This is a genomic window from Halogranum gelatinilyticum (assembly GCF_900103715.1).
In the GTDB taxonomy this organism is placed as follows: Archaea; Halobacteriota; Halobacteria; order Halobacteriales; family Haloferacaceae; genus Halogranum; species Halogranum gelatinilyticum.
Genome location: NZ_FNHL01000001.1, coordinates 989,696 through 1,099,925, shown reverse-complemented (window position 1 = coordinate 1,099,925; position 110,230 = coordinate 989,696). Strand labels below are relative to the sequence as shown.

At 65.6% G+C, this 110,230-nt stretch carries 114 protein-coding genes, 2 tRNA genes and 1 pseudogene (2 of these 117 cut by a window edge); 66 read left to right on the top strand and 51 right to left on the bottom strand.

The features are described from left to right. A protein-coding gene (locus BLR57_RS05660; RefSeq protein WP_089694986.1) for a DUF7289 family protein crosses the window boundary here: on the top strand, positions 1 to 669 show its final stretch. It extends 1,062 nt beyond the left edge of the window; 669 of the gene's 1,731 nt are visible here — the last part of the coding sequence; the start codon falls outside the window, past its left edge; it ends in the stop codon at positions 667 to 669. Between the two features lie 43 nt (positions 670 to 712). Here BLR57_RS05660 and BLR57_RS05655 read toward each other — a convergent pair whose 3' ends face one another. From BLR57_RS05655 to BLR57_RS19280, 8 genes are all read right to left on the bottom strand, one after another. After that, positions 713 to 1,462 (bottom strand): DUF7289 family protein, encoded by a 750-nt coding sequence (locus BLR57_RS05655; RefSeq protein ID WP_089694984.1) that lies wholly within the window; start codon positions 1,460 to 1,462, stop codon positions 713 to 715. Continuing rightward, the gene (locus BLR57_RS05650) at positions 1,459 to 1,896 is read right to left on the bottom strand and encodes a DUF7266 family protein (protein WP_089694982.1); all 438 of its coding nucleotides are present in this window, start codon (positions 1,894 to 1,896) and stop codon (positions 1,459 to 1,461) included. The genes BLR57_RS05655 and BLR57_RS05650 overlap by 4 nt, the downstream gene beginning before the upstream one ends. After that, positions 1,889 to 2,866, bottom strand: a complete 978-nt coding sequence (locus BLR57_RS05645) for a DUF7261 family protein (protein ID WP_139173281.1) — start codon at positions 2,864 to 2,866, stop codon at positions 1,889 to 1,891. Before BLR57_RS05645 ends, BLR57_RS05650 begins: the two co-directional genes overlap by 8 nt. Then, positions 2,854 to 3,435, bottom strand: coding sequence for a DUF7288 family protein (locus BLR57_RS05640; RefSeq protein ID WP_089694978.1), 582 nt, complete (start codon positions 3,433 to 3,435; stop codon positions 2,854 to 2,856). The genes BLR57_RS05645 and BLR57_RS05640 overlap by 13 nt, the downstream gene beginning before the upstream one ends. 5 nt (positions 3,436 to 3,440) lie before the next feature. Then, positions 3,441 to 3,929 carry a DUF7287 family protein gene (locus tag BLR57_RS05635; protein WP_089694976.1) on the bottom strand — a complete coding sequence of 163 codons (489 nt, stop codon included), beginning with the start codon at positions 3,927 to 3,929 and terminating at the stop codon, positions 3,441 to 3,443. Continuing rightward, positions 3,926 to 5,968 carry a type II secretion system F family protein gene (locus BLR57_RS05630; protein WP_089694974.1) on the bottom strand — a complete coding sequence of 681 codons (2,043 nt, stop codon included), beginning with the start codon at positions 5,966 to 5,968 and terminating at the stop codon, positions 3,926 to 3,928. The genes BLR57_RS05635 and BLR57_RS05630 overlap by 4 nt, the downstream gene beginning before the upstream one ends. Further along, complete coding sequence (locus BLR57_RS05625) at positions 5,965 to 9,048, bottom strand: type II/IV secretion system ATPase subunit (RefSeq protein ID WP_089694972.1); 3,084 nt, start codon at positions 9,046 to 9,048, stop codon at positions 5,965 to 5,967. Before BLR57_RS05625 ends, BLR57_RS05630 begins: the two co-directional genes overlap by 4 nt. A gap of 94 nt (positions 9,049 to 9,142) precedes the next feature. After that, complete coding sequence (locus BLR57_RS19280) at positions 9,143 to 9,562, bottom strand: CAP domain-containing protein (protein WP_280140442.1); 420 nt, start codon at positions 9,560 to 9,562, stop codon at positions 9,143 to 9,145. Between BLR57_RS19280 and BLR57_RS19275 the strand changes: the two genes are divergently transcribed. Beyond that, complete coding sequence (locus BLR57_RS19275; RefSeq protein ID WP_170830565.1) at positions 9,561 to 10,172, top strand: hypothetical protein; 612 nt, start codon at positions 9,561 to 9,563, stop codon at positions 10,170 to 10,172. The two genes, BLR57_RS19280 and BLR57_RS19275, sit on opposite strands and share 2 nt — an antisense overlap. 167 nt (positions 10,173 to 10,339) lie before the next feature. On the opposite strand, the gene BLR57_RS05615 is transcribed toward BLR57_RS19275, so the two are convergent. From BLR57_RS05615 to BLR57_RS05605, 3 genes are all read right to left on the bottom strand, one after another. Continuing rightward, positions 10,340 to 11,068, bottom strand: a complete 729-nt coding sequence (locus tag BLR57_RS05615; RefSeq protein ID WP_089694968.1) for an HNH endonuclease — start codon at positions 11,066 to 11,068, stop codon at positions 10,340 to 10,342. 156 nt (positions 11,069 to 11,224) lie between these two features. After that, positions 11,225 to 11,297: transfer RNA gene (locus tag BLR57_RS05610), tRNA-Arg, on the bottom strand. A gap of 76 nt (positions 11,298 to 11,373) precedes the next feature. Then, entirely contained in the window at positions 11,374 to 11,664 is a 291-nt protein-coding gene (locus BLR57_RS05605) for a twin-arginine translocase TatA/TatE family subunit (protein WP_089695551.1), read from the bottom strand. 177 nt (positions 11,665 to 11,841) lie between these two features. Here BLR57_RS05605 and BLR57_RS05600 point away from each other — a divergent pair, with 177 nt between their 5' ends. Continuing rightward, on the top strand, positions 11,842 to 12,342 hold the full coding sequence (locus tag BLR57_RS05600; protein ID WP_089694965.1) for a redoxin domain-containing protein: 501 nt from the start codon (positions 11,842 to 11,844) through the stop codon (positions 12,340 to 12,342). Between the two features lie 45 nt (positions 12,343 to 12,387). Continuing rightward, on the top strand, positions 12,388 to 13,209 hold the full coding sequence (locus tag BLR57_RS05595) for an HD domain-containing protein (RefSeq protein WP_089694962.1): 822 nt from the start codon (positions 12,388 to 12,390) through the stop codon (positions 13,207 to 13,209). 18 nt (positions 13,210 to 13,227) lie between these two features. Here the strand turns inward: BLR57_RS05595 and BLR57_RS05590 are convergent, their stop codons facing one another. The 6 genes from BLR57_RS05590 to BLR57_RS05565 all read right to left on the bottom strand — a co-directional run bounded on the left by BLR57_RS05590 (position 13,228) and on the right by BLR57_RS05565 (position 18,271). Then, the gene (locus tag BLR57_RS05590; protein WP_089694960.1) at positions 13,228 to 13,500 is read right to left on the bottom strand and encodes a Sec-independent protein translocase subunit TatA/TatB; all 273 of its coding nucleotides are present in this window, start codon (positions 13,498 to 13,500) and stop codon (positions 13,228 to 13,230) included. 75 nt (positions 13,501 to 13,575) lie between these two features. Further along, entirely contained in the window at positions 13,576 to 15,681 is a 2,106-nt protein-coding gene (locus BLR57_RS05585; protein WP_089694959.1) for a hypothetical protein, read from the bottom strand. Then, positions 15,678 to 16,157 (bottom strand): hypothetical protein, encoded by a 480-nt coding sequence (locus BLR57_RS05580; RefSeq protein WP_089694957.1) that lies wholly within the window; start codon positions 16,155 to 16,157, stop codon positions 15,678 to 15,680. Before BLR57_RS05580 ends, BLR57_RS05585 begins: the two co-directional genes overlap by 4 nt. A gap of 275 nt (positions 16,158 to 16,432) precedes the next feature. After that, positions 16,433 to 16,503, bottom strand: a tRNA-Gly gene (locus BLR57_RS05575). A gap of 43 nt (positions 16,504 to 16,546) precedes the next feature. Next, positions 16,547 to 17,575 carry an NAD(P)/FAD-dependent oxidoreductase gene (locus tag BLR57_RS05570; RefSeq protein WP_089694955.1) on the bottom strand — a complete coding sequence of 343 codons (1,029 nt, stop codon included), beginning with the start codon at positions 17,573 to 17,575 and terminating at the stop codon, positions 16,547 to 16,549. 126 nt (positions 17,576 to 17,701) lie between these two features. Continuing rightward, positions 17,702 to 18,271 (bottom strand): HalX domain-containing protein, encoded by a 570-nt coding sequence (locus BLR57_RS05565; RefSeq protein WP_089694953.1) that lies wholly within the window; start codon positions 18,269 to 18,271, stop codon positions 17,702 to 17,704. 266 nt (positions 18,272 to 18,537) lie between these two features. Here BLR57_RS05565 and BLR57_RS05560 point away from each other — a divergent pair, with 266 nt between their 5' ends. Next, a complete protein-coding gene (locus tag BLR57_RS05560) occupies positions 18,538 to 20,118 on the top strand; it encodes a methyl-accepting chemotaxis protein (protein ID WP_089694950.1) in 1,581 nt (526 codons plus the stop codon). A gap of 149 nt (positions 20,119 to 20,267) precedes the next feature. Next, the gene (locus BLR57_RS05555) at positions 20,268 to 20,993 is read left to right on the top strand and encodes an RAD55 family ATPase (protein ID WP_089694948.1); all 726 of its coding nucleotides are present in this window, start codon (positions 20,268 to 20,270) and stop codon (positions 20,991 to 20,993) included. On the opposite strand, the gene BLR57_RS05550 is transcribed toward BLR57_RS05555, so the two are convergent. After that, entirely contained in the window at positions 20,990 to 21,325 is a 336-nt protein-coding gene (locus tag BLR57_RS05550; protein WP_089694947.1) for a winged helix-turn-helix domain-containing protein, read from the bottom strand. The two genes, BLR57_RS05555 and BLR57_RS05550, sit on opposite strands and share 4 nt — an antisense overlap. 179 nt (positions 21,326 to 21,504) lie before the next feature. Between BLR57_RS05550 and BLR57_RS05545 the strand changes: the two genes are divergently transcribed. The 13 genes from BLR57_RS05545 to BLR57_RS05485 all read left to right on the top strand — a co-directional run bounded on the left by BLR57_RS05545 (position 21,505) and on the right by BLR57_RS05485 (position 33,379). Beyond that, on the top strand, positions 21,505 to 21,780 hold the full coding sequence (locus tag BLR57_RS05545) for a DUF7521 family protein (protein WP_089695548.1): 276 nt from the start codon (positions 21,505 to 21,507) through the stop codon (positions 21,778 to 21,780). A 419-nt stretch (positions 21,781 to 22,199) separates the two neighbouring features. Then, entirely contained in the window at positions 22,200 to 22,805 is a 606-nt protein-coding gene (locus BLR57_RS05540; RefSeq protein WP_089694946.1) for an archaellin/type IV pilin N-terminal domain-containing protein, read from the top strand. Between the two features lie 88 nt (positions 22,806 to 22,893). Beyond that, a complete protein-coding gene (locus BLR57_RS05535; RefSeq protein ID WP_089694943.1) occupies positions 22,894 to 23,478 on the top strand; it encodes a DUF7500 family protein in 585 nt (194 codons plus the stop codon). Positions 23,479 to 23,574: 96 nt separating this feature from the next. Beyond that, complete coding sequence (gene cheY / locus BLR57_RS05530) at positions 23,575 to 23,940, top strand: chemotaxis protein CheY (protein WP_089694941.1); 366 nt, start codon at positions 23,575 to 23,577, stop codon at positions 23,938 to 23,940. A 1-nt stretch (position 23,941) separates the two neighbouring features. Then, positions 23,942 to 25,162 carry a chemotaxis protein CheC gene (locus tag BLR57_RS05525; protein WP_089694939.1) on the top strand — a complete coding sequence of 407 codons (1,221 nt, stop codon included), beginning with the start codon at positions 23,942 to 23,944 and terminating at the stop codon, positions 25,160 to 25,162. Between the two features lie 28 nt (positions 25,163 to 25,190). Then, the gene (locus BLR57_RS05520; protein ID WP_244509902.1) at positions 25,191 to 25,685 is read left to right on the top strand and encodes a chemotaxis protein CheD; all 495 of its coding nucleotides are present in this window, start codon (positions 25,191 to 25,193) and stop codon (positions 25,683 to 25,685) included. 116 nt (positions 25,686 to 25,801) lie between these two features. Beyond that, positions 25,802 to 27,385 carry a FlaD/FlaE family flagellar protein gene (locus tag BLR57_RS05515; protein ID WP_089694935.1) on the top strand — a complete coding sequence of 528 codons (1,584 nt, stop codon included), beginning with the start codon at positions 25,802 to 25,804 and terminating at the stop codon, positions 27,383 to 27,385. After that, the gene (locus tag BLR57_RS05510) at positions 27,375 to 27,812 is read left to right on the top strand and encodes an archaellum stator protein ArlF (protein ID WP_089694933.1); all 438 of its coding nucleotides are present in this window, start codon (positions 27,375 to 27,377) and stop codon (positions 27,810 to 27,812) included. Before BLR57_RS05515 ends, BLR57_RS05510 begins: the two co-directional genes overlap by 11 nt. 1 nt (position 27,813) lies before the next feature. Continuing rightward, positions 27,814 to 28,266 (top strand): archaellum stator protein ArlG, encoded by a 453-nt coding sequence (locus BLR57_RS05505; protein ID WP_089694931.1) that lies wholly within the window; start codon positions 27,814 to 27,816, stop codon positions 28,264 to 28,266. Continuing rightward, entirely contained in the window at positions 28,263 to 29,015 is a 753-nt protein-coding gene (locus BLR57_RS05500) for an archaellum protein ArlH (RefSeq protein WP_089694929.1), read from the top strand. Before BLR57_RS05505 ends, BLR57_RS05500 begins: the two co-directional genes overlap by 4 nt. Position 29,016: 1 nt before the next feature. Further along, on the top strand, positions 29,017 to 30,681 hold the full coding sequence (locus BLR57_RS05495; protein WP_089694927.1) for a type II/IV secretion system ATPase subunit: 1,665 nt from the start codon (positions 29,017 to 29,019) through the stop codon (positions 30,679 to 30,681). Between the two features lies 1 nt (position 30,682). After that, a complete protein-coding gene (gene flaJ / locus BLR57_RS05490) occupies positions 30,683 to 32,431 on the top strand; it encodes an archaellar assembly protein FlaJ (RefSeq protein WP_089694925.1) in 1,749 nt (582 codons plus the stop codon). A 78-nt stretch (positions 32,432 to 32,509) separates the two neighbouring features. After that, positions 32,510 to 33,379, top strand: coding sequence for a CheF family chemotaxis protein (locus BLR57_RS05485; RefSeq protein ID WP_089694923.1), 870 nt, complete (start codon positions 32,510 to 32,512; stop codon positions 33,377 to 33,379). 16 nt (positions 33,380 to 33,395) lie between these two features. Here BLR57_RS05485 and BLR57_RS05480 read toward each other — a convergent pair whose 3' ends face one another. From BLR57_RS05480 to cheB, 5 genes are all read right to left on the bottom strand, one after another. Continuing rightward, a complete protein-coding gene (locus BLR57_RS05480) occupies positions 33,396 to 34,259 on the bottom strand; it encodes a CheF family chemotaxis protein (RefSeq protein WP_089694921.1) in 864 nt (287 codons plus the stop codon). A gap of 61 nt (positions 34,260 to 34,320) precedes the next feature. Continuing rightward, positions 34,321 to 35,544, bottom strand: coding sequence for a HEAT repeat domain-containing protein (locus BLR57_RS05475; protein WP_089694919.1), 1,224 nt, complete (start codon positions 35,542 to 35,544; stop codon positions 34,321 to 34,323). Positions 35,545 to 35,552: 8 nt separating this feature from the next. After that, on the bottom strand, positions 35,553 to 36,368 hold the full coding sequence (locus BLR57_RS05470) for a CheR family methyltransferase (RefSeq protein WP_089694917.1): 816 nt from the start codon (positions 36,366 to 36,368) through the stop codon (positions 35,553 to 35,555). Further along, complete coding sequence (locus BLR57_RS05465; protein WP_089694915.1) at positions 36,365 to 38,452, bottom strand: chemotaxis protein CheA; 2,088 nt, start codon at positions 38,450 to 38,452, stop codon at positions 36,365 to 36,367. Before BLR57_RS05465 ends, BLR57_RS05470 begins: the two co-directional genes overlap by 4 nt. Before the next feature lies 1 nt (position 38,453). After that, positions 38,454 to 39,533: a chemotaxis-specific protein-glutamate methyltransferase CheB gene (gene cheB / locus BLR57_RS05460; RefSeq protein WP_089694914.1), complete on the bottom strand. Its 1,080-nt coding sequence runs from the start codon at positions 39,531 to 39,533 to the stop codon at positions 38,454 to 38,456. A gap of 190 nt (positions 39,534 to 39,723) precedes the next feature. Between cheB and BLR57_RS05455 the strand changes: the two genes are divergently transcribed. The 4 genes from BLR57_RS05455 (at position 39,724) to BLR57_RS05440 (ending at position 42,058) form a co-directional block, all read left to right on the top strand. Next, positions 39,724 to 40,164, top strand: a complete 441-nt coding sequence (locus BLR57_RS05455; protein WP_089694912.1) for a chemotaxis protein CheW — start codon at positions 39,724 to 39,726, stop codon at positions 40,162 to 40,164. A gap of 107 nt (positions 40,165 to 40,271) precedes the next feature. Continuing rightward, the gene (locus BLR57_RS05450; protein WP_089694910.1) at positions 40,272 to 40,967 is read left to right on the top strand and encodes an RAD55 family ATPase; all 696 of its coding nucleotides are present in this window, start codon (positions 40,272 to 40,274) and stop codon (positions 40,965 to 40,967) included. Between the two features lie 2 nt (positions 40,968 to 40,969). Beyond that, positions 40,970 to 41,386: a DUF8057 family protein gene (locus tag BLR57_RS05445; protein WP_089694907.1), complete on the top strand. Its 417-nt coding sequence runs from the start codon at positions 40,970 to 40,972 to the stop codon at positions 41,384 to 41,386. Between the two features lie 48 nt (positions 41,387 to 41,434). Beyond that, a complete protein-coding gene (locus BLR57_RS05440) occupies positions 41,435 to 42,058 on the top strand; it encodes a DUF7504 family protein (RefSeq protein WP_089694905.1) in 624 nt (207 codons plus the stop codon). A gap of 90 nt (positions 42,059 to 42,148) precedes the next feature. On the opposite strand, the gene BLR57_RS05435 is transcribed toward BLR57_RS05440, so the two are convergent. Genes BLR57_RS05435 through BLR57_RS05425 form a run of 3 tightly spaced genes read right to left on the bottom strand, consistent with a single transcriptional unit; the run spans position 42,149 to position 46,550 of the window. Further along, positions 42,149 to 42,781 (bottom strand): class I SAM-dependent methyltransferase, encoded by a 633-nt coding sequence (locus BLR57_RS05435; protein WP_089694903.1) that lies wholly within the window; start codon positions 42,779 to 42,781, stop codon positions 42,149 to 42,151. A gap of 47 nt (positions 42,782 to 42,828) precedes the next feature. Beyond that, a complete protein-coding gene (locus BLR57_RS05430; protein WP_089694901.1) occupies positions 42,829 to 44,919 on the bottom strand; it encodes a type II secretion system F family protein in 2,091 nt (696 codons plus the stop codon). Continuing rightward, positions 44,919 to 46,550, bottom strand: coding sequence for a type II/IV secretion system ATPase subunit (locus BLR57_RS05425; RefSeq protein WP_089694899.1), 1,632 nt, complete (start codon positions 46,548 to 46,550; stop codon positions 44,919 to 44,921). Before BLR57_RS05425 ends, BLR57_RS05430 begins: the two co-directional genes overlap by 1 nt. Before the next feature lie 235 nt (positions 46,551 to 46,785). Here BLR57_RS05425 and BLR57_RS05420 point away from each other — a divergent pair, with 235 nt between their 5' ends. Together BLR57_RS05420 and BLR57_RS05415 are read left to right on the top strand one after the other, a co-directional pair. Beyond that, entirely contained in the window at positions 46,786 to 47,259 is a 474-nt protein-coding gene (locus BLR57_RS05420) for a DUF5793 family protein (protein ID WP_089694898.1), read from the top strand. A gap of 55 nt (positions 47,260 to 47,314) precedes the next feature. After that, positions 47,315 to 47,944, top strand: coding sequence for a uracil-DNA glycosylase family protein (locus BLR57_RS05415; RefSeq protein WP_170830564.1), 630 nt, complete (start codon positions 47,315 to 47,317; stop codon positions 47,942 to 47,944). 364 nt (positions 47,945 to 48,308) lie between these two features. On the opposite strand, the gene BLR57_RS05410 is transcribed toward BLR57_RS05415, so the two are convergent. The 4 genes from BLR57_RS05410 to BLR57_RS05395 all read right to left on the bottom strand — a co-directional run bounded on the left by BLR57_RS05410 (position 48,309) and on the right by BLR57_RS05395 (position 51,520). Then, positions 48,309 to 49,127, bottom strand: a complete 819-nt coding sequence (locus BLR57_RS05410; protein WP_089694896.1) for a DUF4097 family beta strand repeat-containing protein — start codon at positions 49,125 to 49,127, stop codon at positions 48,309 to 48,311. 57 nt (positions 49,128 to 49,184) lie between these two features. After that, positions 49,185 to 49,856: an MBL fold metallo-hydrolase gene (locus tag BLR57_RS05405; protein WP_089694895.1), complete on the bottom strand. Its 672-nt coding sequence runs from the start codon at positions 49,854 to 49,856 to the stop codon at positions 49,185 to 49,187. A gap of 33 nt (positions 49,857 to 49,889) precedes the next feature. Next, positions 49,890 to 51,050: a DnaJ domain-containing protein gene (locus tag BLR57_RS05400; RefSeq protein ID WP_089694894.1), complete on the bottom strand. Its 1,161-nt coding sequence runs from the start codon at positions 51,048 to 51,050 to the stop codon at positions 49,890 to 49,892. An 80-nt stretch (positions 51,051 to 51,130) separates the two neighbouring features. Then, the gene (locus BLR57_RS05395) at positions 51,131 to 51,520 is read right to left on the bottom strand and encodes a hypothetical protein (protein ID WP_089694893.1); all 390 of its coding nucleotides are present in this window, start codon (positions 51,518 to 51,520) and stop codon (positions 51,131 to 51,133) included. A gap of 129 nt (positions 51,521 to 51,649) precedes the next feature. Here BLR57_RS05395 and BLR57_RS05390 point away from each other — a divergent pair, with 129 nt between their 5' ends. The 4 genes from BLR57_RS05390 to BLR57_RS05375 all read left to right on the top strand — a co-directional run bounded on the left by BLR57_RS05390 (position 51,650) and on the right by BLR57_RS05375 (position 54,141). Further along, positions 51,650 to 52,627, top strand: a complete 978-nt coding sequence (locus tag BLR57_RS05390) for an MBL fold metallo-hydrolase (RefSeq protein ID WP_089694891.1) — start codon at positions 51,650 to 51,652, stop codon at positions 52,625 to 52,627. 57 nt (positions 52,628 to 52,684) lie between these two features. After that, positions 52,685 to 52,903: a hypothetical protein gene (locus tag BLR57_RS05385; protein ID WP_089694889.1), complete on the top strand. Its 219-nt coding sequence runs from the start codon at positions 52,685 to 52,687 to the stop codon at positions 52,901 to 52,903. Positions 52,904 to 52,976: 73 nt separating this feature from the next. Further along, complete coding sequence (locus BLR57_RS05380) at positions 52,977 to 53,729, top strand: NRDE family protein (RefSeq protein ID WP_089694887.1); 753 nt, start codon at positions 52,977 to 52,979, stop codon at positions 53,727 to 53,729. A gap of 58 nt (positions 53,730 to 53,787) precedes the next feature. Next, positions 53,788 to 54,141 (top strand): helix-turn-helix transcriptional regulator, encoded by a 354-nt coding sequence (locus BLR57_RS05375; RefSeq protein ID WP_089695545.1) that lies wholly within the window; start codon positions 53,788 to 53,790, stop codon positions 54,139 to 54,141. A gap of 134 nt (positions 54,142 to 54,275) precedes the next feature. On the opposite strand, the gene psmA is transcribed toward BLR57_RS05375, so the two are convergent. From psmA to BLR57_RS05355, 4 genes are read right to left on the bottom strand one after another with little or no spacing between them, the layout of a single operon-like run. Continuing rightward, positions 54,276 to 55,031 (bottom strand): archaeal proteasome endopeptidase complex subunit alpha, encoded by a 756-nt coding sequence (gene psmA, locus BLR57_RS05370; RefSeq protein ID WP_089694885.1) that lies wholly within the window; start codon positions 55,029 to 55,031, stop codon positions 54,276 to 54,278. A gap of 4 nt (positions 55,032 to 55,035) precedes the next feature. Continuing rightward, on the bottom strand, positions 55,036 to 55,515 hold the full coding sequence (locus BLR57_RS05365) for an Rpp14/Pop5 family protein (RefSeq protein WP_089694883.1): 480 nt from the start codon (positions 55,513 to 55,515) through the stop codon (positions 55,036 to 55,038). Further along, complete coding sequence (locus BLR57_RS05360; RefSeq protein WP_089694881.1) at positions 55,512 to 56,147, bottom strand: class I SAM-dependent methyltransferase; 636 nt, start codon at positions 56,145 to 56,147, stop codon at positions 55,512 to 55,514. Before BLR57_RS05360 ends, BLR57_RS05365 begins: the two co-directional genes overlap by 4 nt. Further along, positions 56,131 to 56,823: an RNase P subunit p30 family protein gene (locus BLR57_RS05355; protein WP_089694879.1), complete on the bottom strand. Its 693-nt coding sequence runs from the start codon at positions 56,821 to 56,823 to the stop codon at positions 56,131 to 56,133. The genes BLR57_RS05360 and BLR57_RS05355 overlap by 17 nt, the downstream gene beginning before the upstream one ends. A gap of 246 nt (positions 56,824 to 57,069) precedes the next feature. On the opposite strand from BLR57_RS05355, the gene BLR57_RS05350 reads away from it, so the two are divergent. The 7 genes from BLR57_RS05350 to BLR57_RS05320 all read left to right on the top strand — a co-directional run bounded on the left by BLR57_RS05350 (position 57,070) and on the right by BLR57_RS05320 (position 63,164). Next, entirely contained in the window at positions 57,070 to 58,146 is a 1,077-nt protein-coding gene (locus BLR57_RS05350; protein ID WP_089694877.1) for a glucose 1-dehydrogenase, read from the top strand. Further along, positions 58,133 to 58,780: a transcriptional regulator GfcR gene (gfcR, locus tag BLR57_RS05345; protein WP_089694875.1), complete on the top strand. Its 648-nt coding sequence runs from the start codon at positions 58,133 to 58,135 to the stop codon at positions 58,778 to 58,780. The genes BLR57_RS05350 and gfcR overlap by 14 nt, the downstream gene beginning before the upstream one ends. A 156-nt stretch (positions 58,781 to 58,936) precedes the next feature. After that, positions 58,937 to 59,281: a glutaredoxin family protein gene (locus BLR57_RS05340; protein ID WP_089694873.1), complete on the top strand. Its 345-nt coding sequence runs from the start codon at positions 58,937 to 58,939 to the stop codon at positions 59,279 to 59,281. Positions 59,282 to 59,405: 124 nt separating this feature from the next. After that, the gene (locus BLR57_RS05335; protein ID WP_089694871.1) at positions 59,406 to 59,972 is read left to right on the top strand and encodes a DUF7110 family protein; all 567 of its coding nucleotides are present in this window, start codon (positions 59,406 to 59,408) and stop codon (positions 59,970 to 59,972) included. A gap of 163 nt (positions 59,973 to 60,135) precedes the next feature. Continuing rightward, positions 60,136 to 61,107, top strand: coding sequence for a phosphoadenosine phosphosulfate reductase family protein (locus tag BLR57_RS05330; RefSeq protein ID WP_089694869.1), 972 nt, complete (start codon positions 60,136 to 60,138; stop codon positions 61,105 to 61,107). Between the two features lie 113 nt (positions 61,108 to 61,220). Then, entirely contained in the window at positions 61,221 to 62,171 is a 951-nt protein-coding gene (locus BLR57_RS05325) for a phosphoadenosine phosphosulfate reductase family protein (protein ID WP_089694868.1), read from the top strand. A 282-nt stretch (positions 62,172 to 62,453) separates the two neighbouring features. After that, complete coding sequence (locus BLR57_RS05320) at positions 62,454 to 63,164, top strand: diphthine--ammonia ligase (RefSeq protein ID WP_089694866.1); 711 nt, start codon at positions 62,454 to 62,456, stop codon at positions 63,162 to 63,164. Between the two features lie 68 nt (positions 63,165 to 63,232). On the opposite strand, the gene BLR57_RS05315 is transcribed toward BLR57_RS05320, so the two are convergent. Beyond that, complete coding sequence (locus BLR57_RS05315; RefSeq protein WP_089694864.1) at positions 63,233 to 64,210, bottom strand: nucleotidyltransferase family protein; 978 nt, start codon at positions 64,208 to 64,210, stop codon at positions 63,233 to 63,235. 110 nt (positions 64,211 to 64,320) lie between these two features. On the opposite strand from BLR57_RS05315, the gene BLR57_RS05310 reads away from it, so the two are divergent. After that, the gene (locus tag BLR57_RS05310; protein ID WP_089694863.1) at positions 64,321 to 64,605 is read left to right on the top strand and encodes a transcriptional regulator; all 285 of its coding nucleotides are present in this window, start codon (positions 64,321 to 64,323) and stop codon (positions 64,603 to 64,605) included. Positions 64,606 to 64,672: 67 nt separating this feature from the next. Continuing rightward, positions 64,673 to 64,954, top strand: a complete 282-nt coding sequence (locus BLR57_RS05305) for a DNA-directed RNA polymerase subunit L (protein WP_089694861.1) — start codon at positions 64,673 to 64,675, stop codon at positions 64,952 to 64,954. 94 nt (positions 64,955 to 65,048) lie between these two features. Here the strand turns inward: BLR57_RS05305 and BLR57_RS05300 are convergent, their stop codons facing one another. Together BLR57_RS05300 and hisF are read right to left on the bottom strand one after the other, a co-directional pair. Next, on the bottom strand, positions 65,049 to 65,612 hold the full coding sequence (locus BLR57_RS05300) for a DUF1684 domain-containing protein (protein WP_089694859.1): 564 nt from the start codon (positions 65,610 to 65,612) through the stop codon (positions 65,049 to 65,051). Between the two features lie 132 nt (positions 65,613 to 65,744). Continuing rightward, positions 65,745 to 66,557 carry an imidazole glycerol phosphate synthase subunit HisF gene (gene hisF / locus BLR57_RS05295; RefSeq protein WP_089694857.1) on the bottom strand — a complete coding sequence of 271 codons (813 nt, stop codon included), beginning with the start codon at positions 66,555 to 66,557 and terminating at the stop codon, positions 65,745 to 65,747. Between the two features lie 102 nt (positions 66,558 to 66,659). Between hisF and BLR57_RS05290 the strand changes: the two genes are divergently transcribed. After that, positions 66,660 to 67,178 (top strand): GNAT family N-acetyltransferase, encoded by a 519-nt coding sequence (locus BLR57_RS05290; RefSeq protein ID WP_089694856.1) that lies wholly within the window; start codon positions 66,660 to 66,662, stop codon positions 67,176 to 67,178. Positions 67,179 to 67,385: 207 nt separating this feature from the next. Here BLR57_RS05290 and BLR57_RS05285 read toward each other — a convergent pair whose 3' ends face one another. Together BLR57_RS05285 and BLR57_RS05280 are read right to left on the bottom strand one after the other, a co-directional pair. Beyond that, on the bottom strand, positions 67,386 to 69,119 hold the full coding sequence (locus BLR57_RS05285; protein ID WP_089694854.1) for a glycoside hydrolase family 13 protein: 1,734 nt from the start codon (positions 69,117 to 69,119) through the stop codon (positions 67,386 to 67,388). A gap of 136 nt (positions 69,120 to 69,255) precedes the next feature. After that, positions 69,256 to 71,049: a glycoside hydrolase family 13 protein gene (locus BLR57_RS05280; protein WP_089694851.1), complete on the bottom strand. Its 1,794-nt coding sequence runs from the start codon at positions 71,047 to 71,049 to the stop codon at positions 69,256 to 69,258. A gap of 63 nt (positions 71,050 to 71,112) precedes the next feature. Between BLR57_RS05280 and BLR57_RS19270 the strand changes: the two genes are divergently transcribed. After that, on the top strand, positions 71,113 to 71,265 hold the full coding sequence (locus BLR57_RS19270; RefSeq protein WP_170830563.1) for a DUF7550 family protein: 153 nt from the start codon (positions 71,113 to 71,115) through the stop codon (positions 71,263 to 71,265). Between the two features lie 97 nt (positions 71,266 to 71,362). On the opposite strand, the gene purL is transcribed toward BLR57_RS19270, so the two are convergent. After that, positions 71,363 to 73,486, bottom strand: coding sequence for a phosphoribosylformylglycinamidine synthase subunit PurL (purL, locus tag BLR57_RS05275; protein ID WP_089694849.1), 2,124 nt, complete (start codon positions 73,484 to 73,486; stop codon positions 71,363 to 71,365). Positions 73,487 to 73,645: 159 nt separating this feature from the next. Between purL and BLR57_RS05270 the strand changes: the two genes are divergently transcribed. The 3 genes from BLR57_RS05270 (at position 73,646) to BLR57_RS05260 (ending at position 75,705) form a co-directional block, all read left to right on the top strand. Then, the gene (locus BLR57_RS05270) at positions 73,646 to 73,843 is read left to right on the top strand and encodes a hypothetical protein (RefSeq protein ID WP_089694847.1); all 198 of its coding nucleotides are present in this window, start codon (positions 73,646 to 73,648) and stop codon (positions 73,841 to 73,843) included. Positions 73,844 to 73,945: 102 nt separating this feature from the next. Next, the gene (locus BLR57_RS05265; protein WP_089694845.1) at positions 73,946 to 74,629 is read left to right on the top strand and encodes a PHP domain-containing protein; all 684 of its coding nucleotides are present in this window, start codon (positions 73,946 to 73,948) and stop codon (positions 74,627 to 74,629) included. Beyond that, complete coding sequence (locus BLR57_RS05260; RefSeq protein ID WP_089694843.1) at positions 74,629 to 75,705, top strand: asparagine synthase C-terminal domain-containing protein; 1,077 nt, start codon at positions 74,629 to 74,631, stop codon at positions 75,703 to 75,705. Before BLR57_RS05265 ends, BLR57_RS05260 begins: the two co-directional genes overlap by 1 nt. 118 nt (positions 75,706 to 75,823) lie before the next feature. Here BLR57_RS05260 and BLR57_RS05255 read toward each other — a convergent pair whose 3' ends face one another. Further along, on the bottom strand, positions 75,824 to 76,303 hold the full coding sequence (locus tag BLR57_RS05255; protein ID WP_089694841.1) for an NUDIX hydrolase: 480 nt from the start codon (positions 76,301 to 76,303) through the stop codon (positions 75,824 to 75,826). A gap of 120 nt (positions 76,304 to 76,423) precedes the next feature. Here BLR57_RS05255 and BLR57_RS19265 point away from each other — a divergent pair, with 120 nt between their 5' ends. After that, entirely contained in the window at positions 76,424 to 76,567 is a 144-nt protein-coding gene (locus tag BLR57_RS19265; RefSeq protein ID WP_170830562.1) for a hypothetical protein, read from the top strand. A gap of 33 nt (positions 76,568 to 76,600) precedes the next feature. On the opposite strand, the gene BLR57_RS05250 is transcribed toward BLR57_RS19265, so the two are convergent. Then, entirely contained in the window at positions 76,601 to 77,587 is a 987-nt protein-coding gene (locus tag BLR57_RS05250) for a transcription initiation factor IIB (protein ID WP_089694839.1), read from the bottom strand. Between the two features lie 240 nt (positions 77,588 to 77,827). On the opposite strand from BLR57_RS05250, the gene gatC reads away from it, so the two are divergent. Both gatC and gatA read left to right on the top strand, forming a co-directional pair. Further along, a complete protein-coding gene (gene gatC, locus BLR57_RS05245) occupies positions 77,828 to 78,106 on the top strand; it encodes an Asp-tRNA(Asn)/Glu-tRNA(Gln) amidotransferase subunit GatC (RefSeq protein WP_089694837.1) in 279 nt (92 codons plus the stop codon). Next, entirely contained in the window at positions 78,103 to 79,377 is a 1,275-nt protein-coding gene (gene gatA, locus BLR57_RS05240) for an Asp-tRNA(Asn)/Glu-tRNA(Gln) amidotransferase subunit GatA (RefSeq protein ID WP_089694835.1), read from the top strand. The genes gatC and gatA overlap by 4 nt, the downstream gene beginning before the upstream one ends. Positions 79,378 to 79,796: 419 nt before the next feature. Here gatA and BLR57_RS05235 read toward each other — a convergent pair whose 3' ends face one another. Beyond that, positions 79,797 to 80,135, bottom strand: coding sequence for a hypothetical protein (locus BLR57_RS05235; RefSeq protein WP_089694833.1), 339 nt, complete (start codon positions 80,133 to 80,135; stop codon positions 79,797 to 79,799). Between the two features lie 149 nt (positions 80,136 to 80,284). Between BLR57_RS05235 and BLR57_RS05230 the strand changes: the two genes are divergently transcribed. Both BLR57_RS05230 and BLR57_RS05225 read left to right on the top strand, forming a co-directional pair. Continuing rightward, entirely contained in the window at positions 80,285 to 80,968 is a 684-nt protein-coding gene (locus BLR57_RS05230) for a potassium channel family protein (RefSeq protein ID WP_089694831.1), read from the top strand. Further along, positions 80,968 to 82,614, top strand: a complete 1,647-nt coding sequence (locus tag BLR57_RS05225) for a TrkH family potassium uptake protein (protein ID WP_089694829.1) — start codon at positions 80,968 to 80,970, stop codon at positions 82,612 to 82,614. Before BLR57_RS05230 ends, BLR57_RS05225 begins: the two co-directional genes overlap by 1 nt. Positions 82,615 to 83,013: 399 nt before the next feature. On the opposite strand, the gene BLR57_RS19845 is transcribed toward BLR57_RS05225, so the two are convergent. Beyond that, a complete protein-coding gene (locus tag BLR57_RS19845) occupies positions 83,014 to 83,139 on the bottom strand; it encodes a hypothetical protein (RefSeq protein ID WP_280140441.1) in 126 nt (41 codons plus the stop codon). Between the two features lie 172 nt (positions 83,140 to 83,311). Between BLR57_RS19845 and BLR57_RS05220 the strand changes: the two genes are divergently transcribed. Beyond that, positions 83,312 to 83,827, top strand: a complete 516-nt coding sequence (locus BLR57_RS05220) for an Rrf2 family transcriptional regulator (RefSeq protein ID WP_170830561.1) — start codon at positions 83,312 to 83,314, stop codon at positions 83,825 to 83,827. A 9-nt stretch (positions 83,828 to 83,836) separates the two neighbouring features. On the opposite strand, the gene BLR57_RS05215 is transcribed toward BLR57_RS05220, so the two are convergent. From BLR57_RS05215 to BLR57_RS05205, 3 genes are all read right to left on the bottom strand, one after another. Continuing rightward, entirely contained in the window at positions 83,837 to 85,441 is a 1,605-nt protein-coding gene (locus tag BLR57_RS05215) for a TrkH family potassium uptake protein (protein ID WP_089694825.1), read from the bottom strand. Between the two features lie 99 nt (positions 85,442 to 85,540). Continuing rightward, positions 85,541 to 86,878, bottom strand: coding sequence for a Trk system potassium transporter TrkA (gene trkA, locus BLR57_RS05210; RefSeq protein ID WP_089694823.1), 1,338 nt, complete (start codon positions 86,876 to 86,878; stop codon positions 85,541 to 85,543). A gap of 81 nt (positions 86,879 to 86,959) precedes the next feature. After that, complete coding sequence (locus BLR57_RS05205) at positions 86,960 to 87,499, bottom strand: SRPBCC family protein (RefSeq protein WP_089694821.1); 540 nt, start codon at positions 87,497 to 87,499, stop codon at positions 86,960 to 86,962. A gap of 227 nt (positions 87,500 to 87,726) precedes the next feature. On the opposite strand from BLR57_RS05205, the gene BLR57_RS05200 reads away from it, so the two are divergent. The 17 genes and pseudogenes from BLR57_RS05200 to BLR57_RS05120 all read left to right on the top strand — a co-directional run bounded on the left by BLR57_RS05200 (position 87,727) and on the right by BLR57_RS05120 (position 104,968). Further along, positions 87,727 to 88,884, top strand: coding sequence for a FecCD family ABC transporter permease (locus BLR57_RS05200; protein ID WP_089694819.1), 1,158 nt, complete (start codon positions 87,727 to 87,729; stop codon positions 88,882 to 88,884). Then, positions 88,884 to 89,810, top strand: a complete 927-nt coding sequence (locus tag BLR57_RS05195) for an ABC transporter ATP-binding protein (protein ID WP_089694816.1) — start codon at positions 88,884 to 88,886, stop codon at positions 89,808 to 89,810. The genes BLR57_RS05200 and BLR57_RS05195 overlap by 1 nt, the downstream gene beginning before the upstream one ends. A gap of 99 nt (positions 89,811 to 89,909) precedes the next feature. Beyond that, positions 89,910 to 90,800 carry an FAD-binding protein gene (locus tag BLR57_RS05190; RefSeq protein WP_139173280.1) on the top strand — a complete coding sequence of 297 codons (891 nt, stop codon included), beginning with the start codon at positions 89,910 to 89,912 and terminating at the stop codon, positions 90,798 to 90,800. A gap of 564 nt (positions 90,801 to 91,364) precedes the next feature. Beyond that, positions 91,365 to 92,624, top strand: a complete 1,260-nt coding sequence (locus BLR57_RS05185) for a Cdc6/Cdc18 family protein (RefSeq protein WP_089694814.1) — start codon at positions 91,365 to 91,367, stop codon at positions 92,622 to 92,624. A 181-nt stretch (positions 92,625 to 92,805) separates the two neighbouring features. Next, on the top strand, positions 92,806 to 93,981 hold the full coding sequence (coaBC, locus tag BLR57_RS05180; protein ID WP_089694812.1) for a bifunctional phosphopantothenoylcysteine decarboxylase/phosphopantothenate--cysteine ligase CoaBC: 1,176 nt from the start codon (positions 92,806 to 92,808) through the stop codon (positions 93,979 to 93,981). 339 nt (positions 93,982 to 94,320) lie between these two features. Further along, the gene (locus BLR57_RS05175) at positions 94,321 to 95,451 is read left to right on the top strand and encodes a monovalent cation/H+ antiporter subunit E (RefSeq protein WP_089694810.1); all 1,131 of its coding nucleotides are present in this window, start codon (positions 94,321 to 94,323) and stop codon (positions 95,449 to 95,451) included. Continuing rightward, a complete protein-coding gene (locus BLR57_RS05170; RefSeq protein ID WP_089694808.1) occupies positions 95,448 to 95,735 on the top strand; it encodes a cation:proton antiporter in 288 nt (95 codons plus the stop codon). Before BLR57_RS05175 ends, BLR57_RS05170 begins: the two co-directional genes overlap by 4 nt. Beyond that, positions 95,732 to 96,043: pseudogene (gene mnhG / locus BLR57_RS05165) on the top strand (monovalent cation/H(+) antiporter subunit G); the annotation flags it as partial. The gene BLR57_RS05170 and the pseudogene mnhG, both read left to right, overlap by 4 nt. A gap of 83 nt (positions 96,044 to 96,126) precedes the next feature. Next, complete coding sequence (locus tag BLR57_RS05160; protein WP_089694804.1) at positions 96,127 to 96,660, top strand: DUF4040 domain-containing protein; 534 nt, start codon at positions 96,127 to 96,129, stop codon at positions 96,658 to 96,660. After that, on the top strand, positions 96,657 to 97,181 hold the full coding sequence (locus BLR57_RS05155) for an MnhB domain-containing protein (RefSeq protein WP_089694802.1): 525 nt from the start codon (positions 96,657 to 96,659) through the stop codon (positions 97,179 to 97,181). The genes BLR57_RS05160 and BLR57_RS05155 overlap by 4 nt, the downstream gene beginning before the upstream one ends. After that, positions 97,178 to 97,546 carry a cation:proton antiporter subunit C gene (locus BLR57_RS05150; RefSeq protein ID WP_089694800.1) on the top strand — a complete coding sequence of 123 codons (369 nt, stop codon included), beginning with the start codon at positions 97,178 to 97,180 and terminating at the stop codon, positions 97,544 to 97,546. The genes BLR57_RS05155 and BLR57_RS05150 overlap by 4 nt, the downstream gene beginning before the upstream one ends. Beyond that, the gene (locus BLR57_RS05145; RefSeq protein WP_170830560.1) at positions 97,539 to 99,050 is read left to right on the top strand and encodes a proton-conducting transporter transmembrane domain-containing protein; all 1,512 of its coding nucleotides are present in this window, start codon (positions 97,539 to 97,541) and stop codon (positions 99,048 to 99,050) included. The genes BLR57_RS05150 and BLR57_RS05145 overlap by 8 nt, the downstream gene beginning before the upstream one ends. Continuing rightward, positions 99,047 to 100,876 carry a proton-conducting transporter transmembrane domain-containing protein gene (locus tag BLR57_RS05140; RefSeq protein ID WP_089694798.1) on the top strand — a complete coding sequence of 610 codons (1,830 nt, stop codon included), beginning with the start codon at positions 99,047 to 99,049 and terminating at the stop codon, positions 100,874 to 100,876. The genes BLR57_RS05145 and BLR57_RS05140 overlap by 4 nt, the downstream gene beginning before the upstream one ends. Then, positions 100,876 to 102,663, top strand: a complete 1,788-nt coding sequence (locus BLR57_RS05135) for a Na(+)/H(+) antiporter subunit D (protein ID WP_089694796.1) — start codon at positions 100,876 to 100,878, stop codon at positions 102,661 to 102,663. Before BLR57_RS05140 ends, BLR57_RS05135 begins: the two co-directional genes overlap by 1 nt. Positions 102,664 to 102,981: 318 nt before the next feature. Further along, entirely contained in the window at positions 102,982 to 103,485 is a 504-nt protein-coding gene (locus BLR57_RS19685; RefSeq protein ID WP_089694794.1) for a type IV pilin domain-containing protein, read from the top strand. A 106-nt stretch (positions 103,486 to 103,591) separates the two neighbouring features. After that, positions 103,592 to 104,161, top strand: a complete 570-nt coding sequence (hpt, locus tag BLR57_RS05125; protein WP_089694791.1) for a hypoxanthine/guanine phosphoribosyltransferase — start codon at positions 103,592 to 103,594, stop codon at positions 104,159 to 104,161. Positions 104,162 to 104,290: 129 nt separating this feature from the next. After that, a complete protein-coding gene (locus tag BLR57_RS05120) occupies positions 104,291 to 104,968 on the top strand; it encodes a type 1 glutamine amidotransferase domain-containing protein (protein WP_089694790.1) in 678 nt (225 codons plus the stop codon). 32 nt (positions 104,969 to 105,000) lie between these two features. On the opposite strand, the gene folP is transcribed toward BLR57_RS05120, so the two are convergent. The 4 genes from folP to BLR57_RS05100 all read right to left on the bottom strand — a co-directional run. After that, entirely contained in the window at positions 105,001 to 107,505 is a 2,505-nt protein-coding gene (gene folP, locus BLR57_RS05115) for a dihydropteroate synthase (RefSeq protein ID WP_089694788.1), read from the bottom strand. Between the two features lie 98 nt (positions 107,506 to 107,603). Further along, complete coding sequence (locus BLR57_RS05110) at positions 107,604 to 108,023, bottom strand: VOC family protein (protein WP_089694785.1); 420 nt, start codon at positions 108,021 to 108,023, stop codon at positions 107,604 to 107,606. 309 nt (positions 108,024 to 108,332) lie between these two features. Next, positions 108,333 to 109,919 (bottom strand): bifunctional phosphoribosylaminoimidazolecarboxamide formyltransferase/IMP cyclohydrolase, encoded by a 1,587-nt coding sequence (gene purH / locus BLR57_RS05105; RefSeq protein WP_089694783.1) that lies wholly within the window; start codon positions 109,917 to 109,919, stop codon positions 108,333 to 108,335. 122 nt (positions 109,920 to 110,041) lie between these two features. Further along, positions 110,042 to 110,230 carry the 3' end of a DUF7344 domain-containing protein gene (locus BLR57_RS05100; RefSeq protein WP_089694781.1) on the bottom strand. The gene runs 357 nt beyond the window's last position, so the window shows 189 of its 546 coding nt (coding positions 358-546); its start codon lies beyond the right edge, outside the window; its stop codon occupies positions 110,042 to 110,044.

Sequence of the window (110,230 nt, the reverse complement as noted above, 5' to 3'; positions counted from 1 at the left end):
GAGCGGCAGAACGCCGACATCCCCGAGTTAGAGAGCGTCGAGTGGGTCATCGACGAGCGTCGTGCGGCGGCCAAGAACACGACCACGACGGACGACGACTACGACGCCGCAAACGACCAACTCGTCTGCGACAGCGACTGTACTCTCGAATCGGGGCTCTACTACTTCGACGACCTCCATCTCTGGAACGAGGAGGTCGTCCTGGATACGACCAACGGCGACATCGAGATAGTCGTCGACGGAAGCGTGGGACTCTCGGGGGACACCTCGATAACGGTCAAGGGAGACGGCGTCGCTCGGCTCTACGTCGAGAACTCCTACCACCAGAGCAACCAGGGTACGGTCGACGTTCCGGCGCAGCGTTCGCCGCAGTTTTGGGTGTATCTGAACCCGAACGGGCAAGCGGGACTGGCGAACCAGGCACGGTTCGAAGGCGTCATCTACGGGCCAGGCACCGGTGACGAGTCGGGCGCGCAGATCTCCGTCTCGAACCAGGCGCAGGTCTACGGGGGACTGGTCGGACAGGTGCCGAACGTTCCGAACGGCGTCGGCATCCATTTCGACGAAGCCCTGAAGCGTGAGAACCCGTTGGAAGGATACGGGTCGAACGCACCGAAGCTCACGTATCTCCACGTCTCGGTCTCGGAAGTCAACGTCACCGCGACCTGACCCCTGAGCTCGCCCCTGGCCGTTGGCGAGAGCCGACGGCCGTCTACTGCTGGAAGGAGAGTTCGATCGTCTGATACGAGGTGTACACTGCGTTCGTCGTCCGGGTACAGGTGACGCTTCCGGCGGACGGCGTACAGCCCGTGAACCCCTTCGATTCGAGATACCGTTGCCACGCTCCCGCACGCGGTGAATCGACGGTGACCCGCACGTCAAGTTCCTCGGACGCTCCCGACTCGAACCGGCCCTGAACCGCCGGTTCGCCGCCCTGGGCGACCACGAGTACCGTCGACGAGCCACCGAGACCCGACCGGCCGCTCCCGGCGTAGGTGACGACGTACGGGACGACCATCCGGTCGTCGTCGACCAGCCAGGCGGGGTCGGAGTACATGAACGCGCCGTCCCTGTTGGAGCGGAACAGGGCACCGCTCTCGTAGACGATCGCCGAATCGCCCTCGCGGTACACGAGTGGCTGTGTCGAGATGGCATACTCGTCAGTTCGGCTGGGGTCCACGGAGCTGGTGACGTTGACCGTTATCCGTACTTCTTGGCCGACGCCGAGGTTACCGCCGGTGAGTTTGAGTTCCGTCGCCCGACTGGGGACGTTTTCCTGTCGGAGGTCCTCGACGTTGTTGTCGAGCACGTCGAATGCCCGCACCATGTTCTCTTCGCGGGCCGCGTCCTGGGCGTCGTTCAGTCCCGGCATCCCGACGACGTAGACGGTCCCGATACACATCGTGATGATCGCGAAGACGAAGACGAAGCCGAGCGTCTCGGACTGGGCACGGTCAATCACGCCGGACGCACCTCCAACGTACTCCCGTCGTCACTGAGTTCGACGACCATCTCTCCGGCGACGGGACCGTCGATAACGACGTCCAGCGACGTGACGTACCGGACCCGGACTGTGACGCCTGCGTCGGACCTGAGGACGAGCTCCGAGGCGGAGCTGTCCACCTCGACGAAGTACTGCGAGCCGACGACGCTGTCGAAGAGTTGGATCTGAACGCGGACGTCTTCGCCGCCGCTCGCGGCGAGTCGGTCGGCGGACATGAGCGTCGCTGCGAGGCGTTGCCCGGCGACGTCGAGTTCGTCCCGTGCGACCGAGTCGCGCTGGTCCTCGACGACACCGCCCGTGCTGATGAGCAGCCCGGAGATGAGCACCGCGGTGATGCTGAGCGTCATGACGTAGCCGAGTGCTGTCGAACTCCCACGGATTCGGCTACGCATCGCTCTCACCCGGAACCGCGCTGACGTGCGCGTGGTATCGGACTGACGATGTCTCGTAGACGATGTTGACCTCCACGCCGTAGACCCCTTCGAGGGAGTACGGGGAACCACTGGCGGCATCCGCGTTGACGTCGCCTGTCGTCGTCGTGTTGGCGATGAACTCGTACGTTCCGGTCGCGCGTGCCGGATACTCGTAGTGGAGTTCGTAGGGTTGATCGACGCCGTTGGCGAAGTCGAGGGCCGCACAGTTGGTCCCGTCGACGGTGCCGTTGGTGAGGTCGATAGTGGGATCCGTCGACGGCGAACAGACGTCGAGCGTCGGCGACGGGTCGGAGGCGTTCTGGACGGCCAGCTTCGTCGTCCCCGCCTCCTGGTAGGCGAAGAGCTTCCACTGGCTGGTGCCGCCATCGTCGACGACGACGCGGAACGCGTCGGCTCCGGGAGTCGTCGTCGACGCGAGACTGCCACCGTTCAACTGCATCCGGTAGGACCGAATCCCCTCGGCACCGCTGACCGGCGTCCAGTTACCGGGTCCGGTCGCACCGGTGAATTCCCGGCTGTCGTTGTCGTGGACGATCCACCGCCCCTCCGAGACGTTCGACGTGTAGTCGGGAGAGTCGCGTTCGATGTCGACGTGGGCACCGGTTCTGAGATAGTTCTCGGCGAACATTCGGTCTAATTCCTTCATGGCGACGCTCATGTTGTCCACCGGCGTCGCGGACGGACGCTCGCGGTCGTTGTTCTCCGAGACGACGAGGTGCGTCACGGCCGAGTCGACGGTGTTCCGGTATTCGATCGCCTCGTCGCCACCGACGTCGGTCCCGCGCGTTGCGACGTTCTGCGTGTAGATAGCGGAGTTCACCAGTAGTGCGAGGACGACGATCGCGACGGCGATGGTGAGTCCGCCGATGAGGATCATCTGCCCGCGGTCGGCGGCGGCCACGTCGCGGGGGATGCTCACATCCGCCATACGACGATGTGCACCTCCAAGACGTTGAACAGCTTCGAGTCCGGGGAGACGTCGGCGGCGTAGAACGACCCCTCGTCCGCCGCCTCCGAGACAGTCGTCGGGCGAGACGACAGCGGCGTGTCGTCGTAGAGCGAGATCGTCTTCGTCGCCCCCGCCGCGTTGTCACTCGGTTTCCCCATGTAGACCATCCTGACCTCGCCGACCGGGCCGGTGGTGTTGACGAGATGGTACCGGACGGCCACGTTGAACGCGACGCGCTCATCGCCGAACGTCTCGTTGAGCGCGCGACCGAACGCGTTCGGCGGTCCCCCGTTCGCGTAGAACCCCTGGTCGGTCGCCCCCTCGAACCGGCTCTCGTCGTAGTAGGTGACCGCACGACGGAGCGTGCCGTCCGCGGCCGACACGGTCAGCAGGTTGTTGGCGACCGTCCCCTGCTGGTTCTCGATGTGCTGGTTCGAGGTACTCGCGGAGAGCGGCGTCACCGCCGTCGACTGCACCGCAAAGAGGACGACGCTGACGACGAGCAGTGCAGCGACGAAACTTTCGAGTGTATGGGCTTGTGCACGCATCTGTCTCACCATACCGAGACGTAGAGCTGGTTCTTCTCACCGGCGAGCGAGACGAAGCGACGGGAGGTGACGACACTCCCCGTCGTCGGCGTGCGTGGACCGGCCGCGAGTCTGACGTTCGTGCCACCGCTCGACAGCGTTCGGATCCCGTTCGGGTTCTCGATTGTGACGTTGACGTTCGTGAACGGTCCAGCCCCTAATGCGTCCCGAAGGTTATCACCCGCTTCGTCGAACCGACACGCGGCCGGGGTGTTGCCGTCGAAGAAGGCGGCCGTACACCGCTCGTCGAGTACCGACGGTCGCGACACCGACTCGACGAGGAGCCGTTCGCTCAACTGGTCGGCACTGCGGTCGGCGACGATGGCGTGCGTGCCCGGCCCGTCGGAGAGCGGCGTAAATATCGACGGGAGGAACGCGAAGACGCCGACGATGGCGACCAGGAAGATTCCCATCCCCATCGCGTAGTCGAGCGTCGTCTGGCCTCTGTCGTTCATCCGACCACCATCCAGACGAGCAGCGCGATTGTCTGCAGGACGACGACGAACTTGACGCCCGAGACGATGTCGGCGTCCGTGAGATACCCCGAGATGAACCCGGAGAGGATGGCCTGCAGGGTGACGGCGTGGAAGAACAACACCGAGAGCAGGTTCGGGTCGACGCCGCCACCGAAGCTGACGCCGCCGCCGGCTGCACCGCCGCCACCGCCACTACCGGCCTGGTCGGTCAGGCCGGCCATCACGTCGAGGAACTGCGTCTTCAGGATGGCCATGACGGCCAGGAGCGTGAGATAGGTCATGATGATGATGACCACCTGCATCCGCGTGCGGGACTTCCGCTCGCGGTCGATGTCGTCTTGGTTCTCACTGGCCTGCGCTGCGGTCGAGAGGACCTCCGTAATCTGGCTGGAGGCCTCCTGTGCTTTCGTGATGAGCTTGACCGTCCGGGCCAGTCGCGGGATGTGGTACTTGTTGTTGAACTCGACGAGCGCCTCCTTGAGACTCATCCCGTACCGCACTTTCCCGTGCATGATGGCGAACTCGTCGGCGAGTTTGCCCGAGGAGGTCTCCGAGGTGGACTTGATGGATTCAAGCAACGTCTGACCGGTGTCGTTCGCACTCGCCAGCTTCCGGAGGTTGTCCGAGAGCTTGCCGATGATGGCGGCCCGCGAGCGGACGTTCCAAGTGTGGAAGACCGCGAGCGGGATGGCGACGATGTAGACCGGGACGTAGACCCAGAGGAAGGTCCCCCAGACCGGCGCGCCGACCATCCCCTCCCACGTCGTCGGCGCGGCCCCCGTGAGGAGGGCGGCACCGAGGACGGCCACTGTCGCCGGGACCGTCAACACGAGGGTGAACACTGGGTTGTCGCGGAAGAAGAGATGTGGCTTCCGGAGCAACTCTTTCGTCTTGTACGTCCCTTCGCGGGACTTGATGCGGTCGAAGACGCGGTACTCGCCGACGAAGCTCTCGACGAAGCCGAGGTGAATCAGTCCCTCCTTGCGGGTGTCGTCGAGGCGGGCACTGGAGTCGGCGGGGCTGAGATAGCCGTCGCCCGTCTCGTCCTGTTTCACCGTCGAGACGAGGACGAGAAAGCCGACGCCGGTGATGGGGATGAGACCGTAGACCGTCCCGTAGAGCATGATGTCGTCGGCGTTGCCGAGCATACTCATGATGACGAGGATGATGATGAGAAGCAGGGGGAACAACGAGAGCGTCATATACATCTCGCCGAAGAGTTCGAGCGTCTCCAGGGTCAGCTCCTGTTGCTGCTTGCCCGTCCGCATGTACTTGTCCTTCTTGTCGTCGAGGAACCGTTGCATATCGCCGCCGGAGTTGATGATCGAAAGCATATCGACGAGGAACTGACTCAGCTCGTCGCTCGGGGTCTCCATCGCCTGATTCCGGATGGCGGTCCGGTAGTCGGTACCGAAATACTCCGTCTCGTTGATGATGTTCTGGAACTCGAGAGCCACCTCGCCGTAGGTGTCTTCGGCCTTCGCCATCGCCTCCAACACTTCGAGTTGGTTCAGTCCTCCGACGGAGAGGGCGTACATGAACGAGACGGAGTCCGAGAGCAGCATATTGATCTCGCGTTTCCGCGCCGACGCCCGCGAGTAGGGGATGGTGACGAGCGTCCCGAAGCCGATTGCGAAGCCGAGCGACCCGAATAACAGCCCCGTCAAGCCGATGGTCGCAGGTACCTTGACGGCGATGATAAACTCGACGAGTGCCTCGTTCGGGATGCGCGCACCCAACGACAGCGACTCGGCGGTGAGCAGGCCGACCGCGAAGACGACGTAGGCCAGAAGCGTCCCCACGAGCCACAGCGCGAGCCCGCTCAGCGTCCCGACTGCCAGTGCTCGCGAGAGATAGAGTTCGACCGTATCGGACATCCGCGCCTCCGCGAGCTTCTCCTCGACGTCGCCGACGAACTCGCCGTCCGTGTCGAACAGGCGGCGAAACAGCGGGTAGAAGGCGTCGCTCAGGGCGTCGGTGCCACGGCCGAGTCCGCCCGCCTCGGAGTCGAGGCTCATCCGTCCTCCCCGTTGTCGACACCGAACGTCCAACCGTCGTCTACGGACTCGTCGTCGTCCGAGTCGTCCGAATCGTCCGAGTCGTCGTCTGCGCTATCGACGTCGAACCCGTCGACACCGTCGAGTAGGTCTTCGTCCTCGGTCTCGTCGAGGTCGTCGACGCTGTCGGCATCGACGTCGTCGAAGTCCGCGAACCCGTCGTCCTCGCTCGGCGTGCCGTTTCCGTCCGCGCTGGCGTGCTCACCCGACCCGTTGGCGGCGACGGTGTCGTCGGCCGACTGCTCGCCACCGCCGTTCAGTCCGGGCGGTCCGTCGCCCGCATCGAGTGCCCGTGGGCCGTCAGCGTCGTCCAGTGCAGGCGTCTCGTCGCCCGCGTCGAGCGTCGGGGTGTCGTCGGACGCACCGAGTGCCGGTCCGGCGGGTTCGCTGGAATCCGTGGAGTCCGTTGAATCGCGGGGTTCGGCGGCGACGTCGGCGGCGGGCTGGACGTCGCCGAGCGCGTCGGCCAGGTTCGTCGCGTCGACGTCGGCGTCGCGGTACTCGGCGAACAGTTCGTCCTCTGCGCGTGCGAGGAGGTCCTTCGCTTCCGCGAGGATCTCGTCGGTGGGGTCCGGCCGCGGGACCATCTCCTCCTTATCGGGGTCGATGTCGATGAGGACCGACTCCATCTCCCGGAGGTCTTCGAGGCTGCGTTCGAGCTTGTCGGTCGCCATCAGCCCGAGGATGGTGTCGGGGTCGTTGATGAACGCCTGGAAGGTCGCGGCGACCTGCGTGTAGGTGTTCAGCCCCTCGACGATGAGGTAGGCGAGGACGACCTGCCGCTGGAAGATCTCGCTCTGGAGCGTCTCCCGGTTCCAGCCGCGGTCGAACATGATCTCGTCCAGCGTGTTCGACTCGCCCATCTTCAGGAACTCGTCGGTCTCGGCCTGCCACTGATAGACGTCCTGGACGTTGATCTCGTCGTTCTCGGCGTCGTAGTGGTTGATCTCGGTGAGAGACTTGTTCCGGCGGACCTTCCGACCCTGCACCCGCGTCGAGGTCTGGATGGAGACGAGGTCCAGCGCGGTGAACATCGTCTTCGAGACGTTGATGGGGTCGGTCGTGAACCGCTTGAGGACCTCGCCGACCGAGTCGGCGTGGAAGGTCGTGTACGTGGTGTGACCCGTCGACATGACCTGGAAGAGCGTCCGTCCCTCCTCGCCACGGATCTCACCCATGACGATGTAGTCGGGCCGCTGGCGGAGCGCGGCCTCCAGCAGGTCGAACTCGTCGACGTCGCCCTTGTCGTCGTCCGAGAACGACGGCCGGGTGACAGAGGCGATCCAGTTGCGCTGGGGGAGCTCGACCTCGCGGGTGTCCTCGATGGAGACGATCTTCGTGTTCGAAGGGATGAACAGCGAGACCGCGTTCAGCGAGGTCGTCTTCCCCGAAGCGGTACCGCCAGCGAAGATGAGCGACTTGTTGTTCTCGATACAGAGCCAGAGGAAGGCCATCTCGTCGAGCGAGAAGGTCTTCCAGTTGATGAGGTCCAGCGGCGTGAACGGGACGTCCTTGAACTGCCGGATGGTGTAGTTCGTCCCGTGGTCCGAGACCTCTCGGCCCAGCGTGAGCTGGGCACGGGAGCCGTCCGGGAGGGTGGCGTCGACCTGGGGCCGTCGCTTCGAGATGCCTTTCCCGGACCGCTGGGCGAGTTTGACGACGAACTCGTCGAGTTCCTGCTCGCCGTGGAAGACGTTCGAGATGATCTGTTCGTACTCGCCGTGGTAGACGAAAACAGGAGAATTGTAGCCGTCACAGGAGATGTCCTCCACGTTGATGTCCTGTTTGATGGCGTCGATGCGCTCGTAGCCGATGAAGTCCCGCGTCAGGAAGTAGAGCAGCTTGTCGACCTGGTACTCCGAGAGCGTGTCGGCGTTCTCCTCGAGCAAGACGGGTTCGGGCCGGACCGAGATGCCCTCGAGGTTCCCCGCCTCGGCCTCCGGGTCCTGGTAGCCGAGCATCCGGAAGAACTTGCTCACGGTGCCGTCTGTCCCGACCTCGATGTCGAGTTGGTCGGCGAGCTCGTTCGCGAAGCCGCTGTCGCGCGTCCGAGTGTAGAGGTCGTAGCGGTCGAGCAGGCGGTGCGTCTCGCGTTGGATGACGGTCCGCCGAGAGTCCTCGCCACCGTCGGACAGGTCCTCGTCGGCGTACTTGATGGCGGTCCTGAGCTTCCCGGTCAGGAACTCCTCGAGGTCCGACTCGATTCTGTTGAGGTAGGGTTCGACGACGTAGTACTTCTTCTCGTTCTCCTTCGTCGACTGGAAGACGACGACGAACGCGTAGGGTTCGTTGACCCAGTACCGTTCGATCTCACGGAAATGTGTCTTCTTCTCCATCGGCACCGCCTTCTCGAGGTCGTAGCGGTTCGCGACGGTCGTCACGCCGTCGCCGGACGAGAAGAAGGCGTCCTCGTCGATGTCGTCTTGGATGTCGACGGTCCGCTCGTCGACGACCTCGCTCAACTCCTCGGCGCGGTCGTTCGCCCGCGCGAGGGCGTTGTCGAGGACGCTCGGGTCGAAGCCGAGTGCGTCGGCCGCGTCGAACTCGACCTTCTCTCCTTCGGCGTCGGTCGGTGCCGAGCCGTCGTCCTCGTAGTAGTATTCGCGTTTGTAGTGCTCCCACAGCCACACGTCCTTGACGACGGGCGTGGTCGCGGGGTCGCAGAACTCCTCGAAGGACTCGTGGAGCGTGCGTGCGTTGCGCTGTCCGAGTCCGAGTCGGACGGGTAGGTCGTCGGGATGAAAGCCCAAGTGGGCCGTGGGGTCGACGGCTGTCCGCTCCCAGTCCGCGGCGGTGGGGGTCTGCGGCCCGTCTTCGGCGTCCCAGCGGTCGCTTCCGGGGACGGGACCGAGATCAGCGTAGAGTGTCTCTGCGGCACCCTCGGGACCGTACTCCTCCAGATAGTCGCGCCACGTATATTCGCCGACTGCGGCGGCCGTGGCCGTCGCTTCCGGCGCTCCGGTCGTCCCCGACGACTGCCCTGTGTCGGCGGTCCCCTCGTCGTGCCCGGTGTCGGGACCACCGGCGTCGTCAGTAGCCATTGGGAACCACTGGCCCGCATCAGTAAAAAAGTCTTCTCCCGCAGAGAGTCGGAAAATCAGTCCTGTCGGACGGGCGAGAACAGGAAAATCGGGGTCAGCCGCAGAAGTTCTGCGTCACGTAAACCTTCCCCTCGGCCGTGATGTAGACGCCGAGACCCTCGGTCTCGTAGCTCGTCGAGAGGATGTTCGCACGGTGGCCGTCGGAGTTCATCCACTGTTCGACGATGGCCGCCGCGATCTCCTCGCTCGTCTCGTACCGCTCGCTCCCGTCGTCGGTGCGGACGGTCACGCCGACCCAGTTCTGCGCGATGTTCTCCCCGTAAGCCGAACAGGTCGAGTCGGCTACGTCCGCGTAGCGGTCCCAGGGCCGCTCGCCGTCGGGGTTGGTGTGCGAGAAGTACTCGCGGGCGTCCATGTCCTCGCTGTGCGCACGCGACACCGACGCGACCGTGTCGTCGTAACCGAGTTCCGACAAGCCGTTCGCCGCGCGGACCTCGTTGACCTCGGCGTGGATGTGTGCCTCGACCTCGTCCGAGCGAATCGTCTCGCTACTCGTGGTGTACGTCGTCGTGCCGGGGTCGTCCGGGTCGGTCGAACCCGAGGGGTCCGGGGTGAGTGTTGGAGTGGCTGTCGGCGTCGGCGTTGGAGTGGCTGTCGGCGTCAGTGTTGGGGTGGCTGTGGGTGTTGGAGTGGCTGTGGGTGTTGGAGTGGCTGTCGGCGTCGGAGTGGCTGTGGGTGTTGGAGTGGCTGTGGGTGTTGGAGTGGCTGTCGGCGTCGGAGTGGTTGTCGGCGTCGGTGTTGGGGTGGCTGTCGGTGTTGGAGTGGCTGTGGGTGTCGGCGTCGTTGGTTCGGGTGTTGCTGTAGCCGTCGTCGTTTGCTCGGGTGTGGGCGTTGCGGTCGCTGTCGCCGTTGGCTCCGGGGTCGGTGACGACGTTGGTGTTGGCTCGGGGTCGGTCGGTGTGTCGGATGCAGTCGCGACCGGGGTTCCCGTGTCGGTCTCGCTCGACGTGGTGTCGCCGGTGCCGACCGTGCCCGCACAGCCAGCGAAGGCGACGAGCACGACGAGACAGAGCGTTACCACGTGTCGCGACGTCATTACGTCGTGTCCGGACAGTCTCACGTAAAGTAATGTCGACTTCAGAAGCTCTGTAACAACAGAATTTCGTGTTTTCCAGAAATACCATGTCGCTTTTCAAACGGAGGCGACACCGCGAAACGAGTGGACAGCGAAGGATTCAGAACCCGACTTTCCAGTAAGACGATTCGATCTGAGGTCGTCGGAGTGACATAATCAGTTCGTTGACTCGTCTCCTTGTCGGTTGAATGCAGAGCGTACTCCGAGCGGAAACAGGATCACTCCCGCGAGCCATATCACCGTTGCGACAGACGTGTTCTCTTGGTCAAATGGAGTGTCGATGGTGTCACCGATACACGCCCTAACGTGCGTGTGACATTTAGAACTCATCTGCGGGTAGTGCTGTACCAGGTACATCTGTTCGTACACTGCCTTGTTCCAGAGACTCACGTACAGTCCCAATGACACCAACAGGAGAAGGGCACCGGAGACGAAGAGAAGCTTCGTCTTTCGTCTCGAGAGATCACCGGAATACAACGAGTATAACACGACAACACTGAACCCGACGAGAAAAAAGATAATCGCTGTCTCTCCACCGACGGACAACAAAATGAGAGGGAATTCGAGAACAGCTGCGAACAACGCCAACGCGCCTAGTATTGCGATCAGAACTGCAAGTGAAGACCAGTCGTTCTCGTTGCCTGCCGTGGCCGTGTTCCCACCGACAGGGTGGCCGTGGACGTCACTGTGACAAGATTGACAGAGTGTGGTCAAGTTGTCCAGTTCGTGACTCCCCCCTCTGCTTTTGGGAACGATATGGTGCGCATGTAACTCGGCGTTCCCTCTTGGGCCACCTTTCCGACCACAGTGTTGACACATATAGTCGTCCTTCCGGTAGACTGCCTTCCGCCTGCGGTCCCAATCCGACGGATATCCGTCACCCATCGACACTGTGTTCGTGTCAGACTGGCAAAATTCTTGATGACTGAAGCGGGCGCGACGGGATTCGAACCGGAACGAGACTCGCTTCACTCGTCTCGTAGGGTTGCGAATCCCGCGAGGTACTCGACTGGTCGCTCGCTACGCTCGCGACACAGTCTACGGGCGCGACGGGATTCGAACCCGCGATCGAGAGGTTAGGAACCTCTCGCCCTATCCACTAGGCCACGCGCCCCATCGGCCGTACGAAACCGTGGCTGAAAAGCGTGCGCTTCAGGAGAGGGAGTTCGGCCCGAATCCGGCGGGCAGAATCAGTTGTTCGTCTTCTCGGTCTCGGTGTCGGCCTCGGTGTCGGCCGCGACCTCGGTCTCGTCGTCGTCGTCGGTGTCCGGGGTGACGGAATCCTTGCCCTTCTCCTGCATCTCCTTGAGTTCGTCCTCGACCTCTTCGCGGCCCTTCTTGAACTCGCCCATCGCCTGCCCCGTCGACCGGGCGAGCTTCGGAATCTTGTTTGCGCCGAACAGTAGGACGAGCACCAGGAGGATAATGAGGAGCTCCGGGCCGCCAGGGATCGGTCCGAACAGCGGAATCACGGTGTCAATCATCTCTACCCCAGCGTAACCATGTCTCAATTATAGGCTTTTTGCTCGCAGAGGCCGATTCTCTCTCGACTCCGAGCGGTGGAACCGGCTGGTCCGGAGACCGAGAGCGCATCAGTCCGTGTCACACAGACTGTCGGAAACAGAAAGGTAATCCTTCGGGAACCTGTAGCCTGCGCCATGGTTGACGTAGGCGACGACGCACCCGACTTTACCGCACCGTTTGTAACCGACGAGATCGGCCCGAAGACGCTCTCTGAACTGCTTGACGACGAGGCACCGGTCGTGCTCGCCTTCTTCCCCGGCGCGTTCACCTCGGTCTGCACCGACGAGATGTGTACCTTCCAGGACGAACTCACCGCCTTCGAGGACGTGGGCGCGACGGTCTACGGCGTCAGCGTCGACACCCCCTTCGCCCTACAGGAGTTCAAGCAGCAGAACGACCTCACGTTCGGACTCGTCAGCGACACCAACAAGGAGCTGATCGATGCCTACGACATCGAGATGGACTTCGCCGACTTCGGCTACTACGGCGTCGCCAAACGCTCGGTCTTCGTCGTCGACGCCGACGGCGAGATCACGTACTCGTGGGTCAGCGACGACCCCGGCGTCGAACCCGACTACGAGGAAGTCGAGCAGGCCGCCGTCGCCGCCGCGTCCCCCCGCCAGTCAGCAGACTGATCGGTGTCCGCGGACTTTTTCTCACAGCCCCGAGAAGTCTAAGTGATGAGTAGCGATATCGAAGACGACAGCGACGTCAACGGCGCGCGAAGCTACGACCCCGACGCCGAACACGCCTTCCCCGACGAGAAGCTGAACGAAGTCCTTCACGCCATCGAAAACGACGTCGAGATCACCACCTATCTCGAAGCCCAGAACGTCAACGCCGTCACCCGCAAGGGATACAACGACCACGGCCCGAAGCACATCGAGATCGTCCGTAACCGGGCACTGCGGCTCTACGACCTGCTCAAGGCGGGTGGCGTCGAGTTCAACGGTGCCGAGCAGCAGGGGCTCCCCGAGGAAGACGAGGCAGTGATCATCGCGCTCGCTGCGACCATCCACGACATCGGCCACGTCGTCCACCGCGACAGCCACGCCTACTACTCCATCCCGCTCGCGGCCGACCTGCTCGACCGCTTCCTTCCGCAGTTCTACGATACGGCCGAGGTCGTCCACATGAAGGCCGAAGTCCTCCACGCCATCCTCTGTCACCACACCGAGGAGGACCCCCTGACGACCGAGGCGGGCGTCATCCGCGTCGCCGACGCTCTCGACATGGAGCGCGGCCGCTCGCGCATCCCCTACGAGAAGGGTGGCCGCGGCATCAACACGCTCTCCAGTCAAGCCATCAACAGCGTCTCGCTCAAGCCCGGCGAGGGCGTCCCGGTGCTCGTCGAGATCGAGATGGTCAACGCCGCCGGGGTCTACCAGGTCGACAACCTCCTGAAGGCGAAGCTCCGGAACTCGCGGCTGGAAGACGAGATCCGCATCGTCGCCATCAACACGAAAGGTGACGACCAGCTCGTCGAGCGCATCGAACTGTAGAAAAACGGTCTCCGACGCTTACGCGGCGCGTTCGGTACTTCGGTCCGTGGACAGGTCGTCGACGACGGCCGTCTGCTCGTCGGCGGCGTCAGTCTCCACGGACGTCGCGGCCGATTTGATCTCCTGTTCGATCTCTTCGCGGCCGCGGCGGAACTCGCCCATCGCCTGCCCGCTGGCGCGCGCCAGCTTCGGAATCTTGTTCGCGCCGAACAGCAGGACGATGACTGCGAGGATGATGATGAGTTCGGGACCGCCCGGAATGGGACCGAACAGTGGTATGAGGGTCAACATGACGACAGTAGTACGCCGTCAGAGAGCATGAATCTAGCGTCGGCCGGAGAGTCCGTCTCTCGGGAGTGTCGAAACTCACCGGAACGGGTTGACGCCGACGAGCGCGTCGCTGACGGCGCGCGAGACCGGGAGGACGAAGTCGCCCGCAACGGAGAAGAGGACGACGCCAGCGACGAGGAGATAGACCGTCATCGCCGCGGCCGCGACGCCGAGGACGACGGTACCGACCCGCTGGAGTCGCGTCTCTTCCCGACCGGACGGGCCGCGTAGCGACGACACGAGTGCCCAGACGCCGACAGCCACGCCGACGGCGAACGCACAGACGGCGTACAGCTGCACCGCCTCACCCTGCACCGTGTCGAAGACGGCCAACGCGCCGAGATACGCGGCCGTCCCGGCCACGACGCTCCCGAGATACGACCGCCAGAGGAGTGCCCCGTGGCCCTCGACGACGTGGCGGACGGCCGGGAGCCGGACCAGGGCGTACATCCCGAACGGGTACAGCGGGTGGAGATACCGAACCGTGAGCATGTGGTGTAACGGAAGCGACCGGAGATAGAAGACGACGAGAACCGCGACGTAGACCAGCGCGAGGAGATCAGTCGCGGCCACCGGCGAGAGCGTCCGGCGCGTGCGGGCGAGTCGCCGGAGCCGGGCGCGCGAGGTCCGGCGGGCGGCGAGCACCGGAACGGCGACGAGCGCGCCGAGCAGCGGCATCGACTCCAGGACGGAGAGGTTGACCGCACGGTCCTGTCGCGGTCGGAGGCTCGGCCGGTAGCCGCTCCGGAGGAAGACCTCGGTCAGCCGGTCGGTGTCAGTCACGACGCGCATCGAACTCACCAGCCGCGACTGGAAGTAGTCCACGCCGTCGACGACTGTCGCGAAACTCTCCGTGGAGACGCCGACGACGGCGGTGAGGAGTGCGACGACGCGAGCGACGAAGGAACCGACGACTCCCCGCCCCGAGACCGGAGACTCTCCCTGGCCCGCGGAAGAGCCACCGGACGGAGTGGCGTCTCCCGTCGTGGCACCGCCCGTGGCTCCGTCACCGGCAGTGGAGGGGGCGGCGGTCCCACCGCCCGAGGTGGCAGCCCCGCCACTCCCGGATGCCGTCGACGACGCCCCCGGGTCGGCCGCGAGCGGCTGGCCGGTGTAACTCGGAAGCAGCCGGAGCGGCTGTGCGGGATTGCCGGTGATCGCGTAGTTCGTCACGAGAAACGGCAGCATCGAGACGGCGAACGCGACGCCGACGACAACGAGTTGCTTCGGACGGTTGTGCCGGGCCGTCAGCAGGTCGACGGGAGCGAGTGCGACGAGGAGGATCAGCGCCTCCGCCGAGTGGAACCACGTACAGAGACCGACCGACGCGTAGGTGACCGCGCGGAAAGTCGTCTCCTCGCGGACGGTCGTCCCGGCACGGCTCCGGTAGAACGCGTAGAGTGCGAGGACGGCGAAAAACGCTGTCGCGCTGTGTCGCTTCGGGACGACTGCCCAGAAGGCGACCGGCGTCGCGAGCGCGCTCGCGAGACCCGCGGCGGTGCCGACGCGACGGCCGTACAGGTCGCTCGCGAGCCGGTAGAGTAGGACGGCGATGAGTGCCGCGAAGGCCATCGACGTCGTCTGGAGTGCCAACAGGGGGTGCCAGTAGGGGTCGATTGGGCCGGCAGAGACGGCGACGTTGCCGAGGAAGACGAGGAGCGCGAGCGCGCTTCCGACGACGGTGACGGCTTCGGGACGGTTCGTCCGCGACCGGACGAGGACCACGACGCCGAGCAGGCCGAGCGACCAGAGCCCGGCGAGCGCGACCCGGAGGTCGACGGCGAACGAGACCGCGCGGAACACGTACAACGCGGGCAACGACGACAGGATGAGTCCGTAGTTGTCGCCGTAGACCTGTCCCCGGAAGTAGTGGATGGCGGGTGTCTCGCCCGACGGCGGCCCGTAGACGAACCGGTCGATTGCGAGGCCGCCGTCGGAAACCGACAGCAGCGTGTTGACGTGCATATAGTTGTCCGTCGAGAGGAACTCGACGCGCCAGTAGAGCGCGAAGAACAACAGCGCGCCGAGGAAGACGGCGGCACCGATTCGGTCGCCGAAGACGGCATAGAAGAGCCGTCGGGCGAACGCATCGAGTTCGGCGTCCAGTTCCTCGAGTCGCTCGACGCGGTCGGCGGTGCTCACCGCTGCACCTCGACGGTGACACGCTCTTGATACAACGCGGTGAACTCCCCGCCGGACTCCTGGAGCCAGATGCCCAGCGTTGCGTTGTAATCCGCTTGGGTCACGCGGTCGGGGCTGAACTCGGCGTTCGTGAACGTCAGTTCGAGGGTCTCATCCTCCCGACCGTGTAGCTCGTAGAACGTCGTGTCGGTGTGGCTCAACGCGGGGATGTCGAGCGTGAGCCGCACGACTGGGTTACCCGTGACACGCTCGGCGGTCACGGCTCCCGGCGACGATTCGAGATGGTAGGTTCCCGAGTCGAACCGCCCCTCGACGAACTGGATGTCGTCAGGGGCGGCGTCGACGGTGACGTCGGCACTGCCGGAGCCGGGTACTGGGGTGGTGGACGCGCTCCCGAAGTCGACGACGCCGGAGACGGCGACGCCGACGCAGACGAGACACGCCACCGCGAGGAGAACCCGGTCGCTCCGATTCATTGCCGTGGACTCTCGACAGCGGCCACTTATACGTTCGGTGGCAATTATCGGCCGTGATTCTGGCGAGTCGCGGAGCTGAAAAACCGTGATTCGCCGAACCGCGGGGCTCGTCGTTCGAGTTCGCTTAGAAGATGCACCGGCCGGGAATTGAACCAGAGAGCGGGAGGTGAGCGAAGCGAACGGGAGCGACCGTGGTTCAATTCCCTTCGAGAGAGCTCTCCTCGCACGCCGTGACTCGGAGCCTCTCGGCTTCTCACATAGTTCGGCTTAGAAGATGCACCGGCCGGGAATTGAACCCGGATCGTTGGCTTGGAAGGCCAAAGTCATGCCATTAGACCACCGGTGCGCATGGGGACGTTTCAGCCGACCCAATAAGGGTATTTCCCTTTTCAGTCGTCGCCGAGGCTGAACGCCTTGGCCGCCTCACGGAGCGACGGCGAGATGGCCGGGATGTCTTCCTGGCCGACCGGTCCCGACTCGCGGATGTCGTCGAGGCTCTTCGGGAACTCACGGAGGTCGTAGTGGATGCCGATTCCGGCCTTCGCACCCTGGCCCATCGCGACCGGAATCTGGTTGTGGCCGGGGACGAGGTCGCCGACGGCGACGACGCCGTCGACGCTGGTGCGCCCGTGGTCGTCGACTTCGACGGTTCCGTCGTCGTTGATGTCACAGCCGAGCTGGTCCGCGAGGTCGTTGTTGTAGTCCGAGCCGTACATCGGGAAGCCGCCGCGGTACTCTCGCACCGTGCCGTCCTCGAACTCGAAGCTCTCCAGCCAGCCGTCGTCGCCCTTCGTCATCCCCGAAATCTCTTCCTCGACGATGTCGACGGGATGTGCGCGGAGCTGTTCGTCGGTCTCGTCGCTCCACTCGGGTTCCTTGCCGCGGAGCAGGAGGTCAACCTCGTCGGTGAAGTTGAGCATGATCATCGCGACGTGGGCGGCACTCTCGCCGTGGCCCATCACGTAGACCGACTCGTCGACGAACATGTAGGCGTCGCAGTGAAGACAGTAGTGGAGTCCCCGTCCCGTGCGGGGCAGCGGCGGGTCGGGGCGTTCGTCCGAGAAGCCGGTGGCGAGGACCAATTGCTCGGCGACGAACTCGCCCTCGTTGCCCGTGAGCTGGAAGCGGCCGTCGTCGCGGCGTTCGACCGCGGTGATGAGGTCTCGGTGGAACTCCGCGCCGTAGTCGGCGACCTGCTCGCGGGCGGTCTGGAGGAACTCGTTGCCCGAGACGTCTTCGGTGACGCCGATGACGTTGTGTGTGTCGAGCATCATCGCCGCGCGGCCGCCACCACGGTCGACGACGGCCGTGTCGTGTCCCAGCCGTGTCGTGTACAGCGCGGTCGTCAGCCCTGCAGGGCCGCCGCCGACGACGACGACCTCGTACTCGGGAGTGTCAACGGATTCCGTCTCGGACATTGTCTATTCCACCATTACGGCTCCCCCGGTTTAAGCGCATAGCACCTGTGCGCGGCGCGAATCACCCCGTTACCGCGTCCCACACAGAGCAGTGAACAGAACAGTGAAGGAAACGAGCCCGCTCACTCAGGGCGCGCTCTCGATGTCGCGGAACATGGCCCGGAAGTCTGCGGGCGTGAAGTCCGCGGAGATGGCGTCGATGTCGCGCTGTAACGTGTCGACCTGGTCGACCAACCGCCGGTATTCGGTGCTCGCGGCGAGTTCGTCCGCTGACTTCTCGGCTTCGAGCAACGCGCGTTTCGAGACCAGTGACGCCGTCTCGCGGAGCTTGGTGCCGTACTCGGTCCGGCCGAGGAGCAGTTCCACGGCGTCGAGCAGGCCGTCACGCGAGATGGGCTTGACCACGTAGTGGTCGAACCCCATCCCGACGATGTCGAAGTCGGGAACGACGCCGGTCACCATGGCGACCCGGCAGCCGTAGCCCTGCTCGCGAATCCGTTCGAGGACGCGCTGGCCGTCGCCGTCGGGAAGCCGCCGGTCGAGGAGGACGACGTCAGTCGACTCGTCGACGATGTCGACCGCCGCTTCGACGGTCGTCGCCGTTCGCACAGTGTACTGCTCGCCGACGAACTGCTCGTAGAGAGCCAGGACATCAGGCTGGTCTTCGACGATTAAGACGGTGGTGTCTTCTGTCATGTGTCGCTCCGAATGTCGAAGAGGCACACACCTCGCCGTACTGCCGCTGCCGAAGACCGGCGTCTTGACGGCTGACGCACCTCTCTCGTTCGTCCCGGACACCTGTCGACCACCGTATTAAATATTTCCATACTGTCTTTACTTGTGTCATTTCGACCGTCCCGTCAACTGCTCGGGAGAACCGATGGGCGAGCCAACGAGAATCAGGAGTGATAATCGGGAAGCCACCTTTTTTACCGGTAACTCCAAACCTCGCGCCAGAACTCATGTCACTATTTGATAGTGTTGGACAGTTGCTCGCTGCAACGCCAGCGGCGGACGACGACGCGTCGAGACCGAGTAGCCATCAGACCGCGCCGCCGAGTGACACCACCGACTCGCCGACCACAGATGGTCCAACTGCAGCAGGAGGCGGGGCCGGACCCTCGGAGTTCCTCGGCGACGAACTCCTCGCCGACGCGGTTCCGCTCGCCGTCTTCGTCCTGGACACCGAACGCGAGGTCCAGTGTTGGAACCGTGCCGCCGAGGAACTCACGGGGACGCCACGGGAGGAGGTGGTGGGGACCCGCGAAGTGAGCGTCGCCTTCTATCAGGACGGGCGACGGGCAAAGACGCTCGCAGACAAGGTCGTCGAAGCACCCGAGACCGCGGACACCGCCTTCGGCGTCAACCGCTCGACCGACGTCGGCTACACCCGATACGAGGACACGAGCACGATGCTCGACGCCAAAGGCGAGGAAATCGAGATCTGGTTCACGGCGACGCCGGTCTACCGCGACGACGAGTTCGTCGGCGTGGTCGAGATGGTCCAAGACCGGAGCGACGTGGTCAGAAAACAGCGGGCGGTCGAGTCGCTCGTCAGCGAGGTGAACGCGACGTTGGCAGCCATCGGTGACGGCGACCTCGACGCGCGTGCGTCCTACGATGGCGAGGACGTCTTGGAGCCGGAGCTGCTCGCGGTCGTCGACCAGACGAACGAGATGGCCGAGAGCCTCCAGACAGTGGTCACGCAGGTCCGCCAGCAGACCCGACAGCTCGTCTCGGAGATCGAGGAGACGGCCACGACCGCGACCGAGATCAAGTCGACCGCCGTCGACCAACACAGCGACCTGGGCCGCGTCGTCGACGAGATGGGGACGCTCAGTGCCAACATGGAGGAGGTCGCCGCCAGTGCCCAACAGGTCTCGTCGGCCGCGAACCAGGCTCTCCAGGCGGCCGAGGACGGGCAGGACTCGGGCAAACGGGCCGAGGAGGCGACGACGACGATGATCGAGACGGGCGAACGGCTGGTCGACCGTATCGGAACACTCGAATCGCACGTCGACGAGATCGTCGACGTCGTCGACGTCATCGCGGACGTGGCCGACCAGACGAACCTCCTCGCGCTCAACGCCAACATCGAAGCCGCTCGCGTCGGCGAGTCGGGTGCGGGCTTCGAGGTCGTCGCCGACGAGGTGAAGACGCTCGCCGAGGAGACCCGCGCGCACACCGGAGAGATCGAAGCACAGGTGACGGAGATACAGTCGCAGACCGAGACGACCGTCGACGCCGTCGAGACCTCCAACGACCAGATTCACGAGGCGAGCACGCAGATCTCGGATGCACTCGACGCGCTCGAAGAGATCGCCGGTGCCGTCGACGAGGCGGCCCACGGCGTCGAGGAGGTCGCGCGCGCGAACGACGAGCAGGCGGCGTCGGTCGAAGAGGTCACCTCGCTCGTCGAATCCGTCGAGACCAGCGCGGCCGACGTACAGACGCGGGTCGACGACGTGACCGAGAGCACGCAGCGACAGGAGCGGACGGTCACCGAACTGGCGACGCAGGTCGAAGACCTGACCCGGTCGTAGCCGACGACGGCCGTCTCTCGGCACCCGCAGCCGATGTCGACGTGAGACTGCGGGCGTGAGACCACGCGGACGTCACCGCTCGACTGCTCACTAAGCAGAGAGGTTTTTACCCCTGTAGTGAGTGGGTCAGCCGAGAGACATTCAGTCCGATGCCAGAAGTACTCAAAACAGGAATCGAAGGACTCGACTCGGTCCTCAACGGCGGTATCGTAAAGAACGCGGCGGTACTCGTCAGCGGCAACCCCGGAACGGGAAAGAGTATCTTCGGAATCCAGTATCTCTACAAAGGGGTCACGGAGTTCGACGAGCGCGGCATCTACATCTCGTTCGAAGAGAACGCAGAGGACATCCGGCAGGCCGCGGAGTCCGTCGGCTTCGACAAGTGGGGCGAACTGGTCGAGGACGACGACATCAAGGTGTACGACAAGCAGGTGATGCTCCGCGAGGGTGATTTCACCTCGGCCATCGACAAGCTGCTCGACGACTTCACGGAGTCGAAGTACGACCGGCTCGTCCTCGACTCGCTGACGATGTTCCAGCTGTTCTTCGACGACGAGCGCGAGAACCGGACGTATCTCCTGAAATTCACCGACATCCTGAAGCAGAACGGACTCACATCGCTGCTCATCAACGAGCAGGGGGCGGTCTTCCCGGAGACCGAGATCGGCCTGGAGAACTTCCTCACGGACGGGAACATCTACTTCATCCAGACGCCGACGGATTCGGGCGTCAACCGCTATGTCTGGGTGGCGAAGATGCGCAAGAAGAACATCAACACGGACATCTTCCCCATGGAGATCGGCGAGGGGGGAATCACCGTCCACGAGCGTGCGGGTGGCTTCTCGATGATGGGTCGCGAGGATTCGGTCTTCTAGCTGTCCGAGATCGTCCGCCAGACCTCGTCGAGTTTGTTCTTGACCGCAGAGCGTTCCTCCAGTTCGACGGAGAGACCGTCTTCGAAGGTGAGGTTGACGGCTTCGACCTTCCGACGGTAGACTTTGATACGCCGGTGTTCGTCCGAGAGAGGTCGGTCGTGTAGCTCCAACAGATCCGCGTCGGTAAGCTCGTTGATGCGGCGGTAGCAGGTCGCGATAGGGACGTTGAGTTCGTCGCTGAGTTCCTGTGCCGACTTCGGTTCAGATGCGGCGCTGAGAATCTCGGCGTTGTATTTGTTCCCGAGGACCTCGATGATCTCGTCCGAACCCATTCGTTCCACGACTTACTTTATCATCTAATAACTTTACCGACTACTGGACTGTTCGGACGGACTGACAGTGCGGCTGACGGCATCCGTAGCGGTGGTTCGGCCGGGAGATTATCAGATTCAATATTTTGAGGGCTACAGTTAAGCGAAGTCGGTGGGGATTGCACGAAAGAGAGATGCAACTGATAGAAAGCCTCTACTTGGTCTCCAGTGCCGCGCTCATCATAGCCGGGCTGACGATGGTCGGACTGGCAGTGCGGGCATACGTGCAGACGCGTCGCCGGGCGATGGTCCATCTGTCGCTCGGCTTCGTCTTGGTCGTCGCGGCGGCGGCAGCGACGATGATCAGCGCCTTCGTCAACGACTTCGGTAGTACCCGCTCGTTACTCTTGGTCAACAGCGGCTTCACCACGTTCGGATACGTCTTCGTCGTCTACAGCCTCGTCGCGTACGAGTAAGTCGAACCGGCACTCTCTCCGCTCCCTCCATGTCTTCCGACCCGAGAGCCACCGGTCTCGGGAGGGGTACGACTTGTACCATCTCGTACCAGTGTCGCTTTCGCGCGCACGCGAGTGACAGCGAAATCGGGCAGTTTCGAGACGGCACCGGACGCTGAGCGCGAGCGTCCGAAGCCGGGTCGCGTTGCCCCGTTCCGATTATCAGCAGTGATATGTTCAGACGGGTGAAATTTGCCGGGAGGTGCTCAGTGGGAGTAGCCAAATAGCTTGTAGAGGGCCCGAAACACCCGAATTCGGCCGTTATTAGACGTGATATTTTGGAACGTAGTTTTAATACCCGTTTGCCGGTCTGCGTAGATAGAGTCTGACGGCGATGACGTGCGAACCGAGTCGCAGGCGGCGAAGGAAAACCAAAAACAATGTTCGAATTCATCCACGACGACGAAGAACGCGGTCAGGTCGGTATCGGTACGCTGATCGTGTTCATCGCGATGGTCCTTGTCGCTGCGATCGCGGCAGGCGTCCTGATCAACACGGCGGGCTTCCTGCAGACGAAGTCCGAGCAGACGGGTCAACAGAGCAGTGCACAAGTGACGGACCGCCTCGAGCCGGTCGCGAAGACGGGTATCGTGACGGACGAGAAGGTCAGCAGCGTCGAACTCGTCCTCCAGAAGTCGCCGGGGGCGAGCGACATCGACATCAGTAATGCGACGCTCGAGTTCATCGGGCCGAAGGGTGTCGACCGCATCGCACTCGACGCGAGTGGCACGACCCCTGACAGCTACTCCGTCCTAAAGGACGCAGACGGCTCGCTCGACGGCAGTACGACGGGCTCGTACGTCCTGAACGACCGCAGTGACCGCCTGACGCTCTCGCTCGACATGGACGCGTTCACGAACCAGAACGCCGACCTCGCACCCGGTGAAGAGGCGACCATCCGCATCAACACCGAGAGTGGTTCGACGACCATCATCCGCGTGAAGGTCCCCGAGTCGCTCGCTGGCGAGAACGCGGTCGAGCTGTAAACGCCTCTCTCACTTCTCTCTCTGTCGCACCGCGCGGCCACCTCAACTTTCTTATCCTCTCACTTGCTTTTCGCACCAAGAGCGACAGATGCCTCCAGACGAACCGAACGACGACGCGAAAGACGGGCCGGTCCTCGACCCCGAGGAACTCGATCTCAGCGACCGCGACGAGGTCGCAGAACTGGGCGACGACCGGTTTCTCATCTCACCCGGTGGCATCGCAGACGAGGTCCCATCGAACCCGGAGCCGCCGGAGCCGGAACCCGAGCCGACGCCCGAACCGATGCCTGAACAGAACCAGCCCGAGCCCGCCGTCGATGCCCAAGCCGTGAGCGAGTGGCTCGCCGAGTCGATGACCGACAACGGCTTCGACTACGGCTTCGACGCGACGCTGAAGTTCGACGGCTCGGTCGTCCGCCACCGGATGGTCTCGAACGACGTCGTGACGACCTTCGAGACGCTGATGCTCTGGTACGCCCGGCAGATCGGCGGCGACACGCCCGTCGAGGAGACGCTCGGTATCCTCCTCGCGGAGTCGGATATGCCGATCACCTTCCCGAAGCGGAGTCTCGTCGGCCTGCTCAGACGCCACGGTCTCTCGGGCGACGACTCCATCGCCGACCTGGTCGCCGCCATCGACGACGCCGACGGCGTCACCTTCTCCGGAGAGTAGTGCCGGACAGCCGGCGGACGGCGGGGGGAAATCAGAGTTGATAATTTCGCGCGAGAGTTTATATGAACGCTTTTTGAAGCATCGGTAGACCAGCTTATGGCGATTCGAGTACTCATCGCGGACGACTCAGAGTTCATGCGGAACCTCCTGCGGGAGATTCTGGACGCGGATTACGACATCGTGGGCGAGGCCGAGAACGGCGTCGAGGCCGTCGAGCTTTACGAAGAGACCGACCCCGACCTCGTCATGATGGACATCGTGATGCCGATTCGGAGTGGTATCGAGGCGACGAACGAGATCACGGACACCGACCCGAACGCGCGGGTCATCATGTGTACCAGTGTCGGCCAGGAGGAGAAGATGAAGGCCGCCATCAAGGCGGGTGCACAGGGGTACATCACGAAGCCGTTCCAGAAGCCGAACGTCCTCGAAGCGATCAACGACGTCGTCCCGGCGGCTTGAGATGAAAGTCGACATCCACTCGCTCGGTGTCTTCAGTCAGCTCGCACGTGAAGGGAGTCACCACGCCGCCGACTCGCTCTCACAGCTGACGGGTATCGACGTCTTCGTCGACGTGACGAACATCACGCTGCTGTCGCCCGACGACCTCCGAGAGTCGTTCGACGACGAGCAGTTCGTCGGCGTCCAGATCGGCTTCGACGGACAGTTCGAGGGCGAGACGGTCCTCGTGTTCAAGCGCGAGAACATCGGCGCGCTCCTGGAGTATCTCCTGCCGGGGTCGTACACCGGTGACGGCATCGACGAGTTCGCGAAGAGCGGCGTCAAAGAGGTCGGCAACATCATGATGAGCGGCTTCATCGACGGCTGGGCCGACCATCTCGGGACCGCCATCGACATGACGCCGCCGACGTACGTCGAGCGCGAGGGGACGGACGTGTTGCCCCAGCGAGCACTCGAGTCGGGCGAGGAGGTCTTCCTCTTCGAGAGCCGCCTGGAGACGCTCGACCGCGACGTCAACTTCTTCATCTACATGTTCCCCGAGTACGGGGCGATGACGGAGCTGATGTCGCTGCAGCGCGAGGACGACGACGAGGCCATCCCGGTCGACAAGCTGAGCGTCTTCAACCAGATGACGAAGCAGGGCGCGAAGGGTGCCGCCGAGAACATCTCGATGATGACCGGCGTCGACACGGAGGTCGACGTGAGTCGGCTGAGCTTCGTCCCCATCGAGGACGCCCCGAACCACGTCGGCGACGACCGCTTCGCCGGTGTCGTCATCGGCTTCCAGGGGATGCCGAGCGGCTATCTGCTCATCCTCTTCGACGAGGCGTCCGCACGGACGGTCGCCGAGACGATGCTCCCCATGGAGACGGAGGGCGACGGGCTGGGCGACATGGAGCGCGGCGCCATCAAAGAGTTGGGCAACGTCATGACGAGCGGCTTCATCGACGGCTGGGCGAACGTGCTCCAGACCAGCATCGACCACACGCCGCCGCAGTTCGTCCACGACATGGGCTCGGCCATCGTCAGCCCCGTCGTCGGCCGGCTCGGTCAGTCACAGGACTTCGCGTTCATGATCGACTCGACCGTTCGCACCGAGCGCGAGCAGTTCCGGTGTGAACTCTACGCGCTGCCGGACGAGGCCGAACTGAAACGGGCACTGGAAACGCTCGACGTCGACCGCGCCGGCGAGACGAAGGTCGATGCAGACCAATACTTCTGAGCGGTCGACAGCAACAGGAGACCCCCCAGTGAGAGACGAAACGCCACGACGTGTCAAAGTCGGCATCGCGGACTACGCCGTCGTCGACGAAGCGGCCGTGTTGGCGACGAGCGGTCTCGGCTCGTGTCTCGGCATCGTGCTCTTCGACGAACGAAACGGCGTCGCAGGACTGTTACACGCCATGTTGCCGGGAGCCGAGGACAGCGCGCCGGCGGCGTCGGCCGCGAAGTTCGTCGACACGGGGCTGGACAGTCTCGTCGACGCGATGACCGACGCGGGTGCCTCCCCCCGAAACATCACGGCGAAGATGGTCGGCGGGAGCACGATGTTGGATCTGACGCCGACCGAGGAGGGCAGCATCGGCGACCGTAACGTCGCCGCCGCCCGTGCCGCATTCGAGGAGCGCGGGATTTCCGTGGTCGCCGAGGACGTCGGCGGCGAGTACGGCCGGTCACTGCTGTTCGACACGGGAAGCTACGAGCTGTCGGTCAAGACGGCCTACAAGGGCGACACCGTCATCTGAGGCAGGGCGTGTCGGGAGGGTTGTCGTCAACATTTTCCGCTATCGTCTGACGCGGAGTATCAACGCTGATATTCGGAGGGGAGGTTTCAAGGTATCGTCAACAGTTAACGCGAACAATGCATATTCTGGCATCACACCAGACGCTCCTCCTAGCGTTCGGGGACGGGACGACCCCGGTCCTCGGCTGGTGGTTGCTGGAGGTCGTGCCGTTCGGGACCGGTGGTCTGTCGGCACTGCTTCTCTCCGTCGGTCTCGTCGGGAGTGCCATCCTCGACCGCTTCTTCGGCGGCGACGAGGGCGGCGACGGCGACGACGACGACCCGCTGATGAACGGCGGGGGACTCGACGGCGGGATGGACGACCCCTTCGGCGACGACGACGACATGGGCGGGATGGACGACCCCTTCGGTGACGACCCCTTCGGCGACGGCGACGACGGCGGGAGCGACACCGACGAACTCGACCACCGCCTGTCGGAACTGGAGAGCGAGGTCGCCCGGCTCTCCTCGACGGTCAACACCGTCCGTAGCGAGAACACGGAGATCTCGAACACGGTCGACGACATCGGCGAGAACGTCCGCAAGCTGCTCGACATCTACGAGATGGTCACCCGCGGCATCAACCCCTTCGTCGACGACGTCCAGCCCGGCGGCGGCGCGGGCGGCTTCGAGAACGGCTCGCTCGGCCTGTTCGACAACGCCGACGACGACGAGGACGACGAGGAACTGGACGACTCCATCGCCAGCGCGGACGCCGAGGGCTTCTTCGACGACGAACTGCTGGACGACGAGGACGACGAGTTCGACGACCTCGACGACGAGTTCGAGGACGACGAGTTCGAGGACGACGGGATGGACGGCTTCGACGACGGAGACGTGACAGAAGAGATGGAGACAGAAGTGAGCGACAGCGGCGGAAAGAGTTTCAGCGAGCTGAAAGAGGAGTACGAGTCCGGCGACGCCGAGTGGGCCGAGGAGGACTTCGAGGTGGCTGACGAGGAGGATGGCGACGATTTGGAGGAGGAAGGCGACTTCGACTTCGGAGAGGACGAAGCCGACGGGGAGTTCGAGGATGACTTCGAGGACGACTTCGGCGACGACCTCCTCGGTGAGGAGGACGACGCGGTCCCCGTCGAGACCGACGAGATGCTGTTCGAGTCCGACGAGGAGGACGCGGTTCTCGCGGCCGACGGAGCGGCCGTCGCGGCCGACGACGAAGAGTCAGAATCCCTCGACGCGGACGCCCCGGAGTCGGACGACGACTCGGAGGACGCGGAGGATGTCGGCTTCGAGTTCGGAACCACGGCCGCCGCGGCTGGTGAGGAGGCGACCGAGGACGACGAGCGTCCGAAACCGTATCTCACGACGCTGCCCGACGCCTACATCGGCGACCTGCTCGTCATCGAGTGGCTGGAGTATCTCGTCGAGCAGTCCGACGTCGCCGACGCGGCGCGGGCGATCCGCTACTACGAGCGCATCGACTGGGTCGGCGGCGACGTCGCCCGGACCTTAGAGGAGTTCCTCGTCGGCTTCGGCGACGTCAACGTCGCGGAGACCGAACGGCCGGGGACGAGCGACCTCTCGCTGTCGCACCACGTCCGCAGCCTCGAATACGTGCAGGCACTCGCCGGGCCGATGCCCGGTGGGGCGCAGCTGTCCCGCGGTCTCCGCCGCTCGCGCGGGGGTGACGATGGGATTTAGCGTGAGTGCGTCGGCTGCCATCATCTTCGCGGCGATGTTCATCTCGATGGGAATCCTCTATCCGGCCGTCTCGAACGGCGTCGAGGACGTCTCGGACGCCCGTGCAGACAGTGCCGACGTCCTCCTCGACCAGCAGAACACGGCCATCAGCGTCGCCAACGTCTCCTACGACGCGCCGTCGACGACGCTGACCGTCGACGTCGACAACACCGGGACGACCGACCTCTCGGTCGACGCGACGGACGTCCTCGTAAACAACAGCTACGCCACGCCGTCGGCGACGGCGGTGGCGGGGGACACGGACACCGATCTCTGGCTGCCCGGCGAGCGGCTGACCGTCACGGTCGACGTGTCGCTGACGGCAGACGGCTCGAACCGGGTCGTCGTCGTGACGAACCACGGCATCTCGCAGGCGGAGGTGCTCTGAGATGGCCAGCGTCTCCGTGTCGCACATGATCCTCTTCATCGCGAGTCTCATCGTCGCCGCGAGCGTCGCCGGGACGTTCACCGCGGGGGTCGAACGGCTCGACGGGGCACTCAGCGATGCGAGTCTCGACGTGAGCAACGAGGTCCGCACGGACCTCGAGATCATCAGCGACGCCGGAAGCCCGGTCTACGACCGCTCGGGCAACGGCAACATCACGCTGCTGGTCAAGAACACCGGCACGCGGAACCTCCCGCCCGACGGGACCGGGTTGGACGTGCTCGTCGACGGGATGTACCAGACGAGCGTCTGGGTCGAACCCATCGAGAGCAACGCCCAGTGGCAGACGAACGACGTCGTCCGCGTCCACATCGACGCCGGGACGCTCGGCGCGGGTGACCACCGCGTGAAACTCGTGATGGGCGGTGACGAGGAGGTGTTCGTCTTCAACACATGAGCCACCGAAACCTCCTCTCACTCGGCCTCGACGACCACGACCGGCTGAACAAAGAACTGGGCGGTGGCATCCCGCGCGGCAGCATCGTCCTCATGGAGGGCGACTACGGTGCGGGCAAGAGTGCCATCTCCCAGCGGATGACCTACGGGCTGTGTCAGGAGGGCGCGGCCGTCACCTACCTCTCGACGGAGCTGACGGTCCGGGGGTTCATCGACCAGATGTATTCGCTGGACTACGACGTGGTCGAGCCGCTCCTGAACGAGGAGCTGCTCTTCCTCCACGCCGACCTCGACACCGGCGGCACCATCGCAGGCGGCGGCGACACCGAGCGCAAGGAACTGCTGAAGCGGCTGATGGAGGCGCAGGTGATGTGGCAGACGGACGTCATCGTCATCGACACCTTCGACGCCATCCTCCGCAACGACCCGACGTTCGAGGCACTCGTCCGCAACAACGAGGAGCGGCAGGCCGCCCTCGAGATCATCTCGTTCTTCCGGGACGTCATCTCCCGGGGGAAGATCATCGTGCTCACGGTCGACCCCTCGGCCGTCGACGACGAGGCCATCGGCCCGTTCCGCGCCATCGCGGACGTGTTCATGACCCTCGATATGATCGAGGTCGGCAGCGACGTCCGCCGACAGATCTCGGTCAAACGCTTCGCGGGCATGGGCGAGCAGGTCGGCGACATCATCGGCTTCTCCGTCCGCTCGGGGACGGGCATCGTCATCGAGTCGAGGAGCGTGGCCTGAGATGACCGACCACGGAACCGCCAAACCGTCAGCCGAACTCAAGCGACTCGCCTCCCAGCGACCCCATCTGCTCGACCATCTCAAGAAGTTCAAGCAGATTACCGGCGAGTTCCCCACGGTCATCGAGGAGGCCGACGGCGAGTTCGAGTCCAACCGGCCGAACGTGCTCTACCCCGTCGGCGGCCCCATCTACTGTCACATCTACGGTGACCTCGGCCAGACGACGAAGTATTACGCCATCGAGCCGACGCTCTCGGGACCGGAGTCGGCCGTCCTCCAGCGGCTCAAGGGCAAACTGCTCTCGAAGAGCGGCCACCGCGAAGCCCCCGAGAAGGAAGCCGAGTACGACGACCTCATCGAGGAGCTGATGGAGGAGAGCACGCGCATCACGAGCGGCGTGAAGAGCACCTTCGACTCGCTGTCGAAGCTCTGGAACTTCGGCCGCGTCGAGGTCACGAAGGAGACCTACGAGAACATCCGGTACCGGCTCAACCGCGACATCATCGGCTTCGGCCCGCTGGAGCCGGTCATGCGCGACCCGGCCAACGAGGACATTCACGTCATCGGTCCCCACGAGTGCCACGTCGACCACAGCGTCTACGGGATGTTGGAGACCACCGTCGACTTCGGGACGCCGAAGGAGTTCGACAACTGGCTGCGCAACATGGGCGAGCGCATCGGCGACCCCGTCTCCGACTCGGACCCCATCGTCGACTCGACGCTCCCCGACGGCTCGCGTATCAACATCATCTACTCCGACGACGTGAGTATCAAAGGCTCCTCGCTGACCATCCGCCAGGGCTCGGAGACGCCGCTCTCCATCAACCAGATTACGAAGTGGGGCACGCTCTCGCCCGAACTCGCCGCCTACCTCTGGCTCTGTCTGGAGAACGAACAGACGGTGTTCGTCGTCGGGGAGACGGCGTCCGGGAAGACGACGACGCTGAACGCGATTCTCTCGTACATCCCCGACGACGCGAAGATCTACACCGCAGAGGACACCGCCGAGGTGCTGCCGCCGCACAACACGTGGCAGCAGCTCCTGACCCGCGAGGGCCGCGGCGAGAACTCGACTGACGTCGACATGTTCGACCTCGTCGCCGCCGCACTGCGGTCGCGTCCCGACTACATCATCGTGGGTGAGGTGCGTGGGGCCGAGGGTCGGATGGCCTTCCAGGCGGCCCAGACGGGCCACCCGGTCATGCTGACGTTCCACGCCTCCGACATCGTCTCGATGATTCAGCGGTTTACTTCAGATCCCATCAACGTCCCCGAGACGTTCATGGACAACGCCGACGTCGCGCTGTTCCAGAACCGCGTCAAGCAGGGCAACGACGTCCTGCGTCGGGTGACGAGCGTCCAGGAGATCGAGGGCTACTCGAAGGAGATGGACGGGGTCGTCACCCGCGAGGTGTTCTCGTGGGACCCCGTCGAGGACGACATCGTCTTCCAGGGCATGAACAACTCCTACGTCCTCGAAGAGCAGATCGCCACCCTGCTGGGCTACGAGGACACTCGCGACATCTACGACGACCTCGACTTCCGAGCGGACCTCATCCGCCGGATGATTCAGGAGGGACTGCTCGGCTACCACGAGGTCAACGACGCCATCAACGACTTCCAGCGCGACGGCATCGAAGGACTCCCGTTCGATATGCACCGCTAAGATGGCCACGAGCGAATCCGACTTCCTCGGCGACTCACTCGCGTTCACCTCCGACCTGCTGGAGTCGTACGGTAAACTCGACATCTCGAAACGGACCTACGTCCTCGGGGTGCTCGTCCCCTCGCTCGGCTTCTTCACGCTCACCATCCTGACTGCGGTGCTGTTGGAACTCCCGCTGTTCGTCCGGCTCCCTATCCCAGGACTCGGCGCGCTCGTCTTCGTCGCCGCCGCGCTCTACCCGAAGGTGTATCTCAGCCAGCGCAAGGTCGCCATCGAGAAACAGCTCCATCTAGTGATGACCCACATGACGGTGTTGTCGACGACGAACATCGACCGGATGGAGGTCTTCCGGACGCTCGCCGCCGAGGAGGAGTACGGCATCCTCGCCGACGAGATCGCCCACGTCGTCCACCTCGTCGACACCTGGAACCAGAGTCTCGACGACGCCTGCCGTCGCCGGGCCAAGGAGGTCGCAAGCCCCGCGCTCTCTGACTTCTTCGACCGCCTCGGCTACACGCTCGGAGCGGGTCAGGAACTCTCTGATTTCCTCCTCTCCGAACAGAGCGCGATGATTCAGAACTACAGCACAGTCTACGAGGGCGCGCTGGGCAACCTCGAGGTCATGAAGGACCTCTACATGTCGATGATCCTCTCGATGACCTTCGCGCTCGTGTTCGCGACGGTCCTGCCCATCCTGACGGGGAACGACCCGACGGCGACCGTCTCGGCTGTCATCGTCCTCTTCATGTTCGTCCAGGTGGGCTTCTTCCTCGCCATCCGGGCCATCGCGCCGTACGACCCGGTCTGGTACCATCCCGAGGAGGAAGACGCCCCGACGGACCTCCGGCTCCTCGCCTCGTTCGTCCTCGGGGCCACGCTCACCGTCGCGCTCGTCGTCATCACCGCCGGTGGGCTGTTCAACTTCACTCCCGTCGGACTCGGTGATCTGCTGTTCTTCCTCGACGAGGTGCCCCTGCCGCTGTATCTCGCGGTGCCCGTGACGCCGCTCGTGATTCCCGGCGTCGTCTACCGCATCGAAGAGCAGATGATCACCGCCCGCGACGGCGAGTTCCCTAACTTCATCCGCGCGCTCGGGGCGACCGAGAGCGCGAAACAGAGCACGACCTCAGCTGTCCTGGAGACGCTCCGCGAGAAGGACTTCGGCCCGCTGTCGCCGGACGTCGACCGGCTCTACCGGCGGCTCAATATGCGTATCGGCCCCGTCGAGTCGTGGCGGCTGTTCAGCGTCGACACCCGGTCGTATCTCATCCAGAAGTTCAGCGAGATGTACGTCATCGGCCGACAGATGGGTGGCGACCCCAAGCAACTGGGTGAACTCATCAGCCGCAACATGAGTACGGTCAACCAACTGCGCCAGCAGCGTCAGCAGGCGGCCGTGACGCTCATCGGGCTGCTCTACGGTATCACCACGTCGTCGGCGTTCGCCTTCTTCATCGGCCTGGAGGTCGTCAACGTGCTCGCGGACCTCACCGAGGAGTTCTCCGTCAGCGGCTCCGGACGGTTCGACTTCGGCCAGCTCATCTACGCGGGCGTCTACGACATCCCGCTCATCGAGTTCCTGCTCTTGACCATCATCCTGTTCAACGGTGTGCTCTCCTCGCTGATGATCCGGACCATCGACGGCGGCAACAAGATGAACGCCTACATCCACTTCGTGATGCTCGTCTGGCTTGGCTGTCTGACCGCGGTCGGGACGCGGATGCTCGTCAGCACCATCCTCGCGGTCTAGACCCGATTATCCCGCCTGATAACCTGTACGAAAACATCAATAGGGCCGGGCGAGCCACCTTATTCGAGACGACTTTCCATGAGCGAATCAGTGGTTGCGGATTTCGTCGGGCGGTTCTACACCGAAGACGTACAGGGAGGTGAGCCGGTCAAGGGTCGCGTCCTCCTCAGCAAGAAGCGACTGGTGCTCGCGCGCGAGGGTGGCAAGACGACGATCCCGCTTTCAGGTATCTTCGACGTGAGCGTCGGCTTCGTCCCCGGAGAGCTGGCGGAGTTCTTCGACGACACGGTCACCCTCGCGTACGAAACGCGGGGGCAGAAACACACCGCCGTCGTCGAGGGACGCAACGGCAACGTCGACCGCTTCACCACGGTCCTGTTCAAGGTCCTCCTGAACGGGACGACGGTACGTGTCAAACATCCCGACCGCGTCGGCGGCCGCGTGACCGACGCGTCGACGACGAAGGCGAAGCTCTCGTTGAAGCCGCAGTCGGTCAAGTTCGTCGGCGAACGCGACTCGTTCACCATCGACCTCGCCGCGGTGAGCAACATCGAACGGACGACCCGCCAACTCGGCGGGAAGACTCAGCCGGTCCTCGAAATCTCACATCTCGATGGCGGGCAGGCACTCGTCTCGGTGGTCGCCGTCCCCTCGGGTCGCAAGACCAACATCTTCGGCCGGTACGTCCGTCTGGAGTACGGCAGTATCCAAGAGGAGGTCGGCGAACTCGACCACTCCGAGGAGGAGCTGGAGGCACTCGTCGCGCTCTACTCCACCGGCGGCAGCGCGAACCTCGGGACGCTGCTCAACGCCGAACCGGCCCAGATTACGATGGTGCTCAACTCGCTGCACGACGACGGGCTGGTCGTCGACGGCGACGGGGCGACGAAGCTGACGCCGAAGGGACGGGTCGCGGTGACGACGCATCTCGAACGGGTCAACGCCTGAGTAGAGCTGTAGAAGATTACTGCTGATTCATCGCCTCGCTGGCGATGTTGCGGCCACGGGGTTTGAGCGCGACCTCACGACGGATGCGGACTTCTTCGACGACTTCGAGGTCGACCAGTCGCTCGAAGATGTCCTCAACGTCGTCGACGTCCATCCCGAGGAAGGTGGGAATCTCGAACGGCGAGACGCCGGAGTAGAGTGCCATCAACACCTCGTTCTCGCGTTCGCTGAGGTCGATGTCCGCCTTGCTGCGCTCCTCGCCTTTCTTCAGGAACGACTCCATGACGAGACACTGCTGTTCGGAGCCGGAGAGATGCGTCTGGACGCTCGTCGATCCCTCGGTGTGCTCGGCTTCGAGCACGAGCCGTTTCTCGTCGAAGACGGTTCGCTCCGTCGAGGTGACGGTGCCGATGTCGTCGAGGTCGAGTTCGACGAACGTCCCGCTCTGGAGCGCGAGGTTGAGCGCGTCGTCGTCGACCTTCAGCCGCCCCTTCTCCCACTCGGTGTCCTGCACGACGCCGCCAGCGACGGCCGGATGACGCGCGAGGACGACCCGCTGGTCGAGCAGTGCCCGGTAGAGGTCGAGTTCGAACTCGTCGTGGTCGGCGGCGGCGACGAGGATGACGTCCTTCCCGAACCGCAGGCTGACGTAGCCCGAGACGCGCGCGACGGTCTGGTTGGCGTCGTGTCGCCCCCCGAGCTTGCCGACCTTCGAGAGCGGGATGGTCCGCTTGCCGCCGTTGCCGACGAGCACGAGCCGTCGGTTCGAGAGGATGAGCCGGCCGGGCGTCCAGTCGGCGTCGTTCAGCTTCCGGCCGTCGCGGACGACCTGCATGAACTTCCCCTGCGTGTCGGTGATCTTGTACTCGCTGTCGCTCACGGGCGATCACCTCCGCCGGCCGCCGCCTCGGCCTCGTCGGCGAGGAGCGACCACGCGACGTTCACGCGTGCCCCCCGAGTTTCGAGAGGGCCGCGAACGCGCGGCGTCTGACCTCCTGGTCGTCGGACTCGTTGGTCAGCTTCTCCAGTTTGGCGCGCGAGCGGTCCGTGCCGATCTGGCCGAGGACGAACACGGCCTTCGCCTGTGCGGCCGCGTCGGCGTCGTCGTCGGTGACGAGGTCGAGCAGGCGGCGTTCGGCGTACTCGCCGCCGACGTCCGTGAGGCTCGTCGCCGCGAACTGCGCGGTCATCGCGTCGTCGTCCGACAGCAGGTCGACGAGCGCGTCGGTGACGGGTTCGGCCTGTCCCTCGGGCGTGACGCGGCCGAGCAGCCACGCCGCGTTGCGCCGCTGGGGCCGCTGGACGCTGTCTTCGAGAATCTCGACGAGCGGGCCGACGACGACGTCGTCGTCGACTGCCGAGAGCTCCGAGACGACGGCCTCCCGGACCTGGTGGCTCCGGTTCTGCGGCGCGTTCGACAGCAGCCCGATGATGGAGAACACGGCAGCCCGCCGGACGAGGGAACTCTCGTCGCCGAGCGCGCCCGCGAGGTCGCGGACGGGCGCGACCGACCCGGCCTCTCCCAGCGCGCTGACGACGACCCAGCGGATGGTCTCGCTGTCGTCGTCGAGCAGGTCCCGCAGCGCGCTCAGTGCGGGACCGGTCCCGATGTTCGCGAGCGCGTCGGCGGCCGCCCGTTTGACGTCGCGGCGGTTGTCCGAGAGCAACGTGACGAGCGGGTCGACCGCTCGCGGATCGCCGAGACTGCCACAGGCAGCGGCGACGCGGGCCCGCACCCGCGGCTCGGGGTCGTCCAGTCGGTCGACGAGTGCAGGGACGACGGCCGTGTCGCCGAGACGGCCGAGCGCGTTGGCCGCGGCCATCCGGAGCTCCGGTTGGTCGGCCGAGAGTGCCTGCGCGAACCGCTTTGCCGTCACCCACTCTGCACCGCCGTCGGCGTCGACGCCGGTCAGCTCCGCGAGCAGCCGTTCGACGGCTGCCTGTCCCATCTCGTCGAGCGCGTCGATGGCGGCCGCGCGGACCGCCTCGTCGTCGTCGCCGGTTGCGGCCTCGACGACGCCGCGGACGATCTCGTGGTCGCTCTCGTCTGCGAGTTCGCCGAGCAGTTCCGCCGCGCGTGTTCGGACGGCCACGCTGTCGCTCTCCCAGAGTCGAGAGAGCAGTTCGTCGGCGTCGCCGTCGCGTGCGAGTTGGTACAGGGACATGGGTTGGGTTACTCCTTGCAGTAGATTCGCCGCCGTTTGTCGACGGGCGTGAACACCTCGCGGGAGGCGGGCGGCAGCGACTCGGTCATCCCGATGACGAGATAGCCGCCCGGCCGGATGGAGTCGGTGATGGTGTCGAAGATGGCCTGCTTGTACTCCGTGTCGATGTAGATGAGCAGGTTCCGACACATCACGAGCCCGAAGCCGGACTTCGACCCGTCGCGGATGAGGTCGTGACGCTCGAACTCGACCATCCGTTTGACCGCGTCGCGGACGCGGAAGTGGTCGCCCTCCTGGCGGACGTAGGCCGCCGCATCGGTCAGGGGGTCGAGTTCGCCGCCGATGTCGGTCGTCCGCGTCGTCTCGTACTCGCCGCGGCGAGCGGCCGCGAGTGCTTCGCGGTCGATGTCGGTCCCGAGAATCGACAGCTTGCGGGCGACGATTTCGGGGTCGTCTTTCGCCAGCATCGCCATCGAGTAAGGTTCGCGGCCGTCGGCGCAGGGCGCGCTCCACGCGGTGACGCGCCGACGGTCGGCAGTGAGGTCGCGGAGGACCGGCCGGAGTGCCTCCCACATCTCGGGGTTGCGGAAGAAGTTGGTCACGTTGACCGTCAGCGAGTCCAAGAGGAGGTCACGCTCCTCGTCGTCGCGACGGAGGACGGTCAGATAGCTGTCGTAGTCCTCGGCCTTGCACCGCCGCATCCGGGCGGTGATGCGCCGCCCGAGGTAGGCGTCGTTGTAGTAGCCGGGTTCGAAGTCCACCTCGTCGGCGATATGCTTGATGACGCGCTGGAAGCCCCGGTCGTCGGTCTCGCTGCGGCTCATAGCGTCACCACGTCGAGGATGGTCACGATGTCGCCGTCGCCGAGGACGGCCGTCCCCGAGAGACCGGGAATCCCGCTGAGGACGCCCTCCAGGGGTTTGACCACGACCTCCTCCTGGTCGAGGACGGCGTCGCAGTGGAGCGCGACCTGCCGTTTCTCGGGGCGAATCCGCAGGAGCATTCCGTCGCCGTTGCGCGAGGCGGCCGGTTCGTCCAGCACCTCGCCGAGGCGGACGACGGGGTAGATGTCGTCGTCGTGTTCGATGACTTCGTCGCCCTTGACGGTGTGGACGTCCTTCAGCCGGGCAACCTCGTCGATGTTCTTGACGGGGATGCCGTACTCCGTGTCGCCCACGCGGACGAACATCATCTTCACGATGGCGACCGTCACGGGCAGCCGCAGCGAGACGGTCGTCCCCTCACCGGGTTCGCTGTCGACGGAGACGGTTCCGTCGAGCTGTGTGACCGTCGAGTGGACCACGTCCATCCCGACCCCGCGGCCGCTGATGTCCGTGATCTCCTCGTTGGTCGAGAAGCCGGGGTGGAAGACGAGGTCGTAGACCTCCGAGTCGGTCATCGCGTCGAGTTCGCCCTGCGTCTTGACGCCCTTCTCGACGGCCTTCGTGCGGATGGAGTCCACGTCGAGACCGCCGCCGTCGTCCGAGACCTCGATGGTCACGTGGTCGCGCTCGCGGGTCGCCGTGAGCTTCACGCGCCCCTCCGGAGGCTTGTCGACGGCCTCGCGCTCCTCGGGCGACTCGATCCCGTGGTCGACCGCGTTCCGCAGGATGTGCATCAGCGGGTCGCGGATCTCCGTCAGAATCGTTCTATCGAGTTCGATATCCTCGCCCTCGATGGTGAAGTCGACCTGCTTCTCCTGGTCGCGGGCGATGTCGCGGACGAGCCGCGGGAACTTGTTGACGACCTTCTTCAACGGGATGAGCCGCATATCCATCACCGTGTTCTGGAGGTTCGACGAGATCTTGTCCAGTTCGTCGAGGTTCTCGGACTTCTTGATGTCGAGGTCGTCCATCTCGCGGCGGAGCTTGATGCGGCTCGTCACGAGCTGTTCGACCAGCCCGTAGAGCGTGTCCAGCTGGTCGACGTCGACGCGGACCGACGAGATGCTGTCGTCCATCCCCGCGCGGTCCGGCTTCTCCGTCACCTCGTCGACTGCCTCGACGTCGAGGTCGTCGGTGGCCGGCGTCGTCGTGTCGGCGTCGGCCCCTGCCTCCGTTCTGTCGTCTGCCTTGCCCGTGTCGCCCTCGACCTCCGACTCGGCGACGACCGGCTCGTGGCCCACGGCCGCCGAGACGTCCGTCACGTCGACGGATTCGACCTGACTCACCGCGTCGAGACCCGCCTCGACGACGGCGGGCGAGTCGGCGACGACGAAGACGTCGAAGCCCTCGTCGTAGTCGCCGTCCTCGATGTCGTCGGCGGGCGGCGCGCTCTCGTAGTCGCCGAAGGCTCCCTCCACCGCTTGGAGGACGAACAGCCCGTCGACGCCCTTCATATCGCTGTCGCCGACGTCGACGCGGGCGTGGACGAGCGGGTCGTCCGCGCCGGCGGCGAGCGTCGTCAGCGCGTCGGCGAGGTCGCCGGAGACGAGACCGTCGACGCGGTCGGGCGTCTCGCGTGCCTCGTCTGTCTCGCCGACCGTCTCGGCGTCCGCTTCGACTGGCTCGTCGGCTGCGGCGTCGGCCGCGAGTTCGGCCTCGATGAGCGCGCGGATTTCGCCGCCGGTCTCCTCGGGGTCGATGGTCGTCTCGCCGGTCTCCGAAATCTCGGCGAGCATGGCTTCCAGCTCGTCGATACCGTCGAAGAGCAGGTCCATCAGCTCCGGCGAGACCTCGATGCGGCCCTGTCGGACCTCGTCGAGGAGGTCTTCGAGCGCGTGCGCGAGGGTACTGGCGTTCTCGTAGCCCATCGCCGCCGCGTTGCCCTTGAGCGTGTGCGCCGTCCGGAAGATGGCGTCCATCGCCTCGGCGTCCTCGGGGTTCGACTCGAGGGCGAGAAGCGAGTTGTTCAGTTCCGTAATCTGTTCGTGACTCTCGTGGATGAAGATCTGTCTGTGTTCGTCCATCTCAGTTACCCTCCCGGACGTGTTCGAGCACGTCCGCTGCGACGTCGTCGAGATGTTCGACGGAGTCGATACAGCCCGTCTCGACGGCCCGCTTCGGCATCCCGTAGATGACGGCGGACTCCTCGCTCTCGGCGACGGTGTACGCACCGGCCCGCGAGAGTGCTTCGATTCCGTCCGCGCCGTCGCCGCCCATCCCGGTCAGGATGACGCCGACGACGGGGTCGTCGACTTTCCTCGCGACGGATTCCATCGTCACGTCGACGGAGGGCTGGACGCCCTTGTCGAAGTCGTCCTCGGTCAGTTTGACGCGCATCCGACCGCGGTTGTAGTGCGAGACGAGCGTGTTCGTCCCGCCGTTGGCGACGAGGACCTCCCCGCCGCCGATGCGCGCGCCGTCGGTCGCCTCGCGCACGTCGTACTCCGAGCGGGCGTCGAGGCGGTCGGCGAACCGACCCGTGAACGCGTCCGGCATATGCTGGACGACGAGCACGCGGAAGTCCGCCGCCAACGGCAGCTCCGAGAGGACGGTCTCGACCGCCCCCGGCCCGCCGGTCGACGAGCCGATGACGAGCGTCGGGTTGTCGACGTACGAGGCCGTCTCGGTGGTCCGTGCGGCCGTCCCCGAGGGGGTGGCCGTCTGTGCGGTGCGCGAGCGCGACCGCGTCCGTCGCGAGAGGTCCGCCGTCGCGACGGATTTGACCTTCTCGACGAGCTGTGCCTTCTGGCGGGTGACGCCCATCGACACCTCGCCGCCGGGCTTCGCGAAAAAGTCGACGGCACCCTTGTCGAGTGCCTCGAAAGTGACGTCCGCGCCGTCCTCGGTGTACGCCGAGAGCATCAACACGGGCGTCGGCTGTTCGTCCATGATCCGTTCGACCGCGTCGATACCGTTCATCCGGGGCATCTCGACGTCCATCGTCACCACGTCCGGGCGGTGACGGGTGACGGCTGCGACCGCCTCGTGGCCGTCAGAGGCCTCGGCGACGACGGTAACGCCGCCGTCGCGGAGGACGTCGGAGATGAGTTCCCGCATGAACCGGGAGTCGTCGACGACGACTGCACGGGGACTACGCGTCGGCACCCGATTCTCCTCGCGTGGACGCGGGCGTCGTCGCCCCCGTCCGTCCTGTGGTATATCCTCGCTGCGGCATCCTGGCTCAACCTTGACACTCCTTCAGATACCGGTCGGATAAACGCTCCGTCCAAATAATCAGTGCTGATAATCCGGGGGATACCCTTTTGAGGCCGCTGGACTCACGAACTGTCAACCGATGTCACAACCAACACAAGTACTCGAATTCGGTCTCGGCGGCGAGTCGTACTGCCTCGACATCGCCTACATCGACGAGATCGTCGACGCCGGTGAGCTGACGATGATTCCGAACTCGCCACCGCACGTCGAGGGCGTCATGGACCTGCGCGGCCGGACGACTTCGATCATCGACCCCAAGACCGTCTTCGGCATCGAGGGCGACGGCGCGCGGAACCGCATCGTCGTCTTCGACCCCGAGACGACCGGCGACCAGGGTGCCATCGGCTGGGTCGTCGACGAGGTCTACCAGGTCGTGACCGTGACCGAGGAGGACGTCGACGAGACCACCCTCGCCGACGAGGAGTCCATCCGCGGCATCGTCAAGCGCGACGACGGCTTCGTCGTCTGGGTCGAACCGGAGATCGACCGCGAGCGCGCCGAGCCGGAAGCCGCCGCGTAGGAACCGTCCCCTGCCAGTATCAGGGTTGAGAACCCCGGTCTCTTGTCGTTATCAGCCCTGAAAACCGGGGACGAACACTTATCTACGGCCACTCAGAGCGTTGTCCTATGCGAATCGCAAGCGGCGTCGATGGCTTCGACGAACTCGTCGGTGGTGGGATGCCCGCAGGGCGGCTGTATCTCTTGAGCGGGCCGCCGGGCAGCGGAAAGACCACGTTCTCCTCGCAGTTTCTCACCCGCGGCGCCATGCAGGGCGACAAATGTCTCTACATCAGTATGCACGAGACGAAGGCGGACATCGTCTCCGACATGGACAGTTTCGACTTCGGCTTCAAGCGGGCACTCTCGACGGAGGGCGTCACCTACCTCGACGCATTCTCCTCGGACGGCAAGCGGTTCTTCGGGCTGCCCGGCGAGCGTCGCGACCGCTCCAGTCTCAGCAACCGCATCGTCTCGTTCGTCCAGTCGCGGGACATCGACCGGCTCATCATCGACTCGACGATGCTGCTGCGGTATTTCCTCTCGGACGACGAGGACACCGTCATCCAGTTCCTCTCGTCGCTGAAGCGGACGAACGCGACGACGATCCTCATCTCGGAGATGACCGACCCCTCGGCGTACACGGACGAACATTATCTGGCCCACGGGGTCATCTTCTTCCACAACTACCTCGACGAGGGCGGGATGAACCGGGGCGTGCAGGTGGTCAAGATGCGCGGGACCGACGTCGACACGGACATCAACCGCGTCGAGTTCACCGACCAGGGACTGGTCGTCCATCCCGGCGAAGCCCCGGGTGAGTAGCCGTGTACGCCGCCGAACTCGGGACCGACTGGACGGACCTCTCGCGTGACGAGGTGCTCCACCGGGCCTACGCCCTCGGCGTCGCTGCGGCCATGGGCGAGCGTCACCCCGACGAGTACGACCGCCTCCGGGCGACGGTCGACACCAGCTACGAGCGCAGTATGGTCGAACTCGCCTACCGCGAAGGCCGACAGGAAGCCAACGAGTTCCGACAGACGGCGAGCGACGCGGACGCAAGGACGATGTGGCGAACGCTCGTCGACGGCGAGTCGACGTCGCTGGAGACCGTCGTCGACCGCCATCGGCCGCCGAGTCGCTTCGACCTCCCGCCGTCGCTCGCGCGGACGACGCTGCTCGACCGGCCCCGTGCCGACGGCCGCGACCGACTGAATCTTCCCGACTTCCTGCGGCGCGACTGACGGAACACGACAGTCAAACGTTTTGTGTCTCCGTCGCGCAGGTATCGTATGTCCGGTCTCCCCGCTCTTCTCTCCGAGCCACTCTCCCCCGGCGAGTCGCTACTCGTCTCCGGGCCGCCCATGACGGGGAAGTACACCGTCATGCTCCGACTCCTCGCGGCGACTGCCGACGATCTCATTGTCGTCTCCACGGACACGCAGGCGGCGACGATACGCCGGGACGTCCACGAACTCGCCGGGTTCCCATCCGAGTCGGTCGGCGTCGTCGACTGCGCGGGTTCCGCCGGCGACGCCGACGCCGACGGCGACGATCTCGTCCGCCACGTGGGGTCGCCGGAGAACCTCACCCAGCTCGGCATCCAGTTTACCACGCTCACCGAGCAGTTCGAGGACCGCGAGCACGTCGCCGTCGGTCTCTCCTCGCTGTCGACGCTCCTGATGTACTGGGACGCCCAACGCGTCTATCAGTTCCTCCGGGTCTTCCTCGACCGCGTCGAGGACCTCTCGTGGTCCTGTGTCTCCGTCGTCGGCTCGACGATGCACGACGAACAGACCCTCCACACGCTCTACGACCCCTTCGACGCGATTATCGAGACACGCGAGACCGACGACGGCCGCGAACTCCGCCGTCGCGGACGGCTGGACGCACCGACTGACTGGGAAGCGTTCTAACTCACTTCTAACTTCCTCCGAACTCACTTCGTTCCCGAGACGACCTCGACTGCCGTCCGCTGGACGAACGGTCCTCCGCCGAGGCCTGTCTCAGCGACCGCCAACGACAGCGTAGCAGTTGCCGCTGGAGACGAACTGCTCGACGACGCGGAGGTCGCTGGCAGCGAGGTCCGCGCGGAACTCCTCGGGGTCGTAGATGTGGTAGAAGCGACCGACCGTCTCGCCGCCGGGGAGCGTCCAGTCGACGGTCGTATCGAAGCCTTCGGTCTCGTCGAAGGTGTCGTGTTCGGTGCTCCAGACGCTGACGACGGCGTGGCCCTCCGGCGTCAGCACGCGTGCGAGTTCCGAGAGGCTGGCGACGCGGGTCTCGCGGTCCGGCAGGTGGTGGAGGGTGGCGACGTAGACCGCGAGGTCGAACACGTCGTCGCGGAAGGGAATCCGGGCAGCGTCGCCGTGAACGAGGTCGACCGCGAACTCCCGGTCGGCGGCGCGGGCGGCCGCCTCGTCGAGCAGGCCGCGGCTCACGTCGAGGCCGACGACGCGGTCGACGTGGCCGGCGAGCAGTTCCGCGTGGCGGCCGTTGCCGCAGCCGAGGTCGAGCGCGCGCTGGTCCGGCGCGCTCCGCTCGTCGACGAACTGCTCGACCTCGGGCCAGGCGTACTCGCGAGTCGACGCGAAGTGTGTCGCGATGCGGTCGTAGGTCGCCTGTGGGTCCGCGTCCATAGCGGGGGATTCGATGGGTCGGATAAAGTCCCGACGACTTCAGCGACTCACATCAGGAGGAACGAGACGTGAGCGATGGTCAGGAGGATCGCGGCGTGTTTCGCGCCGTCGGAGACGGTCCCCTCACCGAGCTGTCCAGCGATGAGACCCGAACAGACCGCCTGGATGACCGCGGTGTGGTAGAGCAAGAGCCGGTAGGCGTCGGTGTCGACGTCGCCGATGCCGCTGAAGACGCCGCCGGAGACGATTCCCGAGGGGGCACCCGTACTGACGCTCTGGGTCGCCTCGATGGCCGGGAGGAACGACACCGTCAGTGCGGCGATGATGCCGATGAAGACGAAAAACGAGATGTAGATGACGAGCAGGTAGGTGACCATCTCGTTGCGACGCTCGCGGCGGAGGCGACGGCTGGACTGTGCCTCGTCGGCGGCGATGCGGAGGACGGGTGCGATGTCGTCGGTCGCGCGCATCGCGTTGGTGATGAGCGTCGCCGCACGGATGACCGTCGGCGACGACGTCCGGTGAGCCATCCGCAGGAGGGCGCGCTCTGCGTCGGCACCCCACTGGATGTCGCGCCACGCGCGCCTGACCTCGGGCGTGAGCGCGCCGAGGTCGCTCTCCGAGACGCGCTTGACGCTCTGGACGACGGTGAGTCCGGCCTCGTTGACGCTCGCGAGCCGGTCGAGGAAGTCCGGAATCGCCATCTCCATCGCACGCAGGCGGCGTTTCCGCGCCTCGTAGGCCAGAGAGAAGACGATGAGCACGAGAATCGTCGCGTGGACGAGCGGGTCGTCGATGAGGTCCAACGCCTTGTAGAGGTCGAACCGCTCCAGCGGTGGGAGCGTCCGACCCGGCAGGTCCGCCTGCAGAGCGACGTAGGCGAGACCGACCGGCGCGGTGACGGTGAGCGACCAGAGAGGATGGCGAAGGACCATCTCCATGGGGTCGTCGAGCCACCGCTTGACCGGACGGAGCCGGTCGTAGGTCGCGAGCACTCGCCGGTTGAGCCGCTCGGACGCCGTCGCCGAGCGGACGCCGCCGTCGGCCGCGAACGACGAGCGGGTGAACGACTGACGGGGCGACAGCCGGCTGTCGCCGTGTAACCGCGTCGCGTTCGCCATGCTGTCGATGTAGACGATGAACGCCGCGCTCGCCAGTGGGATGCCGAGATACGAGATGAACCGGATGAACGTCAGCGTGTCCTGCAACACCAGGCCGATGACGATGAGGATGGTGATGAAGAACAGCGGTCCGGCGACGAGCACCGTGACGTAGACCTCGGCGAACGTCGCGAGCAGTTCGAGATACTGCTCCTGTTGGGCCTGCGCCTCCTCTTGGTACCGTTCGTACTGGGCGTGGAGGAAGTCCGAGAGACTCCGGCCGCTGGAGAGGACGCTCGCGAGGTTCTCGGAGAACTCCTCCAGACCGTCGCTGGGCGTCCGCCGTCCGAGCCGCTGGAGGGCGGTGATGACGTCGGTTCCGAAGGTGTCCATGTCGCGGACGGCGACGCCGATTTCGGTAGCTGAGGCTCCGTAGACCTGCCGGTTGTCGACGAGCGTCTGGAGGATCTGCGGAAACGACATCCCGCTGCGTGAGAGCGCGTAGACGAACGCGACGGTCCGGGGGAGCGTCGCTTCGATGGCACTCGCGCGGGCGACCGCGAGCTGGTCGAGATAGAACCAGCGCGCGTAGTACGAACCGGCGGCCAGCAGCGTCCCGACGGTCGCGCTCGCAAAGAGCAGGAGGACGAACAGCTCGCCGATGTCGAGCGACGGGACGGCTGCGAGGTTGCCGAGAAAGCCCAGCGTCGACGGCAGCGAGGCGCGGATACCCTCGGACGTGAGCGAGAGTGCCGAGACGAGCCCCGCCGCGAGATAGATGCCGAGGAGGCTGCCGACGACGCCGAAGATCCCGCTGTAGAGGAGTGTCCGGGCGGCGTAGACGCGGTGGGTCACGCCGATGTGGGCCGCGCGCATCTGCTGTTGACGGCGGTCGGCGTCGTCCGCGGTGACGACGTAGTCGCCGAAGAGCGCCAGTGCGACCCGTGTGACCGCGAGCCGGATGCGCTTGTCGACGGTGTCGAGCACGACGACCAGACAGAGCACGGCGGCGACGGCGAGCGGGACCACCCAGAGCATCAGGCGGCCCTCGCCTCGGGCGCGCCGGAGGCGAGTCGGTCCATCACGCGCTCGGGGGTGGCGTAGTATTCGTTGACGAGGGCGGTGAAGCGGCGGTAGTCGTTGACGCCGTACTGTTGGAGATATTCGAGGAACTGTTCGCGACGGCGGACCTCCTTCAGAAGCTCCGACCGCGACCAGCCACGTTCGGACTGGATCTCCGAGAGCAGGTCGCTGTCGTTGCGGCGGAAGCTGTCGCTGTTGGCGTCCCACTGGAAGGCCGAGGAGTAGTCGAGTTCGCCCGTCCGCTGGTCGATGCCGCCGATCTCGCCGAGCACCTTCGACCGGCGGACACGCTCGCCCTCGAAGCGGGTGAGCGTCTGGATCGAGAGCATATCGAGCGACTGCACCATCGCCCGCGGCACGTTGATGGGGTCGTTCTCCAGGCGGTTGATGACCGTCTCGATGCTGTCGGCGTGCATCGTCGAGAAGGTCGTGTGGCCCGTGTTCATCGCCTGGAAGAGGGTGACGGCCTCGTCACCGCGCACCTCGCCGACGATGATGTACTCCGGACGGTGGCGGAGTGCCGACCGCAGCAGGTCGTACATGTCGATGTCCGTGCCCTCGTGGAGCCGCTCGCGGGTGACGCTGGAGAGCCAGTTGTCGTGGTAGAGCGCGAGTTCGCGGGTGTCCTCGATGGTGAGCACCTTCGCGCGCGGGGGGATGAACATCGACACCGCGTTCATCGCGGTGGTCTTCCCTGAGGCCGTCCCGCCGGCGAAGATGAGCGACTTGTTGTGTTCGATACAGAGCCAGAGATAGGCCATCATCTCGACGGAGAAGGTGCCGTAGTCGATGAGGTCGATGGGGGTGAAGGGCTCATCGGCGTACTGTCGGATGGTGAACGCCGACCCGCGCGGAGTGATCTCCTTGCCGAGCGAGAGCTCCGCACGCGAGCCGTCGGGGAGCGTCGTGCTGACGACGGGGTCGCCGACGCTGATGTGGCGGCCCGACCGCTGGGCGAGTCGGATGACGTAGTCGTCGAGTTCGCCCTCCGAGAAGGAGACGTTGGTCTCGATGTCGCTGTAGTCGTCGTGGTAGATGAAGATTGGCAGGTCGTAGCCGTCACAGGAGATGTCCTCGATGTGGTCGTCGTGGAGCAGCGCGTCGGCCTTGCCGTAGCCGATGAAGTCCCGGTAGAGATAGTAGAACAGCGTATGGAAGGTCGCCATCCCGATGTCGACGCCGTACTGCTGGAGGAGTTCCGTGAGTTCCTCGCGGAGGACGGTCTCCTCGTCGGCGTCGCCGTCGGCCGACCGGTAGAGCAGCGGGTCGCGGATGTCGACGAGGACCCGTTCGAAGAGGTCGGCCTCGAAGTCGGTGACGTCGGGTTCGACGACGTGGTAGTAGTGTTCGCTCGCCTCGGAGTCGTGGGTGACGACGACGTAGGCGTACGGGGCGTTGACCCAGTAGCGGTCGATCTCCTCGTGCCCAGCCGGGAGGCTGAAGTCGGACAGCGGACCGTCCTCGCCGGGCCGGAACGGACGGACGTCGAGGTTCGAGCCTCGAAGCACCTGCACTGTGTGGGTGAGCCGTTCCCGAAGCCCGGCGAAGAAGTCCTCCTCGGACGGCTCACGATTGTCTTGTGACATAGATCCCCCTGGTAACTGCACGCTTCTACCGGGTGATTGTACTTAAAAACCGGTGTCAGTGCCAGACTGTCCGTTCTTCCGACACGTTCGAGACCGTCGCCGAGGGGCTCGCCGGCTCCGTCGGTCGCCGGGAAACCGTCGCTGTCGGCCGCATGAGCGGCGTCCGGTCGCTTCGCGCCCACCATGTCGCGGGCGTTACGTTCATACGCGGGCACACCTAAGCAGAGCCCACGGAATGAGGCGTGATTACTTCGAGTTGGACGTGCGGAACATCGACTGGGTCGATGCCGGGGGTGACCCGGAGAAGCCGTTGGTCCGTATCGACTTCCGCGGGCCAGCAGAGCTGCTTCGCGAGCGCCTCACAGGAACAGACGACGAACTGCTCTCGGCGGGCGAGACCGACGTGGCGTTCCGCTTGCAGGGGTCGGTCGACGACCCCACCGCGACGGGCGTCGTCGGCGTCACCAACCGCTTTACCGGTGATTTCGTCCTCGAACTGAACGAGGACGCCGCGGACGTGCTGCGGTTCATCCGCGCCGCGCGCGAGTACGGACGGGTCGCGGACGCCGACGACGGTCGCTACCGCGTCGAGCTCACGCTCGAAGGCGAGCCGCTCGTCACCTACGAGAAGCAGACCTTCCTCGTCTACGACGCCGACGGCAGCCTGCTCCGTGAGGAGAGTCTCATCCCCTCCGGCGTCGAACTCTAGAGGAGTATTGGCTCGAACCGCGTCACATAAAACAGCAACTCCCGTACCAATCGCCGTGAGAAACGTCACAGACCGCACGAGCAACCCGTTCGGGATGCGCCCGTCGTGTGCGCAGTTCGTTCCGGGCTACGGCGACGCCAACGCCGAGTTCCACGTCGTCGGCGACCATCCCGGTCGCCACGGCGGTGTCGACACTGGCGTTCCCTTCACCGACGAGGGTGGTCTCCGTCTCCAGCGCGCGTTGGCCGAGGCCGATCTGCTCCGGAGCGTCGGCGACGAACCGGGAATGCGACGGACCTTCTTCTCGTATCTCCACATGTGCGTCCCCGAGGGCGACGAGCCGACCGAGGACGACTACGGCGATATGGAACGCTTTTTCGACGCGGAACTCCACGCCATCGCCGCCCACGTCCTGCTGCCGGTGGGTGCGCGGGCGACGCGCTACGTCCTCGAGAACTACACCGCACAGGCGCACAAGACCGTCGTCGACATGGAGCAGCTCCACGCGAAGGAGATCCGTGGCAGTGGCTTCCTCGTCGTCCCCATCCGCGAGCCGAGCGAGTGGGACGACGGCGACCACGACGAACTCGTCGACGGGCTTCACACACTGCGTTCGACCGACTTCCGCCGCGAGGCCGACCTCGGCCGCTTCCTCGCTGGCGACGAACCCTACTTCGTCCGCTGACGCGGCGTGAAGAATTATGTAGTTTCGGGACTCGTCGCCCGTTCGACTGGGCAACCGTCCAGTGAGAACCGTGAAAGATTACAGACAGTCGGGTTTCTTCCGGGAATCACCACAGTCTGATGTGGATATGCGTGAAAATATTGCACCGGCTGGCTGGTATTGGTAGGAACGTAGCACTTTTTACTGCATACGTCAAAGGTGGGGATGGCGCGCGTGGTGTGAGACAGACCGCCGATGCGCGCCGGGTAACTGCGAAGACTGGTGCTCTCCGCAGTGGCTTGGTCAGTCAACGGGCTTGCGTTCTACGCAGGCCCGATGTCACTCTACTTCCTGTGAGCGACTGCGCCCGCGATGAATCCGAGACTCACTCGTCGAGCGCCCGCAGCGTCGCGGTGCCGTTCGTCGTCCGCAGCTCGAGCGCGGTACCGCCCTCGCCGAGGGTACCCGTGAGCCGCGTGCCGCTCCGGTCGACGTCAGCGAGGTCGACCCCTTCGACCGTGATGGTGCCGTTGGACACCGAGACGGTCACGTCCGCGTCGAGCGACGGGGACACCGCCGCCTCGACCGAGCCGTTGACCGCGGCGAGTTCGACGTCGCGCCGGAGGCTCAGTATCTCGACGTCGACCGTCCCGTTCACCGTCCGCGCACCGTCGATGCCGGTACAGCCCGTCGACTCGACGGTCCCGTTGCTCGTCGTCAGCGTCAGGAAGCCGTCGATGTCGGTGGCGGTGACGCGGCCGTTCTGGGTCACGAACGACCCGTCGCCGACCGTCCCCGTCACCGCGACGTCGCCGTTGACCGTCTCGACGCGGGCGACCCGGAGCGACGTCGGCACCCGGAGGACGAGGTCGACGGCGACCCGTCGACGCGCGCGGTCGGTCGCGTAGTCGACGGCGACGGTCCGTGTTCCACCGTCGAGCGGCGTCCTGACCGATACGTCGTCGAAGACGCTGCGGTCGGCGCGCGTCCGCTTGATTACGGTGAGTTCGACCGTCGGCTCGCCCCACGTCGAGACGCGGACCGACCCGTTCTGGTTCGCGACCGTGAGGTCGTCGGTGTCGGCGGCGTCGAGCGTTCTGACCGCCCGGTCGCGCGTCTCTGTCGACGGGGCGAGACAGCCAGCGAGTGCGACCGAGGCGAGTCCGACACCGGTCGTGAGGAGGGAACGTCGTGAACGAGACATCACACAGAGAGAGGTCACGAGCGGGCAAAAAAGTTGTTCGAGTGACAGGTCCGTGCGTCAGAGCCGGTCGGCCAGCTGGCGCAGCGCCATGCCGCCCTTCGTCCGGACGGGGTGGCCGTGGCCGACGGCGAGCACTTCGGTCTCGGGGATTCGGTTCGCGAGGGTTCGGACGCTCGCTTTGACCTCGCCGAGGCTGTACGAGAGGAGCCACGGGGAGGGGTGGAGTTCGCCGTCGATAGTGCGGACGAGGTCGCCGACGAACGCGGCCTCGTACTCCTCGTGGACGAACGCGGTGTGGCCGGGGGTGTGGCCGGGCGTCCGGTGGGCGACGAACGGGCCGATCTCCTGGCCGTCTTCGACGGGGAGAATCTCGAAGTCGGGCGGTGTCAGGAGGAACTCCGTCGCGCGCTGGAACAGCCCCTTGTGGTTGGCTAGCGGGGGCGAACGGGTACGGCGGAGATACTCCGCGTCGGGGGAGGCGAGATAACAGTCCACGTCGGGCGAAAGCCCCAGTTTCGACAGCGTGCCGACGTGGTCGAGGTCGTAGTGCGTGAGGAGAACGCGGTCGATGTCGTCGATCTCGTATCCGGCCTCGTGGACGCGCGTTCGGATCTTGTCTGCGTCCCACGGCGTGCCAGCGTCGACGAGCGTCAGCCCGTCGTCGGCGACGAGATACGCGTTGACGCCGCGGAGCCGCAGACGCCAGACGTGGTTCGGCGGAAGTCCCATGTGTTCGAACTGTCGGGCCGGAGAGAAAAGAGCTTAGCGTGTCGCGAAGAGGTACCGGCCGACGTCGCCGAGGAAGACGAGCACGGCACCGACCGGGAGGACGACGAACGTCACGAGATAGGCCGCGGTCGGAACCGTCGGGACGGCGAGACCGAGACCGAGACCGGCGAGCGGGCCGAGTGCCGCGAGGACGTACAGCCACGCCGACCCGCGGCCGAAGCTGGAGACGGTCCACGCGAGGACGAGCGGGAGCACGAGCGTCCCGAGCGGTACGAGCAGTGCTGGCGACGGCGCGGTCGTCGCCGTCGTCACCGCCGTCCGGGCGAACGTTGCGGGCGCGCCGAAGCCGCCCGTCGTGGTGAGCGCGGCCACGGGAGCCGTCGAGAGCGCGGCCACGAGGTCGAGAAGCGTCGGCCGGATGGCGAGACCGTACCAGCCCAGTCCCCCGAGATAGAGCGCGAAGGCGGCGGCGACGGCGACCCAGCGGTTCCGGAGTCGTTCGCGACTGCCGGAGCTGTCGCCGCTGCTCGGGCTGTACCGGCGGTTCGGGGCCGCCGTCGTGCCGGCCGTGGTCCGTCGGGACTGCGCGCCGGTGTGGCCGTTCGACTGCTCGTGACGACCGCTATCGGTCGACGCGTTCCGCCGCCCCTCCGTCGAACCGCTTCGGGTCCCTGTCGAGGAGGACGCCGTCGACCGTGACTCGCGGGAGCGCGAGGCGTTCGAAGTCGTCGAGGACGACCGCTTCGACGAGGTCGACGTGGACGAGGTCGACGTGGACGAGGACGTGGAGGTCGAGGACGTCGAAGCGGTCGAGGAAGCCGACGAAGACGACCGGTTGGAGGAGCGTGACGAGGAGGTGGACGACCGCTTCGACGAGGACGAAGACGACGACGTGGACGACGAGGACGAAGGTGATGACGACGACGAGGGGTTGGCCGGGGAGTCGTCGGGGAGTCCTCCCTTCATGCGCTTTCGCACGTAGGAGGTGTGGCCGAGGCGGTCGTAGGCGGACCGCTCGGTCTCGTCGCGGAGGACGTCGTAGGCGCGGCGGATCGTCTTGAACTGCGCGCCTGCGCGGTCGTCGGCGTTGACGTCGGGGTGGAACTCGCGGGCGCGCTGGCGGTAGGCCTGCTTGAGGTCCGCTTGCGTCGCGTCCTCGTCGACGCCGAGGAGGTCGTAGAAGTTTTCTGGCATACGGGCTGACAGCCACGGCTACGGCAGGCCCGACTTTCAATGTACCGAGGAATCCGACTCTCCGCGCCGAACGGAGTTCGTCAGGGAACCAGCGTCCCGACGAAGAAGACGACGCCGGTCGCGAGGGCGGCCAGTCCCGCCGCGTGGAGATGGAGCCGTCGGGCGCGACGGCGGTCGGCCGCGCGGGCCTCGGCGTCCGCGACCTGCTGTCGTTCGCCGCCGTCGTCGCTCACGTCGTAGATTCCGGCGGTCGCGAAGCCGGGACAGAAGCCCGAGCGGGCCTGGAGGAAGCCCTCCGCGACGAGGAAGAAGGGCGCGGCGGTCACGAGGAGATACAGCCGGGAGGTGTCGGTCGCGAACACCCAGAGGACGACGGCGAGCGTCGCGAGCAACCCGAGCGCGCCGAGCGCGGAGCGGCGACGCTGCTCCGAGCGGCCGATGTTACAGACACCGGGCTGGTACTCTGTCATACGAGAGGTTGGAGACAGCGTCTTCTACGGCCGTCGCTCCCGGCAGGGTTGACCGCAGAGTGTGTCACAGTGCCCCATCCGTCCGGCCGAAGTCCGAACCCTCATGGTTCCGCACCGCAACCGCGAGACATGGACCGGATACAGCTGGGTAACACCGTCTTCGAGGGGAAGAACGACGTCTACCTCCTCGACGGCGACCGGACCGTCCTCGTCGACGCCGGCGTCGCCCTCCCGGACGTGCGCGAACAGCTTCGCGACGGGCTGGCCGACTTCGGGCTGGCCGTCGCCGACATCGACGAGATCCTCCTCACGCACTGGCACCACGACCACGCGGGGCTCGCTGGCGAACTCCAGGCCGAGAGCGGCGCGACCGTCCGCGTCCACGAGGCCGACGCTCCCCTCGTCGCCCGTGAGGAGTCGGCCGTCGAGGCCAACAACGACCTCCTCCGCGACGCGCTCGACGACTGGAATCTGCCCGCCGACACGCGCGACGAACTGCTCGATTTCTTCGTGTTCCACGACGAGCTCGCGGGCGCGGACGTCGACGTGACGCCCTTCGCCGACGGCGACACGTTCGACGTGAACGGCCGGACGCTCGAAGCCGTCCATCTGCCGGGCCACGCCGCCGGACTCTCGGCGTTCGCCTTCGACGGTGACGAAGGAAGAGAAGCCTTCGTCGGCGACGCGATTCTGCCGAAATACACCCCGAACGTCGGCGGCGCGGACCTCCGCGTCGACGCGCCGCTCCAGCGGTACGTCGACAGCCTGCTCCGGCTCGTTGACTTGGATCTCGCCCGCGCGTGGCCCGGCCACCGCGACGTCATCGAACAACCCACCGAACGCGCGCTCACCATCCTGGAGCACCACCGCGAGCGCACCGAGAACGTCGTCGGCGTGCTGGCCGAACACGGTCCCTGCGACACCTGGACCGTCAGCGCGCATCTCTTCGGGGAGTTGGAGAAGATTCACATCCTCCACGGCCCCGGCGAGGCCTACGCCCATCTCGACCATCTCGCGGACCGCGGCGTCGTCGAACGCGACGGCCACGAGTACGAACTGGTCGAGCCGGACGTGGACGTCGCCGAGCTGTTCCCGACCGTCGGCTGAGCCGACGGGACCGTGACGGCCACAACCCCTATTCCCGCGCCGGCCGGGTGAACGTGTATGCCCGTGTTCGAAGCGGCCCCGCGGGGGTTCGCTGCCGTCACGCTCGCGTTCGTCGGCTACGCTCTCGCCTCGTTCGGCCTCACCGTCGCGTTGGTCGAACTCGGACTCCCGAACCAGTGGTTCATGGCGTGTTTCGTCGGCATCGGCGTCGTCCTCGCCGTCCCGTTCGTCCGCCTGTTCCGCCAGCTCGTCCCCAAGACGCCCGGAACGGCGTGAACCGTCCGGGTGATCGACCATCCTCGCTGTCGGCGACCGACTCGTTATCTGTCTGCCATTCCTACGCTCGCTCGTGTGTACACTCACCATCGCGTGGCAGGTCTTCGAGGACGCACCCGTCGTCGTCGCCGCCAACCGTGACGAAGCACTCGGCCGCCCGTCGGAGGGACCCGCCCGCATCGAGGAGAACCCCGCCGTCGTCGCCCCGCGCGACGTCGAAGCCGGGGGGACGTGGGTCGGCTACAACGAGTTCGGACTCTTCGCCGGCGTCACCAACCGCTGGGTGACGGGACTGGAGAGCGAACGCTCGCGTGGCCTGCTCGTCCGCGACGCCCTTCGCCAAGAGAGTGCCGAGGCCGCGCTCGAACACGTCGAGAGCGCGGTCGCGGCCCACGAGTACGACGGCTTCAACCTCGTCGTCGCCGACGCCGACGCGGCCTATCTCCTCGAATGGGACGGCCATCTCCACGTTCGGGAGTACGACCCCGGCGTCCACGTCGTCGTCAACGTCGGCACGGACGACTCCTTCTTCGTGCCGGAGCACCGCCCCGAAATCGGCCGACAGCAGGCCGACAACGCCCGTGGGGTCCGCGACGCGCTCCGGCCTGCCGAGGGCGAGACGGCAGACGGCTGGCTCGCTCGAGCGGGCGACGTCCTCGGCGACCACGAGTACGGCGTCTGTATCCACGGTGACGGCTTCGGGACGCGCTCGTCGTCGTTGATTCGGCTGGGTCGCGACGCCGACGGGGGACTCGACGCGCGCTACCGGTTCGCGCCGGGACCGCCCTGCGAGACGGAGTATCTGCCCGTGGAAAGCCAAGTATAAGGAGGACGGGTATCGTTGATAGCTACATGAGCGAGCACACGATTCCGGGGTGGTCCGCGTGAGCGTCTCCGAGTCCGAAGCCGACCTCTCGGAGGACGAACTCGCCGGACTGGAACTCATCCGGCAGTCGGGCGGCATCCACCAGAGCGACTTCTGGAAGGAACTCGACGTCTCCTCGCGGAAGGGGAGCCGCATCGCCGAGTCGCTGGCGAACTCAGGTCTCATCGAGCGCGAAGAGACCGTCTACAACGGCCACAACACCTACTATCTCCAGCCCGCGGCGAAGGACCTCGACTTCGCGCTGCTGATGGCCGGTGATATGCTCTCGCCGTTCATCGGCGAGGAAGAGGTCAACGCCAACAGCGACGCCTTCTCGCAGTGGCTGATGAACCTCGCGTACGACGACTACTGACCTGCGGACGGCTGCGGCCGACCGTGGCCGACGCGTGATTTCCGTTTTTCTGCGAGAGCACTCACAGACAGGTAGCGACGACACTGTCGCTCAGCGGTTGGGAGAAGTCGAAAAGCGGTCGCAGCGTGCGGGACTTACTCGTCTGCGTCGCCGTCCTCGGAGGCGAGGACGTCGTGCTCGGCGAGGATCGCTTCGAGTTCGTCTTCCGAGGGTGAGGAGAACTGCTCGGTCTCGACGTCGACGGTGGCGACACCGACACCGTCGGGCGAGAGACTGTCCTCGTTGACCTTCGCGAGGGCTTCGAGCGCGAGCCCGACCCCGGCGTCGAGGTCCATGTCCTCGTGGTACTGCTCTTCGAGGTAGTCGCGGATGTCGCCGCGCTCGGCACCGATGGAGACGGCCTTCCACTCGTAGGGGGTCCCGGAGGGGTCCGTCTCGAACAGGCGGGGTTCGCCGTTCTCGATGCCGCCGATGAGGAGGGCCACACCGAACGGGCGCGCGCCGCCGACCTGCGTGTACTGCTGGATGTGGTCGGTGATCTCCTTCGTCAGCGTCTCGATGCCGATTGCCTCGCCGTAGCGGAGATGGTTGACCTGCGCCTGGCGGCGGGCGAAGTCGATGAGCTGGCGAGCGTCGGCGACGTGGCCGGCACTGGCGATGCCGACGTGGTCGTCGGCCTTGTGAATCTTCTCGACGCTCGACGGCTCCATGAGCGGCGAGTGGCTGCGCTTGTCGGCGGCGAGGACGACCCCCTCTGCCGTCCGAATCCCGATGCTCGCTGTCCCTCGCTTGACCGCCTCACGTGCGTACTCGACCTGGTAGAGGCGTCCGTCCGGCGAGAAGATGGTGATGCCGCGGTCGTACGCTTGCTGTTGCGCTTGTCCCTGCATAGTATCACTCGAAATCGAGTTGCGTCGCGCCCAGGAACCCCGACGGAAGGCGCACGTCGAAGACTCGGCCCCGCGTGAGGGCCGTGCGGTCGGCGTCCCCGAACACGACGTTTCTCTCCTCGAAAGCTCCGGCCCGGCGTCCTAAATACCTTTCTTCACAGGCACGTACCGTCCCCGAAACGCCCCGGACTCTGAGGCCGACGGGGTCGCCCGAAATCTCGTCGATACAGGCCACCGCCGCGCGGGCCTCGCGGACGTGTCCGCGACGGACTCTGACGATGGTCTCGCCGCGGCCGTTCGCGAACTGGAAATCCAAAACCGTGAGGTCGGCGTCGGCACTGCCGGCGTCGCCGACGAGGTTCTGGGCGGCGAACCACAACTCACGCTGGAATTCGCCGCGCGAGAAGTCGGCGTCGGGCCACGTCTCCAGGCCGACGGCGAGATACCGCCACCGCGGCCGCATATGTTTCGGGAGATGTTTCATTCCGCACCCGGAACCTCGTCGCCCTCACCGGCGCGCTCGCCGACGAGGACGCCGACCTGGTCGTGGACGCGTTCGACGGCCGTCAGCGCGAAGCCGGCGTCGGTGAAGGCGTCGGCGAGCGTTCCCACCGTGGCCGGGTCGTCGACCTCGGGGCTGTAGAAGGGGTCCTCGGGGTTCGGCTCGCCGAAGAACATCACGTCGCCGAGGACGAATCTCCGTGGCCCCAAATCGGCGATGACCTGGATGGCCTCGCGCTTCTCCGCGTCGGAGAGATGGTGCATCGCGAAGTTCGAGACGACGATGTCGACCTCGCCGTCGTAGTTCGGCTCGCGGAAGCGTCCTTCGCCGAACTCGACGTTCGTGAGGCCGCGCTCGGCCGCCTTCTTTCGGGCCTGTTCCATCATGCCGTCGCTGATATCGCGGCCGACGACGCGCTTGGCCTTGGCCGCGAGCGCCAGGGCGATCGCACCCGTGCCCGTCCCGAGGTCCAGCACGACGTCGTCGGGGTCGGGGTCGGCGTGCTCGACGACGAGCGAGACGCAGGCCTTGTACTCGTCGCTCGACTGGGTCTCGTCGTAGTCGGCGGCGATGTCGGAGAAGCGGGCGGCGTGTTCGTCAATCGTCTTCTTCATATCTGCCTCGTTCGACCCCCGGGGAGATGAACGACTCGGACGTCCGGCGTCGGTTGCGCTCGGCGAGGCGACCCCACTCGGCCAAGCCCTCCCGAACCTGCTCGGCCGAGAAACCGATGGTCTCGCCGACCGCGACGAGTTCGCGGGGCGCGCGCAGTTGGAGATGCGAGCCGGGCGTCGCGCTGACGACATAGGGCGCGTCGTAGTAGTCGACGAGTTCGCGGAGTTTGCGCAGTCTGCGGATGGCCTGGACCCGGTGGCCGCCGTCGAGGCGGAGCACCGGGCCGAAGTCGAACTCGACGCGGACGGCGTTCTTCTTGGCCGCCTTGGCGAGGACGTGGTTGAAGTCCCCGTCGTTCGACATCGGCCGCGTGAGCACGTCGACGCGCGCCTGTTCGACCGCAAAGCGGTTGAGCGCGTCCGTCCCGCCGCGGACGAGCAGCAGTGTCGTCTTGGGGCGGTAGTTGCCGATGCCGCCGCTGGCGCGGTCGGGGTCGTCGGCGACGACCTCGATGCCGTCGACGACGTCGCAGTCGACAGAGGAGAGCGCGTCGTAGTCGGGGGTCGCGTCGCGTGCGCGGACCACGACACCCTCGTAGCCGTGGCGGGCGGCGGTGTGGGCGACCCGCGAGGCCGTGCTCTCACCGTCGGGGTAGACGTGGGCCGCTTCGTACATGTCCGGAGGGTGCACGCTACGCGGCTTGGGGGTTACGGTTCGCGGTAGTTCGGTGGGACAGCTCGTCGACACCGCTCACGGGGGAAGTAGAGAGGCTGTGTGGTGAGCACACAGGGGCTGGCTGGCAGATGACCTGAATTCCGACACGCCTGGGCTGGTGGATGCGCGTCGAGGTGCTCACCGACAGGTAGAGACTTTACTCAAGATAGAATAAATGTTTTGGTGGTGAGTCTCGAACGGTCGTCTATGAAAGCGATCGCAGTTCGTGACGGAGAGACCACACCGGTGGTCGTCGACAAACCGATTCCGGAGCCACAGGCGGGCGAGGCACTCGTCCGGACGCTCCGCGTCGGCGTCGACGGCACCGACCACGAGGTCATGAGTGGCGGCCACGGCGGCTTCCCCGAGGGTGAAGACCATCTCGTGCTGGGCCACGAGGCCGTCGGCGTCGTCGAGGACCCGAACGGCACCGACCTCCGCGAGGGCGAGGTCGTCGTCCCGACCGTCCGGCGGCCGCCGAACGGCACCAACGACTACTTCGAACGCGGCGAGGCCGACATGGCCCCCGCGGGCGAGTACCACGAGCGCGGCATCGTCGGTGCCCACGGCTTCATGGCCGAGTATTTCACCAGCCCCGCGGAGGACCTCGTCCGTATCCCGCCGTCGCAGGCCGAGATCGGCTTCCTCGTCGAACCCGTCTCCATCACGGAGAAGGCCATCGAACTCGCGGAGGCCTCCCGGTCGACGTTCACCTGGGACCCCGAGTCGGCGATGGTCCTCGGCAACGGCAGCCTGGGGCTCCTGACGCTGGCCATGCTCGACGAGGACGAGGACTACGAGCGGCTCTACTGTCTCGGTCGCCGCGACCGACCGGACCCGACGGTCGACATCATCGAGGAGCTGGGTGCGACGTACGTCGACTCCCGAAAGACGCCGGTCGACGAGGTGCCGGACGTGCACGAAGCGATAGACTTCATCTACGAGGCGACGGGCTTCCCGAAGCACGTCTTCCAGTCGGTCCACGCGCTCGCACCCAACGGCGTCGCCGCGCTGCTCGGCGTCCCGAGTTCGTGGGAGTTCGAGGTCGACGGCGGCAGCTTCCACGAGGAGATGGTGCTGCACAACAAGGCGATGGTCGGCAGCGTCAACTCCAACGTCCGGCACTTCGAGGCCGCCTCGCGCACGCTGACGACACTGCCCGAGTGGTTCCTCGACGATCTCGTCACCGGCGTCTACGGTCTCGACGAGTTCGAACGGGCGTTCGAGGATGGGGACACCATTATAAAAACCGCCGTCCAATTCAGCGAATATGAAGAACGTTGACGACCTCATCGCCAGCGCGGCCGAGTTGGCCGAGCGTGGCCTCTCGAAGGGTGAGATTGCGGACGAACTGAACGTCTCCCGTGAGACGGCCAGTTGGCTTGTCGAGCGCAGCGGTGCAGCGAGCGAACCGGCGACGACGCCCGAATCGGCGAAACCCACGGGCGGTCCCCACGACATCCACGTCGACTGGAGCGCGCTCGGCCGCGACAGCGTGCGGCTGACCTACGCCGGGCAGGCGATGGCCGATCTGCTCTCGAAGGAGGGCGACGAGGTCGACCTCACCGTCGGCATCGAGAAGGCGGGCGTCCCGCTGGCGACGGTCGTGTCGCGCGAACTCGACACCGACCTCGGCGCGTACGCGCCCCGCAAGCACCAGTGGGACGAGGGCGACATCGAGAAACTCGGCGGCAGCTTCTCGCGGAACTTCGCGCAGATCCGCAACCGCGACTGCTACATCGTCGACGACACCATCACGAGCGGGACGACGATGAGAGAGACCATCGAGGCGGTCCGCGAAGAGGGCGGCAACCCCGTCGCCTGCGCCGTCCTCGTCGACAAACAGGGTGTCGACCAGGTCGACGGCGTCCCGGTCTACTCGCTCATCAACGTCGTCCGCGTCGGCTCCGAGGAGTAACCGAGCGGCTCTCTCCTCGACGTTGACGTCGCCGCGTGCGACCCTCCGACGTCGCCCGTTGCCCGTGGGACGGGGCGCGATATCGACCGTCAAGTGACGCGACACCGACCGTCAAGTGACGCAACTCCTTTCCATGCGGGTCACCTACAACCGTCCATGACCTTCCAACCCGGAAGCGAACTCAGTCCCGAAGAAGTCCAAGAGCGCGTCGACGAGACCATCGAGAACAACCGCGTCGTGCTGTTCATGAAGGGCAACCGCCTGATGCCGCAGTGTGGCTACTCGATGAAGGCAGTCGAACTCATCAGCCAGTACGAAGAGGAGTTCGAGACGGTCGACGTCCTCCCGGCACTCGACAGCTACCGCTCGGCACTGGAGGGCCACAGCGGCTGGGAGACCATCCCGCAGACCTACGTCGAGGGCGAGTTCGTCGGCGGCAGCGACATCCTCGAAGAACTCGACGAGCGGGGCGAACTGTCGGAGACGCTTGCCGGTAACTGATTCTCGTTTTTTCGGTTTGCGGCGAATGAAAGAGTAGGTCCTATATGTCTACGGTGCTTACGAGTCGGTAGGTGCAGTTGGATTAGCGTTGCGGGCGATGCAATCAATCCACTTACAGTAACCCATGTCAGGCCGCGTATACCGACTCCATTCGACACTCGAACTGCCACTCGAAGACGTAGAGGATTACTTCGAGAACGACCCCGCGCTCCCAGCGGAGATTGCGGACATCGACATCACGAGGAGGAACAATACACTCATCATCAAAGCGGTAGCGGCCGACGAGAGCCTCAGCAAGTACACCCCTACGGCACAGCTCAAAGCGAGTGTCACGGAGACACGCGTCTACGAGGAGGAGCCGCCGCGGCCGGGCGGCCCGCAGTGGGGAGAAGAAGAAGAGGAGATCCCCTCGGAACTGGTCGAGTTCGCCTGCTTCAAGGGCGACCGCGAGACCGTACTCCAGAACACCGCGCTCCAGTATCCGATGTTCCTCGTCCTGCGCGACATCGCTCGCAAGGCCGAGAAGGGCACGCTGACCGCCATCACCGAGACCGACGGCGACCTCGAAGCGACCCGCATCGTCGAGGGCGACGACCGACCCGCGAGCATCGAGGTCGTCGAGACGCCCTCGAAGAGCTCGAAGGACGGCAACGGCGTCAACTGGCGCGACAACAAGTTCATCAGCGACTGACCCAGCAGCGACCGACAGGGATCGGTTTCTGAGCGTCACGGCGCGTCTCGCCGGGACGACGACCTGAACGCGGGGATTTGCCACTATCTCTCCGTGGTAACGTTCACCACTCGGCTCCTCGGGCAAAAAGCACTTTACACTGCTAATTATATCTCATTACACGATGCCCGAGAACTTCCCAGACTACCTCAACGTCGACTACACCGACGGCGAGGGCGAGACGCCCGAAGACTATCCGAGCATCAACCACAAACTCGAGAAGGCCATCGAAGTGACGAAGCAGGGCCTCGAAGAGTACGAGAACCCTGCCGTGATGTGGACCGGTGGCAAGGACTCCACGCTCACGCTCTACTTCGTGAAGGAGGTCGCCGAGCGCTACGACCTCGAACTGCCGCCGACGGTCTTCATCGACCACTTCCAGCACTTCGACGAGCTGATGGACTTCGTCCGCCACTGGGCCGACGAGTGGGACCTGGAAGTCGTCTGGGCCCGCAACACCGACGTCGGTGACTACGTCGACGAGAACGGCCTCGAACCCGGCGACGACATCCCGATCGAGGACCTCTCGGAGCACAACCAGCACCACGTCCGCAACATCCTCGAGTACGAGGAGGACTCCTTCCCGTTCCTGCTGGACACCTACGTCGGCAACCACCTGCTGAAGACGGTCGCACTCAACGACACGCTGGAGAACCACGACATCGACGGCATCATCTCCGGCATCCGCTGGGACGAGCAGGAGGCTCGCGCCGACGAGACGTTCTTCAGCCCGCGCCACGACCCCGACATCTACCCCCCGCACGACCGCATTCAGCCAATCCTGCAGTTCAAGGAGGCCGACGTCTGGGAAGCCTTCTGGCACTTCGTGGTCCCCGAGACCGTCGAGGAGTACCCCGACGAGGGCTACGTCCCGCAGGACTACGACGACCTGCCGAACGGTCTCACCCACGAGGACATCCCGGTCAGCCCGAAGTACTTCGAGGGCTTCCGCTCGCTGGGTAGCGAGATCTCGACCGACAAAGCCGAGTCCAAGCCCGCGTGGCTCCAGGACCTCGACAACACGACCGAACGCGCCGGCCGCGCCCAGGACAAAGAGGACCTGATGGAGCGGCTGCGCGACCTCGGTTACATGTGAAGTCGGCCGCGTAACACCACTTCTCGCGTCTTTGTTTTCACCACCGCCAGCCGTGGCACTCGCTCGCAGTCGTCACAGATACACAGATAGTCTCTGCCGACGTTGTAGGGGATATGACATCCTTCCCCGACTACCTCGACCTCGACTACACCGACGGCCAGAGCCAGACCGCCGCCGACTACCCCTCACTCGCCGACAAAGTCGAGAAGGCCGCCGAGGTCACACTCACCGCCCTCCAGCAGTACCGCAAGCCGGCAGTCATGTGGACCGGCGGCAAGGACTCGACGGTCGTCCTCTACGTCGTCCGCGAGGTCGCCCGCGAACACGGCTTCGACGTCCCCCCAGTCGTCTTCCTCGACCACTTCGAGCACTTCGACGAAGTCGAGGCGTTCGTCCACCACTGGACCGACGAGTGGGATCTCGACCTGATCTGGGCGAAAAACCAGGACTTCGAGGACCTGGACATCGCTCCCGGTGACTCGGTCGCCGTCGCGGACCTGAACGAGACGAACCGCCGGGAGCTGGCCCGCCTCGGCTACGAGGGCGACGAGTTCGTCCTCGACGCCGACTCCTTCGAAGGCAACCACCTGCTGAAGACCGTCGTACTGAACCAGGTCATCGACGACCACGGCTTCGACGGCATCTTCTCGGGCGTGCGCTGGGATGAACAGGAGTCGCGTGCGACGGAGACGTTCTTCAGCCCGCGGCACGACTCGGAGAAGTATCCCCCGCACGACCGCGTCCACTCCATCCTCCAGTTCGACGAGGGCGACATCTGGGACACCTTCTGGCAGTTCATCGTCCCCGACACCGTCGAGGACTACCCGGTCGGCCACGTCCCCGAGAGTGCTGACGACCTTCCTGAGGGCGTCACCGCGCAAGACCTCCCGGTCTCGCCGAAGTATTTCGAGGGCTTCCGCTCGCTCGGAACCGAATCGGGGTCGGGCAAGAGCGACGACCGCCCGGCGTGGCTGCAGGACCTCGACAACACGACCGAACGCGAGGGCCGCGCACAGGACAAGGAGAACCTGATGTCGCAGCTGCGCGACCTCGGCTATATGTAACTCGACCTTTTTTCAGTGCCGGGCATCGCGCGCCTGCGGCGCGCTCAACCCGGCGAAAAAAGCTCTCTTCGCGGTTCCACCGCGAAGGCTTGGGAGACGCGAAGCGTCTCCCTCTGGGTCAAAAAACCCGCTCCGCGCCTCGCTCCGCTCGGCGCGGTACGACACACTGGCGACAGACCGCACCGCAACGGACAGCCACACCCCACACACCGGTTTGCAAGTGTTTGAGCCGCCAGCGACAACCGTAGACTGTTTAACCGGGTCGCCGCCTACTCGGAGCCAATGACTGACGACTGGGTAAGTCTCTTCTCCGGCGGCAAGGACTCCTCGTGGGCACTCTACCGCGCGCTCGAGGAGGGGCTGAACGTCTCGCGACTCCTCACGGTCCACCCCGAGGGCGACTCGTATATGTACCACGTCCCCGAGACGCGGCTGGCGAGACTCGTCGCCGAGAGCGTCGGTATCGAACTCGTCGAGGTCGAACCCGAGGACTTCGAGGCCCACGCTGCCGAGGACTCCGGCGCGCAGGGCGACGCCGAACTCGAACCGCTCGAAGCCGCGCTCGAAGCCCTCCAGGGTGAACTCGACCTCGTCGGCGTCACCGCCGGAGCCGTCGAGAGCGAGTTCCAGACCCACAGAATCCAGGATATGTGCGACCGCCTCGGCATCGACCTCTTCGCGCCCCTGTGGCAGGAAGACCCCCGCGAACTCGCCGACGCGATGCTCGACGCCGGCTTCGAGATCAAGATCATCCAGGTCGCCGCTGGCGGACTGGACGAGTCGTGGCTTGGCCGAACGCTCGACGAGGACGCGCTCGAAGAACTGGAGGAACTGAACGACAAGTACGGCGTCCACATCCTCGGCGAGGGCGGCGAGTTCGAGACGTTCGTCGTCGACGGGCCGCACATGGAACGCCGTATCGAACTCGAATACGACACCGAGTGGGACGGGACGCGCGGTCGGATTCGGATTACCGACGCTCGGCTAGCCTAATTGGGCGAGGCATTACTGACGCACGGCTGGTGGAGTGAGCTTCGGCAAAAGAGTGCGTCGAGGGGTGGTTATCCGTTGACGACGTCGTCAGTGATTCGCGTGTGTGCACCGATGAGCGCGCCCGAGAACTCCAGCCCCTCGATGCGGGTGCTCTCGTCGATGATGGAGCGTTTGATCTCGGAGTCGACGATGGTGGTGTTCGGGAAGACGACGGTGTCGTCGAGCGTCGAATCCGTGACTGTCGCACCGGCCATGATGTGAACGTTCTCGCCGAGTTCGGAGTTCTCGACGGTGGCCGACTCGTTGATGTAGTTCTTCCCGCCGAGTTTCCAGGCGATGGCGTCGAGATAGCTGTCCGGGGTCCCGATGTCGAACCACGCGCCGTCGAAGGTGAAGGCGTGGACGTCCTCGTTGGCCTGGAGCCACTGGATGAACCAGCCCGGCTCGTCGGGGTTGTTGCCGTCTTCGAGATACTCCGAGAATTTCGGGAGGTCTTCCTGGCGGAAGGCGTAGCAGGCGATGGAGACGAGCGTGCTCTTCGGGTTCTCGGGTTTCTCCTGGAAGTCGACGACGCGTTCGCCGTCGAGTTCGACCAGCCCGTAGGACTTCGCCTTGTCGTAGGAGCCGACGTCGTACGCGGCGATAGCGGGCGTGCCCTTGGATTTGAAGTAGTCGATGAACTCCGACATCTCGAAGCTCAGGAGGTTGTCACCGGCAACGACGACGAGGTCGTCGTCGACACCCTCGCGCTCAATGAGCTCTTCGATGGCCCCGACGACGCCGAACTTCTCGTCTTCGGCGCGGGTCTCCTCGACCGAAAGCGTCGGCTTCTCGAAGCCGCTCTCCGCGAGATACTCCTCGAACTCCCCGGCGAAGGCCTCGTTGGTACTCACGAACACTTCGTCGACGCGGTCGTCCTCCTCGAGGTCCTCGAAGATGATATCGATGACGGTGTCCTCACCAACCGGGAGGAGCATCTTCGGACGGTCCTTCGTGATCGGCCACAGTCGGGTCGCGTAGCCGCCTGCCAGCACTACGGCTTTCATGTCTGCTTGATTTCGCCCTCAGGGTATGGTTCTTTCCCCTCTGTCAGACGTGTCGGATTTTAGTAGTGAAACGAGAAACGGTTTGTGCCCCCGGCGACTACTCGTCGGTGATGGACGCCACGACGACGCGACAACGTATCACCGACCAACTCCGCGACAGTCCGGCGACGGCGAGCACGCTCTCGGAAACCGTGGGCGTCCCGCGGTCGTCGGTCTACGGTCACCTCCAACACATCGCCAAGTCGCTCGACGGCACCGACGAGCAGTTCCTCGTCGCCCCGCCGGAGTGTCGCAACTGCGGGTTCAGTGCCTTCGACGACCCGGTGAACTACCCCTCGCGCTGCCCGGAGTGTCGCAACGAGGGCATCGAGGAAGCCGTGTTCAAAGTCGAGTAGGAGCGGGGCGGCCGCAGCCCTCTACGCTATCGACAACTTGAAACGCGCGACGGGAGAATTCGGTAGCATGGAACTGCGGGTCATCGAGAAGACCGACGAGGAACTCCGCATCGAGATCGCCGGTGAGGACCACACCTTCATGAACGTGCTGAAGGGCGCGCTGCTTGAGACCGACGGGGTCGCCGCCGCGACGTACGACGTGAACCCCGAGCAGTCCGGTGGACAGACGGACCCTATCCTCTCGGTGAAGACCGAAGGCGGCCTCGACCCTCTCGACGCCGTCGCTGCGGGTGCACAGAACGTCCAGAACATGACCGACGCCTTCCGCGACGCCTTCCAGGCCGCGTAAGCCGTCCCGACGACGCCGACGACGCTTCTCCTGTCTCTCTCTCAGGACTCAACCGCCGAGCCGACGGCTTCGCGGGTCACTCGCCGCCGACGCGTCACTCCCCGCCCGGTGTGTAGGTCTTCTCTCCGGCCCGAATCTCGACCTCCAGCCAGTTGGCCATCGGCACGAGCGGACACTCGTACGCCTCGTTGTAGGCACAGAACGGACTGTAGGCGTAGTTGAAGTCGAGTATCCACGTCCCCTCGTCGGTGCGGTCCTCGGCGTCGAGTTCGAGATACCGGCCCGCGCCGTAGGTCTCCTCGCCGCTCGTCTCGTCGCGGAAGGGCAGCCAGAACTCATCTCCACCGCCGTCTCGGCTGTACGCCTGCAGCGTCTGCTCTTCGCCGTCGACAGTGAAGCGGAATTCTCCCCACGCGACGTAGTCGCGCTCGCCCTCCGTCGTCGTCGCGACGGTGACGGTCTCTTTGGTCTCGTGTTCGTGGAGTTCCAGTTCGAAGCGGTACGCGGGGTCGGGGTCGAAGTAGGAGAGGCCCTCGAAGATCTCGCGTTGGTCGTGCGGAATCGGTGACTGGGGATGCTCGCCGAAGAACTCGTCTTTGTCGGCGCGGTGCTCCTCCAGGGCATCGAGGGCGGCTTGCCAGCCGTCGGATACGCTCATTGGAGCGAGAGATAGGCCTGCGGACCGTAAGAACGTTGAGCGGGTGTGCGGGGGGAGTACAGAGTCCCACACACGTCGGCGACGCCGTGGAGACAGCCGTGGTCGACGACGCCGTGGAGGTGAGCGGAGCGGTTACAGCCGAACCGGCACGTCGCGCTCGTCGAGATACTGCTTCACGTCGCCGATGGTGTACTCGTCGAAGTGGAAGATGGAGGCCGCGAGACCGGCGTCCGCGCCAGCCTCGGTGAAGACCTCGTACATATCCTCGGGACCGCCACAGCCGGAGGAGGCGATGACGGGCGTCGAAACGTTGTCGCAGACGGCCTTCGTCAGCGGGATGTCGTAGCCGTCCTTCGTGCCGTCGGCGTCGATGGAGTTGACGAACAGCTCGCCCGCGCCGCGGGATTCGGCCTCGCGGGCCCACTCGACGACGTCGATGCCGGTTCCTTCGCGGCCACCCTTGATGGTGCATTCGAACCAGCAGGACTCGCCGTCGACGTCGACGTAGAACTCGCCCTCCTCGTCGAAGCGGCGGCGCGCGTCGACCGAGATGACGATACACTGGTTACCGAAGGCTTTCGCGCCCTCTTCGACCAACTCGGGCCGTTGGAGCGCGGCGGTGTTGATGGAGACCTTGTCCGCCCCGGCGCGGAGCGTCTCCTTGATGTCGTCTTTCGTGCGGATGCCGCCGCCGACAGTCAGGGGGATAAAGACCTCGTCGGCGACGCGGGAGACGGTGTCGAGCATCGTCGCCCGACCCTCGGCGGAGGCGGTGATGTCGAGGAAGACGAACTCGTCGGCTCCGGCCTCGTTGTACAGTTTGGCCATCTCGACGGGGTCGCCGGTGTACTTCAGGTCCTCGAAGTTGACACCCGTGTAGACCGCGGGGTTGCCGTCCTCGTCGAGGTCGACGTCGATACAGGGGATGATTCGTTTCGTGAGCATCTAGTTGGGTACAGGTTCGCAGGTGTCGGGTTTCACGGTTTCGACTGTGACAGGAGTACGAATCGGCCGTGGAGTTATGCTCCCGCTCCGAGACGGAGGGATATGGCCGCGCTGACGCTCAGACGCTACCGCGAGGACGACGCCGAGCGCGTCCGGGAGTTACACGAGACGGCGATGCGCGAACTGGAGGCGTTCGTCGACGACCTGCCGGACGTCGACCTGAACGACGTCCACGGGAGCTACGTCGAACCAGGCGGCGACTTTCTGGTCGGCGAGGTTGACGGCGAGGTAGTCGCGATGGGTGCGTTCCGGCCCGTCAAGGGCTATCTGACGGACCTGCTCTCGGAGCTGCCACCGGCGACAGCGGAGGTGAAACGGATGCGCGTCGACCCGGCGTGGCAGGGACAGGGCTTCGGTGGGCAGCTGCTCACGGCACTGGAAGAGCGGGCGCGGGAGCGTGGTTTCACCCACCTCGTGCTCGATACGACGGCGGCGATGGAGGCGGCGCAGGGGCTGTACGAGAGCCACGGCTTCGAGTTGGTCCGGCGGGTCGACGTCGCGTTCGGCGGCGACGCACTGGAGATGCTGTGCTACCGGAAGTCGCTCGGAGAACGGGATTAATCGTAGATTCTGTAGTCGTCTGCGTGGAATCGAACTGGTAGGTCGACGGGAGCAGTCACGATTGCCGAAACACACCGACAGACAGCACCGCTCCGCCCAGCCACGTCCTCCCCAGCCGATTCGCTCGTTCACGCCGTTCACTCGCTCATCCCTCGCACGGTGTCGGCAGTCGACGGAGCGACTGCCAGCGCGCGCCGGGGTGAATGATCAGTCCAAGTCGTAGACCCGCGCTTCCCACGGCTGGAGGGTCGTGGATTCGACGGTGTCGACAGCACCCTCAACGTCGTAGTTGCCGACGAGTAGCGTGGCGTCCCGACCGACGAAGTCTGCGGGCGGCTCGAACGTCGTCTCGGCGTCCGAGAAATTCAACACGACGAGCACCGTGTCGTCGCCGAGGGTCCGCGTGTAGACCCACAGCTCCTCGTGGTCCGGCAGGTAGAGCTGGTAGTCGCCGTAGGTCAGGAGGTCCGAGCCGTGTCGCAGGTCGACGACGCGCCGGTAGTAGTGCCAGACCGACTCGGCGTCGGCGCGGGCGTCGGCGACGTTGACGGCCTGGTAGTTCGGATTGACCGGAATCCACGGCTCGCCGTCGGTGAACCCCGCGTGTGTCTCCTCGCCGGACCACTGCATCGGCGTCCGGGCGTTGTCACGACTGCGCTGGCGGACGAGGTCCAGCATCTCGGCGTCGTCCGTGAACTGGCCGCGCTCACGGGCGACGCGGACGTTGTTGAGCGTGTCGACGTCGCGCACCTCGTCGAGGCTCTCGAAGGGGTAGTTGGTCATCCCCAATTCGTCGCCCTGGAGGATGTAGGGCGTGCCCTGGAGCGTGTTGAGGAGCGTCGCGAGGAGTTTCGCGGACTCGACGCGGTACGCCTCGTCGTTGCCGAACCGCGAGACGATGCGGGGTTCGTCGTGGTTGCCGAGGAAGACCGCGTTCCAGCCCTCGTCGCCGAGGCTCTCCTGCCAGTAGGTCATCGCGCCCTTCAACTCGGGCAGGGTGAACTCGCCGTGGCTCCAGCGGCCGTTCGGGCCGAAGTCGAGCCGGACGTGGTCGAAGGTAAAGGCCATGTTCATCCCGTCGCGGGCGTACTCGCGAGCCTGCTCGGCGTCGATGGCAGCCATCTCGCCGACCGTCATCGCGTCGTAGTCCGCCAGGACCTCCTCGTGCATCTCCGAGAGGAACTCGTGGATGCGCGGCCCGTTCATGAAGCGGTCCGCGCCGACGACGAGTGCCTCGGGGTCCGCGCCGTCGGCAAGGTCGGCGGGCTTGGAGATGAGGTTGATGACGTCCATCCGGAAGCCGTCGATGCCCTTCTCCAGCCACCAGGTCATCATGTCGTAGATTTCCTTACGAACCGCGGGGTTCTCCCAGTTCAGGTCGGGCTGCTTCTCGTCGAAGATGTGGAGATACCACTCCTCGGTCCGCTCGTCGTAGCTCCAGGCGGGACCACCGAAGAAGGACTGCCAGTTGTTCGGCGGCACCTCGCCATCGGGACCCTCGTCACACTCGTACTCGGCCTCCTCGGCCGGGCGACCCTCCCGCCAGATGTAGTAGTCGCGGTAAGGGTTGTCCCGTGACTTCTGCGACTCGACGAACCACTCGTGCTCGTCGGAGGTGTGGTTGACCACGAGATCCATGATGAGTTTGATGTCGCGGTCGTGCAGCCCCTCCAAGAGGTCCTCCCAGTCGCCCATATCGCCGAACTGGTCGTCGATGGCGCGGTAATCGGCGATGTCGTAGCCGTTGTCCGCGCCCGGTGACTCGTAGACGGGGTTGAGCCAGACGACGTCGACGCCGAGGTCGGAGAGATAGTCGAGTTCGTCGACGATACCCGGCAGGTCGCCGACGCCGTCGCCGTCGGTGTCCTTGAAACTCCGCGGATAGATCTGATAGACGACCGCCTCCTTCCACCACTGGCGGTCGATGTCGGCTTCAGTCATTGGTGGAACTCGCTCGTGAGTTTCCTTTGGTTCATCGGTTCGGCGACGGCCGTGTGACGTCGGGACACGAAAACACGGAGAGGGCGTCGAGTTGACAGGACTCTCTCGCGGCAGTCGCGGGGACGGACGGGGGCGACTACGACAGTCGGTAGACCCGCGCCTCCCACGGCCGGAGGTCGAACTCGGTGGGGTCCGAGTCGGCGTCGTCGACGTCGTAGTTGGCGATGACCAGTTCGGTGTCGAGGTCCGGAACTTCGCCGGCGTGCAGCGGGAGGTCGTCGCGGTAGTCGCCCGCGGCGTGCGTCTCCTCGGCACGGGGCAGGCGGAACTCCTGGGTCTCGCTCGTGAAGTTCAACACGACGAGCAGACGGTCGTCGTCGAGCGTACGCGTGTAGGCCCAGAGGTCGGTGTGGCTCGGCCAGAGGTCGTCGTAACTGCCGTAGACGATGAGGTCCTTGTGCTCCGAGTCGTCGCGGAGCGCGATGAGTTCCTTGTAGTAGTGCCAGACCGACTCGGAGTCGGCGCGGGCGTCGGCGACGTTGATCTCGTCGTAGTTGGGGTTGACCCCGAGCCACGGCTCGCCGTCGGTGAAGCCGCCGTGCTCCTCGTCGCCGGACCACTGGACCGGCGTCCGGGCGTTGTCGCGGCTCAGCATCGAGATGCTCTCCTTCTCGGCTTCGAAGCTCTCGATGACGCCCTCGTCGATGGCGTTGCTCACGGGGTTGAGCGTGTCGACGTCCTGGAAGTCGTCAAGGCTCTCGAAGGGGTAGTTGGTCATGCCGATCTCCTCACCCTGATAGACGTAGGGCGTCCCGTGGAGCGTGTGGAGCAGCGTCCCGAGCAGTTTCGCGGACTCGACGCGGTACTCGCCGTCGTCGCCGAAGCGCGAGACCATCCGCGGCTGGTCGTGGTTGTTGAGGTAGTTCGAGTTCCAGCCGTCGCCCTCCAGCCCCTTCTGCCAGTGGCGGAAGACGCCCTTCAGGTCGGTCAGGTCGTAGCCGTGGTACTGCCAGAGGTCGCCGCCGCGGTCCAAGAGCATGTGGTCGAAGTGAAACAGCATACTGAGACCGTCGCCGTCGCGGCCGACGTACTGGCGGGCGTCGTCCATCGACACGTCGCCGACCATCTCGCCGACCGTCAGGAGGTCCTCCGAGAGGACGCGGTCGCCCATCTCGCCGATGTACTCGTGGATCTTCGGCCCGTTGAACGTCGCGCCGAAGTCGTCAGGTAGCGGCGGGTCGTTGTCGGTGACGCTCGGCGGCTTGGAGATGAGGTTGATGACGTCCATCCGGAAGCCGTCGATACCCTGCTCCAGCCACCACTCCATCATCTCGAAGACCTCCTCGCGGACCGCCTCGTTCTCCCAGTTGAGGTCGGGCTGTTTCACGTCGAAGATGTGGAGATACCACTTGCCGACCTCCTCGTCGTACTCCCAGGCGGGACCGCCGAAGAACGACCCCCACTCGTTCGGCGGGGCCTCGTCGTCGGGTCCGAGGTCGCCCGTCCAGCCGTCGACGTCCGTCCGGCCCTCGCGCCAGATGTAGTAGTCGCGGAAGTCCCCCTCGTCCGCGCGGGACTTGACGAACCACTCGTGTTCGTCGGAAGTGTGGTTGACCACGAGGTCCATGATGAGCTTGATGCCCCGGTCGTGGAGACCGTCCAACAACTCTTCCCAGTCGGCCATCGTCCCGAACTCGCTCATGATGGACTGGTAGTCGGCGATGTCGTAGCCGTTGTCGGCGTTGGGCGACTCGTAGACCGGATTGAGCCAGATAACGTCGACCCCGAGGTCCTCGAGATAGTCGAGCTTCTCGATGATGCCGGGGATGTCGCCGACGCCGTCGCCGTCGGTGTCGTTGAAACTGCGGGGGTAGACCTGGTAGACGACCGCCTCTTTCCACCAGTTGCGGTCGATGTCTGCACTGTCCATGGGGAGGTCTCACGCCCCAGTGGTTTAGGAGTATTTTAGTTGCGGCGACACTCACCGTGTCACATGGACGACCACGACCACCACGGTGACGACGACGGAGAGTGGCGAGTGACCGCACCGATGCAGGACTTCACGACGAGCCAGGTCGGCACGGGCATCGCCGTCGCCCTCGTCGGCATCGTCCTCGTCTTCGGCGTGCCGCTGCTGCTCGGCTGAACGGCATTACAGTATTTCTCGACACACTCGCTCCGCACCACGAGCAGCTGCTCTCGCGGACGTCGGTGAAAAAGCCAGAAACCCGCGGACAACGACGCTACTCCAGTTCGCGCTCGATGACGTCTCGAAGGTCCGCAATCGCGGCGGCGTCGTAGCCGAGTTCCTCGCCGCCGACCGTGAGCGTCAGTTCCCCATCACTCGTCGCCGACCCGAGTTCCGTCACGGGGGCGACGCCGTCGAAGGCCTCGTAGACTGCGTCGGGGTCCGTCGTCTCGACGACCGCGCGGCCGGGCGTCTCGTCGAACAGCGCGATCTCGTCGGCGAGTTCGACCTCGGCACCGGAGTCGGCGGTGACCATCTCTGCGAGCGAGACTGCGAGACCGCCGTGGCTCACGTCGTGCGTGGCGAGGGTCGACTCGTCGTTGGCGACGTCGGCGAGCGCTTCGACGACGGCCGCCGGGTTCGCGGGCAGACCGGGGAAGCGGTCCGTCCCGCCCGTTTTCGCGAGATACTCCGAGCCGCCGAGCGCGCCGCCCGCCTCGCCGACGAGGAGCAGCGTCCCCTCGCCCGCGAACGTAGCGGGTGGGGCCTCGTAGCCCGCCTTCGTGCCGACCATCGCCAGCGTCGGCGTCGGCGGGATGGGGCCGGAGACGGAGTCGTTGTAGAGCGAGACGTTGCCGCCGACGACGGGCGTCGAGAGCGTCCGGCACATATCCGCCAGCCCGTCGACGATGCCCTTGAAGCCGCCGTAGACCTCGGGCTTCTCGGGGTTGCCGCCGTTGAGGCAGTTGACGGCGGTGAGCGGCGTCGCGCCCTTCGCGGCGATGTTGGTCGCGTTCTCCAGGGCGACGGCGCGGGCACCCTCGTAGGGGTTCGCGCTCGTCCAGTTGGGGTTGGCACCCGACGACAGGGCGAGACCCGTCCCCGCCTCGCGGAGGGCGACGATGGCCGCGTCGTCACCCGGACCCACGCTCGTCCGGACGCCGACCTCGTGGTCGTACTGCCGGTAGACCCAGCGCTTGGACGCCGTGGTCGGACTGCCGACGACGGCCTCGAACGCCTCGGCCAACTCGGCGTCGGGGAGGGCACGCTCCTGCGGTTCGAGGGTCTCGGCGTCGAGGTCGTTCATCGGCGCGCCCTCGGCGAGGAACTCCGGCGGCACGTCGACGACGACCTCGCCGTCGAAGGTACAGACGTAGTTGCCCTCGGCGACCTCGCCGATGACCGAGCAGCCGAGGTCGTACTTTTCGGCGACTTCGGCCACGCGGTCGACGTCGTCGGGAGCGACCTCGTAGCACATCCGCTCTTGGGACTCGGCGAGCAGAATTTCGAGGGCGGACATATTCGGCTCGCGCTGGTGGACACGTTCGAGGTCGATGTCGGCCCCGAAGCCGCCCTTGGCGACGAGTTCACTGGAGGCTCCGCCGAGACCGGCCGCGCCGAGGTCACGGGCGGAGAGGATCAGGCCCTCGTCGATGAGGTCCTCGTTGGCCTCGATGAGCAGTTTCTCCGTGTAGGGGTCGCCGACCTGGACGGCCGGGCGGTCCTCGGTCTCGGCGTCCTCGGCGAGGTCCTCGCTGGCGAAGGAGGCACCACCAAGGCCGTCACGGCCCGTCGCGTTGCCGACGAGGACGAGCTTGTTGCCAGCCTCCTGTGCCTCTGCGGTGACGAGGCGGTCCGGCGTCGTCAGGCCGACACAGGCGACGTTGACGAGCGGGTTGCCGACGTAACCCTCGTGGAAGTCGACGCTGCCTGCCACGGTGGGGACACCGATACAGTTGCCGTAGTGGCTGATACCCTCGACGACGCCCTCGAAGAGATACCGCGAGTGTTCGCGGTCGAAGTCACCGAAGTACAGCGAGTCGGCGAGCGCGATGGGGTAGGCACCCATCGAGAGCGTGTCGCGGACGATGCCGCCGACGCCCGTCGCCGCGCCGTCGAACGGGTCGACGTAGGAGGGATGGTTGTGGCTCTCGATGCCGAACGTGATGTAGGTCTCGTCGTCGCCGTCGTGGAGCGGGACCGCGACGACCGCCGCGTCGTCACCCGGACCGATGACGACCTGCTCGCCTTCGGAGTCGAACGCCGACAAAAGCGGGCGCGAGGAGCGGTAGGCGCAGTGTTCGCTCCAGAGGTTCTCGAACAGGACGTCCTCGGCAGGTGTCGGCTCCCGACCGAGTTCGTCGTGGATGAGGTCGTAGTCCGTGTCGGGTAGGCTCATTCACCTTCCTGTTGAAAGAGGTGCTGTTAATGCTTTTCTATGTGCACACTCGTGTATACTACGAGTCGGACAGAGCGGAAATTCGAGAGCCAGTGGACGGGGTCGGCGACTCCGACAATCCGGTACACATAACACGCTCGGTCGTATCAGCATCCACCAATGGACGAATCAGTCATCTGGGGGGGAATCGGCTTGTTGCTCGCCATCGGTGGACTCGGTATCATCGCGCCGGAAGTCCTACACGAACTGCAGCTCCACGGTGCAGGGTCCCCCGTCGTACTGTACGGAGTCGGCGTCGCCGCCGCTGTCGCGCTGACCGTACTCATCATTCTTCCGAGCATCGCCGCAGACCGGTAAGGCATCCACCTGACTCTGTAGATTCGGAGACATCTCCCGGTGTATCCACTGACGCCCGCGCAGACCGCGGGGCTTTTTAACGGGTAGTGCCAACCACCGCTCGTGTTATCGGTCGAGTTGCACACGCATTCGTCGCTGTCGTACGACGGGCGTGACCCGGTCGAGCTGCTCTTAGAACAGGCAGCAGCGGTGGGTCTCGACGCGATTGCCGTCACCGACCACGACGAGATCGACGCGAGTCTCGAAGCCGCCGAACGAGCCGCCGACTACGGACTCGTCGGCATCACCGGGATGGAGGTCACGAGTGCCGCGGGCCACGTGCTCGCGCTCGGCATCGACGAACTCGTCCCTGCAGGGCTCTCGTTCGACGAGACGCTCGACCGCATCTGGGAGCAGGGCGGCGTCGCCGTCGTCCCCCATCCGTTCCAGAAGTCCCGCCACGGCGTCGCCCCCCACATCAGCCGCGACCAGCTGGCGAACGCCGACGCCATCGAAGTCTACAACTCTCGACTCCTGACCGGCCTCGCGAACCGCAAGGCCGAAAAGTTCGCCGAACGACGCGAGTTGCCGATGACCGCCGGCAGCGACGCTCACATCAGCGAGATGGTCGGCCAGGCGGTCACCGAGGTCGCGACCGACGAACGCGACGCCGACGCGATCCTCGACGCCATCGTCGACGGGCAGACCAGCTACGTCGGCTCGCGGACGCCGTGGCATATCAGCGTCCGGCAGGCCGCTGGCGGCGCGAAACGACGCATGAAACACGGTCTCTACAACATCTTGTGATGTTCGGTGCCGACGCGGCGGCCGTCCGCGCCGCACTCGAGTCGGGCGACCCACTGCCGGGTACGGCTGGCTTCGCCGGTGAACTCGACGGGCGACTCGTTCGCGACGTGCTCGGCCGACAGCCGCTCTTCTCCGACGGAGACGACCACAAGACCTGGAGTACCGACTTGACAGACCTTGAGAACCCTTCTCGAGTCCCACCGGGCACCGTCCGCGACAGCGACGGCGACGAGCTGGTCTGGACGCTCCCCGACCCGGACGCAGCAGCCTCGGGTGAGGCACTCGCTGCCGTCCGTGACGCGGTGCTGACCAGCGTCCGCGACGTCGACGACGACGGACTGGCAGTCGCGTTCTCCGGCGGTGTGGACTCAGGACTCGTCGCGGCAGGTGTCCCGGACGCGCCGCTCTACGTAGCCGGGTTCGAAGGGAGCCACGACGTCGCTGCTGCGCGGGACGCAGCGGACGCGATGGATCGCGAACTCCGGGTCGTCGAGCTGACCCACGCCGCGCTCGAACGGGCGGTCCCGGAGCTGGTCGCGGCGACTGGCCGCGACAACCCGATGGACATCCAGATCGCGCTGCCGCTGTATCTCACGGCCGAGCGAGCGAGCGAGGACGGCTACGACCGCCTCGCTGTCGGGCAGGGTGCCGACGAGCTGTTCGGGGGCTACTCGAAAGTTGTCGACCCCGCCGACGACCACCGCGTCGACGCTGACACGGTTCGCGGGGCGACGCGCGAAGTCGTCGCCACGCTCCCGGACCAGTTGGAACGTGACGTGTTGGCTCTCCGTGCGGCGGGCGTCGAACCCGTCGCACCGCTGTTGCACGACCGGGTCGTCTCGGCGGCACTCCGGCTCCCGCCGGAGCTGTTGGCGACGGACGACGAGCGGAAGATCGCCCTCCGACGGGCGGCCGACGGCGTCCTCCCCGAGTCAGTGCGGACGGCGGACAAGAAGGCCGTCCAGTACGGGACCTACGCCGCGCGCGAACTGGACCGGCTGGCGCGACAGGCGGGCTTCAAACGCCGAATGGACGACCACGTCGGCCAGTACATCCGGTCGCTCTGCGAAGAGTGAGGGTGGGCGAGCAGGCGACGAAGGAGGAAGGCGAAGCGGTGTGTCGCACGACCGCAGGCCGCTACGCGGTTGCTCGTCAGGACATAGCGGGGGTGGCAGCGTCTTCGTATCTAAAGCTTCAGTCGAATCGCTGGCCGACCGTCTCGATAGCCTCGATGCCGATCTGGACGGTGTCGGGGTCGACGTCGCTCGTCTGTAGGTCCTCACGGGTGTACCAGTCCCACGCCTCAGGCCCCTCCTCGTCGTCGCCGTCGGGGTCGATGTCGCGGGCCTCGACGCGGGCGAAGTAGACGTGGTCGATGTGCTGGTGGCCGACGCGGCCGTCCTCGTGGACGTTGATGTCGTAGAGCATCATGTGCGCCGGCTGCGGAAGCGGCTCGCCGTCGGGGGCGTCGACGTCGGCGACGTCGGCGACGAGCGTCGCGTCCAGACCGGTCTCCTCTCTGACTTCGCGGATGCCAGCTTCGTGCGGAAGTTCGTCGCGGTCGACGTGGCCTCCAGGGGCGACTCGGATGCCGAGGCGGTCGTGGTGGTGGAGGGCGGTCGCACCGTCGTTGACGATGTAGACTGTCGCGGTGATGTGGCGAGTCGTCTCCATACTGGTCGGTCCGGACGGTGGGGGTTTGCAGGTTGCGGCTTGGTGTCGAGAATGGTTATCGAAGTAACACTTACAACACGGCGGTGAGAACAGCCGCTGGGAATCCCTCCAAGGCCAACCATGGGTAAAATAATCATCAGAGACGGCACCGTCAAGCGGACAGTCCCCGCGAAAGGTGTCGTCGGACGGATCGAGATCGACCTCTCGGGCGACGAGAGAACTGTTACAGTCCCCGATGGCGTGCGCGTGTTGCGAAGCGAGTGAGAAAGAGCGGCACCGAGCGAAACGGCCGACCGATTAGGGCATCTGGACGCCTTCTTCGGCTTCGAGCAGCTCGTGGTAGCGGTTTCGGATGGTGACTTCGCTGATGTTGGCGACGTCGGATACCTCGCTTTGCGTGACCTTCTCGTTGGTCAGGAGCGACGCGGCGTAGACGGCGGCAGCGGCGAGGCCAACCGGCGACTTCCCGCTGTGGACGCCCTGTTCTTTTGCGTTCTGCAGCAGTTGGCGGGCGCGACGTTCCGACTCGTCGGAGAGTTCGAGGTCGCTGGCGAACCGCGGGACGTAGCTCTCGGGGTCGGCGGGCTGGATCTCCAGTTTGAGTTCGCGGACGACGTAGCGGTACGTCCGGGCGATCTCGTCTTTGTCGACGCGGGAGACGCTCGTAATCTCGTCGAGGCTCCGCGGCGTCCCGGCCTGTCGAGCCGCCGCGTAGAGGGAGCTGGTGGCGACACCCTCGATGGAACGGCCGGGGAGCAGATCCTCGTCAAGCGCACGGCGGTAGATGACCGACGCCGTCTCGCGGACGCTGTCTGGAAGACCGAGCGCGCTCGCCATGCGGTCGATCTCGCCGAGTGCCTGCTTGAGGTTGCGCTCCTTGGAGTCGCGGGTGCGGAACCGCTCGTTCCACGTCCGGAGCCGCTGCATCTTCTCGCGCTGGCGGCTGGACAGGGAGTTGCCGTAGGCGTCTTTGTCCTGCCAGCCGATGTTGGTCGACAGTCCCTTGTCGTGCATCATGTTCGTCGTCGGCGCGCCGACGCGGGACTTCTCGTCTTTCTCCTTGGAGTCGAACGCGCGCCACTCGGGACCGTGGTCGATCTCGTCCTCGTCGACGACGAGGCCGCAGTCCTGACAGACCGTCTCACCGTGGGACGTGTCGGCGTTCAGCTGTCCTCCGCACTCCGGGCAGCGTAGCTGTTCGGAGTCCGAGGCCTCCTCGGACTCTGTCTCTTCCTCGTGTGCGCGGGTACGCTGGCCACTAAAGCTTCGGACACTTTCAGTCATTGTAATGGATGGGGAGGGGGGTGGGAGAGAAGGGTCTCTCTGGTTTTACGCATCCAATTGTAGCGGCGGATTTCACTTAATGGTGATGGCCCTGTGCACGCGCGCGACCAAGCCGGCAACGAGTCACACACCGTTCCCACCGGGGCCACACACCCCACGCAGAAGCACCGACGAGAGAGCGGACGGGCGCGCTGGACCCGCACCGAAACTCTTACTCCCGGTCCGCGGCCACCACGAAGTATGACTCAATCCCGCGTTGACGCAGACGAGGTGCGTCACGTCGCCGAACTGGCGCGGGTGGACCTCGACGACGACGAAGTCGAAGCGTTCGCCACGCAGTTCGCCGACATTCTGGAGTATTTCGACGCCCTCGACGACGTGCCGGAGGTCGAGCGCGAGTCCGACCTCGTAAACGTGATGCGCCCCGACGAGGTCCGTGAGGGCCTCACGCAGGAGGAAGCGCTCTCGAACGCCGCCGAGACCGAGGACGGCTTCTTCAAGGGACCACGGGTGTCATGAGCGACCTCAACGTCTTCATCACCGACGAGACGGTCGAGAGCGAAGGCGACGGTCCCCTGTCGGGGAAGTCCGTCGCCGTCAAGGACAACATCTCCACGAAGGGGCTCCGGACGACCTGCGGGTCCGCCATGCTGGAGGATTACGTCCCGCCGTACGACGCAACGGTCGTCGAACGGCTGAAGGAAGCCGGTGCGTCCATCGCTGGCAAGGCCAACATGGACGAGTTCGGGATGGGCACCACGACCGAGACCTCGGCCTACGGCCCGACGAAGAACCCGGTCGACACCTCGCGCGTCCCCGGCGGCTCCTCCGGTGGCAGTGCCGCCGCCGTCGCCGCAGGTGAGGCCGACCTCGCCCTCGGCTCGGACACAGGTGGCTCCATCCGCTGTCCCGCCGCGTTCTGTGGCGTCGTCGGCATCAAGCCCACGTACGGGCTGGTCTCCCGCTACGGGCTCGTCGCCTACGCCAACTCGCTGGAACAGATCGGCCCCATCGCCCCGACCGTCGAGGAGGCCGCGGCGTTCCTCGACGTCATCGCGGGACCGGACGAACACGACGGGACGACCCGCGAGGAGGGTGCCGACTCCGACTACGCGAGCGCGGCCGACGGCGACGTCGACGGTCTCACCATCGGCGTCCCGACGGAACTCGTCGAGGGCGCGGACGAGGGTGTCGTCGAGGCGTTCTGGGACGCCATCGCCGAACTGGAAGAGCAGGGTGCGACCTACGAGGAAGTCTCGCTTCCCTCCGTCGACCACGCGGTGCAGGCCTACTACGTCATCGCGATGTCCGAGGCCTCCTCGAACCTCGCACGCTTCGACGGCGTGCGCTACGGGAAATCCGGCGGCTACGAGGGCAACTGGAACGAGTCGTTCGCGAAAGCCCGCGAAGAGGGCTTCGGCGCGGAAGTCAAACGCCGTGTCCTCCTCGGGACCTACGCCCTCTCGGCCGGCTACCACGACAAGTACTACTCGAAGGCACAGGACGCCCGCGCCTGGATCAAACAGGACTTCGACGAGGCGTTCGCCGACGTCGACGTGCTGGCGTCGCCGACGATGCCGGTCCCGCCGTTCGAACTCGGCGAGAGTCTCGACGACCCGCTGCAGATGTATCTCGCCGACGCCAACACGGTGCCGGTGAACCTCGCGAACCTCCCCGCCGTCTCGGTGCCCGCGGGCGAGACCGACGGCCTCCCCGTCGGGCTCCAGCTCATCGGGCCGAAGTTCGGCGAAGAGACTATCATCCGCGCCGCGAGCGCGGTCGAACAGTAATCGCGTCGTAGTCGCGTCGCTGGCAGTCTTTCTCTCGGTCTGGTCTTCTGGTCGTCACTGCAGGTCGGAACACCGAGCGAGAGCGACGGTGCCGCCGCTCACCAGTGGTTCGTCAGTGGACGACGACGGCGCGGTCGCTCGGAGTGTAGTTTCCTAAGAGAGTGGCGACGGTGGGCTGAAAATACTCAGCCGGTCGCCATTGGTCCCCGCTGACGCTTCGGCCCTCCAAGAACGAAGCGTCGTATTGGGTGAGTAGTGCAATATGCATAAGACTGTCGGCTGCGGTGTGTGATGCCGCTCAATGTCGGCTCATCAACAAGAACGGGCGGGCGGGGCGATGGCGGCCGCCCGCGACTGCAGGAACGTCTGTAACAGCGGAAAGATCGGTAGCGGCAGGAACGTCGGTAGCGGCGGAACCGTCAGTAGCGGCGGAACAGGTCCTTCTGGCTGTAGATGTAGGCCGCGATGAGCAGCGAGATGAGCAGTCCGAGGATGTCGACACGCAGCAGGTCGACCACGGCCGCGAGCGTGTAGAGTGCCACCCCGGCCTTCCACGCCCACGGCGACAGCGAGATGAGGCCGAACAGGATGACGACGCGGATGGCCGTGAACACCAGCAACGCGAGACCGATGACGAGACCAGTGGAACCGGTCCCCATCAAACCGAGCGCGCCGAGCGTGCTCAACAGCGCGCCGATGAGGCCGAGCGCGACGATCACCTTCAGTCCGAGCGGCGTCTTCCGAGTAGTGGAGGGCATCGGCCGGAACTACTGACAGCCAACGTATATTTCTTCTGCCCGGGCGAGTCGGTCACACGGTCTGGAACCGAGTGGCAGCGGTCGACTGCGTGGGGGCGACGCGGCCGAACGGTACTTTTTCCCGACCGCCCCGCGCAGCCACGGCTGAGATGTACATCGTCATCGTCGGGGCTGGCAACATCGGGACGCCACTCATCGAGATCGCCACCGCCGGCGGCAACGAGGTCGTCGTCATCGAGCGCGACGAGGAGAAGGCCGAGCGGGCGTCGAAGGCGTTCGACTGTCTCGTCATCAACGACGACGCCACGGTCAAGGACACGCTCACCGACGCGGGCGCAGACCGCGCCGACGCGCTCATCTCGACGACCGACCAGGACGCCACGAACATCATGGTCTGTCTCCTCGGGAAGGAGTTGGAGGTGCCGACGATCGTCTCGGTCGTCCACAACCCCGACCATATGGCACTCTTTCGGCGTATCGGCGTCAACACGATGGAGAACCCACAGAGCCTCATCGCCGAATATCTCTACCGCGCGGTCAAGCGGCCCTCCATCGTCGACTACATGCGCATCGGCGACGACGCGGAGGTCTTCGAGATCACCGTCGGCGACGACGCCCCCGTCGCGGGCCTGACGATTCAGGAGGCCGCCTCGGAGGGGCTGCTCGGCGACGAGATGCTCATCGTCGCCGTCGAGCGTAACGGCGAGGGCAATCCCGTCACGCCACGCGGGGGGACCGAGATCCACGTCGGCGACCTGCTGACGGTCTACTCGGAGACGGGCGCGACGCCGGAGGTGACCGACGTCTTCGGCCACTACGAGGACGACAACTGATGGCCCGGCGACGGACCGTCGCGGGCGTCCCCGAGGACCTCGCGACCATCGCCCGCGACGTCGGCTCGCTGCTCGCGATGGAGGCACTCCTGATGACCGTTTCTGTCCTCGTCGCCCTCGTCTTCCGGGAGTGGTACGCCGCGCTCGCGTTCCTCGTCGCCGGCGGTCTCACGGCGGCCGTCGGTCTCGGTGCCCGGCGGGCGTTCGCCGAGGCTCCCCAGCCGGTGATGAAACACGGGATGATCATCGCCGCCGCGGGCTGGTTCACGGTCGCCGTCTTCGGCGGGCTGCCCCTCCTCTTCGGGGCGTATCTCACGCCGCCCGAACTCCTGGCCGCGTACGGCGCGCGCGGCGGCGTCGACGTGTCGAGTCTCGCCGTCTTCCGCGACCCGCTGCACGCGCTGTTCGAGTCGATGTCCGGCTGGACCGGCAGCGGGCTGACGATGGCGACGACCGAACCCAGTCTGCCGAGGGCGTTCCAGTGGTGGCGGTCGCTCGTCCAGTGGGTCGGCGGTGTCGGCGTCATCGTCCTCACCGTCTCCATCCTCGCCCGTCCGGGGTCCGGTTCCTACGCGCTCTACCGCAGCGAGGCGCGCGAGGAGAAGATCCATCCGAGCATCGTCTCGACGGTCCGGACGGTCTGGAAGATCTTCGTGCTCTACACGCTCGCCTCGGTGGCCGCGCTGTTCGTCGCCATCCGCCTGACCTCATACGGCGCGAACCTCCCGCTCTGGGAAGTCGGCTGGCAGGCACTCAACCACGCGATGACCGCGCTGTCGACCGGCGGGTTCAGCGTCACCGACAACTCCATTGCGACCTACGACTCGCCGCTCATCGAGACGCTCCTCCTGCCCGTCATGACGCTCGGAGCTATCGCCTTCCCGGTCCACTACGCCGTCCTCCGCGACCGCGACCTCTCGCAGCTCGTCTCGGACCTCCAGACGCGCTGGCTGTTCGCCCTGCTCGGGGTGGGCGTCCTCCTGCTGTCGGCGCAGAACGTCGTCGCGCTCACGGACGGGTTTCAGGGGACGGCGGACTACTTCGGTCTCTCGGCACTCGGCTTCTCGGCGGCACAGGTCGATGCGGTTCGGGACTCGACGTTCCAGTTCGTCAGCGCCCTCTCGTGTACGGGCTTTCAGTCGGCTCCCATCGGCCGCTGGGCCGACGGCGGGAAGCTGATTCTCGCGGCGGCGATGACGCTCGGCGGTGCCGCGGGGAGCACCGTTGGCGGCATCAAAGTCATCCGCGCCTACACCATCGGCCGCGGCATCAAATGGCAGTTCGCCCGCGTCTTCCTCCCCGCGAACGCCGTCGTCAGCCTGAACATGGACGGTCGGCGGCTCTCGCGCGACGAGATGGAACGGGAGTTCAGCGAGGCGGCCATCGTCAGCCTGCTCTGGGTCGGCCTGCTCTGTGCGAGCAGTCTGCTGCTCGTCAACGTCGCCGGACCAGACTTCAGCTACGCCGACGCGCTGTTCGAAGTGGCGAGCGCGCAGGGCAACGTCGGTCTCTCGACGGGCATCACCGGTCCCGAGATGCCGGTCGTCGCCGAAGCGATGTTTCTGCTCAATATGTGGATCGGCCGCCTGGAGATCATCCCGGTGCTGGTCTTCGCGCGTGGCCTGCTCTACGGACTGGAACCCTGAACTCTGCACCCCACAGACTCCTGATTGGACGTTGAAGGAGAACCACCAGACGACACAGCCGGTCCGGCGCGCGCTGGCGACGCGACGGCGTCGCCGCGTCGCGTGAGGGATGAGTGAGTACCACAGCGAGCGAAGCGAGCGAGGAACGGAACGAATCGGCTGGGGAGGACGTGGCTGTGCTGTGCGGGGCGGCGTGGTGCAGGGCGGGGTCTCGGTGTGCTTCGGCAGTCACCACGAGTGGCAGCCGAACTAGACTCGACGGCCCAAGTAACACGAGGCGGACGAACGACCGGACAGCACACTGAGGGTCGGAGGCGAAGGATGACCTACCGAAGCGCGAAGAATGGAGGTGTGGGTCGAGAACGGAGGCGGTTCGTCGCTGGACGGTCGCTCGATGCGTCAGTCCGCGCCGTGCGGGGGGGCGTAGCCGCAGTCGGTACAGCCCCACGAACCGTGGACTTCGGAGACTGCACCGGGACATTTGGGGCACTGGTACGTCGTGACGGTGGGGTTGGTGGTTGCCATTATCTACTGTGGATGGACCGAGCCGTATGAACGTTATTATAATATTGACTTAATCATATAAGGGACATATAATCACATAGTGTTGGATATTGTGTTAATCGACTAGCGTTATATGCGCCCGCCGCAAACGGCCGTCCATGTCGACGGCGATACGCCGAGACGACAGCAGACTATGAACCTGACGAGCCGAGACGTCGGACTTCTCGGGGCACTACTGGACAACTACGGGGAGCGTGACTACCCGGTGAGCGGCGCGGAATTGGCCGAACGCACCGACCAACACCGATCAAACGTCAGCCAGCAGATGGGGACGCTGAAGGCACTCGGGCTGGTGGAAGCGGTGCCCGGGGCGAAAGGCGGCTACAGCCCGACGGCGAAGGCCTACGAGGAGCTGGACGACCAGCGACTCGACACCGACGCGTCCCTCACAGTGACCCGCGAGCACGACCGCGTCGAGTCCGTCGTCGAACGGGTCCGGTTCACCGACGTCAATCGGCCGGACCGCTGTACGGCGGTCGTCCACGTTCGAGGACAGACGGCGCGTCTCGACGTCGGCGACCCCGTCATCGTCGGGCCGACGCCGTGCGCCCGCCTCGCTGTGACCGGGGTAGTCAGCGCGGTCGACGCTGACGGCGACGGTACCGAACTCCGGGTCGACGTCAGCCGACTCGAAGCACCGCTGGACTAAGGGGCGACCTTACCGCCGCCAGTACTCGGGCGTCAACAGCACGAGCACGGGCAGGATCTCCAGGCGACCGATCCACATCAGGAACGCCATGTAGACCTTCGAGAAGTTCGAGAAGGCGAGATAGCCGCCCATCGGGCCGAGGATGCCGAAGCCCGGCCCGACGTTGCCGATAGTCGAGGCCGACGCGCTCAACGTCTCCAGGATGGAGACGTCGAGACCGACGCGGACCGCATCGAGGAAGATGACGCCCGCCGAGACGAAGAAGAGCACGAGGTAGAGCAGCGTGAAGGCGTAGATGCCGCGGAGGGCACGCTCGTCGAGCGCGCGGCCGCCGAGTCTCACGGGCCGGACGGCCTCGGGGTGGGCGGTCGTGAACAGCTCACGACGGATGGATTTGAGGATGACGTACCAGCGGACGATCTTCACCGCACCACCGGTCGACCCCGCCGAGCCACCGATGAACATCGCGAAGAGCAGCACGTACTGCGCTGGCGCGCTCCACGCGTTGAAGTCCATACTCGCGTAGCCGGTCGTCGTCACGATGGAGACGATCTGGAACAGCGACTGCCGTATCGACGGCTCGACCTGCATGGTGATGCGGCTCGTGTACTCCGCGAGATAGGCCGCGTCGAAAGTCCCGTTCGTCGGTGCCTGCGTGACGAACCCCGCACCGACGAACAGCAGTCCGGCGAGGATCGCCGTGAGCGTCCCCATCACGCCGATGTAGAACCGGAACTCCGTGTCGCGGAAGAGCCGCTCGGTGTCGCCGGTGAGCGCGTGCCAGAAGAGCGCGAAGTTGGTCCCCGCCGCGATCATGAACGGGATGATGATCCACTGCGCTGCGGCCGAGAAGGCCTCGATACTCCGTGCCTCGGGCGAGAACCCGCCGGTCGGCATCGTCGTCAGCGCGTGGGCGACGGCGTTGTAGGCGTTCATCGCCGGGTCGACGCCGGTGAGGTAGAGTCCGTAGAGGAGAAGCGCTTCGAGGACGGTGAAGCCGAGATACGCACCCCAGAGCGCGCGCGCCGTCTCGGCGATGCGCGGGGTGAGCTTCTCGATGCCGGGGCCGGGTGCCTCGGCGTCCATCAGCTGCGCGCCACCGACCGAGAGTTCGGGGAGGATGGCGACCGCGAGGACGACGATCCCCATCCCGCCGAGCCACTGAGTCAGCTGTCGCCACATCATGATACCGCGGGTGTGGGTCTCGAAGGAGATGTCGCCGAGGACGGTCGCGCCGGTCGTCGTGAAGCCGGACATCGACTCGAACAGCGCGTTTGCGGGGTTGCCGAGCGTCGATTGGGGGTGGACCGCCGGGAAGACGAACGGGATGCCGTGGGCCTCGATGAGATACGGAATCGAGCCGACGAGGGCGACGGCGAACCAGGTCAGTCCCACCATCAGGAAGCCCTCGCGGGCGCGGATGTCGGGGTCGGGGCGGAGCCGTTCCAGCCCGATACCGAGACTCGCCGTGACGACCATCGTCACGAGGAAGGGCACGACCGTCTCGTCGTAGACGAGCGCGACGAAGACCGGGAAGGCGAGCGGGGCCACGAGATACTTCAGGACGGTACCGACGAGGCTGAGGCTAGCGCGGTAGTCGACGCGGAGTCTCACGGGGCGACGCCCCCGGTCGTTCTGAACACAGTCGAGCGTCGGACCTAGCGTGTATTAAGATACTGTTCTCGCCCGGTATGTTGGCGGGGGAACGCCACCTCAGAGCTTCGACGTGACCTCGTCGACGACGGCCGCGTCGGCGAAGACGACGACGTGGTCGCCGGTCTGGATGACGGTGTCACCACGCGGCGTGATGAACTCGCGGTCTCTCGTAATCGCGCCGATGACGACGCCCGTTGGCAGTTCGCCCACTGCCTCGCGGATGGGCCGCCCGGCGAGGACGCTCGCGTCGTCGACCTGAATCTCCAGTACTTCGGCCTTGTTCGTCTCGATGAGGGCGATGTTCTCCGCGCCGCCCTCGCGGGTGAACCGGGTGATCTCCTCGGCGACGACCTCGCGCGGACTGACCGCCACGTCGACGCCGACCGTCTCGAACAGCTCGACGTAGGCGGTCGTGTCGATGACGGCGACGGTCCGTTCGGTGCCGAGCCGTTGGGCGAGCAGCGAGACGAGTAGGTTCTTCTCGTCGGAGTCGAGCGCGGCGACGACCATGTCGGCCTCGCCGATGTGTTCGCGCTCGAGGAAGGCCATGTCCGTCGCGTCCGACTCCATGACGACGGTGTTCGGGAGGTCCTCGGCGAGTTTGCGGGCGCGCTCGGAGTCCTGCTCGATGAGCCGCGGGCGGAAGCCGCGTTCTTCGAGCAGGCGGGCGACGTGGTAGCCGATCTCGCTGCCGCCGACGACGACGACCTCCTCGGCCGCCCCCGGTGACTCGTCGGGTGCGACGGTCTGGGCGAACTCCTGGACGCTGCCCGGACTGCCGATGACGACGACGCGGTCGCCGGGTTTGATGACCGTCTCCCCGCTCGGTATCTCGATGGAGCCGTTGCGGAGAATCGCGGCGAAGGTCAGCGAGTCGAAGCGGTCGGCCTCTCGTACTGTTTGGTTCGAGACGGGGCTGTCGTCGGGAATCTCGAACTCCGCCATCTGGACCTTGCCGCCCGCGAAGGGGTCGACGTCACGGGCGGCGGGCAGGCCGACGACCCGGACGATGGACTCGGCGGTCAGCAGGTTCGTACAGACCATGAAGTCGATGCCGAATGCCTTCTCCGAACGCTCCCAGGTCCGCAGATACTCGGTGTTCTTGATGCGGGCGATGGTGAAGGCGTTGGAGATGGCCTTCGCCGTCGAGCAGGCGACGATGTTGGTCTCGTCGTTGTCGGTCGACGCGATAACCATGCCCGCGTCGTCGATACCGGCCTCCTCCAGCGTCGAGACTGCGGTCCCGTCACCCTGAATTGCCAGGACGTCGAGCGAGTAGTTCAGTTCCTCGACCCGCGCCGGGTCGCGCTCGACGACGATGACCTCGTGGGTACTGTCGAGGTCGGCGGCGATGCTCGACCCGACCTGTCCCGCGCCGATGATGATTACGCGCACGGCTCGGTCGCCCCCATATTCATAGCCTGCGCTACTTGCGCGTGGGGTATCACTATTTCCCTTGCCGATGGAGGGAGAGAGTCAGATGTCGCTCGGCTTGTTTTCGATTGTCAACTCGACGCGACGGCGACGGCCTTCGAGGTCGGCGACGATGCGCTCGACGATGTGCTCGGCCTCCTTCACGACGACCGGCTTGATCTTGTCGAGAACGCGGCTGAAGGAGATGAACCGCGGGAGGTTCAGCGCGTCGGAGTTGGCCGTCCCCGCGTCGAAGTTGAGTTCGAACCAGACCCGGCAGGCGGTCTCCGCGTCGTCCGGCGCGTCGTCGGGGAGTTCGTCGAGTTCCTGAATCCGCCAGCAGCCGTTGGCATGGATGTCCTTGACGATCTCCCAGTCGATGCGGTTGGGTCGGTCGAGTTCGACGACCTCCGACCGGGCGGTGTAGGTGAGCTTCCACCACGCGAGGCGGAAGTCGTACTGTGTGCCGGGCGAGCCGTCGCCACGCTTGCGGACCTCCTTGAGATGCTTCGAGTAGTCCGTGTACGTCGAGAAGTCCAAGAGGAAGTCGTACACCTCCTCGGGGGGCACGTAGACGACGGTGGTGACGACGATTTCGTCCACGTCCCTCGGTTCGTCGCTGGCGACCTAAGGCTTGTGGGGCGACGGAGTCCGACCCCGTGGACCCGACGGAGACCGCTCACAGTCGCCGTGGCTCGCTAACGTCCACCGCGGCTTTCGGCGAACCTAAAGACCGGTGTCTTTTTGTGGTTTAGGCGGGCCAAAACCAGTATGAAGCGACGAATCGGCTCCGAGCAGGACGAGCAGCGGACGGGGGCGAGCGGCTGAGAATGGCGAGCGACACGCGACAGTCGGGCACGGTGTCCGCGACGACACGGCTCCCCACGTGGGTCGACGGACCGCTTCTCACGCTCGTCGTCGGGAGCAGTCTCGTCGTCTTCCTCTCCGCGCTCGTGCAGGTCAGTTTCGGCGCGTTCACGATGTCTATCGGCCAGGCGTGGACGGCCGTCTTCGACCCGCTCGTCTGGTCGAACCCCTACGTACTCCTCCAGTTCTTCTTCGGCGAGGGCGTCGCCGGGTTCGTCGCCGGTGCGTTCGGCCTGTCGACGGCGGTGCCCGACCTGACACGCGAGAGCCTCATCGTCTGGAACATCCGGCTCCCGCGGGTCGTCGTCGGCGCGCTCGTCGGCGTCAACCTCGCCGTCTCGGGTGCCATCTTCCAGGCCGTCACCCGCAACGAACTCGCGAGTCCCTACATCCTCGGGGTCAGTTCCGGCGCGGGTCTCGCGATCCTCCTCACGCTCGTCGTCTTCAGCGGGCTCTCCTCTTTCCTGCCCATCTTCGCCGCCCTCGGCGGGACCGCAGCCTTCCTCATCGTCTATGGAATCGCGTGGAAGAACGGGACGAGTCCCGTCCGGCTCGTCCTCGCGGGCGTCATCGTCTCGACGGTCTTCAGTTCGTTGCAGACGGCGATGTACCTCCTCGCGAGCGACATCGGCGTCGTCCAGAGCGCCATCGCGTGGACGACCGGCTCCTTGACCGGCACCGATTGGGAACAGGTCCGGATGATTCTCCCGTGGACGCTGTTCGTGACCGTCCCGCTCTCGGTCGTCGCCGCCCGCCAGCTGAACGTCCTGCTGCTCGGCGAGAAGACGGCGAAGGCCCTGGGGATGCCCGTCGAGAAGATGCGCTTCGCGCTCTCGGGGGTCGCCATCCTCGCGGCGAGCGCGGCGATCTCGGTGGCGGGCATCGTCGGCTTCGTCGGTCTCATCGTCCCGCACGTCGTCCGCACCGTCGTCGGCAGCGACTACAAGCGGCTGCTCGTCGGCTGTCTCTTCGCCGGTCCCGCGCTGATGGTCGCCGCCGACGTCGGCGCGCGACTCGCGCTGAACCCGACGCAGATTCCCGTCGGCATCGTCACCGGTCTCGTCGGCGGGCCGTACTTCCTCTATCTGATGCGCCGCAAGCAACAGCTGGGTGATCTCTGATGGCGGGGGACGGACGGCAGTTGGCCGAAGAAGACGGCGAGGCGGAGCAGCAGTCCGACGCCTCAGCCACCGACGCCTCAGCCACCGACGCCTCAGCCACCGACGCCTCAGCCACCGACGCCTCCACCACTGACGCAAGTTCCCTCCGCGCGGCAGATCTCGCGCTCAGCTATCCGACGATGGACGAGCCAGTCGTCGAGTGCGACCGCATCGACATCCCCGCCGGTGAGGTGACGGCACTCGTCGGCCCGAACGGGTCGGGGAAGAGTACGATGCTGAAGGCACTCGCAAAGCAGCTGGAGCCCGACCGCGGCCACGTCGTCCTCGACGGTGCGAGCATCCAGGAGCTGGACTCGAAAGAGCTCGCCCGACGGCTCGGTCTCCTGTCGCAGGAGAACGAAGCACCGGGGAGCCTGACAGTCGAGGACCTCGTCTACCACGGCCGCTACCCGCATCGCGGCTTCTTCGAGTCCGTCAACGAGGACGACGAAGCGGCCGTCGAACGCGCGCTCGACCTCGCGGGCGTCGACCATCTCCGCAACGACGAGGTGGGCAACCTGAGCGGCGGCCAGAAACAGCTCGCGTGGATCGCGATGGTGCTCGCCCAGGAGACGGACGTCTTACTCCTCGACGAGCCGACGACCTACCTCGATTTACACCACCAGTTGCGCGTGATGGAGGTCGTCCGGACGCTAAACCGCGAACGCGACGTGACCGTCGCCGTCGTCCTCCACGACCTCGGACAGGCCGCGCGCTTCGCGGACAACCTCATCGCGATGAAAGACGGCGAACTCTACGACTGGGGGCCGCCGCGGACGGTGGTGTCGGAGGAGTTGCTCCGGGACGTCTTCCGCGTCGACGCCGACGTCGACGCCGAGCATCCTACGGGCCCGCACATCTCACCACACCGGGCACTCGACGAGTAGCGAAGGCGGATCAGGAAGGCGAACCAGGAAGACAAATCAGAAGACAAGTCGGAAGACGAATCACGAACAGCCATCACCCCGTCCCGAGAATCTGCGACTATGACAGACGACGACGATACGACGACAGAAGCGAGTACCGAATCGAGCGACGAACCGGCAAGCGAACGCCACGCGACCGGGAGGTACGACGTCCTCGTCGTCGGCGGCGGGGTCGCCGGTCTGACCGCGAGCGTCTTCACCGCCCGCGCGGGGCTCAGTACCGTCGTCGTCAACGACGGTGAGCCTATCGTCCGACGCAACGCCCACCTGGAGAACTTCCCCGGCTTCCCCGCTGGCGTCAACTCCAACCTCTTCACCGATATGCTCGGTGCGCAGTCGACGCGGAACGGTGCCGACCACGTCGAAGGGAGAGTGACGGAGATTCGGCGTGCCAGTGGTGACGACGGGGAGGGCGATAGGGAAGGCGACGAAAGAGCGGGCGACGACTCCGGTGCGTCGCGGTTCGTCGCCGACGTCGAGGATGTTGGCGAGGTCGCCGCGCAGTACGTCGTCGCCTCGTCGTGGGCGGACGCCGACTACCTCGACGGGCTCGGCGTGGAGATCCGCGACGCTGGCAGCAAGCGCTACGTCGACGACGACGGCCTGGGCCGGACGACCGTCGAGGGCGTCTACGTCGCCGGTCGCCTCTCCGAACGGTATCACCAGGCTATCGTCGCCGCAGGCCACGGCGCGGAGGTAGCGATAACACTCATTCACGACTCGGAGGTTCCCTACTACCACGACTGGGTCGCCCCCGAGGGATACTTCACCGACCGCGGCCGGGAGGTCCCCCCGGGCTGTGAGGAAATCGACGAGACCGAACGCCGTGCCCGCGAGCGCGAGTCGATGGCCGTGATGCAGGAGTACTTCTCGGAGCCGCATCCGGAACGCCAGCGGACCCATCCCAGCCTGGTCGACGACGAACTCGGCCGACTCGCGGACGACGAGTAAGCACCCGGTCGCTCCCTTCTCGAGACCCTCCCACACCAGTTTGCAAATGTTCTCCGTCACGAGCGTGGGGTGTGTCGAGTTGGGGAAGTTGGATAGTATATAAATAAACGAGTAGAGCGGAGAGGCCACAGCGGTTTTCAAATGTTTTGACCCCACCACGTACGCTCTTTTACTCGATTGAGAGAACCAGCAACATACACACATACACATACATTCATAAATAGTATACTAGAGGGACGAGAGACAGAGAGGAGGAGAAGGTCGAAGCCGACGGAATGGAGAGAAAATTCCGATCTCACACAAGGAACGTCGTGTCGGCCGATGAGCGGGGTTCCGGCCGAGCGGGTCCCTGCCTGCCGTCTCGCCGCGTCTCGTCACCACGTCGGCGAGCGGGAGAACATTTGAAATCCGCTGTCGTCCCCCTCGATTCTCCCCACCCCCCACCCTCACGACGGAAGCATTTGCAAACCGCTGTGACAGGGTTACCGCCCCACGACGGGAGCATTTGAAACACATGAAGCACTTGAAAAAACATAAGTACGGTCGACTTTAGCATGGAGACATATGCCGCCGGATTCGATCTTCGAGGACGAGGCCGAAGTTTTCAGGAACATCGAAGTCCTCGAAGAGGATTACACCCCCGACACGATTCTCTGTCGCGACGACGTGATGAACGAGTACATCAACGTCCTCAAGCCCATCTACAAGGGCCGCCCGCCGCAGAACGCCTTTCTCTACGGTGACACCGGGGTCGGCAAGACCGCGGTCACGAACCATCTGACGAACCAACTGGAGCGCGACATCGTCCAGAAGAACGAGGAAGAAGACGACCCCATCGAACTGACCATCGTCAAGGTCAACTGCCAGAACCTCACCTCCACGGGCGAGGAGACCTCCTCCTACCAGGTCGCCATCGCGCTCGTCAACGAACTCCGGCCCCCGAAGGACATGATCGCCTCGACGGGCTACGCCCCGCAGGCGGTCTACTCGATGCTCTACGACGAGATCGACGAACTCGGCGGCACCGTCCTCATCATCCTCGACGAGGTCGACCGTATCGGCGGCGACGACACCATCCTCTACGAACTCCCGCGCGCCCGAGCCAACGAGAAGATCGAGAACGCCCGCATCGGTCTCGTGGGCATCTCGAACGACTACACCTTCCGCACGAACCTCTCGCCGAAGGTCAAAGACACCCTCTGTGAGACCGAGTTGAAGTTCCCGGCCTACAACGCCAACCAACTGCGCGAGATCCTCCACGACCGCGCCGCCAGCGCGCTTCACGACGGGACGTACACCGAGGACGTCATCGCCCTCTGTGCGGCACTGGCGACCCGCGAGTCCTCCGGCAGTGCGCGCAAGGCCATCAACCTCCTCCGTCGTGCGGGCGAGATTGCCGAGAACGACGGCCAGACCGAGATCACGGAGGCGAACGTCCACCAGGCGAAAGACGACCTCGAATACGGCGACATGGTCGACTCCATCACCGACCAGGACGCCCACAAGCAGTATATCCTCGCGGCCGTCGCCCATCTCTCGAAGGCCGACCGGACCCCGGCGAGAGTGAAAGAAGTCCACCGCACCTACGAACACGTCGCGAGTGCTTATGGCGCGGACCCGCTGAGCCAACGCGGGATGTACAACCATCTGACCAAACTCGCAATGCTCGGCTTTCTGACCTCTCACGACAACAACGAGGGCATCAAGGGCGGCCAGTACTACGAGTTCGAGTTCAGCGACGAGGTCGACTCGAAGAAGGTCGCCGAAGCCTTCGAGCAGATGGGGCTCGGCTGGCAGACGTTCCAGATGCAGAAGCGGCTCTGAGCGTCGACAACACTTGCAAACCGCTGTCGGCGGGGCGAAACCGCCCGTTCTCCACCGCCAGCGGCCGAATCACTTGTAAACCGCTGTCGCGCCGGACTATCAACCGAGAGTCCGGCTCCTGACGCTCTCGCCTTCCACCGGAGAGGTACGGTTAACTCGCCGCGACGAAAACCACGAGTGAATGCTGGAAGGAGTGAACGTCGCGCTCGGCGTCTCGGGGAGCATCGCCGCCGTGAAGGTCGTCGAACTGGCCCACGAGCTGCGTCGCCGGGGTGCCTCGGTCCGCGCCGTGATGACGAGCAGTGCGCAGGGCATCATCCATCCGTGGGCCGTCGAGTTCGCCACCGAACACGACGTCGTCACCGAGCTCACCGGCCGCGTCGAACACGTCGAACTCTGCGGCCGCGAGGGCTGGGCGGACGTCCTGTTGCTCGCGCCCGCGACGGCCAACACCGTCGGGAAGATCGCCGCTGCCGTCGACGACACGCCCGTCACGACCTGCGCGACGACCGCCCTTGGGGCCGACGTGCCGGTCGTCGTCGCCCCCGCGATGCACGAGCCGATGTACGACCATCCGGGCGTGCTGGACGCCATCGCCCGCCTCGAAGAGTGGGGTGTCGAGTTCGTCGACCCCCGTATCGAGGAGGGGAAGGCCAAGATCGCCACCGAGGAGGCCATCGTCACCGGCGTTGCCACGGCGACCACGGAGGGGACGCTCGTCGGCAAGACCGTCGTGGTCACCGCCGGCGCGACGAGCGAACCCATCGACCCCGTCCGGGTCATGACGAACCGCTCGTCGGGGAAGACCGGCCGCGCCGTCGCCCGTGCGTGTGCCATCCACGGGGCGGACGTCACCCTCGTCCACGACGGGTCGGCACGTCCGGCGGACGCCGACGTCCACTACGCTGAGGTGCGACAGGCCGAGACGGGCGCGGAGATGCTGGCCGCCGTCGAAGCCGCCTGCCGCGACGCCGACGCGTTGATTTCGGCCGCGGCTATCAGCGACTTCACCGTCGACGTCGCCGAGGAGAAGATCCGCTCGGGCGAGCCGCGGACCCTCGACCTTGAACCGACGCCGAAGCTCATCGACACCGTGCGCGGGGAGTATCCCGACCTCACCATCGTGGGCTTCAAGGCCGAGACGAGCGGCGACGACGAGGCGATGGTGCGAGAGGCCCGACGCATCCTCGACCGCGTCGGGCTGGCGTTCGTCGTCGCCAACGACGCCGCCGTGATGGGCGCAGACGAGACGCGGACGCTGTTCGTCCGCGACGACGCGGCCGAGGAGTTCGTCGGGAGCAAGGACGCGTTGGGTGGCCGCGTCGCCGCCGAACTGGCGGCCGAACTCGACGGCTGAGGGGACTCCCGAGCGCGCGACAACCGTGCGGAGACTGCGGCACAATCGGCCGACCCGGCCGTGTCGCTGCGAGCGGTGTGTGAGTTGTTCGTTTGGGTGAAAGGAACAGGTTTCGGCCACACGGCCGACTGTTGTTCGCCGGAGCGGGAGCCATCAACAGATTCGTCCAAAAACACCCCGGACTTTCGTACGTTCTGCACCAACAACCCGCCCGCACGCGAGATGAGAATAGTTTTGCGTTGTTAGCGACTCGCTCTATACGATTAGTGACTATGAGGTGTCGAACAGAGCCGAGCGACTGTCAGCCCCCCGACAGTTGCCAAGCGAGGTGGAACAACCGTGTCGGATGACGCGAGCGCCCACGTTCTCGTCCCAGTCGGCGAGTCCCCGACGCTCCGAAACACCGTCGCGTACGCCGTACAGACCGCCCGCGACCGTGCCGCAGAGACGGGAGAGACCGCGACCGTTCACTTCGTCTACCCCGCCGTCTGGCGGGTAGTCGAGCAGACACGTGCAGAGAAATTCGAACGCGCCCAGGAACTACTGGACCGCGTCGAACTCTGGGCCGAAGAGGACGTCGGCGACGGCGACGGTGCCGACTCCCAGCCAGCGGCCACCGTCAACATCGAGACGGCTGTCGTCGGCGACGAGGAGTATCTGTTCAGCCCCGCCGACTTCGCCCGTGTCATCGTCGCGTACGCGAACGAACACGGTATCGACCGGGTCGTCGTCGACCCCGAGTACCAACCCGGCGGCAACGCCCCGATGCTCCGCCCCCTAGAGTTCGAGTTGGCGAAGTCCGAACTCAGCGTCGAAGAAGCACCGGTCGAACGGCCCGCGCGCCGGAGCGCGCTCGTCGGCCGCGAGAGTCTCGCACAGTATCTCGTCGTCTTCGGCGCGTCCTACCTCTTCTATCTCACGCTCGGTGGGTTCAGCGGGACGTTCGACCTCGTGACCGGCGCGATCAGTGCCGGTGTCGTCTCGCTCGTTCTCGGACAGATCGCGTTGAAGGGACGCCCCGCGTTCCGCGAGCTGCCCGGCAAGGTCGGCCGGTTCCTGCTCTACGCGCCGTATCTCCTCTGGGAGATCGCGAAGGCGAACGTCACGCTGGCGTACGTCATCCTCCATCCGCGACTCCCCATCGACCCCGAGATGGTCCAGTTCAAGGCGGCCGTCTGGGACGACCTCCCGGCAACGACGCTCGCAAACAGCATCACGCTCACGCCGGGGACGCTCACCGTCGAGGTGAGCCAGCGCGAGTTCTACATCCACTCGCTGACCGGCGGGGCACGTGACGACCTGCTCGACGGCGCGCTCGAACGTGCCGTCCGGTTCGTCTTCTACGGCCGCGCCGCGGCCCGTATCCCCAGCCCGCGCGAGCGGGACGCCAACCGCGCGGCTGCCGACCGCCGTCAGATCACCGACACCGATACGGACCCGGCGGTCACCCGACGGGAGGGCGACAGATGAGCGAGGTGACACCGCTCGTCAGTGACGCGCTCCTCGGTGCTGCGGCCGCGTTCGTCGCGCTGGCCGTCGTCGTCCTCTTCCGTGTCGTGAAGGGGCCGACGATGCAGGACCGCGTCATCGCGGTCAACGTCATCGGCTCGAACACCGTCGTCGTCCTCGCGCTCGTCGCGGCGGCGCTCGGTCAGCCGGGCTACCTCGACGTGGCACTCGTCTACGCCCTGCTGAACTTCCTGATGAGTATCGCCATCTCGAAGTTCACCGTCGAACGAGGTGGCGTCATATGACTCCGGTCGAACTGCTCATCATCGCGCTCGCGGCCGGGGGCGTCTTCTTCGCCTTCGTCGCCGCGGTCGGCGTCATCCGACTGCCCGACCTCTACACGCGGGCCCACGCGGCCTCGAAGAGCGACACGCTCGGCGCGGTGTTGAGCCTCGCCGCCGTCGCGCTCGTGTTCGGCGCGGACATCGCGACAGTGAAGGCCGTGTTCCTCCTCCTGTTCATGTTCGTGACGAACCCAACGGCCGCCCACGCCATCGCGCGGGCCGCCTACGACCAGGAGATCGAACCGTGGCACAAGGAGGACGCGGCGGGTCCGGCACCGACCGTCTCGGGCGACGAGACGGAGGGGTCGGAGTCACTCGCGACCGACGGCTCCGGAGCACCGGGAGGTGAGCGATGACAGTCCTCGAAGCGACCGTCCTCGCGTTCGTCATCGGCTGCGCGCTGGCGACGGCGTTCCTCCGAGACATCCTCGCGGTCATCGTCGCGTCGGCCGCCTACAGCCTCGGCATCTCGATCCTGTGGGTACTCCTGCAGGCACCCGACGTCGCGCTCACCGAGGCCGCCGTCGGTGCTGGCGTCATGACCTTGCTGTTCCTGTTGACCGTCGCGAAGACGGTGAACCCCTCCACGGACACGCCCTTCGAGAGCGTCCGTCCGCGGACGTTCGTCGTCCTCGCGTGCTTCCTCGGTGCCGTCCTCGTGACGGTGCCGGCGTTGCCGGCCATCGGCGATCCGACGTCGCCCGTGGTGGGTGGCGAGGTGACGACCTACTACCTCGACAACGCCTACGACGAGACGGGCGTCGAGAACGCGGTGACGGCGGTGCTCGCCGCCTACCGTGGCTTCGACACCCTCGGTGAGGCCGCCGTGGTCTTCACCGCCGGTGTCGCAGTACTGCTCGTGCTGCGACGGGAGGCGTTCGTATGAGCCGCGACCCCTCGACCGACGGCGGCTCGTCGGTCCGAACGCGGCCGGAGAACAGCGTCTTCCGGACGGAAGACCAGGTCCCGTACGTCGAGAGTACCATCATCATGACGACCGTCCGCATCGTCGTCCCGTTCATCTTGACGCTCGGGCTGTTCGTGATGTTCCACGGCGCGGACTCCGCGGGCGGTGGCTTCCAGGGCGGAACCATCGCCGGAACCGTCGTCCTGCTCTTGGCGTTCGCGTACGGTATCGAGCCGGTCCGTGACTGGCTCGCCGCTTCGCGTCTGCTCGCGCTCATCGCGGTCGGGCTCCTCACCTTCCTCGGCATCGGCTTCGGGTCGATGCTGTTCGGTGGGGCGTTCCTCCAGTACGTCGCGTATCCCTACTCGGAGGCGAGCAAGTACGGCATCGAGCTGGTCGAACTCGGTATCGGTGCGGTCGTCGCCGGCATCATCACGGGGCTGTTCTTCCTCCTCGCCGCCGGTTTCGAGACGGACGAACCGATGGAGGACGAACCATGAACGTAGACATCCTCTTCACTCACTACAACTACATCGTCGTCGCGTTGCTGTTGACTATCGGCGCGTACATGCTCATCGAGACGCCGAACCTCGTGAAGAAGGTCATCGGGATGAACGTCTTCCAGTCGGGCATCTTCCTCTTCTTCATCACCTCGGCCTACCGGGTCGGCGGCTCGCCGCCCATCCTCGGCCACGGCGGCGAGTCGACGACCTACGTCAGCCCGCTGCCGCACGTGCTCATCCTGACGGCCATCGTCGTCGGCGTGAGCCTCACCGCGGTCGCGCTGGCACTCATCGTCCGCATCTACACGGAGTACGGAACGCTCGACGAGCACGTTCTCCGGGAGGTGCGTACCGATGAATGAGCTGCTGCCGCTCCTGGTCGCACTCCCGCTCCTCGGAGCGGTGCTCACGCTCGTCGCCGGCTTCCGTTCGGACCGGTTCGCCTGGCCGCTGACGTTCCTGACGACGCTCGTCCACGCGGGACTCGCAACGGCCGTCGCAGCCACCGTCTACGGGGGCGGCACGCCGCTTGCGGCCGGCGTCGGCGGCTTCACGCCGCCGTTCGGCATCGAACTCGTCGTCGACGGGCTCAACGCTGCCGTCATCGTGCTCGTCTCGGCCGTCACCGCGGGCGTGCTCGTCTACGCTCGTCGCGCGGGTCCACACTCGGTGGCGTTCCACACGGCGACGCTGCTGCTGCTCGCCGGACTCTCGGGGATGACCATCACGGGGGACATGTTCAACCTCTACGTCTTCCTCGAGATTACGGGGCTGGCCGCCTACGCGCTGGTCGCGACCGGCGACGACGGCCGCGCGGCGGTCGGCGCGCTGAAGTATCTCCTCGTCGGCACCGTCGGCGCGTCGCTGTTCCTCATCGGCATTGGCTACGCGTTCGTCGCGACGGGGACGCTCAACATGGCCGACCTCGCGGCGAACCTCGGCTCGGCCGACCCGACGCTCGTCGGTGCCTCGTTCGCGCTCGTCGCGACGGGGCTGGCCGTGAAGACGGCGCTGTTCCCGCTGCACACCTGGCAGCCGGAGGCGTATGCGAGCGCGCCCGACAGCGTCAGCGGTCTCATCGCCGCACTCGTCTCAACGGTCTCGGCGTACGCACTCGCCCGCGTGACGTTCAGCGTCTACACCGTCGACTTCCTCACGTCGTCGGCGTTCGCCCAGGAGTTCCTGCTCGCGCTCGCCGCCGTCAGCATCGTCGCGGGGAGCGTCCTCGCGGTGATGCAGACCGAGATCAAGCGGATGTTGGCCTACTCGTCGGTCTCGCAGTTCGGCCTCGTCGTCGCGGGTGTCGCCATCGCCAACGAGGCGGCACTCACCGGCAGCCTCGTCCACCTCGTCGGCCACGCCGTCATGAAGGGCGGGCTGTTCCTCACGGCGGGCGCGCTGGCGGTCGTTGCCGGTGCCCGCACCGTCGACGACTACGAGGGACTCGGCGCGCGCGCGCCGCTGCTCAGTGCCGCCTTCGCCGTGTTGTCGCTGTCGATGGTCGGGGTGCCCCCGGCCGTCGGCTTCGTCGGCAAGTGGTACATCACGCTCGGCGCGATCCAAGCCGAGTCGTGGCCCATCGCCGTCGTCATCCTGCTGAGCACGCTGCTGACGCTCGCGTACTTCATCCGGCTCGTCGAGCGGATGTACTTCCGCACGTCGTCGGCCGCGGACACGGCGTCGACAGGCGCGACCGCGGTCGCAGACGGTGGTGACGACGCGGACGACGACGTCCTCACCCGGCCGACCGTCGGGATGGTCGCCGTCGTCCTCGTCGCGGCACTGCTCGCGGTGGTTCTCGGTCCGCTCGTCTCGACCTTCGAACCGCTGCTCGAACCGACCCTCGACATCCTACTCCAGCTATGACAGACATCCCAACGCTCAGACCGCTCGCGGCGGTCGCCATCCCGGCAGTCGCCGCCGTCGCCATCCTCGCGTCGGGCCGTCGCCCGAACGTCCGCGAGGGATGGACGATTCTGGCCGCCGCATCGACGTTCGCGCTCGTCGCGAGCATGGTTCCCGGCGTCCTCGCCGGCGACACGTACGTCACCGACCTCGGGGCGTTCGTCCCGCTCGGCACCGGCAGCGTCGACTTCGTCGTCCAGGCCGACGCGCTCGGCCTGCTGTTCGGACTGCTGGCCAGCCTGCTGTGGCTGGTCACCAGCTTCTACAGCATCGGCTACATGCGCGGCCTCGACGAACACGCACAGACCCGGTACTTCGCCTCGTTCGCCGCCAGCGTCGCCAGCGCGGTCGGCGTCGCGTTCGCGTCGAACCTGCTCGTGCTGTTCGTCTTCTACGAACTGCTCACGGTCGCGACCTACCCGCTCGTCACCCACGACGAGACCGCGGAGGCCCGTGCGGCCGGCCGAAAGTATCTCGCGTACACCTTCGGGGGCGGCGTGGCCGTCCTCGCAGGGACCGTCCTCGTCTACGTGCTCGCCGGGAGCGTGACGTTCACGCCCGGCGGCATCGAGGGACTCGCCACGGCCGACCCGATGCTCGGCCGCGCGGCGTTCGCCCTCCTGGCGACCGGCTTCGGCGTCAAGGCGGCGCTGATGCCGGTCCACTCGTGGCTGCCGGACGCGATGGTCGCCCCGACGCCCGTCTCCGGGCTGCTGCACGCCGTGGCCGTCGTCAAGTCCGGCGTCTTCGGCATCGCCCGGGTCGTCCTCGAAGTGTTCGGGCCGGACACCGTCGCGAACCTCGGGGTCGGCGTCGTGCTGGCTGCGGTCGCGGCGTTCACGCTGCTCGCGGCCAGCGTCATCGCACTCAGACAGGACAACCTCAAACGTCGGCTCGCCTACTCGACGGTGAGCCAGCTCTCGTATATCGTCCTCGGGCTGGGCATCGGCGCGTCGATGGGGGGTGACGCTGCGAGATACGCGCTCGTCGGCGGACTCCTCCACATCCCCGCCCACGCGTTCATGAAGCTCACTCTGTTCTTCTGTGCGGGAGCCATCCACGTCGAGACCCACACCGACGACATCAGCGACATGGCCGGCATCGGTAAGCGGATGCCGCTGACAATGGCCGCCTTCGCCGTCGCCGCGGCTGGGATGGCCGGCATCCCGCTCGTCGCCGGCTTCGTCAGCAAGTTCTACCTCCTCATCGGGACCGCCTCCGGTGGCGAGGTCGCGTTCACGGTCGCCCTGCTCGTCTCGGGCGTTCTGAACATCGCGTACTTCTGGCCCGTGGTCTACCAGGCGTTCTTCGAGAGCGAGTCGCCAGACGGCCACGACCGCAAGCCGCTCATCGAGAACCCGCTCGGCGGCCGTGCAGCCGTCGCCGCTGACGGTGGCAAGCCCAACAATCAGCAGTCGGCCACGAGCGGCCAGCCGGCCGCGGACCCCGAGGGCGAGTACGCCGTCGACCGCAACCCGAGCGACCACATCCGTCCGGGTGAGGCCGAGCAGGAACACGAAGAGAGCCACAGCGACGCGCACGACGCGCACGACGACGCCGACGACCACCACGCTGACGACCACCACGGCCACCACGGCGGCCCGCCCGCCGGTGGCTGGGAGCGTCGGAGTTGGCTTGGCGGTGAAGGCTCGTGGTTCGTGGTCGCCCCGATTCTGACTGCGGCGACCGGCTCGATCGTCCTCGGGCTCATCCCCGGCCGGGCGGTCTTCCTGCAGCTCGTCGAGTACGTCGTTTCCGCGGCGACGGTCGTGGGGGTGTTCGCTTGATGGAGGTTCTCACCACCATCCCGCCGTTCGTCTACGTCCTCGTCGCGGCACTGTTGGTGCCGTTCGTCTCCCGTCGCGTCGGCCACGCTCTGGGCGTGCTCGCGACGGGTATCGTCGTCCCGCTCGCGGTCTTCACGCCCGAGGGGACCCACTGGTCGGTCAAGCTCTTTGGTGCAGAAGCCCAGCAGTTCGGCTTCGAGGTCGTGCTGTTCAACGTCGACGAGTTCTCCCGGCTGATGGGCATCATCTTCGGCTTCATCGGAGCCGTCGCCGTCCTCTACTCGTACGCCTCCGAAGCACCGAACAAGCAGACCGCCTACGCGCTCACCTACGCCGGCACCAGTATCGGTGCCGTCTTCGCGGGTGACTGGCTCACGCTCGTGTTCTTCTGGGAGCTGATGGCCGTCACCAGCACGGTCCTCGTCTGGGACTACGGCGGCAAGGCCGTCCGCGCAGGCTTCCGCTACGCCGTCCTGCACGGCATCGGCGGCAGCCTCGTGCTCGCGGCCATCGTCTGGCACTACGCCGAGGTCGGCTCGTTCCTCTTCACCGCTTCGACGGGCATCGTCGGCGGGACGCCCGCCATCCTCGCCGTGGCCGCCATCGGCATCGGCGTCAACGTCGGCTTCGTCGGCCTGCACGCCTGGCTGCCGGACACCTACCCGCGGCCGCACGTCGCCGCCAGCGTCTTCCTCTGTGTCTACACGACGAAGACCGGCGTCTACGCGATGTACCGCGCGTTCCCGGCGGACGGCCACCTCTGGCTCGCCTACATGGGCGCGGCGATGGCTGTCTTCGGTGCGACGATGGCAGTGTTGCAAAAGGATATGCGGCGGCTGCTCTCGTACCACATCCAGTCGCAGGTCGGCTACATGATCGCCGGTATCGGCATCGGGACGACCGTCGCCACCGCCGGTGCCTTCGGCCACGTCTTCAACCACATCCTCTACAAGAGCCTGCTGTTCATGACGGTCGGCGTCATCATCTACCGGACCGGCGAGGAGAGCCTGAAGTACGTCGGCGGACTCGCCCGCGATATGCCGATTACGTTCGGCGCGTTCGTCGTCGCGGCACTCTCTATCGCGGGCTTCCCCGGCTTCAATGGCTTCGTCAGTAAGGGGATGATCATCGCCGAGGCGCACTACAAACATCTCGACGTCGTCTGGTATCTCCTGCTCGCAGGAGGTGTCGGGACGTTCCTGTCGTTCATCAAGCTCGGCTGGTACGCCTTCTACGAGGGCGACTACGACGGCGAAGTCCGCGACGCAAACCGTCTCCAGCAGGTCGCGATGGTCTCGGTGGCGGTGCTCTGTGTCGCCTACGGTCTCGTCCCCGACGCGCTGTTCGCCATCCTGCCCGGCAACGAGGGTGGCTTCGAGTACACGACGTACACGGTCGGCCACATCGTGGAGGGTCTGATTCTGGCCGTGCTGGGTATCGTCGGCTTCGCGATCCTCAAGAAGCCGCTCGACCGCGTCGGCCGCGTTCCGGACATCGACGCCGTCTACAACCCGCTGACCTTCTACGGGACCCGCGGGCTGGTCCGCGGCGTCACCGAGACGTACGCCGCCGTCGACCGCGCAGTGGTCGCCACCGCAGGCGGCGTCACCCGGACGCTCCGTAATCCCGAGACGGTCGTCCGCAACGCCGTCGGCCGGACGCCGGACGAGGCAACCGGCGAGGACGAGGCCGCGTGGCCCCGCTCGCTACACGCGGGAATCGGGACCAGCATCCTCCTGTTGGTCGCCGTCACGACCATCGGCATCGCGCTCATGGTCGTCGTCTAACTCGTCGTCTAACCGCCCGCTTTCTCCTATTGTTTCGACCGAATTCAACACGCTGTCGCTGACACAGACTGTCCGTATGCAGTGACAGTCTTTCTCCCTGCTACTTTATCCTCTCAGAGCGCGTTAGTGAGGACGTAGTACACGGGGGAGACGCCCGCTACTTGTTGCTTGGTTGGTTCTCGACGAACGAGCCTCCGGCAAGTGGCGTCGCTCTTCGGGTCGACGACTCACGTCTACCCAGACGCGACGCAGGCGGGAGAGAGCCCTTCAGCACCGACGCGTGTAGAGCGATCACCGACTCGTGTACGGAGTCACAACATGACGTTCACTACGTTCACCACAGAAGAGCGCGCAGTCTCGCCGGTCATCGGCGTCATCCTCATGGTCGCTATCACGGTCATCCTCGCAGCCGTCATCGGGACGTTCGTCCTCGGCCTCGGGGACTCGGTCGGTCAGACGGCCCCGCAGGCGTCGTTGAAGGCGACGGTGAGTGCGGCTGACGACACAGTCACCATCCAGCACAACGGCGGCGACGCGCTGCACTCCGACGAGACGCGAGTCATCGTGACTATCGGCGCGTCGACGACGACCTTCGAACCCACCGCAGCAGGTTCTGATACGACCCTCTCGGCGGGTGGTTCAGCAATCATTGAGGTTGATGCGGACGCTGGTCCGTCGGAAACGCAGATTTCCAACTCGTGGGTCTACGGAACTCCCACGGCCGACAACATCGACGGAATCGCCACCGGTGACGTTGTAACCGTCAGAATCATCGACATTGAGAGTCAATCAGTCATCTTCCAGACCGAACTGACGGCCTGAATTGATTGATTGTCCCTGCTGACTGTTCGGCCCGCTTACAGTGCGACACCCCCACGAACCACCCTCGAACCGCCATCTTTTACATAGAACCTGCGAAACAGGCGACATGGACCAACTGCGGCAGTCGCTGCTTGATGCACCCATCATCGAGAAAGGCGAGTACGAGTACTTCGTCCATCCGATCAGTGACGGCGTCCCGATGCTCGAACCGTCGCTTCTCCGCGAGATCGTCATCAAGATCATCCGGAAGGCAGAGCTGGAGAACGTCGACAAGATCGTCACGCCCGCGGCGATGGGCATCCACATCTCGACGGCCGTCTCGCTGATGACGGACATCCCGCTCGTCGTCATCCGAAAGCGCGAGTACGGTCTCGACGGCGAAGTTCCGCTCTTCCAGGAGACGGGCTACTCCGAGTCCGAGATGTACATCAACGACGTCGAGGAGGGCGACCGCGTCCTCGTCCTCGACGACGTGCTCTCGACCGGCGGCACGATGAAGGCCATCCTCGACGCGCTGACGCAGGACGTCGGTGCCGACGTCGTCGACGTCGTCGCTGTCATCAAGAAGGCCGGGCCGAACGAACTCGACGACACCGACTACGACGTCAAGACGCTCATCAACGTGACCGTCGAAGACGGCGAGGTCGTCATCGTCGACGAACACGGCGACGGATAACCGCGCGAGTCGGTTTCTGCGTTTTTCACCCCGGGAGCGACCGCACCGACGACCAGCCTCGAACCGTCGGTCGCGGCCGGACTCTCCGACTTCGAGCGTCTTTTTCCGTGTGACCAGCAACGTGGTGGTATGCCATCCGCACTGTTCATCGTCAGCGAAGAGGGCTACTGGGCAGAGGAATGTATCGAGCCGCTCACGACGCTCACCGACGCTGGCTTCGACATCACCGTCGCGACACCGACGGGCGAGCCGCCGGTCGTCGACGAACGCTCGCTGGACCCCGACGACATCGGCGAGGAGACCGTCGAGGAGTATCGCGAGATCCACGAGACCGACGACCGGCTCACCGACCCCGAACCGCTCGCGACGGTCGACGCCCGCGACTACGACGCGACGGTCTTCCCCGGCGGCCACGGCACCGTCTGGGACGTCAATCAGGACCGACACGCCCGGCAGGCACTCGTCTCGGCCGTCGCCGGCGACGAGGGCAAAGCACTCGTCGTCTGCCACGCCGTCGGGATACTGGCGTTCACCCGCGAGGCCGACGGCTCGTTCCTCGTCGAGGACCGCGACGTGACCGGCTTCCCCAACGAGTGGGAGGAGGGCATCGTCGACGACAACGACGTCTTCGAGGGGCGCAAGCTCCCCTACTGGGTCGAGGACGAGGTCAAGCTGGCGGGCGGCAACTGGGACGCCGAACTCGACCAGGAGACGAGCGTGACGGTCGACGGCGACCTCGTCACGGCTCGGGGTCCCGGCTCCAGCCACGACGCGGCACAGACGCTGCTCGACGAACTGGATCAGTAAGGAAGTCCGCGACGCCCGTTGGCCGCGATCCGCTATTTTTCGCTAAACTGCTCCGGCGAGCGAGCAGCCTGTGCGACACGAACGGCAGCGACGTTCTCGGCCACGTCGTGGACGCGGACGATGTCGGCACCGCGGTCGACCGCGACGGCCGTCGCCGCGACCGTCGCTTCGAGGTTGTCGCCGGTCTCCGCCCCGACGAGTTCGAACATCGACTTGTGGGAGTGGCCCACGAGAACGGGACAGCCGAGCGCGTCGAACTCGTCGAGCCGCCCGAGCAACTCGAAGTTCTCGGCTTTCGACTTGCCGAAGCCGAGACCGGGGTCGACGATGACGTTCTCGCGAGGGATGCCCGCCTTCTCGGCGAGCAGGACCCGCTCACTCAGTTCGTCGACGACGTCCTCGACAACGTCGTCGTACTCGACCTCTTTGTCCGGAATCACGGGGGCGTCGATGCTGTGCATCACGATGACCGGGACGTCGCGCTCGGCGGCCAAGAAACGCATCTCGGGGTCGGCGAGACCGGTCACGTCGTTGAGGATGTCTGCGCCCGCGTCGAGCGCGGCGCGGCCGACGGCGGCCTTCCGGGTGTCGATAGAGATGGCGACGTCGAGGTCGGAAACGGCCTCGATGACCGGGACGACGCGGTCGATCTCGTCTTCCACACTCACTTCGTCGGCACCGGGGCGGGTGCTCTCGCCGCCGATGTCGATGATGTCGACGCCGGCGTCGATCATCGCCTCGGCCTGCTCGATGGCGTCGGTCGCGTCGAAGAAGTCCCCGCCGTCGTGGAAGCTGTCGGGCGTGACGTTGAGGATGCCCATGACGGCTGTGCCGTCCTCCCACGGGTAGCCCTTCGATACCTGTTCGACGCGGATGCCAAGCCGCTCCCGAATGTCGTCAGCGAGGGCTTCGAGACCGAAGGGTTGGCCCGCCAGTTTGTCGATGAGGCGGTTGAACTGCGCGAATGTCCCCATCAAGACGACAGAAGAGAGTTCGCCGTCGGTCATGTGTCCCGACGTCGCACACTCGCCGCCGAGGCTCAGCATCTCCTCTTTGAGATACTGCGCCTGTCGACGCTCGACGCGGAGCTTCAGCGAACGGTGGACGGCCTTGCCGCGCATCCGCCAGACGCCGGGCGAGGTGACGTGCGCGCCGTCGAGCATCGCCTCGGCGTCGTCGAGGTCGCGGACGCGCTTCGGGACTTCGAGCCGGGTCCACGTCGTCCGCGCCTCCGCGACACAGAAGAGCGAGCCGGTGACGAGGATGCAGTCGTCCGCTCCCGCCCGCTCCCGTATCTTCGCGAGCGACCCGGCCACGGAGAAGCCAGCGTGGACGTCAGCGACGCCCGCGTCCTCGAAGACCCGCGCGAGCACCTCGGGGTCCTCGGCCCGCGAGAGGTTCGGCTTGCAGGTGATGACGGAGTCGACGTCCGGCAGCGCGTCGACCATCGCGCGGTGGTCCTTGTCGTGCATCGCGGCGAAGACCAGATGGAGGTCCGCGTACTCGTCGTCGAACGCGGCGAGTGTCGTCGCGAGTTGGCCACAGGCGTCGGGGTTGTGCGCGCCGTCGAGGACGACCATCGGCTCCCGTTCCATGACCTCGAAGCGGCCGGGCCAGTGGGCGTTTCGTAACCCTCTGGCCAGCGTCGCCTCGTCGACAGCGGCCGCATCGGCGTCACCGACATCGCCACCGTCGCCACCGTCGCCGACGATATCAGCGACCTGCCGTGCCAGCGTGCAGGCGACACCGGCGTTCAGGGCCTGATACGCCCCGAGTAGGGGAAGCCGCGACTCGACGTGCCAGTCCGGCCCGTCGACGGCGACGGTCGATTCGGTGTGGTTGACCGGCCCGCGGGAGACGGCGGTCACGTCCGCGGCCGCGTCCGCGTCGCCGACGGTGACGACGTCGCCCGCCTCCCGCCGGATTACCTCCAGTGCCTCGCCCGTCGCGGCGGTCACGAGCGGTGCGTCGGCGGGGGCGACCGCTGCCTTCTTGACTGCGATTTCCTCGACGGTGTCGCCGAGGACCGAGGTGTGCTCCAAAGAGACGTTCGTCACCGCGCTGGCGACGGGGTCGACGACGCTCGTCGCGTCGAGTTTCCCGCCCATCCCGACTTCGAGGACACCGACGTCGACGTCGGCACGGCCGAACTGCCAGATGCCCATGGCCGTCACGACCTCGAAGAACGTCAGCGGCTCGCCGTCGGCGGCCTGCTCGACGAGGTAGGGTTTCGCCTCCTCGACGAACTCGACGAGTGCCTGCTCGGGGATCTTCCGCCCGTCGACGCGGATACGCTCGCGTACGTCGTCGAAGTGCGGCGAGGTGTAGAGACCGGTCTGGAGACCGGCTTCGCGCAGTATCGACTCGACCATCTTCGCCGTGCTCCCTTTCCCGTTCGACCCGGCAATCTGGACGAAATCGACGTCCTCGTGGGGGTCGCCGAGGTGCGCGAGCAGCTCCCGAACCGACTCCGTGCCGGGTTTGACCTGAAACCGGCGGAGGTCGAAGAGGAAGTTCGCCGCCTCGTGGTAGTCCATGCTATCTGAGACAGACGGTGCGCGCTAAAGCGTGTCGAACCCGGACCTCGCCGTCGCCGTCTTCGACGTCGGACACCGACCGACGACGGCGTCTCGACTCACGCCTCGTCGATACTCGGGTCGTGACAGACCAACTCGACTCGGTTTCCTTCGGGGTCGGTGACGTACAGCGACCGCCACTGCACCCAGTCGTGGGTCGTCGTCCACACGTCGAGCCCGAGTCCTTCGAGACGGTCGACCTCGCTCTCGAAGGCGTCCAGCGGAATCCCGAAGGCGATGTGGTCGACGGTCGTCCGGGCGGCGTCCGGCGGCGTGTAGTCGTCCTCGCCCGACCGGTCGAACAGCGCGAGGATCTGCGTGTGGCCTTCGACGCCCTCGGCGATCTCGAAGAAAGTTGCATGGTCGAAGTCGCCCAGGATCGGGAGGCCGATGACCTCGGCGTAGAAGTCGGTCATCTCGTCTAAGTCGTCGACGCGAAGGGCAATCTCGCCGAGGCCAACGATGGGGGTGTCGGTCATGGCGAGGGGACGACGCCGGTCGAGAAAAGGATTCGCTGTAGTTGAAGGCTTTACGGCCGTATTTCTGGATGAATATCTGGATAGAGTTCTAGAAATCTCGTTGGGTCAGGAGATAACGGACAGTCTCGTCCCCGAGGTTCACTGGTCGCACGAAAACGAATCTGAAACCGCGCGAACTCGCCGACGCTCGGTCGCTGGCTTCCGACACTCCGTCGCAGTGCTCAGTCGTGACGGAAATCGCGCGAGACGGTCACCCTCACTCCGTTCGGGTGCTGCGACTCGCTGACTTCCAGCATTCCTTCGTTTCACTCAGTCATGCCGGAAGCACCGCTGACCGGTAAACGCCATCGCCATCCCGTGCTCGTCGGCGGCTTCGACGACGTCCTCGTCGTTGACGGAGCCACCGGGCTGGATGACGGCCGTGATGCCCGCTTTCGCGGCCTCCTCGATACCGTCCGGGAACGGGAAGAAGGCGTCCGAGGCCATCACGGCACCTTCGGCGTCCTTGCCCTCGGCGTGCTCGTCGGCCTTCATCGCGGCGAGTCGGACCGCGTCGACGCGGGAGACCTGTCCCATGCCGACGCCGACCGTCTCCGTGCCCTTGGCGAACAGGATGCCGTTGGACTTGACGTGTTTCAGCACCTTCCACGAGAAGAGCATCGTCTCCAGTTCTTCTTCTGTCGGCTCGCGCTCGGTCGGGATTTCGAGGTCGTCGACCGTCGGCGTCCACGTGTCGCGCTCCTGGACGAGGCGGCCGCCGACAATGGGTTTCTCGGTGAAGCGTTCGGTGATCTCGCCGAGGCTGTCGACGTCGCCGACGTCGAGCACGCGGAGGTTCTTCTTCCCGGTCAGGACGTCGAGCGCGGCGTCGGTGTAGCCCGGCGCGACGACGACCTCCTTGAACGAGTCGACGACCTGCTCGGCGGTCGCGGCGTCACACTCGCGGTTGAGTGCGACAATCCCACCAAATGCGCTCATCGGGTCCGTCGACAGCGCGGCCTCGTAGGCGTCGGCGAGCGTGTCGGCGGTCGCACAGCCCGCGGGGTTGGTGTGCTTGATGACGGCCGCGGCGGGTTCGTCGAACTCCTTGATGAGATTGAGCGCGCCGTCGGCGTCGTTGTAGTTGTTGTACGAGAGTGCCTTCGCGCCCTCGTTGAGCTGGTCGGCGTGGACGACGCTCGCCTCGTCGCAGGAGGCGTCGGCGTAGACTGCGGCGTCCTGATGCGGGTTCTCGCCGTATCGGAGCGTCGCTTCGCGGTCGTTCGAGACGACGCGACGCTCGGGGAAGTCGCCGCCGTCGTCGCCGTCGACGGAGACGGACCCGTCCTCGACCGTCACGCGGTCCTCGGCGAACCAGCGGACTGCACGGGGATACGCGGTGAACTCCGCGTCGTTGAGGACGCGAGATTTGAGACTCGCTTCGTCGTCGTCCTCGTAGACCGGGACGGCCTCCTGGGTCACGATGGGGCCGGCGTCGACCTCTTCGTTGACGACGTGGACCGTACAGCCGGTCGTCCGGACGCCGGCGTCGAGCACCTGCTCGTGGGCGTCCATGCCGGGGAAGGCGGGGAGGAGCGAGGGATGGACGTTGAGCGTCGTCGGCGCGTCGTCGAGGAATTCCTCCGTGAGGATGCGCATATAGCCGTCGAGACAGACGATGTCGAAGTCGTAGCTGTCGAGGCGGTCGAGGACACGTCGCTCGTGGTCCGCTCGGGACTCGTCGTCGCCGCGTGTGACGACCTCTGTGGGGATGCCGCGCTCGGAGGCACCTTCGAGCACGGGCGCGCCCTCCTCGTTCGTGAGGACGACACTCAGTTTCGCCCCACCGGGGGCCTGGTCGGCGATGTGCAGCAGGTTTCGTCCACGGTTGCTCGCGAGGCCAGCGATCTTGAGCATACACGAACCACCCGAGTCCGAGAGAAAAACAGTTGCGGTTGCGAGACGAGAGATATACAAATTCGCGAGTATTCTCGCCACATCTCGCGGCCATCACCCGACTAACTACACACAGACGTGTATTACCGGTGGTCGCCGACGAGCTGTTGGAGATAGAACCACCGACGGGACCACAGCTGTGCCGCGCTCGACAGGGCCAGGACGACGAGGAAGACGCTCGCCCAGACGGCTGTCGGAAGCGCGGCGACCGCGACCACGTCGAATTGCGCGGCCAAGATGACGAGCAGTGCGAGCAACAGCAGCCGTTGGTA

What these genes read in the sequence shown, in the direction of transcription:
- cheY (WP_089694941.1), top strand. Translation starts at nt 23,575, where the DNA reads ATGGCGATTCGAGTACTCATCGCGGACGACTCAGAGTTCATGCGGAAC.
- BLR57_RS05630 (WP_089694974.1), bottom strand. Translation starts at nt 5,968, where the DNA reads ATGAGCCTCGACTCCGAGGCGGGCGGACTCGGCCGTGGCACCGACGCC.
- BLR57_RS05365 (WP_089694883.1), bottom strand. Translation starts at nt 55,515, where the DNA reads ATGAAACATCTCCCGAAACATATGCGGCCGCGGTGGCGGTATCTCGCC.
- BLR57_RS05425 (WP_089694899.1), bottom strand. Translation starts at nt 46,550, where the DNA reads ATGTCACAAGACAATCGTGAGCCGTCCGAGGAGGACTTCTTCGCCGGG.
- BLR57_RS05625 (WP_089694972.1), bottom strand. Translation starts at nt 9,048, where the DNA reads ATGGCTACTGACGACGCCGGTGGTCCCGACACCGGGCACGACGAGGGG.
- BLR57_RS19845 (WP_280140441.1), bottom strand. Translation starts at nt 83,139, where the DNA reads ATGGCAACCACCAACCCCACCGTCACGACGTACCAGTGCCCCAAATGT.
- BLR57_RS05290 (WP_089694856.1), top strand. Translation starts at nt 66,660, where the DNA reads ATGGCCGCGCTGACGCTCAGACGCTACCGCGAGGACGACGCCGAGCGC.
- purL (WP_089694849.1), bottom strand. Translation starts at nt 73,486, where the DNA reads ATGAGCCTACCCGACACGGACTACGACCTCATCCACGACGAACTCGGT.
- BLR57_RS05495 (WP_089694927.1), top strand. Translation starts at nt 29,017, where the DNA reads ATGACCGACCACGGAACCGCCAAACCGTCAGCCGAACTCAAGCGACTC.
- BLR57_RS19685 (WP_089694794.1), top strand. Translation starts at nt 102,982, where the DNA reads ATGACGTTCACTACGTTCACCACAGAAGAGCGCGCAGTCTCGCCGGTC.
- BLR57_RS05435 (WP_089694903.1), bottom strand. Translation starts at nt 42,781, where the DNA reads ATGGACGCGGACCCACAGGCGACCTACGACCGCATCGCGACACACTTC.
- BLR57_RS05640 (WP_089694978.1), bottom strand. Translation starts at nt 3,435, where the DNA reads ATGCGTGCACAAGCCCATACACTCGAAAGTTTCGTCGCTGCACTGCTC.
- BLR57_RS05340 (WP_089694873.1), top strand. Translation starts at nt 58,937, where the DNA reads ATGACCTTCCAACCCGGAAGCGAACTCAGTCCCGAAGAAGTCCAAGAG.
- BLR57_RS05250 (WP_089694839.1), bottom strand. Translation starts at nt 77,587, where the DNA reads ATGACTGAAAGTGTCCGAAGCTTTAGTGGCCAGCGTACCCGCGCACAC.
- BLR57_RS05220 (WP_170830561.1), top strand. Translation starts at nt 83,312, where the DNA reads ATGAACCTGACGAGCCGAGACGTCGGACTTCTCGGGGCACTACTGGAC.
- BLR57_RS05650 (WP_089694982.1), bottom strand. Translation starts at nt 1,896, where the DNA reads ATGCGTAGCCGAATCCGTGGGAGTTCGACAGCACTCGGCTACGTCATG.
- BLR57_RS05235 (WP_089694833.1), bottom strand. Translation starts at nt 80,135, where the DNA reads ATGCCCTCCACTACTCGGAAGACGCCGCTCGGACTGAAGGTGATCGTC.
- BLR57_RS05120 (WP_089694790.1), top strand. Translation starts at nt 104,291, where the DNA reads ATGCCATCCGCACTGTTCATCGTCAGCGAAGAGGGCTACTGGGCAGAG.
- BLR57_RS05160 (WP_089694804.1), top strand. Translation starts at nt 96,127, where the DNA reads ATGACAGTCCTCGAAGCGACCGTCCTCGCGTTCGTCATCGGCTGCGCG.
- BLR57_RS05185 (WP_089694814.1), top strand. Translation starts at nt 91,365, where the DNA reads ATGCCGCCGGATTCGATCTTCGAGGACGAGGCCGAAGTTTTCAGGAAC.
- gatC (WP_089694837.1), top strand. Translation starts at nt 77,828, where the DNA reads ATGACTCAATCCCGCGTTGACGCAGACGAGGTGCGTCACGTCGCCGAA.
- BLR57_RS05190 (WP_139173280.1), top strand. Translation starts at nt 89,910, where the DNA reads ATGACAGACGACGACGATACGACGACAGAAGCGAGTACCGAATCGAGC.
- BLR57_RS05300 (WP_089694859.1), bottom strand. Translation starts at nt 65,612, where the DNA reads ATGAGCGTATCCGACGGCTGGCAAGCCGCCCTCGATGCCCTGGAGGAG.
- BLR57_RS05635 (WP_089694976.1), bottom strand. Translation starts at nt 3,929, where the DNA reads ATGAACGACAGAGGCCAGACGACGCTCGACTACGCGATGGGGATGGGA.
- gatA (WP_089694835.1), top strand. Translation starts at nt 78,103, where the DNA reads ATGAGCGACCTCAACGTCTTCATCACCGACGAGACGGTCGAGAGCGAA.
- BLR57_RS05645 (WP_139173281.1), bottom strand. Translation starts at nt 2,866, where the DNA reads ATGGCGGATGTGAGCATCCCCCGCGACGTGGCCGCCGCCGACCGCGGG.
- flaJ (WP_089694925.1), top strand. Translation starts at nt 30,683, where the DNA reads ATGGCCACGAGCGAATCCGACTTCCTCGGCGACTCACTCGCGTTCACC.
- BLR57_RS05430 (WP_089694901.1), bottom strand. Translation starts at nt 44,919, where the DNA reads ATGCTCTGGGTGGTCCCGCTCGCCGTCGCCGCCGTGCTCTGTCTGGTC.
- folP (WP_089694788.1), bottom strand. Translation starts at nt 107,505, where the DNA reads ATGGACTACCACGAGGCGGCGAACTTCCTCTTCGACCTCCGCCGGTTT.
- BLR57_RS05305 (WP_089694861.1), top strand. Translation starts at nt 64,673, where the DNA reads ATGGAACTGCGGGTCATCGAGAAGACCGACGAGGAACTCCGCATCGAG.
- BLR57_RS05285 (WP_089694854.1), bottom strand. Translation starts at nt 69,119, where the DNA reads ATGACTGAAGCCGACATCGACCGCCAGTGGTGGAAGGAGGCGGTCGTC.
- BLR57_RS19270 (WP_170830563.1), top strand. Translation starts at nt 71,113, where the DNA reads ATGGACGACCACGACCACCACGGTGACGACGACGGAGAGTGGCGAGTG.
- BLR57_RS05350 (WP_089694877.1), top strand. Translation starts at nt 57,070, where the DNA reads ATGAAAGCGATCGCAGTTCGTGACGGAGAGACCACACCGGTGGTCGTC.
- hisF (WP_089694857.1), bottom strand. Translation starts at nt 66,557, where the DNA reads ATGCTCACGAAACGAATCATCCCCTGTATCGACGTCGACCTCGACGAG.
- BLR57_RS05310 (WP_089694863.1), top strand. Translation starts at nt 64,321, where the DNA reads ATGGACGCCACGACGACGCGACAACGTATCACCGACCAACTCCGCGAC.
- BLR57_RS05505 (WP_089694931.1), top strand. Translation starts at nt 27,814, where the DNA reads ATGGCCAGCGTCTCCGTGTCGCACATGATCCTCTTCATCGCGAGTCTC.
- hpt (WP_089694791.1), top strand. Translation starts at nt 103,592, where the DNA reads ATGGACCAACTGCGGCAGTCGCTGCTTGATGCACCCATCATCGAGAAA.
- BLR57_RS05145 (WP_170830560.1), top strand. Translation starts at nt 97,539, where the DNA reads ATGAATGAGCTGCTGCCGCTCCTGGTCGCACTCCCGCTCCTCGGAGCG.
- BLR57_RS05320 (WP_089694866.1), top strand. Translation starts at nt 62,454, where the DNA reads ATGACTGACGACTGGGTAAGTCTCTTCTCCGGCGGCAAGGACTCCTCG.
- BLR57_RS19275 (WP_170830565.1), top strand. Translation starts at nt 9,561, where the DNA reads ATGTGTGCCTCGACCTCGTCCGAGCGAATCGTCTCGCTACTCGTGGTG.
- BLR57_RS05440 (WP_089694905.1), top strand. Translation starts at nt 41,435, where the DNA reads ATGTCCGGTCTCCCCGCTCTTCTCTCCGAGCCACTCTCCCCCGGCGAG.
- BLR57_RS05330 (WP_089694869.1), top strand. Translation starts at nt 60,136, where the DNA reads ATGCCCGAGAACTTCCCAGACTACCTCAACGTCGACTACACCGACGGC.
- BLR57_RS05540 (WP_089694946.1), top strand. Translation starts at nt 22,200, where the DNA reads ATGTTCGAATTCATCCACGACGACGAAGAACGCGGTCAGGTCGGTATC.
- BLR57_RS05325 (WP_089694868.1), top strand. Translation starts at nt 61,221, where the DNA reads ATGACATCCTTCCCCGACTACCTCGACCTCGACTACACCGACGGCCAG.
- BLR57_RS05550 (WP_089694947.1), bottom strand. Translation starts at nt 21,325, where the DNA reads ATGGGTTCGGACGAGATCATCGAGGTCCTCGGGAACAAATACAACGCC.
- BLR57_RS05580 (WP_089694957.1), bottom strand. Translation starts at nt 16,157, where the DNA reads ATGAATCGGAGCGACCGGGTTCTCCTCGCGGTGGCGTGTCTCGTCTGC.
- BLR57_RS05405 (WP_089694895.1), bottom strand. Translation starts at nt 49,856, where the DNA reads ATGGGACTTCCGCCGAACCACGTCTGGCGTCTGCGGCTCCGCGGCGTC.
- BLR57_RS05230 (WP_089694831.1), top strand. Translation starts at nt 80,285, where the DNA reads ATGTACATCGTCATCGTCGGGGCTGGCAACATCGGGACGCCACTCATC.
- BLR57_RS05455 (WP_089694912.1), top strand. Translation starts at nt 39,724, where the DNA reads ATGTCACAACCAACACAAGTACTCGAATTCGGTCTCGGCGGCGAGTCG.
- BLR57_RS05510 (WP_089694933.1), top strand. Translation starts at nt 27,375, where the DNA reads ATGGGATTTAGCGTGAGTGCGTCGGCTGCCATCATCTTCGCGGCGATG.
- purH (WP_089694783.1), bottom strand. Translation starts at nt 109,919, where the DNA reads ATGCTCAAGATCGCTGGCCTCGCGAGCAACCGTGGACGAAACCTGCTG.
- BLR57_RS05170 (WP_089694808.1), top strand. Translation starts at nt 95,448, where the DNA reads ATGAGCGAGGTGACACCGCTCGTCAGTGACGCGCTCCTCGGTGCTGCG.
- coaBC (WP_089694812.1), top strand. Translation starts at nt 92,806, where the DNA reads ATGCTGGAAGGAGTGAACGTCGCGCTCGGCGTCTCGGGGAGCATCGCC.
- BLR57_RS05255 (WP_089694841.1), bottom strand. Translation starts at nt 76,303, where the DNA reads ATGGAGACGACTCGCCACATCACCGCGACAGTCTACATCGTCAACGAC.
- BLR57_RS05390 (WP_089694891.1), top strand. Translation starts at nt 51,650, where the DNA reads ATGGACCGGATACAGCTGGGTAACACCGTCTTCGAGGGGAAGAACGAC.
- BLR57_RS05570 (WP_089694955.1), bottom strand. Translation starts at nt 17,575, where the DNA reads ATGTCCGAGACGGAATCCGTTGACACTCCCGAGTACGAGGTCGTCGTC.
- BLR57_RS05590 (WP_089694960.1), bottom strand. Translation starts at nt 13,500, where the DNA reads ATGTTGACCCTCATACCACTGTTCGGTCCCATTCCGGGCGGTCCCGAA.
- BLR57_RS05410 (WP_089694896.1), bottom strand. Translation starts at nt 49,127, where the DNA reads ATGTCTCGTTCACGACGTTCCCTCCTCACGACCGGTGTCGGACTCGCC.
- BLR57_RS05135 (WP_089694796.1), top strand. Translation starts at nt 100,876, where the DNA reads ATGGAGGTTCTCACCACCATCCCGCCGTTCGTCTACGTCCTCGTCGCG.
- BLR57_RS05555 (WP_089694948.1), top strand. Translation starts at nt 20,268, where the DNA reads ATGCCAGAAGTACTCAAAACAGGAATCGAAGGACTCGACTCGGTCCTC.
- BLR57_RS05155 (WP_089694802.1), top strand. Translation starts at nt 96,657, where the DNA reads ATGAGCCGCGACCCCTCGACCGACGGCGGCTCGTCGGTCCGAACGCGG.
- BLR57_RS05475 (WP_089694919.1), bottom strand. Translation starts at nt 35,544, where the DNA reads ATGTCCCTGTACCAACTCGCACGCGACGGCGACGCCGACGAACTGCTC.
- BLR57_RS05315 (WP_089694864.1), bottom strand. Translation starts at nt 64,210, where the DNA reads ATGAAAGCCGTAGTGCTGGCAGGCGGCTACGCGACCCGACTGTGGCCG.
- BLR57_RS05260 (WP_089694843.1), top strand. Translation starts at nt 74,629, where the DNA reads ATGTTCGGTGCCGACGCGGCGGCCGTCCGCGCCGCACTCGAGTCGGGC.
- BLR57_RS05500 (WP_089694929.1), top strand. Translation starts at nt 28,263, where the DNA reads ATGAGCCACCGAAACCTCCTCTCACTCGGCCTCGACGACCACGACCGG.
- BLR57_RS05150 (WP_089694800.1), top strand. Translation starts at nt 97,178, where the DNA reads ATGAACGTAGACATCCTCTTCACTCACTACAACTACATCGTCGTCGCG.
- BLR57_RS05450 (WP_089694910.1), top strand. Translation starts at nt 40,272, where the DNA reads ATGCGAATCGCAAGCGGCGTCGATGGCTTCGACGAACTCGTCGGTGGT.
- BLR57_RS05595 (WP_089694962.1), top strand. Translation starts at nt 12,388, where the DNA reads ATGAGTAGCGATATCGAAGACGACAGCGACGTCAACGGCGCGCGAAGC.
- BLR57_RS05465 (WP_089694915.1), bottom strand. Translation starts at nt 38,452, where the DNA reads ATGGACGAACACAGACAGATCTTCATCCACGAGAGTCACGAACAGATT.
- BLR57_RS05110 (WP_089694785.1), bottom strand. Translation starts at nt 108,023, where the DNA reads ATGACCGACACCCCCATCGTTGGCCTCGGCGAGATTGCCCTTCGCGTC.
- BLR57_RS05395 (WP_089694893.1), bottom strand. Translation starts at nt 51,520, where the DNA reads ATGACAGAGTACCAGCCCGGTGTCTGTAACATCGGCCGCTCGGAGCAG.
- BLR57_RS05515 (WP_089694935.1), top strand. Translation starts at nt 25,802, where the DNA reads ATGCATATTCTGGCATCACACCAGACGCTCCTCCTAGCGTTCGGGGAC.
- BLR57_RS05360 (WP_089694881.1), bottom strand. Translation starts at nt 56,147, where the DNA reads ATGAAGAAGACGATTGACGAACACGCCGCCCGCTTCTCCGACATCGCC.
- BLR57_RS05485 (WP_089694923.1), top strand. Translation starts at nt 32,510, where the DNA reads ATGAGCGAATCAGTGGTTGCGGATTTCGTCGGGCGGTTCTACACCGAA.
- BLR57_RS05600 (WP_089694965.1), top strand. Translation starts at nt 11,842, where the DNA reads ATGGTTGACGTAGGCGACGACGCACCCGACTTTACCGCACCGTTTGTA.
- BLR57_RS05335 (WP_089694871.1), top strand. Translation starts at nt 59,406, where the DNA reads ATGTCAGGCCGCGTATACCGACTCCATTCGACACTCGAACTGCCACTC.
- BLR57_RS05560 (WP_089694950.1), top strand. Translation starts at nt 18,538, where the DNA reads ATGTCACTATTTGATAGTGTTGGACAGTTGCTCGCTGCAACGCCAGCG.
- BLR57_RS05420 (WP_089694898.1), top strand. Translation starts at nt 46,786, where the DNA reads ATGAGGCGTGATTACTTCGAGTTGGACGTGCGGAACATCGACTGGGTC.
- BLR57_RS05535 (WP_089694943.1), top strand. Translation starts at nt 22,894, where the DNA reads ATGCCTCCAGACGAACCGAACGACGACGCGAAAGACGGGCCGGTCCTC.
- BLR57_RS05195 (WP_089694816.1), top strand. Translation starts at nt 88,884, where the DNA reads ATGGCGGGGGACGGACGGCAGTTGGCCGAAGAAGACGGCGAGGCGGAG.
- BLR57_RS05470 (WP_089694917.1), bottom strand. Translation starts at nt 36,368, where the DNA reads ATGAGCCGCAGCGAGACCGACGACCGGGGCTTCCAGCGCGTCATCAAG.
- BLR57_RS05525 (WP_089694939.1), top strand. Translation starts at nt 23,942, where the DNA reads ATGAAAGTCGACATCCACTCGCTCGGTGTCTTCAGTCAGCTCGCACGT.
- gfcR (WP_089694875.1), top strand. Translation starts at nt 58,133, where the DNA reads ATGAAGAACGTTGACGACCTCATCGCCAGCGCGGCCGAGTTGGCCGAG.
- BLR57_RS05565 (WP_089694953.1), bottom strand. Translation starts at nt 18,271, where the DNA reads ATGACAGAAGACACCACCGTCTTAATCGTCGAAGACCAGCCTGATGTC.
- BLR57_RS05225 (WP_089694829.1), top strand. Translation starts at nt 80,968, where the DNA reads ATGGCCCGGCGACGGACCGTCGCGGGCGTCCCCGAGGACCTCGCGACC.
- psmA (WP_089694885.1), bottom strand. Translation starts at nt 55,031, where the DNA reads ATGCAGGGACAAGCGCAACAGCAAGCGTACGACCGCGGCATCACCATC.
- BLR57_RS05200 (WP_089694819.1), top strand. Translation starts at nt 87,727, where the DNA reads ATGGCGAGCGACACGCGACAGTCGGGCACGGTGTCCGCGACGACACGG.
- BLR57_RS05280 (WP_089694851.1), bottom strand. Translation starts at nt 71,049, where the DNA reads ATGGACAGTGCAGACATCGACCGCAACTGGTGGAAAGAGGCGGTCGTC.
- BLR57_RS05355 (WP_089694879.1), bottom strand. Translation starts at nt 56,823, where the DNA reads ATGTACGAAGCGGCCCACGTCTACCCCGACGGTGAGAGCACGGCCTCG.
- BLR57_RS19265 (WP_170830562.1), top strand. Translation starts at nt 76,424, where the DNA reads ATGGGTAAAATAATCATCAGAGACGGCACCGTCAAGCGGACAGTCCCC.
- BLR57_RS05270 (WP_089694847.1), top strand. Translation starts at nt 73,646, where the DNA reads ATGGACGAATCAGTCATCTGGGGGGGAATCGGCTTGTTGCTCGCCATC.
- BLR57_RS05385 (WP_089694889.1), top strand. Translation starts at nt 52,685, where the DNA reads ATGCCCGTGTTCGAAGCGGCCCCGCGGGGGTTCGCTGCCGTCACGCTC.
- BLR57_RS05140 (WP_089694798.1), top strand. Translation starts at nt 99,047, where the DNA reads ATGACAGACATCCCAACGCTCAGACCGCTCGCGGCGGTCGCCATCCCG.
- BLR57_RS05615 (WP_089694968.1), bottom strand. Translation starts at nt 11,068, where the DNA reads ATGGGTGACGGATATCCGTCGGATTGGGACCGCAGGCGGAAGGCAGTC.
- BLR57_RS05400 (WP_089694894.1), bottom strand. Translation starts at nt 51,050, where the DNA reads ATGCCAGAAAACTTCTACGACCTCCTCGGCGTCGACGAGGACGCGACG.